106 protein-coding genes, 4 tRNA genes and 1 riboswitch (1 of these 111 only partly in view) are annotated in these 112,274 nt (G+C 70.9%); of the genes, 52 read left to right on the top strand and 58 right to left on the bottom strand.

Annotation, left to right across the window (positions count from 1 at the left end):
• The 3 genes from OG766_RS12505 to OG766_RS12515 all read left to right on the top strand — a co-directional run.
• On the top strand, positions 1–877 hold the 3' portion of the coding sequence (locus OG766_RS12505; RefSeq protein WP_266373966.1) for a carbohydrate ABC transporter permease. It extends 137 nt beyond the left edge of the window; only the last 877 of its 1,014 coding nucleotides appear in the window; the start codon falls outside the window, past its left edge; it ends in the stop codon at positions 875–877.
• Between the two features lie 9 nt (positions 878–886).
• Positions 887–1,786, top strand: a complete 900-nt coding sequence (locus tag OG766_RS12510; RefSeq protein WP_443045481.1) for a carbohydrate ABC transporter permease — start codon at positions 887–889, stop codon at positions 1,784–1,786.
• Between the two features lie 98 nt (positions 1,787–1,884).
• Positions 1,885–3,294 (top strand): GH1 family beta-glucosidase, encoded by a 1,410-nt coding sequence (locus OG766_RS12515; RefSeq protein ID WP_266373965.1) that lies wholly within the window; start codon positions 1,885–1,887, stop codon positions 3,292–3,294.
• A gap of 153 nt (positions 3,295–3,447) precedes the next feature.
• On the opposite strand, the gene OG766_RS12520 is transcribed toward OG766_RS12515, so the two are convergent.
• From OG766_RS12520 to OG766_RS12530, 3 genes are all read right to left on the bottom strand, one after another.
• Positions 3,448–4,926 carry a glycoside hydrolase family 18 protein gene (locus tag OG766_RS12520; protein ID WP_266373964.1) on the bottom strand — a complete coding sequence of 493 codons (1,479 nt, stop codon included), beginning with the start codon at positions 4,924–4,926 and terminating at the stop codon, positions 3,448–3,450.
• 107 nt (positions 4,927–5,033) lie between these two features.
• Complete coding sequence (locus OG766_RS12525) at positions 5,034–6,470, bottom strand: sensor histidine kinase (RefSeq protein ID WP_266373961.1); 1,437 nt, start codon at positions 6,468–6,470, stop codon at positions 5,034–5,036.
• The gene (locus tag OG766_RS12530; protein WP_266373958.1) at positions 6,467–7,156 is read right to left on the bottom strand and encodes a response regulator transcription factor; all 690 of its coding nucleotides are present in this window, start codon (positions 7,154–7,156) and stop codon (positions 6,467–6,469) included. The genes OG766_RS12525 and OG766_RS12530 overlap by 4 nt, the downstream gene beginning before the upstream one ends.
• A gap of 69 nt (positions 7,157–7,225) precedes the next feature.
• On the opposite strand from OG766_RS12530, the gene OG766_RS12535 reads away from it, so the two are divergent.
• Positions 7,226–7,783 carry a hypothetical protein gene (locus OG766_RS12535; RefSeq protein ID WP_266373955.1) on the top strand — a complete coding sequence of 186 codons (558 nt, stop codon included), beginning with the start codon at positions 7,226–7,228 and terminating at the stop codon, positions 7,781–7,783.
• Between the two features lie 51 nt (positions 7,784–7,834).
• On the opposite strand, the gene OG766_RS12540 is transcribed toward OG766_RS12535, so the two are convergent.
• Positions 7,835–8,701 (bottom strand): spermidine synthase, encoded by an 867-nt coding sequence (locus OG766_RS12540; protein WP_328725332.1) that lies wholly within the window; start codon positions 8,699–8,701, stop codon positions 7,835–7,837.
• Positions 8,702–8,853: 152 nt separating this feature from the next.
• A complete protein-coding gene (locus OG766_RS12545; protein ID WP_266373952.1) occupies positions 8,854–9,315 on the bottom strand; it encodes a hypothetical protein in 462 nt (153 codons plus the stop codon).
• A 316-nt stretch (positions 9,316–9,631) separates the two neighbouring features.
• On the opposite strand from OG766_RS12545, the gene OG766_RS12550 reads away from it, so the two are divergent.
• Positions 9,632–11,011, top strand: a complete 1,380-nt coding sequence (locus OG766_RS12550) for a tetratricopeptide repeat protein (RefSeq protein ID WP_328725333.1) — start codon at positions 9,632–9,634, stop codon at positions 11,009–11,011.
• A gap of 7 nt (positions 11,012–11,018) precedes the next feature.
• Here the strand turns inward: OG766_RS12550 and OG766_RS12555 are convergent, their stop codons facing one another.
• Positions 11,019–11,639: a histidine phosphatase family protein gene (locus OG766_RS12555; RefSeq protein ID WP_266373948.1), complete on the bottom strand. Its 621-nt coding sequence runs from the start codon at positions 11,637–11,639 to the stop codon at positions 11,019–11,021.
• Positions 11,640–12,182: 543 nt separating this feature from the next.
• Between OG766_RS12555 and OG766_RS12560 the strand changes: the two genes are divergently transcribed.
• From OG766_RS12560 to OG766_RS12585, 6 genes are all read left to right on the top strand, one after another.
• Entirely contained in the window at positions 12,183–13,319 is a 1,137-nt protein-coding gene (locus OG766_RS12560; RefSeq protein WP_266373946.1) for a hypothetical protein, read from the top strand.
• A gap of 109 nt (positions 13,320–13,428) precedes the next feature.
• The gene (locus OG766_RS12565; protein ID WP_328725334.1) at positions 13,429–15,018 is read left to right on the top strand and encodes a hypothetical protein; all 1,590 of its coding nucleotides are present in this window, start codon (positions 13,429–13,431) and stop codon (positions 15,016–15,018) included.
• Between the two features lie 8 nt (positions 15,019–15,026).
• A complete protein-coding gene (locus tag OG766_RS12570) occupies positions 15,027–16,361 on the top strand; it encodes an AAA domain-containing protein (protein ID WP_328727470.1) in 1,335 nt (444 codons plus the stop codon).
• Between the two features lie 95 nt (positions 16,362–16,456).
• Entirely contained in the window at positions 16,457–16,831 is a 375-nt protein-coding gene (locus tag OG766_RS12575; RefSeq protein WP_266373941.1) for a hypothetical protein, read from the top strand.
• Positions 16,832–17,061: 230 nt separating this feature from the next.
• Positions 17,062–17,724 (top strand): bifunctional DNA primase/polymerase, encoded by a 663-nt coding sequence (locus OG766_RS12580; protein ID WP_328725336.1) that lies wholly within the window; start codon positions 17,062–17,064, stop codon positions 17,722–17,724.
• Positions 17,715–17,788: transfer RNA gene (locus tag OG766_RS12585), tRNA-Lys, on the top strand. The genes OG766_RS12580 and OG766_RS12585 overlap by 10 nt, the downstream gene beginning before the upstream one ends.
• A 109-nt stretch (positions 17,789–17,897) precedes the next feature.
• On the opposite strand, the gene OG766_RS12590 is transcribed toward OG766_RS12585, so the two are convergent.
• Complete coding sequence (locus OG766_RS12590; protein ID WP_266373936.1) at positions 17,898–19,115, bottom strand: M6 family metalloprotease domain-containing protein; 1,218 nt, start codon at positions 19,113–19,115, stop codon at positions 17,898–17,900.
• Positions 19,116–19,470: 355 nt separating this feature from the next.
• Between OG766_RS12590 and OG766_RS12595 the strand changes: the two genes are divergently transcribed.
• Positions 19,471–21,474: a putative bifunctional diguanylate cyclase/phosphodiesterase gene (locus OG766_RS12595; protein ID WP_443045482.1), complete on the top strand. Its 2,004-nt coding sequence runs from the start codon at positions 19,471–19,473 to the stop codon at positions 21,472–21,474.
• A 24-nt stretch (positions 21,475–21,498) separates the two neighbouring features.
• Here the strand turns inward: OG766_RS12595 and OG766_RS12600 are convergent, their stop codons facing one another.
• Positions 21,499–22,614 carry an LLM class flavin-dependent oxidoreductase gene (locus tag OG766_RS12600; protein ID WP_328725338.1) on the bottom strand — a complete coding sequence of 372 codons (1,116 nt, stop codon included), beginning with the start codon at positions 22,612–22,614 and terminating at the stop codon, positions 21,499–21,501.
• A gap of 167 nt (positions 22,615–22,781) precedes the next feature.
• On the opposite strand from OG766_RS12600, the gene OG766_RS12605 reads away from it, so the two are divergent.
• Positions 22,782–23,150 (top strand): MazG nucleotide pyrophosphohydrolase domain-containing protein, encoded by a 369-nt coding sequence (locus tag OG766_RS12605; RefSeq protein ID WP_443045483.1) that lies wholly within the window; start codon positions 22,782–22,784, stop codon positions 23,148–23,150.
• Between the two features lie 219 nt (positions 23,151–23,369).
• Here OG766_RS12605 and OG766_RS12610 read toward each other — a convergent pair whose 3' ends face one another.
• Entirely contained in the window at positions 23,370–24,107 is a 738-nt protein-coding gene (locus OG766_RS12610) for a maleate cis-trans isomerase family protein (protein WP_266373929.1), read from the bottom strand.
• A complete protein-coding gene (locus OG766_RS12615) occupies positions 24,104–24,961 on the bottom strand; it encodes a maleate cis-trans isomerase family protein (RefSeq protein WP_266373928.1) in 858 nt (285 codons plus the stop codon). Before OG766_RS12615 ends, OG766_RS12610 begins: the two co-directional genes overlap by 4 nt.
• Positions 24,962–25,059: 98 nt before the next feature.
• On the opposite strand from OG766_RS12615, the gene OG766_RS12620 reads away from it, so the two are divergent.
• Positions 25,060–26,013 carry a D-2-hydroxyacid dehydrogenase gene (locus tag OG766_RS12620; RefSeq protein ID WP_328725339.1) on the top strand — a complete coding sequence of 318 codons (954 nt, stop codon included), beginning with the start codon at positions 25,060–25,062 and terminating at the stop codon, positions 26,011–26,013.
• Entirely contained in the window at positions 26,003–27,418 is a 1,416-nt protein-coding gene (locus OG766_RS12625; protein WP_328725340.1) for an amidase, read from the top strand. The genes OG766_RS12620 and OG766_RS12625 overlap by 11 nt, the downstream gene beginning before the upstream one ends.
• 73 nt (positions 27,419–27,491) lie before the next feature.
• Here OG766_RS12625 and OG766_RS12630 read toward each other — a convergent pair whose 3' ends face one another.
• Positions 27,492–27,983, bottom strand: a complete 492-nt coding sequence (locus OG766_RS12630; RefSeq protein WP_328725342.1) for a DUF3830 family protein — start codon at positions 27,981–27,983, stop codon at positions 27,492–27,494.
• 42 nt (positions 27,984–28,025) lie between these two features.
• Between OG766_RS12630 and ehuB the strand changes: the two genes are divergently transcribed.
• The 6 genes from ehuB (at position 28,026) to OG766_RS12660 (ending at position 32,168) form a co-directional block, all read left to right on the top strand.
• On the top strand, positions 28,026–28,919 hold the full coding sequence (gene ehuB / locus OG766_RS12635) for an ectoine/hydroxyectoine ABC transporter substrate-binding protein EhuB (RefSeq protein WP_266373920.1): 894 nt from the start codon (positions 28,026–28,028) through the stop codon (positions 28,917–28,919).
• Positions 28,916–29,650, top strand: a complete 735-nt coding sequence (gene ehuC / locus OG766_RS12640) for an ectoine/hydroxyectoine ABC transporter permease subunit EhuC (protein WP_328725344.1) — start codon at positions 28,916–28,918, stop codon at positions 29,648–29,650. Before ehuB ends, ehuC begins: the two co-directional genes overlap by 4 nt.
• The gene (gene ehuD / locus OG766_RS12645; RefSeq protein WP_328725345.1) at positions 29,647–30,297 is read left to right on the top strand and encodes an ectoine/hydroxyectoine ABC transporter permease subunit EhuD; all 651 of its coding nucleotides are present in this window, start codon (positions 29,647–29,649) and stop codon (positions 30,295–30,297) included. Before ehuC ends, ehuD begins: the two co-directional genes overlap by 4 nt.
• Complete coding sequence (gene ehuA / locus OG766_RS12650; RefSeq protein WP_266373911.1) at positions 30,287–31,054, top strand: ectoine/hydroxyectoine ABC transporter ATP-binding protein EhuA; 768 nt, start codon at positions 30,287–30,289, stop codon at positions 31,052–31,054. Before ehuD ends, ehuA begins: the two co-directional genes overlap by 11 nt.
• Before the next feature lie 167 nt (positions 31,055–31,221).
• Positions 31,222–31,980, top strand: a complete 759-nt coding sequence (locus OG766_RS12655) for an IclR family transcriptional regulator (protein ID WP_328725347.1) — start codon at positions 31,222–31,224, stop codon at positions 31,978–31,980.
• A 114-nt stretch (positions 31,981–32,094) separates the two neighbouring features.
• Positions 32,095–32,168, top strand: a tRNA-Lys gene (locus tag OG766_RS12660).
• A gap of 84 nt (positions 32,169–32,252) precedes the next feature.
• Here the strand turns inward: OG766_RS12660 and OG766_RS12665 are convergent.
• From OG766_RS12665 to OG766_RS12685, 5 genes are all read right to left on the bottom strand, one after another.
• Positions 32,253–35,459 carry an amidohydrolase family protein gene (locus tag OG766_RS12665; protein ID WP_328725348.1) on the bottom strand — a complete coding sequence of 1,069 codons (3,207 nt, stop codon included), beginning with the start codon at positions 35,457–35,459 and terminating at the stop codon, positions 32,253–32,255.
• A 196-nt stretch (positions 35,460–35,655) separates the two neighbouring features.
• Entirely contained in the window at positions 35,656–37,347 is a 1,692-nt protein-coding gene (locus OG766_RS12670; RefSeq protein ID WP_328725349.1) for an AMP-binding protein, read from the bottom strand.
• Between the two features lie 26 nt (positions 37,348–37,373).
• On the bottom strand, positions 37,374–37,961 hold the full coding sequence (locus OG766_RS12675; protein WP_266373905.1) for a lytic polysaccharide monooxygenase auxiliary activity family 9 protein: 588 nt from the start codon (positions 37,959–37,961) through the stop codon (positions 37,374–37,376).
• Between the two features lie 137 nt (positions 37,962–38,098).
• Positions 38,099–39,811, bottom strand: a complete 1,713-nt coding sequence (locus OG766_RS12680) for an SPFH domain-containing protein (protein WP_443045484.1) — start codon at positions 39,809–39,811, stop codon at positions 38,099–38,101.
• Between the two features lie 44 nt (positions 39,812–39,855).
• Positions 39,856–41,478: a peptidoglycan-binding protein gene (locus OG766_RS12685; RefSeq protein WP_328725351.1), complete on the bottom strand. Its 1,623-nt coding sequence runs from the start codon at positions 41,476–41,478 to the stop codon at positions 39,856–39,858.
• A 163-nt stretch (positions 41,479–41,641) separates the two neighbouring features.
• On the opposite strand from OG766_RS12685, the gene OG766_RS12690 reads away from it, so the two are divergent.
• From OG766_RS12690 to OG766_RS12700, 3 genes are all read left to right on the top strand, one after another.
• Positions 41,642–41,715: transfer RNA gene (locus tag OG766_RS12690), tRNA-Lys, on the top strand.
• A gap of 406 nt (positions 41,716–42,121) precedes the next feature.
• Positions 42,122–44,065: a glycosyltransferase family 2 protein gene (locus OG766_RS12695; RefSeq protein WP_328725352.1), complete on the top strand. Its 1,944-nt coding sequence runs from the start codon at positions 42,122–42,124 to the stop codon at positions 44,063–44,065.
• The gene (locus OG766_RS12700; RefSeq protein ID WP_266373899.1) at positions 44,062–46,014 is read left to right on the top strand and encodes a kelch motif-containing protein; all 1,953 of its coding nucleotides are present in this window, start codon (positions 44,062–44,064) and stop codon (positions 46,012–46,014) included. Before OG766_RS12695 ends, OG766_RS12700 begins: the two co-directional genes overlap by 4 nt.
• Positions 46,015–46,134: 120 nt before the next feature.
• Here the strand turns inward: OG766_RS12700 and OG766_RS12705 are convergent, their stop codons facing one another.
• From OG766_RS12705 to OG766_RS12765, 13 genes are all read right to left on the bottom strand, one after another.
• Positions 46,135–47,136 (bottom strand): glycoside hydrolase family 6 protein, encoded by a 1,002-nt coding sequence (locus OG766_RS12705; protein ID WP_266373898.1) that lies wholly within the window; start codon positions 47,134–47,136, stop codon positions 46,135–46,137.
• Positions 47,137–47,271: 135 nt separating this feature from the next.
• Positions 47,272–47,940, bottom strand: coding sequence for a class F sortase (locus tag OG766_RS12710; protein ID WP_266373897.1), 669 nt, complete (start codon positions 47,938–47,940; stop codon positions 47,272–47,274).
• Between the two features lie 4 nt (positions 47,941–47,944).
• Positions 47,945–48,712 (bottom strand): hypothetical protein, encoded by a 768-nt coding sequence (locus OG766_RS12715; RefSeq protein WP_328725353.1) that lies wholly within the window; start codon positions 48,710–48,712, stop codon positions 47,945–47,947.
• Positions 48,713–48,793: 81 nt separating this feature from the next.
• On the bottom strand, positions 48,794–49,573 hold the full coding sequence (locus OG766_RS12720) for an HAD-IIA family hydrolase (RefSeq protein ID WP_266373894.1): 780 nt from the start codon (positions 49,571–49,573) through the stop codon (positions 48,794–48,796).
• Between the two features lie 110 nt (positions 49,574–49,683).
• Positions 49,684–50,745 carry a 2-aminoethylphosphonate ABC transporter substrate-binding protein gene (locus OG766_RS12725; protein WP_266373893.1) on the bottom strand — a complete coding sequence of 354 codons (1,062 nt, stop codon included), beginning with the start codon at positions 50,743–50,745 and terminating at the stop codon, positions 49,684–49,686.
• A gap of 69 nt (positions 50,746–50,814) precedes the next feature.
• A complete protein-coding gene (locus tag OG766_RS12730; protein WP_328725354.1) occupies positions 50,815–51,612 on the bottom strand; it encodes an ABC transporter permease in 798 nt (265 codons plus the stop codon).
• A complete protein-coding gene (locus OG766_RS12735; protein ID WP_266373891.1) occupies positions 51,599–52,489 on the bottom strand; it encodes a 2-aminoethylphosphonate ABC transporter permease subunit in 891 nt (296 codons plus the stop codon). Before OG766_RS12735 ends, OG766_RS12730 begins: the two co-directional genes overlap by 14 nt.
• Positions 52,482–53,543 carry an ABC transporter ATP-binding protein gene (locus OG766_RS12740; protein WP_266373890.1) on the bottom strand — a complete coding sequence of 354 codons (1,062 nt, stop codon included), beginning with the start codon at positions 53,541–53,543 and terminating at the stop codon, positions 52,482–52,484. Before OG766_RS12740 ends, OG766_RS12735 begins: the two co-directional genes overlap by 8 nt.
• Positions 53,540–54,253: a phosphonatase-like hydrolase gene (locus OG766_RS12745; RefSeq protein ID WP_266373889.1), complete on the bottom strand. Its 714-nt coding sequence runs from the start codon at positions 54,251–54,253 to the stop codon at positions 53,540–53,542. The genes OG766_RS12740 and OG766_RS12745 overlap by 4 nt, the downstream gene beginning before the upstream one ends.
• Before the next feature lie 32 nt (positions 54,254–54,285).
• A complete protein-coding gene (locus OG766_RS12750; protein WP_328725355.1) occupies positions 54,286–55,422 on the bottom strand; it encodes a TIGR03364 family FAD-dependent oxidoreductase in 1,137 nt (378 codons plus the stop codon).
• A gap of 156 nt (positions 55,423–55,578) precedes the next feature.
• Positions 55,579–56,346 (bottom strand): GntR family transcriptional regulator, encoded by a 768-nt coding sequence (locus OG766_RS12755; RefSeq protein ID WP_266373886.1) that lies wholly within the window; start codon positions 56,344–56,346, stop codon positions 55,579–55,581.
• Positions 56,347–56,490: 144 nt separating this feature from the next.
• A complete protein-coding gene (locus OG766_RS12760) occupies positions 56,491–57,267 on the bottom strand; it encodes a hypothetical protein (RefSeq protein ID WP_266373885.1) in 777 nt (258 codons plus the stop codon).
• Between the two features lie 359 nt (positions 57,268–57,626).
• Positions 57,627–58,805: an ROK family transcriptional regulator gene (locus tag OG766_RS12765; protein WP_328725356.1), complete on the bottom strand. Its 1,179-nt coding sequence runs from the start codon at positions 58,803–58,805 to the stop codon at positions 57,627–57,629.
• A gap of 56 nt (positions 58,806–58,861) precedes the next feature.
• Here OG766_RS12765 and OG766_RS12770 point away from each other — a divergent pair, with 56 nt between their 5' ends.
• Positions 58,862–59,953 carry a Gfo/Idh/MocA family oxidoreductase gene (locus tag OG766_RS12770; protein ID WP_266373881.1) on the top strand — a complete coding sequence of 364 codons (1,092 nt, stop codon included), beginning with the start codon at positions 58,862–58,864 and terminating at the stop codon, positions 59,951–59,953.
• Positions 59,950–60,435, top strand: coding sequence for a heme-degrading domain-containing protein (locus OG766_RS12775; RefSeq protein ID WP_328725357.1), 486 nt, complete (start codon positions 59,950–59,952; stop codon positions 60,433–60,435). The genes OG766_RS12770 and OG766_RS12775 overlap by 4 nt, the downstream gene beginning before the upstream one ends.
• 64 nt (positions 60,436–60,499) lie before the next feature.
• On the opposite strand, the gene OG766_RS12780 is transcribed toward OG766_RS12775, so the two are convergent.
• From OG766_RS12780 to OG766_RS12795, 4 genes are all read right to left on the bottom strand, one after another.
• Positions 60,500–61,360 (bottom strand): fumarylacetoacetate hydrolase family protein, encoded by an 861-nt coding sequence (locus OG766_RS12780; RefSeq protein WP_328725359.1) that lies wholly within the window; start codon positions 61,358–61,360, stop codon positions 60,500–60,502.
• A gap of 141 nt (positions 61,361–61,501) precedes the next feature.
• The gene (locus OG766_RS12785) at positions 61,502–62,287 is read right to left on the bottom strand and encodes a YidC/Oxa1 family membrane protein insertase (RefSeq protein ID WP_328725360.1); all 786 of its coding nucleotides are present in this window, start codon (positions 62,285–62,287) and stop codon (positions 61,502–61,504) included.
• 98 nt (positions 62,288–62,385) lie between these two features.
• A complete protein-coding gene (locus tag OG766_RS12790; protein WP_266373877.1) occupies positions 62,386–62,697 on the bottom strand; it encodes a DUF6412 domain-containing protein in 312 nt (103 codons plus the stop codon).
• Between the two features lie 176 nt (positions 62,698–62,873).
• Positions 62,874–63,401 carry a winged helix-turn-helix transcriptional regulator gene (locus tag OG766_RS12795; RefSeq protein ID WP_266373876.1) on the bottom strand — a complete coding sequence of 176 codons (528 nt, stop codon included), beginning with the start codon at positions 63,399–63,401 and terminating at the stop codon, positions 62,874–62,876.
• A gap of 123 nt (positions 63,402–63,524) precedes the next feature.
• Here OG766_RS12795 and OG766_RS12800 point away from each other — a divergent pair, with 123 nt between their 5' ends.
• Positions 63,525–65,033, top strand: coding sequence for an MFS transporter (locus tag OG766_RS12800; RefSeq protein ID WP_328725362.1), 1,509 nt, complete (start codon positions 63,525–63,527; stop codon positions 65,031–65,033).
• A gap of 98 nt (positions 65,034–65,131) precedes the next feature.
• On the opposite strand, the gene OG766_RS12805 is transcribed toward OG766_RS12800, so the two are convergent.
• Entirely contained in the window at positions 65,132–66,607 is a 1,476-nt protein-coding gene (locus OG766_RS12805; protein ID WP_266373871.1) for a LamG domain-containing protein, read from the bottom strand.
• A gap of 63 nt (positions 66,608–66,670) precedes the next feature.
• Complete coding sequence (locus OG766_RS12810) at positions 66,671–67,462, bottom strand: class E sortase (RefSeq protein ID WP_328727472.1); 792 nt, start codon at positions 67,460–67,462, stop codon at positions 66,671–66,673.
• Positions 67,463–67,549: 87 nt separating this feature from the next.
• Here OG766_RS12810 and OG766_RS12815 point away from each other — a divergent pair, with 87 nt between their 5' ends.
• Together OG766_RS12815 and OG766_RS12820 are read left to right on the top strand one after the other, a co-directional pair.
• Entirely contained in the window at positions 67,550–68,554 is a 1,005-nt protein-coding gene (locus OG766_RS12815) for an SEC-C domain-containing protein (protein ID WP_328725364.1), read from the top strand.
• 56 nt (positions 68,555–68,610) lie between these two features.
• Positions 68,611–71,751 carry a DEAD/DEAH box helicase gene (locus tag OG766_RS12820; protein WP_328725366.1) on the top strand — a complete coding sequence of 1,047 codons (3,141 nt, stop codon included), beginning with the start codon at positions 68,611–68,613 and terminating at the stop codon, positions 71,749–71,751.
• Positions 71,752–71,840: 89 nt separating this feature from the next.
• Here OG766_RS12820 and OG766_RS12825 read toward each other — a convergent pair whose 3' ends face one another.
• The gene (locus OG766_RS12825; RefSeq protein WP_328725367.1) at positions 71,841–72,485 is read right to left on the bottom strand and encodes an ATP-binding protein; all 645 of its coding nucleotides are present in this window, start codon (positions 72,483–72,485) and stop codon (positions 71,841–71,843) included.
• Positions 72,486–72,691: 206 nt separating this feature from the next.
• On the opposite strand from OG766_RS12825, the gene OG766_RS12830 reads away from it, so the two are divergent.
• From OG766_RS12830 to OG766_RS12845, 4 genes are all read left to right on the top strand, one after another.
• Positions 72,692–73,537 (top strand): helix-turn-helix domain-containing protein, encoded by an 846-nt coding sequence (locus OG766_RS12830; protein ID WP_328725368.1) that lies wholly within the window; start codon positions 72,692–72,694, stop codon positions 73,535–73,537.
• The gene (locus OG766_RS12835) at positions 73,537–73,734 is read left to right on the top strand and encodes a DUF397 domain-containing protein (protein ID WP_266373849.1); all 198 of its coding nucleotides are present in this window, start codon (positions 73,537–73,539) and stop codon (positions 73,732–73,734) included. The genes OG766_RS12830 and OG766_RS12835 overlap by 1 nt, the downstream gene beginning before the upstream one ends.
• 201 nt (positions 73,735–73,935) lie before the next feature.
• On the top strand, positions 73,936–74,382 hold the full coding sequence (locus tag OG766_RS12840; protein WP_266373847.1) for a hypothetical protein: 447 nt from the start codon (positions 73,936–73,938) through the stop codon (positions 74,380–74,382).
• A 55-nt stretch (positions 74,383–74,437) separates the two neighbouring features.
• Complete coding sequence (locus OG766_RS12845) at positions 74,438–74,728, top strand: acylphosphatase (RefSeq protein WP_328725369.1); 291 nt, start codon at positions 74,438–74,440, stop codon at positions 74,726–74,728.
• Between the two features lie 70 nt (positions 74,729–74,798).
• Here the strand turns inward: OG766_RS12845 and OG766_RS12850 are convergent, their stop codons facing one another.
• Both OG766_RS12850 and OG766_RS12855 read right to left on the bottom strand, forming a co-directional pair.
• On the bottom strand, positions 74,799–75,065 hold the full coding sequence (locus OG766_RS12850; RefSeq protein WP_266373843.1) for a DUF1876 domain-containing protein: 267 nt from the start codon (positions 75,063–75,065) through the stop codon (positions 74,799–74,801).
• A gap of 59 nt (positions 75,066–75,124) precedes the next feature.
• Positions 75,125–75,568 (bottom strand): SRPBCC family protein, encoded by a 444-nt coding sequence (locus OG766_RS12855; protein ID WP_328725371.1) that lies wholly within the window; start codon positions 75,566–75,568, stop codon positions 75,125–75,127.
• Between the two features lie 231 nt (positions 75,569–75,799).
• On the opposite strand from OG766_RS12855, the gene OG766_RS12860 reads away from it, so the two are divergent.
• Entirely contained in the window at positions 75,800–76,102 is a 303-nt protein-coding gene (locus tag OG766_RS12860) for a hypothetical protein (RefSeq protein ID WP_328725372.1), read from the top strand.
• A 138-nt stretch (positions 76,103–76,240) separates the two neighbouring features.
• Here the strand turns inward: OG766_RS12860 and OG766_RS12865 are convergent, their stop codons facing one another.
• On the bottom strand, positions 76,241–77,527 hold the full coding sequence (locus OG766_RS12865; RefSeq protein WP_328725373.1) for a DUF445 domain-containing protein: 1,287 nt from the start codon (positions 77,525–77,527) through the stop codon (positions 76,241–76,243).
• Positions 77,528–78,251: 724 nt separating this feature from the next.
• Between OG766_RS12865 and OG766_RS12870 the strand changes: the two genes are divergently transcribed.
• Complete coding sequence (locus tag OG766_RS12870; protein WP_328725374.1) at positions 78,252–79,613, top strand: SGNH/GDSL hydrolase family protein; 1,362 nt, start codon at positions 78,252–78,254, stop codon at positions 79,611–79,613.
• Positions 79,614–79,738: 125 nt separating this feature from the next.
• Here OG766_RS12870 and bcp read toward each other — a convergent pair whose 3' ends face one another.
• Positions 79,739–80,206, bottom strand: coding sequence for a thioredoxin-dependent thiol peroxidase (gene bcp, locus OG766_RS12875; RefSeq protein ID WP_266373833.1), 468 nt, complete (start codon positions 80,204–80,206; stop codon positions 79,739–79,741).
• Positions 80,207–80,344: 138 nt separating this feature from the next.
• Between bcp and OG766_RS12880 the strand changes: the two genes are divergently transcribed.
• The 3 genes from OG766_RS12880 (at position 80,345) to OG766_RS12890 (ending at position 81,556) form a co-directional block, all read left to right on the top strand.
• Positions 80,345–80,665 carry a DUF3618 domain-containing protein gene (locus tag OG766_RS12880; RefSeq protein WP_266373832.1) on the top strand — a complete coding sequence of 107 codons (321 nt, stop codon included), beginning with the start codon at positions 80,345–80,347 and terminating at the stop codon, positions 80,663–80,665.
• A 53-nt stretch (positions 80,666–80,718) separates the two neighbouring features.
• Complete coding sequence (locus OG766_RS12885) at positions 80,719–81,066, top strand: GroES family chaperonin (protein ID WP_328725376.1); 348 nt, start codon at positions 80,719–80,721, stop codon at positions 81,064–81,066.
• Positions 81,067–81,137: 71 nt separating this feature from the next.
• A riboswitch (guanidine-III (ykkC-III) riboswitch) is annotated at positions 81,138–81,202 on the top strand.
• 33 nt (positions 81,203–81,235) lie between these two features.
• Positions 81,236–81,556, top strand: a complete 321-nt coding sequence (locus OG766_RS12890; protein WP_266373827.1) for a DMT family transporter — start codon at positions 81,236–81,238, stop codon at positions 81,554–81,556.
• Between the two features lie 42 nt (positions 81,557–81,598).
• On the opposite strand, the gene OG766_RS12895 is transcribed toward OG766_RS12890, so the two are convergent.
• Positions 81,599–84,073, bottom strand: coding sequence for a transglycosylase domain-containing protein (locus OG766_RS12895; protein ID WP_328725378.1), 2,475 nt, complete (start codon positions 84,071–84,073; stop codon positions 81,599–81,601).
• Between the two features lie 274 nt (positions 84,074–84,347).
• Here OG766_RS12895 and OG766_RS12900 point away from each other — a divergent pair, with 274 nt between their 5' ends.
• The 7 genes from OG766_RS12900 (at position 84,348) to OG766_RS12930 (ending at position 89,409) form a co-directional block, all read left to right on the top strand.
• Positions 84,348–85,148, top strand: a complete 801-nt coding sequence (locus tag OG766_RS12900; RefSeq protein ID WP_328725379.1) for an ABC transporter permease — start codon at positions 84,348–84,350, stop codon at positions 85,146–85,148.
• Positions 85,141–85,965 carry an ABC transporter permease gene (locus OG766_RS12905; protein ID WP_266373822.1) on the top strand — a complete coding sequence of 275 codons (825 nt, stop codon included), beginning with the start codon at positions 85,141–85,143 and terminating at the stop codon, positions 85,963–85,965. The genes OG766_RS12900 and OG766_RS12905 overlap by 8 nt, the downstream gene beginning before the upstream one ends.
• Before the next feature lie 96 nt (positions 85,966–86,061).
• Entirely contained in the window at positions 86,062–87,015 is a 954-nt protein-coding gene (locus OG766_RS12910; protein WP_266377953.1) for an ABC transporter ATP-binding protein, read from the top strand.
• A 91-nt stretch (positions 87,016–87,106) separates the two neighbouring features.
• A complete protein-coding gene (locus OG766_RS12915) occupies positions 87,107–87,817 on the top strand; it encodes a DUF1707 SHOCT-like domain-containing protein (protein ID WP_328725380.1) in 711 nt (236 codons plus the stop codon).
• 113 nt (positions 87,818–87,930) lie between these two features.
• Positions 87,931–88,605: an HNH endonuclease signature motif containing protein gene (locus OG766_RS12920; RefSeq protein ID WP_328725381.1), complete on the top strand. Its 675-nt coding sequence runs from the start codon at positions 87,931–87,933 to the stop codon at positions 88,603–88,605.
• The gene (locus OG766_RS12925) at positions 88,602–89,276 is read left to right on the top strand and encodes an HNH endonuclease signature motif containing protein (RefSeq protein WP_266373817.1); all 675 of its coding nucleotides are present in this window, start codon (positions 88,602–88,604) and stop codon (positions 89,274–89,276) included. Before OG766_RS12920 ends, OG766_RS12925 begins: the two co-directional genes overlap by 4 nt.
• Before the next feature lie 49 nt (positions 89,277–89,325).
• Positions 89,326–89,409 (top strand) — tRNA-Leu (locus tag OG766_RS12930).
• A 63-nt stretch (positions 89,410–89,472) separates the two neighbouring features.
• Here the strand turns inward: OG766_RS12930 and rdgB are convergent.
• The 4 genes from rdgB to OG766_RS12950 all read right to left on the bottom strand — a co-directional run bounded on the left by rdgB (position 89,473) and on the right by OG766_RS12950 (position 91,680).
• Positions 89,473–90,075: an RdgB/HAM1 family non-canonical purine NTP pyrophosphatase gene (gene rdgB / locus OG766_RS12935; protein ID WP_266373816.1), complete on the bottom strand. Its 603-nt coding sequence runs from the start codon at positions 90,073–90,075 to the stop codon at positions 89,473–89,475.
• 80 nt (positions 90,076–90,155) lie between these two features.
• Complete coding sequence (locus OG766_RS12940; RefSeq protein ID WP_266373815.1) at positions 90,156–90,533, bottom strand: hypothetical protein; 378 nt, start codon at positions 90,531–90,533, stop codon at positions 90,156–90,158.
• Positions 90,534–90,630: 97 nt separating this feature from the next.
• A complete protein-coding gene (gene rph / locus OG766_RS12945; RefSeq protein ID WP_266373813.1) occupies positions 90,631–91,368 on the bottom strand; it encodes a ribonuclease PH in 738 nt (245 codons plus the stop codon).
• 78 nt (positions 91,369–91,446) lie between these two features.
• Positions 91,447–91,680, bottom strand: a complete 234-nt coding sequence (locus OG766_RS12950; RefSeq protein WP_093660495.1) for a glucose PTS transporter subunit EIIB — start codon at positions 91,678–91,680, stop codon at positions 91,447–91,449.
• A 233-nt stretch (positions 91,681–91,913) separates the two neighbouring features.
• Here OG766_RS12950 and OG766_RS12955 point away from each other — a divergent pair, with 233 nt between their 5' ends.
• Together OG766_RS12955 and OG766_RS12960 are read left to right on the top strand one after the other, a co-directional pair.
• Complete coding sequence (locus OG766_RS12955; protein WP_266373811.1) at positions 91,914–93,209, top strand: PTS transporter subunit EIIC; 1,296 nt, start codon at positions 91,914–91,916, stop codon at positions 93,207–93,209.
• 231 nt (positions 93,210–93,440) lie between these two features.
• Positions 93,441–94,709, top strand: coding sequence for a PTS transporter subunit EIIC (locus tag OG766_RS12960; protein ID WP_266373810.1), 1,269 nt, complete (start codon positions 93,441–93,443; stop codon positions 94,707–94,709).
• 84 nt (positions 94,710–94,793) lie between these two features.
• On the opposite strand, the gene OG766_RS12965 is transcribed toward OG766_RS12960, so the two are convergent.
• The 3 genes from OG766_RS12965 to OG766_RS12975 all read right to left on the bottom strand — a co-directional run bounded on the left by OG766_RS12965 (position 94,794) and on the right by OG766_RS12975 (position 97,616).
• Complete coding sequence (locus OG766_RS12965) at positions 94,794–95,210, bottom strand: universal stress protein (RefSeq protein ID WP_266373809.1); 417 nt, start codon at positions 95,208–95,210, stop codon at positions 94,794–94,796.
• A 1-nt stretch (position 95,211) separates the two neighbouring features.
• Complete coding sequence (locus OG766_RS12970; RefSeq protein WP_266373808.1) at positions 95,212–96,738, bottom strand: APC family permease; 1,527 nt, start codon at positions 96,736–96,738, stop codon at positions 95,212–95,214.
• Positions 96,739–96,863: 125 nt separating this feature from the next.
• Positions 96,864–97,616 (bottom strand): MBL fold metallo-hydrolase, encoded by a 753-nt coding sequence (locus tag OG766_RS12975; protein ID WP_328725383.1) that lies wholly within the window; start codon positions 97,614–97,616, stop codon positions 96,864–96,866.
• A 244-nt stretch (positions 97,617–97,860) separates the two neighbouring features.
• Between OG766_RS12975 and OG766_RS12980 the strand changes: the two genes are divergently transcribed.
• Entirely contained in the window at positions 97,861–98,343 is a 483-nt protein-coding gene (locus OG766_RS12980; RefSeq protein WP_266373805.1) for a type II toxin-antitoxin system PemK/MazF family toxin, read from the top strand.
• A 174-nt stretch (positions 98,344–98,517) separates the two neighbouring features.
• Here the strand turns inward: OG766_RS12980 and OG766_RS12985 are convergent, their stop codons facing one another.
• From OG766_RS12985 to OG766_RS13005, 5 genes are all read right to left on the bottom strand, one after another.
• Entirely contained in the window at positions 98,518–99,468 is a 951-nt protein-coding gene (locus OG766_RS12985; RefSeq protein WP_328725385.1) for a PLP-dependent cysteine synthase family protein, read from the bottom strand.
• Between the two features lie 15 nt (positions 99,469–99,483).
• On the bottom strand, positions 99,484–99,762 hold the full coding sequence (locus OG766_RS12990; RefSeq protein ID WP_266373802.1) for a MoaD/ThiS family protein: 279 nt from the start codon (positions 99,760–99,762) through the stop codon (positions 99,484–99,486).
• A gap of 104 nt (positions 99,763–99,866) precedes the next feature.
• Entirely contained in the window at positions 99,867–99,992 is a 126-nt protein-coding gene (locus tag OG766_RS12995; RefSeq protein ID WP_266378395.1) for a putative leader peptide, read from the bottom strand.
• Between the two features lie 101 nt (positions 99,993–100,093).
• Positions 100,094–100,516 carry a M67 family metallopeptidase gene (locus tag OG766_RS13000; RefSeq protein ID WP_266373801.1) on the bottom strand — a complete coding sequence of 141 codons (423 nt, stop codon included), beginning with the start codon at positions 100,514–100,516 and terminating at the stop codon, positions 100,094–100,096.
• Positions 100,517–100,648: 132 nt separating this feature from the next.
• A complete protein-coding gene (locus OG766_RS13005; RefSeq protein ID WP_266373799.1) occupies positions 100,649–101,287 on the bottom strand; it encodes a TetR/AcrR family transcriptional regulator in 639 nt (212 codons plus the stop codon).
• A gap of 132 nt (positions 101,288–101,419) precedes the next feature.
• Here OG766_RS13005 and OG766_RS13010 point away from each other — a divergent pair, with 132 nt between their 5' ends.
• On the top strand, positions 101,420–103,651 hold the full coding sequence (locus tag OG766_RS13010) for an MMPL family transporter (RefSeq protein ID WP_328725388.1): 2,232 nt from the start codon (positions 101,420–101,422) through the stop codon (positions 103,649–103,651).
• Complete coding sequence (locus tag OG766_RS13015; RefSeq protein ID WP_266373795.1) at positions 103,648–104,334, top strand: LmeA family phospholipid-binding protein; 687 nt, start codon at positions 103,648–103,650, stop codon at positions 104,332–104,334. The genes OG766_RS13010 and OG766_RS13015 overlap by 4 nt, the downstream gene beginning before the upstream one ends.
• Before the next feature lie 90 nt (positions 104,335–104,424).
• Here OG766_RS13015 and OG766_RS13020 read toward each other — a convergent pair whose 3' ends face one another.
• From OG766_RS13020 to clpS, 3 genes are all read right to left on the bottom strand, one after another.
• A complete protein-coding gene (locus tag OG766_RS13020; RefSeq protein ID WP_266373794.1) occupies positions 104,425–105,870 on the bottom strand; it encodes an amino acid permease in 1,446 nt (481 codons plus the stop codon).
• Positions 105,871–106,191: 321 nt separating this feature from the next.
• Positions 106,192–106,788: a DUF2017 domain-containing protein gene (locus OG766_RS13025; RefSeq protein WP_266373793.1), complete on the bottom strand. Its 597-nt coding sequence runs from the start codon at positions 106,786–106,788 to the stop codon at positions 106,192–106,194.
• On the bottom strand, positions 106,788–107,099 hold the full coding sequence (gene clpS, locus OG766_RS13030; protein ID WP_266373792.1) for an ATP-dependent Clp protease adapter ClpS: 312 nt from the start codon (positions 107,097–107,099) through the stop codon (positions 106,788–106,790). The genes OG766_RS13025 and clpS overlap by 1 nt, the downstream gene beginning before the upstream one ends.
• 175 nt (positions 107,100–107,274) lie before the next feature.
• Here clpS and OG766_RS13035 point away from each other — a divergent pair, with 175 nt between their 5' ends.
• Both OG766_RS13035 and OG766_RS13040 read left to right on the top strand, forming a co-directional pair.
• The gene (locus OG766_RS13035) at positions 107,275–108,606 is read left to right on the top strand and encodes a nicotinate phosphoribosyltransferase (RefSeq protein ID WP_266377951.1); all 1,332 of its coding nucleotides are present in this window, start codon (positions 107,275–107,277) and stop codon (positions 108,604–108,606) included.
• Between the two features lie 146 nt (positions 108,607–108,752).
• Complete coding sequence (locus OG766_RS13040) at positions 108,753–109,337, top strand: isochorismatase family protein (protein ID WP_266373791.1); 585 nt, start codon at positions 108,753–108,755, stop codon at positions 109,335–109,337.
• A 59-nt stretch (positions 109,338–109,396) separates the two neighbouring features.
• Here OG766_RS13040 and OG766_RS13045 read toward each other — a convergent pair whose 3' ends face one another.
• Both OG766_RS13045 and OG766_RS13050 read right to left on the bottom strand, forming a co-directional pair.
• Positions 109,397–109,711: a hypothetical protein gene (locus tag OG766_RS13045; RefSeq protein WP_266373790.1), complete on the bottom strand. Its 315-nt coding sequence runs from the start codon at positions 109,709–109,711 to the stop codon at positions 109,397–109,399.
• 122 nt (positions 109,712–109,833) lie between these two features.
• The gene (locus tag OG766_RS13050) at positions 109,834–112,266 is read right to left on the bottom strand and encodes an immune inhibitor A domain-containing protein (RefSeq protein WP_266373787.1); all 2,433 of its coding nucleotides are present in this window, start codon (positions 112,264–112,266) and stop codon (positions 109,834–109,836) included.
• Positions 112,267–112,274: the final 8 nt, after the last annotated feature.

Raw genomic sequence — 112,274 nt, forward strand, 5'->3', positions numbered from 1 at the left:
GCGGTGGAGCCCGTACGCCTTCGTCGCGCCGTTCTTCGTGTTCTTCGCGGCCTTCGGGCTCTTCCCGCTCCTCTATACCGGCTGGGCCTCGCTGCACCGGGTGGAACTGACCGCGCCGACGGACATGGAGTGGGTGGGGCTGCGCAACTTCTCCCGGCTGCTGGAGGACGAGTTCTTCTGGAACGCGCTGAAGAACACCTTCACCATCGGGGTCATCTCGACGGTGCCCCAGCTGCTGATCGCCCTGGGCATCGCCCATCTGCTCAACTACCGGCTGCGCACCTCGATGTTCTTCCGGGTCGCGGCGCTCACTCCGTACGCCACGTCCGTGGCCGCGGCGACGCTCGTCTTCGTGCTGCTCTTCGGGCGCGACTACGGAATGATCAACTGGGCGCTGGGGCTGGCCGGGATCGACCCCGTCGACTGGCAGAACGGCGAGTGGACCTCCCAGATCGCGGTCTCGACGATCGTCATCTGGCGCTGGACCGGCTACAACGCGCTGATCTATCTGGCGGCGATGCAGGCCATCCCGAACGATCTGTACGAGTCGGCGGCGCTCGACGGGGCCTCCCGGTGGCAGCAGTTCGTGCATGTGACCGTTCCGTCGCTGCGCCCGACGATCCTCTTCACCTGTGTGGTGTCGACGATCGGCGCGACGCAGCTGTTCGGCGAGCCGCTGCTGTTCAACGGCGGCGCGGGAGCGACGGGCGGCGCCGACCACCAGTTCCAGACGCTCGGACTCTATCTGTACGAGCAGGGCTGGGTGAACCTCCATCTCGGCCGGGCCTCGGCGATCGCCTGGACCATGTTCCTGATCCTGCTGGTGATCGGCGCCGTGAACTGGCTGCTCGTCCGCCGGCTCCGCAAGAGCGCGTAGGGGGCTGAAGTGCTGACGACCACCACCGACCCCACGGCCACCGCCAGGCCGACGACGACCGCCAAGCCGGCGCGGGTCCGAGCCGGAAGGCAACTGCACGGCGGGCGGATCACCCATGCGGTGCTGATCGTGTTCACCGTGGGCTCGCTCTTCCCGTTGGTGTGGACGGCGATCGCGGCGTCCCGCAACAACACCCGGCTCGCACAGACTCCCCCGCCGTTCTGGTTCGGCGGCAATCTCTTCAAGAACCTCGAAATCGCCTGGACCGACGCCAACATGGGGACGGCGTTGCTCAACACCACCGTCGTGGCGGGCACGGTGGCGGCGGGCACGGTCGTCTTCTCGACGCTCGCGGGATTCGCCTTCGCCAAACTCCGCTTCCGGTTCAAGAACCTCCTCATGGTGCTCGTGATCGGCACGATGATGGTGCCGCCGCAGCTCAGCGTCGTGCCGCTGTACATGCTCATCGCCGAACTGTCGTGGACCGACCAGCTGCAGTCCGTCATCCTTCCGATGCTCGTCAGCGCCTTCGGCGTGTTCTTCATGCGGCAGTACCTCAGCGAGGCACTGCCGACGGAGCTGATCGAGGCGGCCCGGGTGGACGGGGCGAGCAGCTGGCGCGTGGTGTGGCATGTCGTCTTCCCGGCCGCGCGGCCGGCGATGGCGGTCCTCGGCATGCTGACGTTCGTGATGGCCTGGAACGACTTCTTCTGGCCGATCATCGCGCTCACGCAGAACGGCAGCCCGACCGTGCAGGTGGCGCTGACCGGGCTCGGCCGCGGTTTCATCCCCGACCAGTCGGTGATCATGGCCGGTGCGCTGCTGGGCACGCTGCCGCTGCTGCTCGCCTTCGTGATCTTCGGCAAGCAGATCGTGGGCGGCATCATGCAGGGCGCCGTCAAGGGCTGACCTCACTGCTGACATCACGGCACCGCTGACATCACAGCCGGCATCGCCCCGTCCTCCCTTGTCCTCCCCTTCCTTCCGTACACGTTGGGAGCTCCTCCATGTCTGTCAGCTTTCCGCCCGGATTCCTGTGGGGCACCGCCACCGCCGCGTACCAGATCGAGGGCGCCGTACGGGAGGACGGCCGTACGCCGTCGATCTGGGACACCTTCAGTCACACCCCGGGCAAGGTGGAGAACGGGGACACCGGTGACGTCGCCGTCGACCACTTCCACCGCCGCACGCAGGACGTGCGGCTCATGGCGGAGCTGGGCGTCAACGCGTACCGCTTCTCGGTCTCCTGGCCGCGGGTCCAGCCCACCGGCCGGGGCCCGGCCGTCCAGCGCGGCCTCGACTTCTACCGTGGCCTCGTCGACGACCTGCTGGAACACGGCATCACGCCCCTGCTCACGCTCTACCACTGGGATCTGCCGCAGGAGCTGGAGACCGCGGGCGGCTGGCCGGAGCGGGACACGGCGCACCGCTTCGCCGACTACGCCCGTATCGTCGCCGAGGCGCTGGGCGACCGGGTAGTGCGGTGGACCACCCTCAACGAGCCCTGGTGCAGCGCCTTTCTCGGATACGGATCGGGCGTGCACGCGCCGGGCCGCACCGACCCGGTCGCCGCGCTGCGCGCCGCCCACCATCTCAATCTGGGCCACGGTCTGGCCGCACAGGCGCTGCGCACCCAGCTGCCGGCCCGCGCCCAGGTGTCGGTGAGCATCAATCCCAGTGCCGTCAGGGCCCGGACGCAGTCACCGGCCGATCTGGACGCCCGGCGCAGGATCGACGCGCTGGCCAACCGCGTCTTCACCGACCCGATGCTCCACGGCTCGTACCCCGCGGATCTCCTCACCGACACGGAACGCCTCACGGACTGGTCCTTCGTCCACGGCGACGACCTGGCCGTCATCCGGCACCCCCTCGACTCGCTCGGCATCAACTACTACTCACCGTCAGTTGTATCCTCCGCCACTGACAGTGATGCCCCGGCGTCCGAGCGGAACGACGGTCACGGCGCGAGCGAGCACTCGCCGTGGCCGGGCGCCGACTCCGTCGCGTTCCACCAGCCGCCAGGCGACGTCACGGAGATGGGCTGGACGATCGACCCGACCGGGCTCTACGACCTGCTGATGCGCTACAGCCGCGAGGCCCCGCGCCTGCCGCTCGTGATCACCGAGAACGGCGCCGCCTATCCGGACAAGCCGGCCGCGGACGGCAGCGTCCACGACCCGGAGCGGATCCGCTATCTGCACGGCCATCTGTCCGCGGTGCACCGCGCGATGGCCGACGGGGCGGACGTCCGTGGCTACTTCCTGTGGTCCCTGATGGACAACTTCGAGTGGGCCTACGGCTACGGCAAGCGCTTCGGCGCGGTGTACGTCGACTACGACACCCAGGCCCGCACCCCGAAGTCCAGCGCGCGCTGGTACGGGGAGCTGGCGAGGACAGGGGTGCTGCCCGACTGCTGACGACCGACGACCGACGACCGGGGGTCCGGCTGTGTGGTCCGAGCACACCAGGACGGACGAACCCGTCGTCGGCAGACGCACGCCCCGGCCGGGTGGAGGGAGCCCGGCCGGGGCGCGCTGTGGGGGGATGGAGAGGGCTGTGTGCGGGCGCGGCTACTTGTAGGCCGCGAACGCCTTGGTGAAGGCCAGCGGTTCCTGGAGGATCGAGCTGCAGGTCGCGTCGGCCGAGTTCTGCGCGCCGCCCGGGCACTGCTTGTCGCGGGTCGAGGACCACATCGCCAGCCAGCCGATGCCCTTCGACCTGGCGAAGTCGACCAGTTGGGTCGCGTCGTCGACCTTGAAGATCTCCGTCGTGACGTCGTTGACGCCGATCATCGGGGTGACGGCGACGGTCTGCCAGGCGGCGGCGTCCGAGAGCCCGAGCACGCCCTTGATCTGTGCCTGGGTCGCGGTGGCCGCCTGGACCGCGTACGTACCCATGTCGCCGCTGTAGGCCGGCCCATAGTCCATGGCCATGATGTTGACGGCGTCGATCGTGACGCCGTTCTTCTTCGCGTCGGCGAGCAGGTCGACGCCGGGCTGGGTCAGGCCCTCCGGCATGACGGGCAGCGTGAACGAGACGTCCAGGCCGGGGTGTTCCTTCTGGAGCCGGGCGATCGCCTGCGAGCGGCGGGTGTTGGCGGCGGTGTCCGGCAGGGCCGCACCCTCGATGTCGAAGTCGACCTTGGTGAGTTCGTACTGGTCGATGACCTTGCCGTACGCCGCGGCGAGGTCGCCGGACGAGGAGCAGTTGAGGGCCAGCTCATGGCCGGCCGCGCCGCCGAACGAGACCCTCACGTCACCGCCCTTGGCGCGCAGCGCGGTTGTCTGGGCCGCGACCTTGTCGTCGGCGAGGCCCGTGACACCGCCCCACAGGGGTGCGCAGCCGCCGCCGGAGGTGATGAAGGCGAGCGTGAAGTCCTTCACGCCGGTCTTGGCGGCGGTGTCGAGCATGTCGTACGCCGGGTAGAGGGAGGTGTCGATGTACGGCGCGAACTTCCCGCCGCCGGCGGCCGGGGGCGTGGCGGTCGCCGTGGCCGAAGGCGTGGCCGTGGCCGTGGCCGTCTGCGTCGGCGTTCCGGTGGGGCTCGGGGGCTTCGTCGGCGTCGGGCCGGGCTGCTCGGTCGGCCGGCCGCTCGGCCGGGGCGTCGCGCCCGTGTCGACCGAGCAGGTGGCGTTGTTGATGAGGCAGCCGGACGGGTCGCCGGCCGTGCCGCTCGCGGAGGTCACGAAGCCGACGGTGACGGAGGCGCCGGGCGCCAGCTCCTTGTTCCAGCTCGTGGGCTTGACGGTGATGTGCCGCCCGTCGGCGGCGTGGTCGCCGTTCCACAGGGAACCGATGCTCGTGCCCGCCGGCAGATCGAATTCGAGGGTCCAGCCCGACTGCGCCTTGCCGGTGTCGTTGGTGATGACGTACTGCCCGGTGTAGCCGCCGTCCCACGAACTGGTCCTGGTGTAGGCGGCGCCGACGGCGGCCGCCTGCGCCGTCCCGGTGAAGGCGAACGCCGCGCCGCCGATGACCGCGGCGGCCACGACCGCGCCGATCGTCTTCGTCCTGCCGCCCGCCCTGCGCCGGTGCGTGCTGGTGCCCATCGCGTGCCTGCCTCTGCGTTACGGAAGTGGGGTGCGGCAGCACGCTAGCGACACGAGAACGGACAAACGGCAGTTTACGGGCGGCGGTTGATGTTCTTAGGGCGCGCTTAAGGGCGGCATCGGAGGCGGTTAATGGTTAAGCCCGCCGGGCCCCTGCGGCTGCCGGAGCCGCTCTTCCCCCGCCGCTTCATGCGGTGCCCGAGCTGCCCCTGCCGGCCGCGCGCGCCGCCGAGCCCGATCCAGATCCGGACCTCCGTACCGCCGAGTACCGAGTGCCCGATGCGTACGTCGCCGCCGGTCGACTCGGCGACCCGGCGCACGATGTCGAGGCCGAGCCCCGTCGAGCCGTCCCTGTCGCCGCTGTTGCCGCGGGTCAGCGCCGCCTCGGGGTCGGAGATCCCGGGGCCGGCGTCCGAGACGAGCACGATCACGGCGTCCTCGCCGTTGTGCACGTCCACCGAGAAGGCCGTGCCCTCCGGGGTGTGCCGGAAGACGTTGCCGAGCAGCGCGTCCAGGGCCGCGGCGAGTTCGGGCCTGGCCACCGGTATCGGCACGGGGCGTTCCACGCCCGCGAGCCGGACCTCGCGCCCCTCGTCCTCCGCGAGCGCCGACCAGAACTCCATGCGCTGCCTGACGACTTCCGAGACGTCGCAGCCCGCGCCGGGGGCCGTCGCCTGGGTCTGGGGCTTCGCCTCGCGCGCCGTACGGATGATGGTGTCGACCTCGCGTTCCAGCTGCTCCACGGCGGACCTGGTCTGGTCCGCGGCCGGGCCCGTGCCCAGCGAGGCGGCGTTGAGCCTGAGCACCGTGAGGGGCGTACGCAGCCGGTGCGAGAGATCCGCGGCCAGCTCCCGTTCGTTGGCGAGCAGCTGGACCACCTGGTCCGCCATGGAGTTGAAGGCGACGGCGGCCGACCGCAGCTCGGTCGGTCCCTCCTCCTTGACCCGCGCCCCGAGCTTGCCCTCCCCGAGGTCGTGCGCGGCGCCCGCGAGCCGCTGGGCGGGCCGCACCATCCGTATGCCGAGCCGGTCGGCGATCACGATCGAGCCGAGGATCAGCGCCACGCCGACCCCCGCGAGCACCAGCCAGGCGGTGGTCACACCGTTGCTGACCTCGCCCTCCGGGACGAACACCTCGACGATCGCGATCTTTCCGGAGCTGAGCGCGGTGGGCTGGAGCCACGCGGAGCCGTCGGTGACCTCGGTGGTGGACGCGCGGCCCAAGCGCTGCGTGATGGCGAGGTCCTTCACCCCGGCCCGCCGGGTGCCGATCTCCAGATCCTGGCCGCCGGTCTCGTCGGACGCGGGGACGTGCACCGCCATCCGGCCCGCCGCGCCGGCCTGGGTGGAGGCGACGGCTCGCTCCAGCTGACCGCGGTCGGTGGTGATGGAGAGCGTGGGGCCGATGGCGGCGGCCTGTCGCTCGGCGTTGGAGAACGCCCGGTCCCTGGCCATCTCCTGGATGACGATCCCGAGCGGGACGGCGAAGGCGACCACGACCATCGTCGTGACCGCCAGGCAGACTCTGACCAGCGCCCATCTCATCTCGGCGGCTCCAGCTTCACTCCGACACCCCGAAGGGTGTGCAGGTACCGGGGACGGGCGGCGGTCTCTCCCAGTTTCCGTCGCAACCAGGACAGATGGACATCGATGGTCTGGTCGTCGCCGTAGGACTGCTGCCACACCTCCGCGAGCAGTTCCTTGCGGGGTACGACGACTCCCGGCCGGCCGGCGAGGAAGGCGAGCAGGTCGAACTCGCGCCGGGTCAGATCGAGTCGGCTGCCGTCCAGTTCGGCCTGCCGGCGGAGCGGGTCGATCGAGAGCCCGCCCACCTGGATGACCCTGCTGGGCGGGGCCTCGCCCACGGCGGCCCGGGAGCGGCGCAGCACGGCCGACATCCGCGCCGAGAGGTGTTCCACGGAGAACGGCTTGATGAGGTAGTCGTCGGCGCCGTCGTTGAGGAGCCGGACGATCTCCGTCTCGTCGTCCCGCGCCGTCGCGATGATCACCGGTACGTCGGTGATGCCGCGCAACATCTTCAGCGCCTCGGACCCGTCGAGATCCGGCAGACCGAGGTCCAGAATGACCACGTCGAACCGGAGATGGGCCACCTCGCGCAGCGCCTCCAAGGCCGTCCCGACGCTCCGTACGGTGTGGGAGGCCTCGGTCAAGTGCCGGATGAGGGCGGAGCGCACGAACTGGTCGTCCTCGACCACGAGCACACTTGCCATGGGCGGCACCGTACGCCATGCGGTCGACCCCGGTCCCCCCTTGGACGGCGTCGGCAGGCGTGGTGCAGTATGGCCCGGATGCAGAGAGGACTCGTACACGCTTTCGCGTGGTCGCTCGCCACGGGCGCGGCGGTCACGCTGTCGTGGTGGGGCGTACACACGGTCATGGAGGGCACGGTGTACGACCGGCCGCGCGCCCTGCCGATCACGACCGACGCCCGCAACACCCAGGGTTCCACGCCGCAGTCGTCCTCGACGCGCTTCCCCGGGAGCACGTCGGCGTCGCCGGCGTCGCCCGAGGACACACCGGACGGCAGCAGCCAGAAGTCGTCGGCGCCGCCTCCGTCCGAGCCGCCGAGCGGCGGCCCGAGCAAGAGCAAGCGCCCATCGACGCCGTCGGCTTCGGGGAACGTGAAGAGCTACTCGGTCGAGGGCGGCCGGGTCGCCTACGACATCGGGCCCAGCTCGGCGGAGCTGGTCTCGGCGACTCCGGCCGGCGGCTGGACGATGCAGATCTGGAAGCAACCCACGTACATCCGGGTCACGTTCTCGCAGAACGGCAGGGAGATCGACGTCTTCTGCACCTGGCACGACACGGCGCCGCGCGTCGAGATCGAGGAGCGGTGAGCGCCGGCCGCACGCGCTGACCACCTGCCGCGCCGCGGCGGACGCCGGGCGTCAGCGGAAGACCGACGGCGGCGGTACGGGAGAGGGTTTGGCGGCGGCGTCGGTCACGGCGGCGGCACCACCGGTGAAGTCGGCCAGGGCCTTGCCGTGTTCGACCCGTCCTGCGTGCGGGTCGCTCGCGACCCGGCGGGTCAGTTCGGCGACGGGCAGCGGCCGGTCGGAGGCGAGCAGGACGGCGTTGCCGAAGCGGCGGCCGCGCAGCACGGTCGGGTCGGCGGCGAGGGCGAGTTCGGGGAAAACGGTGGCCGCGGTGGCGATCTGGCCGCGCAGATGGGAGAGCGGCGGACCGTCCGCGAGATTGGCGGCGTAGTGCCCGCCGGGTCTCAGCACCCGGCGCACCTCCGCGAGGAACTCCGTACTGGTGAGGTGCGCGGGAGTGCGCGCCCCGCTGAAGACGTCCGCGATGACGAGGTCCGCCCAGCCGTCCGGGACCTTGCCGAGCCCGGCACGGGCGTCGGTGGAACGGACCCGTATCCGGGCGCCCGGGTCGAGCGGGAGCCTGGCACGGACGAGCTCGACGAGCGGTCCGTCCACCTCGACGATCTGCTGGGTGGAGCGCGGACGGGTCGCCGCGAGGTAACGCGCGAGAGTGAAAGCACCACCGCCGAGGTGGACGGCGTTCAGGGGCCGCCCGGCGGGGGCGGCGAGGTCGATGACATGGCCGAGGCGGCGCTGGTACTCGAAGGTGAGCAGGGCCGGATCGTCGAGGTCCACATGGGACTGCGGTGCGCCGTCGATCAGCAGCGTCCAGCCACGCGGCCGGTCGCGATCGGGTATCAGCTCGGCGAGCCCGCCGTCCACGGCCTCGACGACCACCTCGGCCGCCGCCGGCCGTCCACGCTGCTTGTTCCTCGCCACACGGCCATTATCCGGCGCCGGGCGACGTCACGGTCACCGGGCGGCTCCGCACGTACCGGGCGGCGCCACAGGTACGGGGCCGGCCCCGCGCACCCGGCGGTTCCGGGCCGCCGGACACTGCCCCCGACGCTGCCCCTGGTGGCCGTCCGCGGCTAGATGCTGTCCGCGGCCTCGATCATGCGGGCCGCCTGACCGAGGGCCTCGCGGAGGACGACCGGGTCGGTGACCGGGCCGGTGTCGCCGGGCGGCAGCAGCCAGCCCGAGCCGTTGACCGGAGGTTCCGCGGGACCTGCCGCGGCGCCCGGCTCGGCGGGGATGCGCAGTCCGCGGCCCGAGGTCTGCGTACACGCGCTGCCGGGCATGTCCCAGCCCGCCGCGGTGCCGGGCGGCACCAGGAAGCCGAGGGTCTCGCAGCTGCGGTCGTGGAGGACGGGCCCGACGGCCGGGGCACAGCCGCGGCGCAGGATGTCCACCGCCTCCAGCCCCTGCCTGGTCGGCACGGTGACCAGGTCACACGGCTCCTCGGGGACCGTGACGGCCGACCCCGGTGCCGCGCTGTACTCCTCGGTGGGCAGGTGCTGAGCGCTCGTCCGCGAGCCGCTGCCTGTCTCCATGCCAGCCTCCAACAAGGGAACCCCTCCTCGCCGAGTAGGGACGGGTACTTCGTCCCCGCATGGTTCAACGCCCGTCGGCGTCAAGGGCTACGGCGGCACGCCGCCGCAAAGGGTGGCAGTTCATGGCAGATCGTGGGTGAGATATCCCGTTTGTAGCCAAACACTGCGTACTCGGTCCGTCACAGCAGGTACGTTCTTGCCCCGCCGGAGCAAGGAATCTGGAACAGGAATCTCGCGTCCGCAGGAAAGCCCGCGTCCGAAGGATCCGAAGGAAACCGAGAAGGCTCCGGCAGTACCAGCAGGAGAGGGCTCGGCCATGGCGTCGTCACGGGCAGTTCCCAACCTCATGTTCCGGCGGCTGCGCGGACAGCGGTCACCCGGTGAGTTCGCCGCGCTCGTCCGCCGTGCGGCACGGGAGATCGGCGAACAGGTCGCCTGCGACGCCCGCTACATCGGACGGGTGGAGGCGGGTGAGATCCGCTGCCCCAACTACGCCTACGAGCGTGTGTTCCTGCACATGTTCCCGGGTTTGGCCCTGGCGGATCTGGGGTTCTCGGCCCGGGAGACGGTACGGGGCCGTGCATCCCGCGGCCGAACACCACAGGCCTCCGATACGTACAACAGCAACAACGGCACCAACAGCACCTACAGCAACGAGGAGAGCGACGTGCTGCGTCGCGCGTTCATGACCAGCGGCACCGTCACCGTGGCGGCCGCATCCCTGGGCCTCGGCTCACTGCCCGGCACCGAGGCACTCCGTTCCGAGCTGCCCAGACAGCGGGTCGGCGCGTCCGAGGTCGGCGCCGTCGAGGAGGCGGTACGGCAGATCCGGCTGCTCGACGACCGGCACGGCGCGGACGGGCTCTACAAGCGGGCCGCCCAGCCGCTGCGCGCCGCGTACGCGCTGCTCGACGCCGGTGCCACCACCCGGAGTTCGACCGCCGGACGGCTCGCGACGGGCGCGGGTGAACTGGCCATCTCGGTCGGCTGGCTGGCCCATGACTCCGGCCGGCTGGACGACGCGCGCTCGCACTACGCGGAAGCGCTGGCGACGGCGCGGGTCGCCGCGGACCCGGCGCTGGAGGCCCACGCCTTCTGCAACACGTCCTTCCTCGCCCGGGACGCCGGCCGGCACCGTGAGGCGGTGCGCGCCGCGCAGGCGGGACAGCGCGCGGCCGGACAGCTCGGCTCCGACCGGCTGATGGCCCTGCTCACCCTGCGCGAGGCGGGCGGCTGGGCCGGGCTCGGCGACCGCGGCGGCTGCGAGCGGGCACTGTCCCGCGCCCACACGCTCTTCGGCCGCGGCCCCTCGGACAAGGACCCGGAGTGGATGTCCTTCTTCGGTGAGCCGGAGCTCCAGACCCTGGAGGCACAGTGCTGGTCGGCCCTCGGCGACTGGTCGCGGGCGGCACGCCACGCACATCGTGCGACGGCCCTCCAGAACCCGCACTTCGCCCGCAACCTCGCCCTCTACCGGGCGCAGCTGGCCTCGGACCTGGCCCGTGCCGGTGCGCCCGCCGAGGCCGCGTCGGTCGGTGAGCAGGTCCTCGACGTCCTCGACGCCGACGTCCAGTCGTCCCGTATCCGTGTGATGCTCGCCGACACCGCGGCCGTGCTGAGACCGCTGCGGCGGGCGGCGGGGGTGGCGCCCTTCCTGGACCGCTACGCGATGACGGCGGCCACCGCCGGAGCCTGAGGCACGCTCAGGTGCCCAGGTGGCCCGTGTCGTTCCAGCGCTCGATCGCCGGGGCGCCGTAGGCCCAGCCGAGCGCCGACAGGCTCGTCGGGTCGAGCTTGATCCGGGCGGCGAAGGAGATGTCCTCGCCGAGCCAACGGGCGCACAGGACGCGCAGGATGTGGCCGTGCGCGAAGGCCAGGACGTCGCGGTCGGCCGAGCGTACGTACTCGACGATCCCGTCCGCACGGGCCGAGAGTTCCGCCATGGTCTCGCCCCGCGACTGCGCCCCGGGGGAACCCACGGGCACGCCGTCGCGCCAGATGAACCAGTCGGGGTCGATCGCGTGGATCTGGGCCTGCGTCATGCCCTCGTACGCCCCGTAGTCCCACTCCATCAAGGCGTCCCAGTCCTGCGCGCGGTCGGCGAATCCGGCGAGTTCGCAGGTCTCGCGGGCACGGGAGAGAGGGCTGGTGCGGATCTCGGCGTCCGGGAGACCGTCCCAGGGGGTCCTGTGCAGCCGCTCGCCCAGCAGTTTCGCTCCGCGGCGGCCCTCGTCGAGGAGGGGGATGTCCGTCCGGCCGGTGTGCCTGCCGAGCATGGACCATTCGGTCTGGCCGTGCCGGGCGAGAAATATTCGCGCTGCCATATGTCCATCATCGCCCAGATGGACGACGGGTGACGCGGCGTGGCCCGACGGTGCGGGCCCGCGCCGGGCCGCGGGCCCGCGGCGAGGACGCTGGGGCGCGCGCGTCTGCGCTGGTCACCGTGGTGGTCGTGCCGGGTCCTGCGAACCACCGCTTCTTCGGCGGGGTGACCGGGTTGCGGTGACGGGATCGCTGTGGTGGGGCGGGGTGCCGGGGGTGGGGTGCCGGAGGTGGGGTTGGGCCGGGTCGGGTCCCAAGGCGTCCGACCGGTTCAGGGCGGGGGCGGTTCGCGCAGGTCGACGTACCGGTCGTCCGGGCCGTCCCGGCCGGTTCGGGCCGGTTCAGGCCGTTCGGGCCGGTTCGGGCCGTTCGGGCCGGTTCGGGCCGGTGCCGGGTCCGATCAGGCCGGGGTCGGCGGCGCGGGCCCGTTTCGCGGAGGCCGGTGCACCCGCCGTTCCCGCCGGAGCCGGCCGGCTTCGGCGTCGGACCGGCCCGGATCGGTGACTCGTGCCCGGTTGTCACTGGCGGATGCGAGACTTCCGCGGGTGAGCACATCCCTGGACAGCGGACCTCCTCCCCAGGCGCCGGTGACAGCGCTCCGGCAGCGACTGGCCGAGCTGCGCGGGCCGGCCACCGCGCCGCATCCGCTCGACGCCCGGGCGCTGGCGGCCCTCGCCGCCAACCCCGGCTGCAAGCGGCGCGCGCTCCTGGACGGCGCCGGAGTGGACAAGGCCGCCCTCGCCCGGGCGCTGGGCGCGCCCGCGCCGTTCGGCCAGTCCCAGTTCGCCTTCATGCGGGGCAACGCGTTCGAGGCACGGGTCAAGGCCGACGGCGGTACGGAGCTGCTGAGGCTGCTCGGCGTCGCCGATCCCTACGCGGCGCGGGTCCCCGACCTGACGGCGGCCGGTCCGCAGGGGCGTGCCGCGCGCACCTCACTGGCCCTGCGGGAGGCCACGGGCGTCGCGGAATGGACGCTGCTGGACCATCCGATGCTGGCGCTGGAGGTGGCCGGCTCACCGGCGTATCTGGAGCCCGACGCCGTCGTGGTGCATCCCGACGGCCGGTGGACGGTCGTCGAGATCAAGTCCTTCCCGATGATCGACGACTCGGCGGACGCGTCGAAGGTCGGCGCGGCCGCGCGCCAGGCCGCGGTGTACGTGCTGGCGCTGGAGCGGGTGGCGGCGCTCACGGAGGGCGCGTCGGTGGACCACTCGGTGCTGCTCGTCTGCCCCAAGGACTTCACCAATCTGCCAGCCGCGTCGGTGGTCGACGTACGCAAGCAGTTGTCCGTGACCCGGCGGCAGCTGGCCCGGCTGACCCGGGTCGAGGACATCGCGTCGGCGCTCCCGGACGACGTCAGCTTCGACGTGGAGAGCTGCTCACCCGGCGAACTGACGTCGGCGGTCGACTCCGTCCCCTCCGCCTACGCCCCGGAGTGCCTGTCCGCCTGCGAGCTCGCCTTCCACTGCCGCGAGCGCGCACGTGACGCCGGCGCGGTGGAGGCGCTCGGCCGTGCGGTACGGGGCGAACTGGGCGGACTGACAGGCGTCGCCGAGGTCCTCTCGGCAGCCCGCGGGGCATCGGGCGACCCGGCGGACCCGACGGTCGAGGCGCTGCGCAGGGCGGCGGCACTGCGCGCGGAGGCGCTCGGCGCGGCGGTTGCGGACAGGGGGCCGGCGTGACCGCCGGGCACGGGCACGGGTCTGCGTACGGCTGTGGGTCCCGGGCCGGGGCAAGCTGCCGCCTGCGGCCGGTGGGCGGCCCCCCGGAGACCGGGCCGGGGAGGAAGACATGTCGCTGATCAGTACGCTCGCCCGGCTGGAGGCCGTGGAGCGCGGGCGGGCGCAGCCGCTCGCCACCGTGCGGCACCGCCATCTGTCGGCGCGGCCGCTGGTGTTCGTGCCGCTCACGACGGCCGGTGAGGCGGGTGCCCCGCTCGGCGCGCTCGTCGGGACGGAGCGGGAGGCTCCGCGGTTGCTGACCGTGGCGCAGCCGCGCGACCGTGATCTGCGGTTCGCGTTTCTCGCCGAGCTGGCGGAGGCGGTGCTTCCGTATCTGGACGGGTACGCGGACGATGTCGAGCCCGCCGAGCGCAACGAGACGGACCCGGAGACCGGGAAACGCGTCAAGGTCGAGGTCGAGCTGTGCGCGGACGCCCCGCAGCTGATCGTGCCGAGCCGTCCCGGCGTCGACTTCGTACGGCTGCTGGGGCGTTCGATGCGCTTCCGGCGGACGGCGGAGCAGGATCCGGACACGCCCTATCCGGCGCCACCGCGCGTGCCGCTGCTCGGACGCTGGCTGACGCACTACGGCGAGCGGGCCCGGGTGCCCGGCTCCTCGCTGTTGCTGGCGATGACGGATCTGCTCGGCCGGCACTGGGCGACCGGACAGTCCCATCTGGAGGACCAGCACCTGGGCGCGTTGCTCGCCTGGATCGATCCTCCCGAGGGCACATCGGGCGCCGAGGCGGCGCTGCGCGCGGAGGTGGGCCGGGACCGCGAGGGCCAACTGGTGTGCCCGCCGGCCGGCCCCGCGACGGACCCGGCGTTCGACAACCGGCTGCTGTCGCCCGCGATCGAGCGGCACGACCGCGCCCGCCAGGCCCTCGCCGCCGCAGAGGACGGCGCCGCCGCCGACGAGCAACTGGCCCGGCTGAGCACGGCCGAGCGGGAGATCCGGACGCTGCTGGCGGGAGTGCTGCGCCCCACCTGGGACGCGGTGTGGCAGGGCCTGGACCTGCTGCGGGAGCTGCCGGAGGGCCCACGCGCCGCCGACCGCTGGACCCGTGACCGCTGGTCGTTCACCGGTCACCGCGACCGGGTGCGGGCGGGCGAGCCGCCGCAGCCCCGCCGCGACGACGCGGTGACCGCCGCGCAGAAGCTCGCGGCCCGCGAGACGGCTCAGGCGCAACTGGAGGCGCAGGAGGCGCTCGACGACCCGCTGGTGCTCGCCGGACGGCGGCTCGCGGGCGAGGCGTTCGTCGGCGAGGTCACCGATGTGACCATGGCCTGGTCGGAGTCGAAGCGGCCCTCGCCCCGGCCGCTGCTGACCGTGCGTACGCACGACCGCCCGCACCTCGGCGCGGGCGTGAAGGCGTACCGCTCGCTGGAGGGCAAGCCGCAGTCGGCCGAGTTCGTGCGGTACGAGGAGGACGGCGCGGTCGTCCTGCGACTGCTCGACCGCATGGGCCGGTCCAGGGACCCGGCCGAGGGCTCGGTGCCGGAAGCGGGCGCGTCCCTCGCCTGGACCCTCTTCGAGCACGAACAGCGCGGTGGGCCGAAACTGCCCGAGCCCGAGGACACCCCGTGGACGCACGGTGGTCCGCCGCGCGGCGACGCCGCCGAGAGCCCCGACACCGTGACCCCGGAGGATCTGCTGTGACGGGCACCGTGATCCCGCTGTTCGACCCCGGCGCGGAGGCCGGGCGGGCCACCGCGCGGATCCTCGACGACACCCTCCACGGGGACGCGCGGGGTGTGGTCGTGGACTCACCGCCGGGCGCCGGCAAGTCGACGCTCGTGGTGCGGGCCGCGCTGGAACTGGCCGCGGCCGGACGGCCGTTGATGGTCGTCGCGCAGACCAACGCGCAGGTCGACGATCTGGTGCTGCGGCTCGCCGAGAAGGAGCCGGAGCTGCCGGTCGGCCGGCTGCACAGCAACGACCCCGATCCGTACGACAAGGCGCTCGACGAGCTGCCGAACGTACGGAAGTCGGCGAAGGCCGGCGATCTCGCCGGCCTGGACGTGGTGATCTCGACCGCCGCGAAATGGGCGCACGTCAAGGGCGTCGAGCCATGGCGGCACGCGATCGTGGACGAGGCGTACCAGATGCGGTCGGACGCGCTGCTCGCCGTCGCCGGGCTCTTCGAACGGGCGCTGTTCGTCGGCGACCCCGGCCAGCTCGACCCGTTCTCGGTGGTCGGGGCCGAGCAGTGGGCGGGGCTGTCGTACGACCCGTCGGCGAGCGCGGTCTCCACGCTGCTCGCGCACAACCCGGAACTGCCGCAGCACCGGCTGCCGGTGTCCTGGCGGCTGCCTGCCTCGGCCGCGCCGCTGGTCTCCGGCGCGTTCTACCCGTACACGCCGTTCCGCAGCGGTACGGCAGGAGGCGACCGGCGGCTCGCCTTCGGGGTCCCGTCGGACGGTTCGGGCCCCGACCGGGTGCTGGACGAGGCGGCCGAGTCGGGCTGGGGCCTGCTGGAGCTGCCCGCCCGGCACACGCCGCGCACGGACCCGGAGGCGGTCAGGGCCGTGGCCCTGGTGGTGCGCAGGCTGCTGGACCGGGGCGGGGCCTCGGTCTCGGAGCGCTCCCCGGACCCGGCGCCGCTGACCCCGGACCGGATCGCCGTCGGCACGGCCCACCGCGATCAGGCGGCGGCGGTGCGGGCGGCGCTCGCGGAGCTGGGGGTCGCGGGGGTCACCGTGGACACGGCGAACCGGCTCCAGGGCCGTGAGTACGACGTCACGGTCGTCCTCCATCCGCTCTCCGGCCGCCCGGACGCGACGGCGTTCCATCTGGAGACGGGCCGTCTGTGCGTGCTGGCGTCGCGCCACCGGCACGCCTGCATCGTGGTGTGCCGGGCGGGTGTCGCGGAGCTGCTGGACGAGCATCCGTCCACGGAGCCGGTGCAGCTGGGCGTCACGGTGAAGTTCCCGGACGGCTGGGAGGCCAATCACGCGGTGCTCTCGCACCTGGCCGAGCACCGGGTGGTGTGGACGCCGTAGCGAAGGGCGCGGCGAAGGCCCGGCCGCTCCTCATGGACCCCCTTGTGCGGGGCGGGACAATGGGGTGGTCGGGAAGTACGAGGATGGAGACACGCATGGCGGAGTCGTCGGGGCGGAGCGAGCGGCGGGTACGGCCTTCTCCGCTGCTCTTCGAGCCCACGGAGGTCGCCTCCGACCCGGAGCACTTCTTCGATCTGGAGTCGATCGAGGACCCCCGGGACCTGCTGTCCCGCGCGACGGAACTGACGCTGGCCTTCCAGGCGGCGACCGACCGCGCCCTGGAGTTCCAGGCCGTCGCGGCCGCTCAGCTCGCCGATCCGCGCCGTTTCGACCGCCTGACGGCGGCGGAGATCGCGCGGCGGGCGGAGTGGAGCGAGGACTACGCGAAACGCATGATCGACTTCGGCCGGAACCTGCTTCGCGGTCCTGATCCGGATCCGGATCCGCAGACGACGCGCCGGCGGCCGTGACCCGGCGGTAGCGGCCCGGTTCGAGGGCAGCCGCCCGCGCCCGGAGGTAGCGGCCCGGTTCGGGGCAGCCGCCCGCGCCCGCCGACGGACCCCGCGCCCGGGTCGCCCACGCACCGGGCAACATCGACTCGGCATATGCCGGGGGGCAAGATACCTCTCCCGTGCCGCCCTGTCCCGCGTTTCGGCAACTCGTGGAAACCGTGCGGTGACTCCCCGTACATGTAGATGCCATGAGCACTTGGCCGAGAGACGAGACGCCCCTCAGCCCCGCCGCCGACGAGGAGCGCAGGCGGGACATCTTCGCCTTCCTCCGGAACGGAGGGCAGCATCACGTCGCCCAGATCACCGCGCAGGGCGCGGACTGGCTCGCGTCCGCCAGTGCGTGCCCGCGGTCCACGCTCACGCTGTGGGAGTCGCGGCCGGGCGCGCCGGTCGTCGTGTCGTGCGGCGGGGGCGTCTTCGACGTCGTGAACGTGCCCGCGATCTTCGGGCGCCGGATGCTCGACCGGCTGTGGTCGGAGGGTCCCGGCTCCGGCCCGGTCGCCTTCCACCGCGGGCGGATGCTGCTGTTCGCCGCCCCTGGCACCGCTCAGCGGTTACCGAGCCTCCTCGGCTGGGAGGAGTGGGGCAGTGCCGTACCGCCGCTCCTCTGCCACGGCACCGGCGACGCGATCACCGTCCCGCCGCTCTCCCCGCCGCCCGCCGCCAACGGCACGGGAGCGCGCTGGGTGGTCGCTCCCGACACCCGGCACCCCTGGCTCCCGGGGCCCGAGGTTCTGCTCTGGGCCTGCGTCCGGGCGGCCCGGGCGACCTCCGCCGCGAGGGTCCGTATATCGATTTTTCCTCCCGCCGATCAGGATGCTAAGGTCTACGACGTCAGCAGGCGCCGCTAGCTCAGTTGGTTAGAGCAGCTGACTCTTAATCAGCGGGTCCGGGGTTCGAGTCCCTGGCGGCGCACAGACGGAAGAAGCCCCTCGCGGAAGCGAGGGGCTTCTTCGTCGTACGCCGGGTTCTGCGTCGTACGCCGGGTTCTGCGTCGTACACGGGCCTCTTCGTCGTACGCGGCTCACCGCACCATCGCGAGCTTCACCGTCCACGCCCCCGTCCGTGTGCGGTCCTTCACCTCCACCCGCAACCGCGCCTCCGGCACCGTGAACGTCTCCCCCACCCCCAGCGGCGCGTCCGCCAGCTGCGGGTAGACCGACCGGTCCCAGCACGCGCCGCTCTCCGGATGGGTGTCGATCACCTCGACGGGCCCTGCTCCGGACGCCGCCTCGTTGCGTACGCGGTAGATCAGCACCCCCTCCTTGCAGGTCCCCAGGTCGTTGCCCGCCGCTCCCCGCGCCTCGATCGCCAGCGCGCTGTTCTCGCCCGTCCTGACGACGGCGAGCCGCGTTCCCACGGAGCCGCCGGGGGCGGGCGCCGCCGCGAGCGGCTCCAGGGTGACCAGCCGGTCGGCCGCCCCCCTCACACAGCGCACCTGCCGCCGGTCCAGCCAGCCCAGCTTCCACTTGTGCCAGCCGAAGAACTCCGGGGCGAGCCCGAACTGGCTGCCCATCACATCCCAGTCCCCCACGTGGGTGTCCCAGTCGCCCTTGCCGTCCACCGGCCGGTTGTAGAGGTCCGGCAGGTCGAACACGTGCCCTGTCTCGTGGGCCAGCACATGGCGGTCCGGGGGATGCCGCTCGAAGACGGTGACGGCCCGCTTGAGATCGACCCCGTCGGCGCTCGTGGGCTCCTCGAAGTTGACCACCTTCGTCGCGTCGGAGTCGACGCCCGGTGCGTCCGGATCGGCGACCAGATAGACGACGTCGTAGCGCGAGAAGTCGACCACCGGGTCCGCGGCGGCGACCGCGTCCCGCAGATAGGCGGTGCGCCGCTCGGGCTCCCAGTCCCGCCTTATCCGGTAGTCCGTCGACGCCTTGGGCATCCGGATCCAATGGGCGACGGGGTGCGGCCGCAGGGTGAACTTCCCGTACGACGCCTGACGGAAGAAGTCACTGGTCGCGGGGAAGTGGTCACCGGTCAGTTGCTGCGGTGTGGTCAGCGGGGTGGCGTCCGGGAACGAGAGGAAGACCAGGACCGCGTCGAGGGCCCGGTTCGGACGCGGATACGAGGAGTTCCAGGTGTCCAGGCCCAGCGAATGGTGGGCCGGGGTGCGGGGCAGCGCGCAGGGGCCCTCCGGGGTGTCGGCGAAGGCGGGGCCCGCCACGAGGGAGGTGGCGACGAGGGCCACCAGGGACGTGAACGCGGCCGCCGCGGCACGCAGGGTCGGCCGTTCCACCCCCCGGGTGTTCCCTCGTGCGGCTGCTGACCCTCCACGTTCGACCTCCGGCTGCGGAATGCAGGACACCGAAACCAGCTTGTGTGGTTTTCAGATGATTCGCACTGTTCCGCTGCCCCGGTCGGGTGAGGCTCGGGGCGACACCCCGGCGACTCACGGAAAGTCACAACCGGTCACGAGAGCTCTGGCCTGGGTATAAGCCGTGCAGAAACGATCGGTCCGGACCATCCAGCGCTCCCGATCGACACGGAGAAGCTGGAACGGCCGCCCGGCCAGCCTCTATGATCGGCACACTTTCCCGACTTCCCGGCCCCGGCCAGACCTGAACGACACGACTGCACTGCGGGAGCGAGCGGTGAGCGGAAACACGAAAGGACGGGGTCCCGCGGCCGTCGCGGCGCCCGGGAGCACCCACCCTCCGGTCACGGAGCGTGATGCTTCCACCGCGCCTTCCACCGCGCCGTCCAGCGCATCGGTCACGGCGCCGGACGCCGCGCGAGACCTCGCCGCGAGCCTTGCACGGGACCTCGCCACGACCATGGCGCGGGACCTGGCGCCGACCGCCCCGACGGCCGTCCCGGCCGCCCCGGCCGCCGCCGCCGAGTCCGCCGAGTCCGCGGAGCGCCCTGCTTTCGCCTCTCAACTCGCCGACTACCGCGCCGCGTTCAACGCCGCCCAGCTCGCCATGGCTCTCGTCGACCACGAGGGCCTCGTCGTCACCGCGAACGACGCACTCGCCGCGCTCCTCGGCACCGAACCCGCCGCCCTGTGCCGGCAGCCCGCCGCCGGTCTCGTCGACCTCGCCACCGACGGCCGTACGTGGCAGGCGTACCGCGAGGTGCTGCGCGGACGGCGCTCCCGCTTCCGCTGCACCCGCCGCCTCAAACACGCAGACGGGCATCCGGTCTGGGCCGAGGTCACCGTCGTCCCCGCACCGGACGGCCGGCGCGTGCTGCTCTCCGTCGCGGACATCAGCGACCGGCGCGAACTCCAGGCGCGGCTGCGCCACCTCCAGATGCACGATCCGGTGACCCGGCTGCCCAACCGCACCCTGTTCTTCGAACGGCTCAGCGCGGCGCTCGACTCCTCGTCGTACGAGCACGGCGGCACGGGCCGGATCGGACTGTGCTACCTCGACCTCGACGGCTTCAAGGCCGTCAACGACACGCTCGGCCACCGCGTCGGCGACCGGCTGCTCACGGCGGTGGCGGGCCGGCTCACCGAGTGCGCGGAGGGCGACGGCCGGACGCGCGGCGGCAGCCATCTCGTGGCACGGCTCGGCGGCGACGAGTTCGCGATCCTGGTCGAGGACTCCACCGGTACGGAACAGCTCGCCGATCTGGCCCGTTCCGTACTGGCCGCGCTTCAGCAGCCGTTCGACCTCTCCGGGCAGCGGCTGTCGGTCTCGGCCTCCATCGGGGTCGTCGAGCGCGCGGCCGACGGCACGAGCGCGACCGGGCTGATGCAGGACGCGGACACGACGCTGTACTGGGCGAAGGCGGACGGCAAGGCCCGCTGGACCCTCTTCGACCCGGAGCGCAACGCCCACCGGATGACCCGTCAGGCACTGTCGTCGACCCTGCGGCCGGCCGTCGAGCGGGGGGAGTTCTCGCTGGAGTACCAGCCGCTGGTGTGCATGGCGGACGGGGCGGTGCGGGGTGTGGAGGCCCTGGTCCGCTGGAACCATCCGCAGTTCGGCACGCTGGCGCCGAATCGGTTCATCGGGATCGCCGAGGAGGACGGCTCGATCGTCCAGCTCGGGCGCTGGATCCTGCGCACGGCATGCCGGCAGGCCCGCCAGTGGCAGACCGACCACCCCGCGGACACGCCGATCTTCGTCAGCGTCAATGTCGCGGTACGCCAGGTCTGGGACTCCGACCTGGTCGCCGACGTCGCCGGGATCCTGGCGGAGACGGGCCTCGCGCCGCATCTGCTGCAGCTCGAACTCACCGAGTCCGCGGTGATGGGCTCGGCGGGCCGGCCGCTCCAGGCCCTCCAGGCGCTGAGCGACATGGGCGTCCGGATCGCGATCGACGACTTCGGGACCGGGTACTCCAACCTCGCCTATCTGAGCCGTCTTCCGGTGTCCGTACTGAAACTCGACGGATCGTTTGTTCGCGGCTTCCGCTACGACGACGGCACGCATCCGAACCCTGCGGACGAGACGATCGTCGAGGCGATGGTCCAGCTGGCGCACCGGCTCGGTCTGACGGTCACCGCGGAGTGCGTGGAGACGGCGGGCCAGGCGGAACGGCTGCGGCGCATCGGCTGCGACACGGGGCAGGGGTGGTGGTACTCGCGTGCGGTGGCGCCCGACCGGATCGCGGGGATGATCGGCGTCAGCCCCCTGGCGGTGTGACCGCCCGGGGGCTGAACGCGGTTTCTACTCCGGCAGTCCGTACGCGTCCGCGATCAGCTCGTACGAACGCACCCGCGCATCCCCGCCGTGCGCGTTGGCCGTGATCATCAGTTCGTCCGCTCCCGTGCGCTTCTGCAGGTCGTCCAGGCCCGTACGGACCTCGTCCGGCGTGCCATGGACGATGTTGCCGAGCCAGCTGTCCACGAACTCCCGCTCCAGCGGGCTGAACCCGTACGCCTCGGCCTCCTCCGGCGTCGGGACCAGACCCGGGCGTCCGGTGCGCAGCCGCAGCATCGACAGGGCGCCGGTCATGACCTGGCGGCGCGCCTCGCGGGCGTCGTCGGAGGCGAGGGCGGCGACGCCGATCAGGGCGTAGGGCTCGGCCAGCACGGCCGAGGGGCGGAAGGTGTCCCGGTAGAGGTCGAGCGCCGGGACGGTGTTCTGCGCCGAGAAGTGGTGGGCGAACGCGAACGGCAGGCCGAGCGTTCCGGCCAGCCGGGCGCTGAAGCCGGAGGAGCCGAGCAGCCAGATCGGCGGCCGGGCCGGGGACTGGACCCCGCCCGGAGCGGTGGCCTGGACGGGACCCGGGACCGCGTGGATCCGGGCGTACGGGTGGCCGTCGGGGAAGTCGTCGTCCAGGAAGCGGGTCAGCTCGACGAGCTGCTGCGGGAAGTCGTCGGCACCCTCGTTCAGCCGCTCGGTGCGGCGCAGCGCGGCGGCGGTGGCGCCGTCCGTGCCGGGTGCGCGGCCGAGTCCCAGATCGATACGGCCCGGCGCGAGGGCCTCCAGGGTGCCGAACTGTTCGGCGATCACCAGGGGCGCGTGGTTCGGCAGCATGACACCGCCGGAGCCGAGGCGGATGCGCTCGGTGTGGGCGGCGAGATGGGCGAGGATCACGGCCGGGGAGGACGAGGCGACCCCGGGCATCGAGTGGTGCTCGGCGACCCAGTGGCGGTGGTAGCCGCGCCGCTCGGCGAGGCGGGCGATGTCCACGCTGGTGCGCAGCGCCTGGCCGGCGGTGCGGCCGCTGCCGACGGTGACCAGGTCCAGCACCGACAGGGGTACGGGGGCGGTTCCGCGCGCCGTACCCCGGATCTCGTCGCCGGTCTCCGGTGCGTCCGGTACGTCCGGTGCGTCCACGGGTGGGCCTCCTGCCTTGTCGTGCGTGTCCCTATCCCCGAAACTAACAGGAGGCTCTCTCCGGTTATTCCGTACGGGGGTACGCGCCCGGCGCCACGGCGCGACCGGCGGGCGATGGCATCGGCCCCGATGCAGCCATCGATCCAGCACCTCGTACGGGATTCCACGTGGCGTGCGACCTGGACGCCCCGGCACGGCCGGCGCCGGTTTCTCCCGAACTCGCGGCCCACCGCCAGGAACTGCTCCACGAGGAGGTACAGGAACTGGCCGAGGCCGCCGCGAGCGGCGATCTGGAGCACATCGCGCACGAACTCGCCGACGTGGTCTACATCGCCTACGGCACCGCCGTCGTCCACGGCATCGATCTGGACGCGGTGATCCGCGAGATCCACCGGGCCAACATGTCCAAGCCGGGGCCGGACGGACGCCCGGCGCGGCGAAGCGACGGCAAGGTCCTCAAGGGCGACGCCTACCAGCCGCCGGACGTCGCCGCCGTGCTCCGCGCACAGGGGTGGGCACCCGGCGGTCACGGGTGAGGCCGACCGGACCCGGGCCCGGACCTCGGCGTCAGGGCCCGTGACCTCGACGGCTCCCGATGAGCCGTCATGACCGGGCCCGCCCACCGCGGTCCGAAGACGTCCGCGCGCGTCGCCCTCCTCGCGGTCCCGCGCTGGCCGTCCTCCTCGCGGTCCCGCGCGGGCCGCCCTACCCGCCGTCCCGCGCGGGCCGTCCTCCTCGGCGTCCGGCGCGGGCGTCTACTCGCCGTCCGGCCAGTCGTCAGGACGCGCGAACAACCTGCCCAGGCCGTCCGCCCACGCCTTGCGCTCCGCCAGGCGCAGCCCTTCCCACACCGTCACCTGGTTCGCCGTGAGGACCGGCTTGCCCAGCGCCTCCTCCAGCTCCGCCAGATGCGCCGTCGTGTGCAGCGCGGTGTCCGGCAGGAGCACCGCCTCCGCCCGTGGGTCGTCGCCCGCGCGGGCCAGCTCCAGCACCTGGTCGCGCTCCCATGTGCCGACCTCGGCGGCCGTGACGATCCCGCTCGCCCTCGCCGCGGTCACCTCGATCCCGGCGGCACCGAGGAACTCCGCGAAGGACTCGGTCACGTCCTGCGGGTACGTCGCCGCCACCGCGACCCGGCCCGCGCCCAGCGCCTGCGCCGCGTGGACGAACGCGAACGACGTGCTCGACGCCGGCAGCCCGGCCGTCTGCGCCAGCTCCCGGATCTGCTGCTGCGCGCCGTCCCAGCCGCGGATGAAGCTTCCGCTCGTACAGGCCCACACCAGCGATTCCGATCCGGCCATCCGCAGCTCCTCCACCCCGGCCGCCAGCCGGTCCGCCGCGCCCATCTCGATCAGCGCGTCCTCGCGGTGCGCGTCCTCGCCGATGTCGGTGTGGAAGAGCGGCAGCCGGATGTCGCTGTCGAGCAGGACGGCGATCCTCGGGTAGTCGTCCTCGGCGGAGTGCCCCGGATAGAGGAGTCCGACAGTCGTCATGTCCATCCTTCCTGTTCCTCGGACTGGGTGACCGGGGGCGCGACCGGCGGCGCGGAGGCGGCCGGTGGCGCCGGCGGGGCCGGGGGCGGCGGCTCCTCGTGCGGCCCGGCGGTGTCCATCAGGAGAGCCTGGTACGGGCCGACGGCGTAGACGCCGATCCGGCGGAGCGCGGCCCACATCGTGACCTGGTTGGCGGAGAGCACCGGCATCCGCAGTTCCGCCTCCAGCTGGGGTATCGCGTCGTACGTCGGAAGATTCGTGCAGCTGATGAAGAGCGCGTCCGCCGCGCCCACCACGGCCTGGCGGGCCATGTCCACCACCGACCGGTACGGCACCTTCCAGATGTACCGGGTCAGTCCCAGGAAGGCGCGGCCCGTGACCGCTACCCCGGCCTCACCGAGATAGTCCTCCAGCGCCCGGGTCACGGAGTCCGTGTACGGGGTGACCACGGCGATACGGCGGGCGCCGAGCTCTTCGAGGGCTTCGAGCAGCGCGCCGGAGGTGGTCAGCGAGGCGACCTCCCCCGCGGACGTCATCGCCTCGCACATGGCCCGCTCGCCCGCCACTCCACCGACGAAGCTGCCGCTGGTGCAGGCGTACGCGATGACCTCCGGCTCGGACGCGGACAGCGCCCGCACCGCCTCACCGAGCGTCTCGTGCTCGCTGACGATCCGGGCGAGGTCGAGGGAGACCTCGACGGGCACGTACGGCGTACGGGTGAGACGCAGCGAGACGTCATCGGGCACCCAGCGCCACAGCTCACGGTCCAGCGCGAAGTCGAACGGGGCGACCACACCGATCCCGCGTTGCGGGGCGGGTCCGCCCAGGAACGAGACTTCGAGGGACACATCCATCACAGGCCCCCTTTTGACGTCTTGTTGACGACGGTAGGTTGGGGTGCGAGCGTGGGTCAATCCGTACATGTCAGACGTTCAGAAACGGTTTCCCCGCGATGTCCGTCCCGATTCTTCTCGTACTGGAAGCGGACCCTCCGCCACGGCTCGGACGGCTCACCGGCCGCGCCGAGATCCGGTACGCCGACGACCGCTCCCTCGCCGCGGAACTGCCGCACGCCGACGCGCTGCTGGTGTGGGACTTCACCTCCGACGCGGTACGCCACGCCTGGCCCGGAGGCGGCCCGAGACCGCGCTGGGTGCACACCCCGAGCGCGGGCGTGGACCGGCTGATCTGCCCCGAGTTCACCGACTCCGACACGGTCCTGACCAATGCCCGGGGGATCTTCGAGCAGCCCATCGCCGAGTACGTGGCCGCCCTCGTGCTGGCGATGGCCAAGGACGTGCCCGGCACCCTGGAGCTCCAGCGGCAGCGCCGATGGCGGCACCGGGAGTCCCTGCCGGTGGCGGGCAGCCGGGCCGTCGTCGTCGGCGCGGGCCCGATCGGCCAGGCGATCGCGCGCACCCTGCGGGCGCTGGACGTGGAGGTGGCCCTCACCGGGCGCACGGCCCGGCCGGGGGTGCACGGCGCCGAGGACCTGGACCGGCTGCTGACCCTCGCCGACTGGGTCGTGTGCGCGGCGCCGCTGACGGAGGCGACCCGGGGCATGTTCGGTGCCCGGCGGTTCGCGCTGATGCGGCCCTCGGCCCGGTTCGTCAACGTGGGGCGGGGGGCGCTGGTGGTCGAGGACGAGCTGGTCACGGCGGTCACCGAGCGGCACATCGCGGGCGCGGCCCTGGACGTCTTCGAGGAGGAGCCGCTCGGGCCCGGCCACCGGCTGTGGGACGTTCCGGGGCTGATCGTCTCGCCGCACATGAGCGGTGACACGGTGGGCTGGCGCGACCGGCTGGGTGAGCAGTTCGTCGGACTCTTCGAGCTGTGGTCGGCCGGAAAGCCGCTGCCGAACGTGGTCGACAAGAAACGTGGGTACGTCCCCTCCCATGACTCCTGAGCCGAACGACCTGAGTGCCCTGACCGCACGTCATCTCATCGCCGGCTACGAGCGGGGCGACTTCTCCCCGGTGGAGGCGGCCCGCGCGGTCCTCGAGCGGGCCGAGGAGGCGCAGCGCCTCACCAACGCGTTCGTCCGGATCGACGGCGAGCAGGCGCTGGCGCAGGCGGAGGCGGCCACCGAGCGCCGCCGCAGAAGGGAACCGCTCGGACCGCTCGACGGCGTGCCCGTGACGGTCAAGGACATCCTGCTGCAGGCGGGCGCGCCGACGCTGCGCGGTTCCAGGACCGTGCGTCCCGCTGCCTCGGCCTGGGACGAGGACGCCCCGGCCGTGGCGCGGCTGCGGGAGCAGGGCGCGGTGTTCATCGGCAAGACGACGACGCCGGAGTTCGGCTGGAAGGGCGTCACGGACTCCCCGCTGACCGGGGTCACCCGCAATCCGTACGACCCGTCGCGCACGGCCGGCGGATCCAGCGGCGGGAGCGCGGCGGCCGTCGCGCTGGGCGCGGCGCCGCTGTCGATCGGGACGGACGGGGGCGGATCGGTCCGTATCCCGGCCTCGTTCTGCGGGATCTTCGGGCTGAAGCCGACGTACGGCCGGATCCCGCTGTTCCCGTCGAGCCCGTTCGGCACGCTGGCCCATGCCGGGCCGATGACGCGGGACGCCGCGGACGCGGCGCTGCTGCTGGATGTGATCAGCGGGCCCGACTGGCGCGACTGGTCCCAGCTGGCGCCCGCGCCGAGGACCGCGGAGGGCCTGGCCGAGGGTGTGAAGGGCCTGCGGATCGCGTACTCCCCGTCGCTCGGCGGCCAGGTCGCGGTACGGCCCGCGGTCGCTTCCGCGGTGCGCGGGGCGGTGGGCCGGCTCGCGGAGCTGGGCGCGTACATCGAGGAGGCCGACCCGGACATCGCGGACCCGGTGGAGGCCTTCCACACGCTGTGGTTCAGCGGGGCGGCCCGAGTGGTGCAGCACTTCGGGGCGGAGCAGCGGGAGCTGCTCGACCCGGGGCTGCGGGAGGTCTGCGAGGCGGGTGCGCGGGCTTCGGCTCTGGACTACCTCGCGGCCGTGGACGTCCGGATGGACCTGGGGCGGCGGATGGGCCGGTTCCATACGGCGTACGACCTGCTGGTCACGCCGACGCTGCCGATCACCGCGTTCGAGGCGGGAGCGGAGGTGCCCCGCGAATCCGGACACCGGCGCTGGACGGGGTGGACCCCGTTCACCTACCCGTTCAACCTCACCCAGCAGCCGGCCGCGACGGTGCCGTGCGGGGTGGACGAGGACGGCCTTCCGGTCGGCGTCCAGCTCGTCGCACCCCGGCACGGCGACGCCCTGGTCCTGCGCGCGGCGCACGCGTTGTACGAATCGGGACTGGCGACGGTCCCGTCACCGGTGACCTCGTAGCGGCAGGCGTCGGACTCCCCACGTCCCTGCCGGGCGTGGGGAGTTCGACGCGCGGGTCGGGGGAAGGGAGGTCTCACGCCCGCCGGAACGTCAGCGTCTCCCCCAGCGCCCCCGCCCGCCAGAGGTCCTGGCACGCGTCGGCCATCCGGTCCAGCCCTTCGACCACCTGCCCCCACACGATCCCCGGCACCCAGCCCGTGTCGCCGTTGAGCAGCAGGTTGTTGCGTTCGTAGAAGAGCGCGAGGTCGACGGTCACCGGCCGGGAGAGGTCGCGGTCGTACCCGTACGCCGCGGTGCCCAGCTCCGTACCACTGAAGGTGAAGTAGCAGAGGTCCCCCGGGATGGGCGTCACCGTGGGGTTCTCCAGCGGTGGCTCCCGGTCCGCGAAGGCGGGGAACAGGGCGTAGATCTCGTTGCGGGCGTACTTCGCGTGGTACACGTCGCCGCCGAGCGGCAGCGCGTCCCACACCGCCCGGCAGGTCACGGGCGCCCGGTCGTCGAGGAGCCGCGCGGTGCAGTGCACTCCGCGCTTTGCGAGCGAAACGTCAATGAAGCGATCAGCCATTGTGTACGCATACCCCGACTGAGGCCGGGTAGCCGCGCGCCCATGGCTCCACACACGGCTCCACACACCAGACGAGCGATACGGCGGCGCACCCTGCTGCTCGGTACCGCGGGCGCACTCGGTGCGGCCGGCGCGGCCGGGGCGACGGGCTGCGCCAGGGTCCCCTCGGGCGACGCCCTCGCCCGGCTGAGATCCCAGGGCACGGTGCGGCTCGGGATCGCGGGCGAGGTGCCGTACGGCTACATCGACGAACAGGGCGAGTTCACCGGAGAGGCCCCGGAACTCGCCAAGGCCGTCTTCCAGCGCCTCGGTGTCGGAAATGTCCAGCCGGTCGCCACCGACTTCGCCTCCCTCATACCCGGACTCAATTCGCAGCAGTTCGACGTCGTTTCAGCCGGAATGTACATCAACAAGGAACGCTGCGCGCAGGTTCTCTTCTCGGACCCGGAATACCAGATGCTGGATTCTTTCATCGTGCGCAAAGGCAATCCGAAGAATCTGCGCAGTTACGAGGACGTCGTCCGGACGAAGGCGAAATTCGCGACGGGCACCGGATACGCGGAGATCGACTACGCGGTCGCGGCCGGGTATCCGGAGAAGGACATCGTCATCCTGCAGGACCAGGTGGCCGGGCTGAACGCCGTCGAGTCCGGGCGCGTCGACGTCTTCGCCGGTACCGCCCTCACCACCCGTGAGGTGGTCCGCAAGAGCGGCAAGGCCGAGTCGACCGAGCCGTTCGCCGCGGTCGTCGACGGCAAGAAGAAGATCGACGGGGGCGGGTTCGCCTTCCGGCCGACCGACACCGAGCTGCGGGACGCCTTCAACACCGAGATCCACAAGATGAAGAAGAGCGGTGAACTCTTCCGCATCCTGCGCCGGTTCGGCTTCACCGAGAGCGAGATGACGGAGCTCACGGCGAAGGAGCTGTGCCGATGACCGCCGGACTCTGGCAGAACTGGGTGCTCCCGGGGATCTGGATCACCGTCCAGCTCACCGTCTGCAGCGCCGCACTGGCCGCCGCCGTCGCGTTCGGTGTCGGCATGGCCAGAACTCATCGCTCGCGCTTCGTGCGCTTCCTCGCGGGCTTCTACACCGAGGTGTTCCGCGGAACCTCGGCGCTGGTGCTGATGTTCTGGCTGTTCTTCGTCCTCCCCCCGCTGCTGGGCTGGCAGTTGGTGCCGATGTGGGCGGCGGTGCTCGCGCTGGGCCTGTCGTACGGGGCGTACGGCGCCGAGATCGTGCGCGGTGCGCTGAACGCGGTGGCGCCGGCGCAGCGCGAGGCGGGTGTCGCGCTCAGCCTCTCGCCCTGGCAGCGGATGCGGCTGATCCTGCTGCCGCAGGCGGTGCCCGAGATGATCCCGTCCTTCTGCAATCTGCTGGTGGAGCTGCTCAAGGGCACGGCGCTGGTCTCGCTGCTGGGCGTCGGCGACGTGTCGTTCGCGGCGTACCTGGTGCGGCTGGCGACCCAGGAGAGCGCGCAGATCTACACGGTCACGCTGGTGATCTACTTCGTGCTCGCCTTCCTGATCACCCGCTCCATGAAGGCGCTCGAGCGCAGGGCGAAGGCCAATGTGGGCATCGATCCGGAGCCACGCCCCCGGATCCCCCGCCAGAAGAACAAGCGGGCCGGCGTCTCCGGCGCACTCGCGGAAGGTGATCTCCGATGACCTGGGACTGGTCCGCCGTCGCGGACTTCATGCCGCGCTTCTGGGAAGGCGTGCTGGTCACGCTGCAGATCCTGGTGCTGGGCTCGCTGCTGTCGTTCACCCTCGGCCTGGTCTGGGCGCTCGCGCTGCGCTCCGGCCCGCGCTTCGTGCGCTGGCCGGTGGGGCTCTTCACCGAGTTCGTCCGGAACACCCCGCTGCTGGTGCAGCTGTTCTTCCTGTTCTTCGTGCTGCCGGAGTGGGGCGTGCAGTTCTCCGCGCTCACCACCGGCACGATCGCGATCGGGCTGCACTACTCGACGTACACCGCGCAGGTCTACCGGGCGGGCATCGACGCCGTACCGGCCGGGCAGTGGGAGGCCGCGACGGCGCTGAGCCTGCCGGTCCACCGGACCTGGGTCGCGGTGATCCTGCCGCAGGCGGTCCGCCGGATCGCGCCCGCGCTGGGCAACTACGTCATCGCGATGCTGAAGGACACTCCGCTGCTCGCCGGGATCAGTGTGCTGGAGATGCTCCAGCAGTCCCGGCTGGAGAGCGCGGCGACCTTCCAGTACACGGAGCCGCTGACCCTCGTCGGCATCGCCTTCATCCTCATCGCCTACCCGGCTTCTCTGCTCGTACGAACCCTGGAGCGCCGCCTTGCCCGCTGACACGAACCCCGCCAAGCAGAACGACGAGCTCATCCGGTTCACGAACGTCACCAAGCGCTTCGGGGACAACACCGTCCTGGACGACCTGTGCTTCTCGGTCCGTCCTGGCAAGCACGTCACGCTGATCGGGCCCTCCGGGTCCGGCAAGACGACGATCCTGCGGCTGCTGATGACGCTGGAGCGGCCCGACTCGGGCACGATCGACGTCAACGGCGGCCGGCTGTTCCCCGCCGACGAGAAGGAACGCAGAGAGGTCCGCAAGAAGATCGGCATGGTCTTCCAGCAGTTCAACCTCTTCCCCAACATGACCGTGCTGCGGAACATCACCGAGGCCCCGGTGCGGGTGCTCGGCCTGTCGAAGGACGAGGCCGAGGAGCGCGCCCGCGAGCTGCTGGATCTGGTCGGTCTCGCCGACCGCGCGGACGCGCGGCCCTCCCAGCTGTCCGGCGGCCAGCAGCAGCGGGTGGCGATCGCCCGGGCGCTCGCGATGCGACCGCAGGTGCTGCTGCTCGACGAGGTCACGTCGGCGCTCGACCCGGAGCTGGTGGCCGGGGTGCTGGACGTCCTCAGGGACATCGCCCGGACGACCGACATCACGATGCTCTGCGTGACGCACGAGATGAACTTCGCCCGGGACATCTCCGACGAGGTCCTCATGTTCGACGCCGGAAAGGTGATCGAGTCCGGCTCCCCGGAGAAAATCTTCTCCGATCCCGGGCACGAACGTACTCGTGAGTTTCTCGGTGCGGTGCTCTGACCTCTCACTCCATGCGTTATTCGTGACTCTGGCATATGCCATTGTCGTGCGCCCCAGGATATGACCCTGGGGCGCCTTATATTTCTCGCCAACAGCCGCCCACTAAACGGTTCTTGGCCGCTATCGTGGTACGGAAGCTTGCGGTCACAACCTGGTAGGGGGAAACCGTGGCGCTGAAGCCCGAGCCGACCGCGCCGTTCCACTCGGTGCAATACGCTCTGCGCGTTCTGGAGACGATCTCCAGGCACGGTGGCGGAGTGACCGATGCCCAGATCGCGCGCGAGACCGGACTGCCCACCGGCCATCTGTCGTCCATGCTGCTGATGCTGCGCCGCGAAGGCTATGTGGAGCAGGTCGCGGACGGGGCGTACGTGATCGGCGACTCCCTCGTCCTGCTGGGCTCCGGAGCCACCCGGCGGGAGGCCCTGGAGCGCAAGCTCCAGGAGACCCTGACCGAGCTGCGCGACTCGGTCGGCGCCGCGGTCTACATCAGCCGGTACATCGACGGCGAGGTCAAGATCACGCAGTTCGCCGACGGCCCGAGTGCGCCCAAGGTCAACGAGTGGGTCGACTTCCGCTCGGCTGCGCACGCCAGCGCGGTCGGCAAGTGCCTGCTGACCCAGCTGGACCAGAACGGCCGCCGCGATCACCTCTCCCGCCACCGGATCGCCCGGCTCACCTCCCGGACGATCACGAACGAGAAGATCCTCTTCTCGAAGCTGGACTCCCAGCCGCCCACGGTCCCGGTGCTGGACCTCCAGGAGTACGCGGTGGGCACGGTCTGCGCGGCGGTGCCGCTGACGGCCGGTTCCGCCGTGGGCTGCCTGGCGCTCTCGCTCCCGATCGAGCACGCCCACCGGCTGCGCGCCGCGGCCGACACCCTGAACCGCAGAGCCGCTCCGGTGGTGCTGTCGCTGGCGCTGTAGGCGCGCGGCGGCGCGGACCGGTGCCGGGGCCGAGAGCGGTGGCCAGGAGCACCCCCGGGACCAGGTAGTATTACTTCTGTCGTCAGCCGCCGAGAGCGGCGAGAACGGCAGCCCGCGCCGCTAGCTCAGTTGGTTAGAGCAGCTGACTCTTAATCAGCGGGTCCGGGGTTCGAGTCCCTGGCGGCGCACAACCTTGGCAGAGGCCCTCGCAGTTGCGAGGGCCTCTTGTCGTCGTACTGCGAGACGCCGGTTCGGCGGACTCGCCCCTCCGCTCAGCCGCAGCAGCCGTCGCGGCGCATCTGCTCGGCGACCGCGTGCCAGTGCGACGACGCCGCCTCGGGCCGGGACACGGCCCGCCGGCCGGGGTGCCGGTACGGCTTCTCCAGCGTCTCCCGGTCATGGATCCGGCCGCCGACCATGACCTTCGTCACCTTCGCAAGATCGTCGATCCGGGTCAGCGGATCGCCGGTGACGATCGTCAGATCCGCGAGCTTGCCGGGCTCGACCGTGCCCAGATCCCGCTCGGCGCCGAAGACCCGGGCCGCGTTCACCGTCGCCGTCAGCAGCGCCTCGGCGGGAGTGAAGCCGTACCGGACGAGCGCACGCAGCCCCAGGTGGAGGTGGATGCCCACCGGGGTGATCGGGGTGTCCGTGCCCAGCGCCAGCAGACCGCCGGAGGCGAGCACGGCACGGCAGGTGTCGACCTCCCGGCGCAGGGCGAGCCGCTCGATCGCGGTCGGCGGCAGCTCGGCGCGGGCGCTGATCGCCTGGGCGTCCCAGGGCGGCATCATCGCGGTGACCCGGGTGTCGTCGACCAGGTCCGGGGTCTCGGCGAGCAGGGTGATCGCGGTGAACGGGGTCTCCAGGAGATGGAAACCGCCGGTCGCGTACGTGGCCACGGTGTCCTGGTGGGTGTGGCCCTCGGCGGTCGCGCCGTGACCGTACTCGGCGCGTTCGGTGGCGATCAGATGCGAGGTCAGATCCTGACCGGTCTGGATGCCCTGGGCGCACAGATGCGAGCCCGATCGGACACCGAGCCGGTCATGGCCGAAAGCGGCGGCTTCCTCCATCATCGGGAAGGGGGCGCGGACGTACGTCTTCACGAAGTCCCAGTCGAGGGCCGCCCCGCGGGCCAGCGAGCGCCGGAGTCCGGCGCGGGTGCGGTGGGGGCGGCCCATGCTGTAGGCGACGCGGGAGCCGTCGAGGAGTTCGCCGGTGGTGAGCAGCCGTGGGCCCGCGAGCCGGCCCGCGACGATGTCCTCGCGGAGGCGGGCCTGTTCGTAGGAGAAGCCGGCCAGCGCGACGGTGGTGGTGACGCCGTAGGCGAGTTCGAGTGCGGTCTGGCGGGCGCCGTAGGTGTACTGCCAGGGGTGGGTGTGGGTGTCCCACAGGCCCGGCAGGACCGTGTGCCCGCGGGCGTCCACGGTGCGGGCGGCCCGGCGGGCGGGGCGGTGCGGCTCGACGGCGGCGATCCTGCCGTCCCGGACGAGGATGTCGACGCCGTCCCGGACCTCGGCCCCCGTGCCGTCCCAGAGGCGGCCCGCCCGGACCACGGTGTCGACGGGTGCGGGGCGGCGGTAGCTCAGCTCCACGGGGACGGTGCGTACGTGCCCGGGCGCGCCGTCGTCCAGGGTGAGCAGCCGCAGGCGGGCGTTCGACAGATACAGCAGCGTGCGGGAGTCGGCGGCCCAGGTGGGATGGTCGGCGGGTTCGTCCGTGAGGCGGCGCGGCTCCCCCGCCGGGCTGCCGTCGGGCCGTACGGGCAGCAGCCACAGCGCCGACTCGCTCACGCACGCCATCCACCGCCCGTCCGGGGACCAGGCGGGCCCGGAGGCGTAGCGGTCGGAGAGCGAGACGTGCGGCGCGAGGGCGTGCAGCCGGGAGGCGCCGTTGCTGGTGTCGACGACCCGGACGAGGTTGTAGCCCTCGCGGAAGCGGAGGTTGAGCCGGTTGCGGTCGGCGTAGGCGAGGTACCGGCCGTCCGGTGACCAGCTCGGCGGGCCCGGCAGCCCGCCGCCGCCGAGCGGGGCGGCGAGCGCCGTGTCCTGGCCGGTCGCGAGGTCACGTACGACGAGACGTCCCGCGAGATCGAGGCTCGCGAGGCGGGTGCCGTCCGGGGACAGCGCGGGGTGGGCGCGTCCGCCGGCGGCCAGCAGGGTGTCGGCGCCGCCGTCCAGGTCGTGTCTGCGCACCGAGTTGAGCCCGCCGTCGCGGTCGTCGACGTAGAGCAGTGCCGTGCCGTCGGGAGTCCAGGCCGGGCTCTGGAGGTAGGTGTCGGGCGCGGCCGACCGCACCTTGCGGGGCCGGTCACGGCCCGATGTGGGCACGGTCCACAGGGAGTTGAGCGACACGAACGCGGCCGTACGCCCGTCCGGCGAGAGCGCCGGGAGGTGGATGCCCCGTACGGGACGCGGACGGTCCGGCTCGAAGTCGTAGGACTTGACGCGGTAGCGGGGCCGCCTGAGCGGGAGCTCACCGGCGAACTCGACCGTCTCGGCGGCGCCTTCGCGGTGCGGGCGGATGATGCGGAACCGGCCGGCGACGGTCAGGAGCAGCCGTTCCTCGTCGACCCAGCGCGGTGGCACGGGAGCGATCTCGCCGTCCACGGAGACCGGTTCGCCGTCGACGACGAGGACGACCTGTTCGTAGCGCACGGTGGACGGGACGGTGCGCAGCCAGGCCCTCCGTCCGCCCGGGGACAGCGCGGGGGTCAGCAGATTGCCCGGTCCGGTCTCGGTGTGCCAGGCGGTCACCGGGCCGTTCCCGCCGGCCGGTACGGAGGCGAGGGTGCGCGAGCGCAGCATCGCGCCGTCGAGCGCGGCGCGTACGAAGACGACGCCGGTGCCGTCCGGGGACCAGACGGGGTCGAGGTCCTCCCAGGGGCCGCTCTGTACGGGGCCCTCCTGGCCGGGGAGTCCGGTGAGCCGGGTCAGCGCGCCGGTGCGGGTGTCGACCGTCCAGATGCGGTACGGGCTTCCGTCGACCGGGTCGCCGCCGCGCTCGGAGGAGAACACGATCCGGCGGGAGTCCGGGGACCAGGCCGGTGCCCGGTCGTCCCACGGCCCGTCGGTGAGCTGCCGCAGTCCCGACCCGTCGGCGCCCATCACCCAGATGTGGAACTGGCCGCCTTTGAAGCAGGTCATGGCGACACGGCTCCCGTCGGGCGAGGCGACGGGGCGGCCGGGCTCCAGATCGGGCGGGGTGAGGGCGGTGGCGGACGAGCCGTCGCGCGGGATCCGCCACAGGACGTTCTGCACCTCGGCGACGAGCGGGGCGGCGGGTCCGGAACCGGTGGGGGTGGCGGCGCCGTTGGTGGCGGCGGTGAGGCGCAGACGGGTGGTGCTCTCCCCTGCTTGTGGGACCGCGGCGGCGGGGAGCGCTGCCGCAGGGAGCGCTCCCGCGGGGATCGCGGTCACCGCCACGGCGGTCCCGGCGGCGGACTGCAGGAACTGTCGGCGCGGCATCGACGGCACGGGCATCCCCCTGGTTCGGGTGGGTCACCTGGTTCGGGTGGGTCACCTTCGCTCCACTCGTACCGGGCGTGGGCGGCGACGTCACCAGGGCGTGCCCGTGCCGGGAACAGATCCGGCCATCCGGCGGCGGGTGGGGTCCGCCCGCCCGTGTCGGCCGTGTCGGCACCGACGGCCGAGGGCCCGGTGGCCCCGTCGGCGCACGTCAGCGGTGCAACAGCGCGGCCCGGTCGTGGGTCTCGTACGCGCGCAGCAGCGCCGCCTCGTCCTGCGCCGTCAGGACGCGGTACCGCCGTTCCGTTCCCGGGCGCCACCACACGGGGTCGTCGCAGCGGAAGCCCTCGCGGCGCAGGGCGACTCGGTGGATCTTGTTGGTGGCGGTGAGGGGGAGACGGGGTGCGACGCGGACGAAGCGGGGTGGCATCTTCGTGCCGAGATCGGGCTGGGCGTCGAGGAAGGCGGCGAAGTCCGAGGGGTCGAAGGTCGCGCCGGCGCGGAGGCTGAGGGCGCACATCACCTGGTCGCCGGCGACCGGGTCGGGGACGGCGTAGACCGCGACGCCCGCCGCCGCGTCCCAGCGGGCGAGGATGTTCTCGATGAGCGCGGCGGCGAGGTTCTCGCTGTCGACGCGGAGACGGTCGTCCGTCCGGCCGGCGAAGTAGAGGAAGCCCTCCGCGTCGCGGTAGAAGAGGTCTCCGCTCCAGTACCAGCCGCCCCTCAGCCGCTCCGCTTCCGCCGGGGCGTTGCGCCAGTAGCCCTCGAAGGGGCTGCGGCCGCGGTTGACCAGCTCGCCTATCGCCCGGTCGCCGTTGAGCAGCCGGCCCTCGCCCGAGAAGCGCGCGGCCTCGCACTCCACGCCGCTCGACGGGTCGACCACCGCGAGATCGCCGTCGGGCGCGGCCCGCCCGATCGCGCCGCGCGGGGTGTCCGGGGTGCGCTGGATCGCCGCGCCGCCCTCGGAGGAGCCGTAGCCCTCCACGAGCCGGGCCCCGAACCGCGCCTCGAAGCGTTCCGCGTCCACCGCCCCGGCCTCCGTGCCGAAGCCGAGCCGCAGGGTGTGGTCCCGGTCGTCGTCGCGTTCCGGGGTGGCGAGCAGGTACTGCACGGCCCGTCCGACGTAGGTGAAGTACGTGGCCCCGTAGGCCCGTACGTCGGAGAGGAAGCACGACGCGGAGAAGCGGCGCCGCAGGGCCACGGACGCGCCCGCGAACAGCGCGGGCGCCCAGTCGGCGATCACGGCGTTCCCGTGGAACAGCGGCATGCAGATGTAGTGGACGCCGTCGGACCGCAGGCCGAAGTGGCCGACGAGCGCGCCTCCGGCGGCCGCCAGCCGCCCCTGGGTGCAGATCGCGGCCTTGGGCGCCCCGGTCGAGCCGGAGGTGAAGTAGAGCAGCAGCCGGCTGCCGGGCCGCACGGGGCGGCCCGGCAGGGCGGCGATGTCGTCGGGCCTCGCGCCCTCGTACGGTGCGAGGAGTCCGGCGTAGGCATCGCTGTCGGTCACCAGCACCCGCACGCCCGGCAGTTCGAGACCGTCGAGCAGGGGAAGGTGCGCGCGCTCGGTGACCAGCACACGGCATTCGGTGTGCGTGATGTCGCGGGCGAGTTCGGCGCCCCGGCGGGTCGGGTTGATCCCGGCGACGGCGGCCCCGGCGAGGGCCGCCGCACTCAGCCAGAGCGGGAACTCGGCCGTGTTGTCGAGCAGGATCCCGAGGTGCGGCTCGGCGCCCCGGGGCAGCAGGTCGGTGAGCAGTGCGGCCCTCGCGGCGGCGCCGGAGGCGACCTGGTGGTGGCTGAGCACGAGATCCTCGTGTCTCAGCCCCACCCGGTGGTCACCCCATCGGCGCTGGACGAGCTCCGCGACGGTCGTACCGCTCGTACCGTTTCCCGTGACGCCCATGGGGCGGCACGGTAACTGACCTCCTGTCAGAACTGAACGTCCGAGCAGGCGTAGAACGCGTTCGCGGTGTCATGGACGGTCCACACCGCCAGGATCACGTGCCGGCCGGACTTCGACGGGAGCGTGCCCGAGTGGCTGAGGCTGCTCGGCGGCTGCTGACCGTTGTAGGGCAGGGTCAGGAACGGCTGGGGGTCGAGGGCCGCGCGGGTGAGCGGCTGGTTCGGGTTCCACCCGTTCTTGGTGATGTAGTACTTGAAGTCGGTCGTCCTGTGGTTGGCCGTGAACGTCCACCGGAAGGTGTAGTTCTGGCCCGAGGAGACCTTGGTCGTGGGCCAGGCCCCGCCGCGCGGGTCGTCGAGCTGCGCGAAGCGGCTGTTGCCGCCGGCGCAGATCGTTCCGTCGGCCGGACCCGCCGCCGGGAAGCCCTTGAGCCCCTCGACACTCTGCGGCTCCCACTGGATGTCGCCGCAGTTCGTCACCGTTCCGTTGGCACAGTGCTTCTGACGACTGAGCGGACTGTCGGTGTAGCCGTGACTGCTGGCGCTTCCCGTGGCGAGCAGGGTCGTCCCCGCCACCGCGAGACCCACCATGGCCGCGCCTATTCGCTTTCGCATGCTGTCGCTCCTGGAAGTACGTGGGGGAGTTCGGAGTTCCGTGAGCCGTGCCGTGCAGCTGCGCTTGTGCGGTCGTGCATATTCCGGTCTAGACCAAGTCCCAGATTATTGACGAACTTTGAACATGTCCAGACCAATCACGGCGTCTCCGCGGACCCCGCCCTCGCCGTGCAGAAGGCGACCGTGAGATCCCGGACGAGGGCCTTCCGCTCGTAGTCGTCGAACTCCACGAGCCCGCGCATGGTGAGCCGTTGCACCGTGTCGTCCACCGCGTCCACCACCGAGTCCAGCACCGTGTCGCGGCGTTCCGCCTCCAGGGCGGCGATACGGAGACGGCGCATCGCCGCGGCGACCTCGGGCGCGTACTCGATACGCGTCGGCTGCGCGGAGAAGACGTCGATCCCGACCGGGGCGCACTCCGCCGACAGCGTCTTCGTCAGCGCGTCACCGACGGCCTCGGCGTTGCGCAGCGTCGGGCGCAGCTCGGGCACGGAACCCGAGCCGTCGGACGAGGGAGCGGCGTCGGCGGGAAGCTGGGAGAGCACCCGGGCCATCGCCGCCTCGACCTGTTCGCGCAGATACGCCTCGTGGTCCGCGACTCCGAGCACCGCGCGGGCCGTGTCCCGGATGCGCCAGACGACGAGCACGACGGCTTCGAGCGCGGTGCCGTTGGCGTCGACCGCCGGCATCGGCTCGCTGCGCCAGTGCCGCAGGCGTACGTCGACACGGCGGCGCAGCAACAACGGGCTCACCCACATCAGGCCGGTACGGCGCACGCTGCCGCGGTACTCGCCGTACAGCGTCAGCACCCACGCGTGGCCCACCCGGCCACGGCCGAGCCCGCCCAGCGAGAACAGCGCGAGCGTCACCATGACCGCGAGCACCGCCCACTGGACGAACCCGAGGCCCCGGTACGGCCGCTCGGACACCCCGAACAGCGCCGTCACCTCCGGCGGGAAGGCCCCGGTCCAGTGCAGCACGGCCGCACAGCCGGTGACGGCGCTGAGCCCGGCGAGCAGTGCCGCCCAGCCGGGCAGGACCGGTCCCGGCCGCTCGATCAGCCGGGGGTCGGCCGGAGGCGCGGGCCGCCGGCTCGGCGCGACGAGGGACGGCGCGGCGCGGCGTCCGGTGGGCAGCGACACCCTCGGCATGGCGACCGTGTCGGGTCCTCCGTCGCCGTCGCGATCGCCGCCGCCCTCCTTGGCGGACCGGTTGATTCCGTTGGCTGCTTTGGTTCCGTTGCTTCCGTTGATTCCGTGGGCTCCGTGGGCTCCGTCGGCCCTGCTGGAACCGCCCGCCCCGCTGGCTCCGTTGACCCGGCCCGACCCGGCGGCCTTCTCCGCCGGGCCCGAGGTCGTCGCCACGGCGTCGCGGTACAGCAGATGCACGGGGATCGCGCCGGAGGTCTCGGTGCCGATCACGACCGTCCGCCGACCGCCCACGCCGCTGAACTGGCGCTCGAACCCGACGGGCGCCGGCAGGGCGTCACCCTTCGGCTCCGCGGTCCCGGTCCCGGTCCCGTACTCGGACGTGGGCAGGGACTTGAGCTCGGGCTTGAGCTCGGGCTTGAGCTCGGCCTCGGCTACGGATGCGGATGCGGATACGGATGCGGGGTCCGTCGGCGCGCCCGTGCTGGACGTGGGCAGGACCATGGTCTCGTCGCCCGGCTCGGACACGACCTGGGCCACGGCACGGGACCCGGCCTCGTCATCGGGGCCGGGCGGGTCACCGGCCGCGCCGCCCGGGGCCGGTAGCCCCGTGTGACGGACCGAGACCGACGCGGCCGTGAGCCGGCCGAGCGGGAGCGGTGGACCGGGAGGGTCCTCGGAAAAGGGAGTGGTGGGGGTCACCGCGGTTGCCTCCTCGCGGGATCGGTGCACATCGGGTTGGTGGGTCATGAGAAGAGCCGCCGCCAGGTCTCGGGGCCGGGGTAGCCGTCCGCCGCACCGCCGCGCCAGCCCTGGGCGCGCTGGAACGCCTCGACACTGCGGCGGTCCGCCTCGCTCCAGCGGGGACCGGGGGCGGCGGGGTCGGACGGGTAGTGCTTGCCGAAGCCCCGCTTCACCAGCTGCCGACGGAGCTTCTCCACATGGCTGTTCGACTGCCCGGGACGGAAGTGCCCGCGCCCGGGGTAGCCCGGTACGGATACGGCATGTGCGGACGCCGCGAGTCCGGACACGGTCGGTGCGGGGGCGGCCCGTCCGGCCGCCCCCGCGCGCAGGTTCTTCTGGCCCACGTCGTTCAGGAGGCGGCGCCAGGTGTACGGGCCGGGCAGGCCGTCCGCCTCCACGCCCGTCCAGCCCTGGGCGCGCTGGAACGCCTGCGTCGCCCGCCGGTCCGACTCGTCCCAGCGCGATCCCGGACCGGCCGTGTAGTGCTTGCCGAAGCCCCGCTCCACGAGCAACCTCCCGAGCTGGGTGACGTACTTGTTGTCCCTGCCGGGCCCGAAGACGCCCGTGCCCGGGAACGCGGTCGCGGTCGCGCCCGCGATCTGCGCACCGAGGGTCTGCGCGTCGGCCGCGGTGGCCGCGGCGTCCGCGGCGGTGATGCCCTTGAGTGCCTTGTAGCGGTAGGCCACATAGCTGTTGGAGTTGGTCCAGTACGCCATAGGCGTCACCTGCTTCCGGGCGTTCGGCTTCGCCTGCTCGTAAGCGACGTACTTGGTGTGCGCGCTGTCCGACCAGCCGCCGAAGAGCGTGACGTGGGATCCCTTGGACGGATTGCTCGGGTTGTGGAACAGCAGGATGTCGCCGGGCTGCAGGTTCTTGCGCTCGATCGGCACCCCGAACTGGGCCAGACTCCCCGTCCATTCGTTGCCCGGGAGGTTCCACGCCATCGAGACATAGCCCGAACAGTCCTGCCGGTAGCCGTCCACCCAGTACCTGCTCATGGAGTACGGCACCTTGGCGTTCACCCAGCGCTTGGCGCGGTTCATGATGTCGGCCCGGCTCATCTTGCGCAGGCCGGCCGTACCCGCCGGTCCGGGAATCGGGCTGCCATGGAGTGGCCCCTGTCCGCCCTGCGGGGTCTCCGGTTCGGGTTCCGTCACGGGCTCCGGTACGGGCTCCGGCTTCGGTACGGAGCCCGGCTTCGCCTCGCGCCGCCGCTCGCCCGCCCGCCCCGGCCCGGGTTCCGCAGGTCCACCCGGCCGGGCGCGGTCCACCCGGGCGGTGCCCGCGGCCGCCGCCGGTGTCCGCGCGGCCGTCGCCCCCACCGCCGTCGGCCCCGCCGCCCCGCCGGGGAGCGCCGACTTGGGGACCGTCGCCGACGCCGCCGGCTCCGGGTCCGCGGCCGGGGAGCGTGCGTCCCCGGGAAGGGCGAGCGCGTCCGCTCCCCCGCCGCTCAGGACCGCTCCCGCCGCGGTGACCAGTACGACGGCACGGCGGGCGCCGTGCGCGGCCGGGTGTCCCCCGGCCCGCACCGGCAGGGCACGGGCCAGCCGGCGCCGCTGCTGGGCGCACCCGGGGCAGGCGCAGTCGGCGGCGGGCTCGTACTCCTCGAACACGGGAACGGTCATCTGTTCCCCTCCAGATCCACCACTCTCATCCGTCATGACAAATCGCATTTTGACGGAGCAAAGCGAAAAAACGACCATCCGACAGGCCGGAAGCCGCAAGGAACCCGCAAGGGGATGGTCCGGAGCAGCCTCGGAGGTCGGGTAAAGTTCTCCGGGTCAGCAGGCGCCGCTAGCTCAGTTGGTTAGAGCAGCTGACTCTTAATCAGCGGGTCCGGGGTTCGAGTCCCTGGCGGCGCACGCAAACGGAAGCCCCTCACCATCGGTGAGGGGCTTTCGTCGTCATCGGCCGACACCGGGGATCCCGGCCGAGATGTGGACCCTTGCGCTCGGCGGTCGGGGTCATGGAACCTGTGCTGGGACCAATGACCCTCAATGGCGTCAATGGCTCCAATGAAGCATCTTTCTCCCGCATTTGGGGGCAGAAGGAGAGGATGCGTCGGTTGCATCGACCACGGGATGGGGGTCCCGTTCACGAACCGGTGCCTCGACGGGCATCATGCAACCGGAAGACCATCGTTTTATGTCTACGGGGACGGTGGCCTGCCATTGATGAGTCCGGGACGGTCGGCCAAGGGGAGCCCCGGTCCGGACCACACCGACCGCGCACAATCACGCAGCCATCAGGCATGCGGGGGGATGACTCATGACGTCGACGCCACATGGCGCCCGGCAGCAGGACAACGACCCTTCCCGTACCACACAGCTCCGGGTTCCCCCGCAGCTCAGGACGGGAAGCCACCGGTTGCGCCCCAAGAAGGCGCTGCCGCGGTACGACTACGAGCACTACAGCAGGCTGGCCGGTCCCCTGACCCAGCCCGACCCTTCGAAACCGTACAAGGTGCAGTACCGCTCGCTGCTGTCGCAGGAGCCGCACCGTGTCCGGGCCGCGCTGCTCCTCGGAGCCGCGCCGCTGGTCTCGCTGGGCCTGTTCGCCTGGCTGATGCAGCCGCAGCACTGGACCGAGCGCGACCCGAACCTCAAGAACGACCTGCTTCTGTGGCTCGACATCGTCATGCTCGTCTCGATCGGCCTGATCGAGCTCTTCCGCACGATGAACGTCCTGTCGAACGCGCACGCGACACTCGTCGCCCGTGACCCCGTCCCGGTCGTGCCGGAGACCGGCACGCGCGTCGCCTTCCTCACCTCCTTCGTGCCGGGCAAGGAGCCCCTGGAGATGGTGACGAAGACCCTCGAGGCGGCGGTGCGGATCCGCCACCGCGGGCTGATGCACGTCTGGCTGCTCGACGAGGGCGACGACCCGGCCGTCAAGGAGGTCTGCGCACGGCTCGGGGTCCACCACTTCTCCCGCAAGGGCGTCGCGAAGTGGAACCAGCCCAAGGGCGCCCACCGGGCCAAGACCAAGCACGGCAACTACAACGCCTGGCTCGAGGCGCACGGCGGGGACTACGACTTCTTCGCGTCCGTCGACACCGACCACGTGCCGATGCCCAACTACCTGGAGCGGATGCTCGGGTACTTCCGCGACCCGGACGTCGGCTTCGTCATCGGTCCGCAGGTCTACGGCAACTACGACACCTTCGTCACCAAGGCCGCCGAGTCCCAGCAGTTCCTCTTCCACGCCCTGATCCAGCGCGCGGGCAACCGCTACGGCTCCCCCATGTTCGTCGGCACGTCCAACGCCGTCCGCATCAGGGCGCTCAAGCAGATCGGCGGGCTGTACGACTCGATCACCGAGGACATGGCGACGGGCTTCGAGATGCACCGCGCCCGCAACCCCGAGACCGGCAACAAGTGGCGCTCGGTCTACACCCCGGACGTGCTGGCCGTCGGCGAGGGCCCGACCGCCTGGACCGACTTCTTCACCCAGCAGCTGCGCTGGTCACGAGGCACCTACGAGACGATCCTCAAGCAGTACTGGAGGGGCTACGGGACACTGCCGCCCGGCAAGCTCTTCAACTACACGATGATGATCATCTTCTATCCGATGTCCGCCATGAACTGGATCCTGGCGGCGCTCAGCTGCGCCCTGTTCCTCGGCATGGGCGCCTCGGGTGTGCAGATCGACCCGGCGATCTGGATGATGCTGTACGGCAACGCCTCGGCGCTGCAGATCGGCCTCTACATCTGGAACCGCCGCCACAACGTCTCGCCGCACGAGCCCGAGGGCTCCGGCGGCCTCGCCGGCATGGTGATGTCCGCGCTCTCCGCGCCGATCTACGCCCGTTCCCTGATGGACGCCGCACTGCGCCGCAAGAGCAGCTTCGTGGTGACCCCCAAGGGCGACTCCTCCAGCCCGGACACCCTCTTCGGCACCTTCCGCATCCACCTGTTCTTCATCCTGATCTTCGGCGGCTCGCTCGCGTCCTCGTTCTACTTCGGGCACGACCACCCCGCGATGATCACCTGGGCCGGCCTGGCCCTGCTGATCACCGCGGCGCCCATCTTCGCCTGGCGGTACTCCATCCGCGAGGAGAAGAAGAAGCGCAGGAGCCGGCGCCGTGCGAAGCCGTCGCGCGGCAGGGGCTCCGAGCCCGCGTCGCCGGCCGCCCATGACCCGCAGCAGCAGCCCGAGTGGGCCCCCGCGGACCAGACCATGCAGATCGCCCTTGGGGGACGTAAGAAATGAGTGCACTTCCCGTCCGGCCGAACCACCGCAAGAACCGGGCCCGGCGGATCCTGATCGGCGTGGCGGTCGTGGCGGTGATCGCCGGGTTCAACGGGCCGGCCCTGTACCGGTACGGCTCGGAGCAGTACCACGAGTACAAGATCAACCGGCCTGAGTACAAGGCGGAGAACGGCCACTGGGACTACCTCGAGGTCCCCTCCGAGTTCAGGATCAACACGATCCACGCGGCGTTGCTGCACACCGGCAAGGTGCTGCTGATCGCGGGCTCGGGAAACAACCAGAAGAACTTCGACGCGAAGAAGTTCGAGTCGGTGCTCTGGGACCCGAAGACCAACGGGTTCAAGCTCATACCGACGCCCAAGGACATGTTCTGCGCCGGGCACACCCAGCTTCCCGACGGGAAGCTGCTGGTCGCGGGCGGCACCAAGCGGTACGAGAAGCTCGGGGGCGACGTCACCAAGGCCGGCGGCCTGATGATCGTCCACAACGAGGACCCGGACAAGCCGATCACGCTGCCCGCGGGCACCAAGTTCACCGGCAAGAAGAACGGCAAGACCTTCGTCTCGAAGGACCCGGTGCTCGTCGAGAAGGCCAAGAAGGTCTTCGACAAGCAGACCGGCCGCTTCCTGCGCACGGAGGCGGGGCTCGGCCGCATCTACGTCGAGGCCGAGGAGTCGGGCAAGTCGTACGAGACCGGCACCGAGGACAACTACCGGGTGCACGGCCTCAAGGGCTCGGACAACCGCAACGTCTACGGCATCGCGCAGAAGCTCGCCCTCGACAAGAAGGACTTCCAGGGCATCAAGGAGGCCTACGAGTTCGACCCGGTGGCGGAAAAGTACATCACCGTCGACCCGATGAACGAGGCCCGCTGGTACCCGACGCTCACCACCCTCGAGGACGGCAAGGTCCTCTCGCTCTCCGGCCTCGACGAGATCGGCCAGATCGTCCCGGGCAAGGACGAGATCTACGACCCGAAGACGAAGAAGTGGGAGTACACGGGGATCGAGCGGCGCTTCCCGACCTACCCCGCGATCTTCCTGATGGACAACGGGAAGCTCTTCTACTCGGGTTCGAACGCGGGATACGGACCGGCCGACGTCGGCCGTGACCCGGGCGTCTGGGATCTGGACACCAACAAGTTCGAGAAGATCCCCGGACTGAGCGACCCGGACCGGATGGAGACGTCCGCGACGGTCATGCTGCCGCCCGCCCAGGACCAGCGGTTCATGGTCATCGGCGGCGGCGGGGTCGGCGAGTCCGAGAAGTCCAGCGAGAAGTCCCGGCTGGTCGACCTCAAGGAACCGAACCCCCGCTTCAAGGACGGCGCTTCGCTGGACAAGGGCACGCGCTATCCGAGCGCCTCGCTGCTGCCGGACGACAGCGTGCTGGTCACCGGCGGCTCGGAGGACTACCGCGGGCGCGGCGGTTCCAACGTCCTCGAGGCGCGCACGTACGACACGAAGTCGGGAACGTACAAGCGGGTGGCCGATCCGCGGGTGGGCCGCAACTACCACTCCGGGTCGGTCCTGCTGCCCGACGGCCGTGTGATGATCTTCGGCTCGGACTCGCTGTTCGCCGACGACGCCAACACCAAGCCGGGCGTCTTCGAGCAGCGCATCGAGATCTACACGCCGCCGTATCTGTACCGGGACGAGCGGCCGACGGTCACCGGCGGGCCGAAGAAGATCGAGCGCGGCGGATCGGGAACGTATCGGAGCCCGCAGGCGGCGAAGCTGACGTCGGCGAAGCTGATGCGGCCGAGCGCCGTCACGCATGTGACCGACGTGGACCAGCGCACGATCGCGCTGGAGATGACGAAGACGGCGGACGGCTTCGAGGTCACGGTGCCGAAGAACCGGTCCCTGGTGCCGTCCGGCTGGTACATGCTGTTCGTGACGGACGCCGACGGCACGCCGTCGGAGGGTGTGTGGGTGGAGGTCCCGTAGGGGTCCTCTCCCCGGCTGGGTCCGGATTCGCCGGAGGGGCTCCTTGAGGGCCCCTCCGGCAGTTCGAGAAGCGGTGGCACGGGGGCGGACTCCCGTGGACGGACTCCCGTGGGCGGACTCCTACTTCGTGTTGCGGGCCAGCTCCAGCGCGTACCGCGGGTACCAGTCGCCCGCCTTCGGGCCGCCCTTGCAGTCGCCGTCCGACTCGCCCGGCCGCTTCACCCACAGATAGGCGTCGACGAGCGGATCGCCGGTCTTCGTCGTCGGCACGTCGCCGAGCGCGCGGCCCGGCGGGTTGCACCAGTTCTCCTTCGGATCGCCTTCCGTGTACGGCCCGTTGCCGTTGCGGCTGGTGTCGATCACGAAGTGCTTGCCGCCGACCTTCGCGGAGAGCTTGTGGCCGTAGTCCTTACTGGCCCCGGTGGTCTGGAAGTTGGAGACGTTCACCGCGAAGCCGTCGGCCTTGCCGATGCCCGCCCGCGCCAGCGGCTCGGGCAGGGAGTCCGGGTCGGCCCAGCCGGCGTTGCCCGCGTCCAGGTAGACCTTCGTCGCGGGCTGCTGCTTGAGCCGCTCGATGGCGCCCTTCAGCAGGTCGAACCGCTCCTCGTGGTACTCGGCCGGGGTGCAGCCGTCCACGAGGTGCAGCACGGCGTCCGGTTCCAGGACGACCGTGGCCCGGCGGTCGCCGATGCCCTTGGCGACCTTGTCGACCCACGCGCGGTACGCGTCACCGTCCGCGGCGCCCCCCTTGGAGAACTGTCCGCAGTCGCGGTGCGGGATGTTGTAGAGGACCAGCAGGGCGTCGCGGTCGGCCTTCGCGGCCGCCTCCGTGTAGCCCTTCGCCTCGTCCTCGGGGTTGTCGGGGCCGATCCACTCGCCCACCGGCTGTGCCGCGATCTTCCTGATCAGTTCGGCGTTCTTGTCGTCGCCGTCGTCGAGGTACGAGGCCACCTGCTTCGCCGCGTTCCCCTCGGGGTTGACCCAGTACGGATCCGTCGCCTTGGGCTGCTGGGCAGCCGGCTTCGCCCCGTCACCGTCGGAGGAGGAACAGCCCGCCGCGAGCAGCGCGGCCCCCACCGCGACCGCCGTCCAGCGGGCACGCCCGACCTGACTGCCGTACATCCACTCCCCCTTGGTGCATGGTGCATGGTGCCGGGGCCGTCCCCCCAGGGTGCCCGCACCCCGGACAAGCCCGGTCGAATCCATCCTGGCACACGGCCCGGCCCGGCCACGAGGTCATGCGGCCCCGGGCCTCGGTCAGACGCCCCGGGCCTCCGTCAGATACGCCGACACCACGACGTTCGCCGTGTACGAGCTGGTCTTCTTGTCGTAGGTGCCGCCGCAGGTGATCAGCCGGAGTTCCGCGCGGCCCGGCTCGCGCACCCCGTAGACCTTCTGGGCGTCGAACCTCTCCCTGCTGAAGACCTGGACGTCGTCGATGGTGAAGACGGCGACCGAACCGTCCGTGCGGGTCACCCGGATCTTCTCGCCGGGGCGGGCCGCGCTGAGGTTGTAGAAGACCGCCGGCTTGGTCGTGGTGTCGACATGGCCGACGAAGAGCGCGGCGCCCCTGGCGCCGGGCCGGGTACCGGTGCCGAACCAGCCGACGGTGTTCGGCAGTTCGTACGGCGGCGGCTCGACCGCGCCCGTCGTGTCGAGCCCGCGCGCGACGACCGGGGCCGAAACGCCGATCGACGGGATGTCCACCCTGCTCGGCCCCACGGGTGTCAGCGGATCGCGGGCGGGCGGCAGCGGCACACCGAGCGGGCGGCCCACCGCGGCCACATCGCCGGTCGTGGGGGCGGAGGCCCCACCGGGGCCGTCGGTGGCGTCCCGGCCCCAGAGCCACAGCGCCAGCAGCAGGATGGCCCAGGCCAGCCCCGTGAGCAGCCGGCCGTTGCCCGGCGCGCGTTCACCGGAGGACACGCGTTCAGTCCCGGTCCGAGGAGCCGATGCGCCGGCGGCGGGCGCTGCGGAAGGCGACGGCCACGGCCGCGACTCCGGCGAGGATCAGCCCGATCACCGTGTGCGGGGTCCCGGGGCCCTGGGTGTCGGCGGACTTGGCGGCCTGCGCGGCCGGCTCGGTGGCGGCGCCGCCGCCCCCGGCCCGTACCGGAGCGACCGGAGTCTGCGCGGGGTCGGGGTCCTGGAGATCGTCGAGCGAGGACTCGTCCTCGCCCCCGCCCTCGTCGTCACCCTCGTCCTCGTCGTCCCCGCCCTGCCCCTCGCGGTCCCCGCCCTGGCTCTCGCGGTCCTTCTTGCCTTCGCCAGACCCTTGGTCCTGCTTGGGATCCTTCTTGCCTTCCCCGGAGCCCTGATCCTGCTTCGGGTCCTTCTTGCCTTCCCCGGACCCCTGATCCTGCTTCGGGTCCTTCTTGCCTTCCCCGGAGCCCTGATCCTGCTTCGGGTCCTTCTTGCCTTCCCCGGACCCCTGATCCTGCTTCGGGTCCTTCTTGCCTTCGCCGGAGCCCTGATCCTGCTTGGGATCCTTCTTGCTGTTCGGGTCCTCGCGGTCCTGTCTCTGGTTCTGCTGCTCCTCCTCGCCCTGTTTCCCGTCGGGCTGGGCGGCGGCGGGGTGGAGGACCGTGACTCTGAGCTGCTCGCCTTCGTCTGCGTGCGCGGTCCCGGTGGCGGGCGCCAGAATCAGGAAGCCGGCGGCCGCCCCCACCACACGGAGAGCAATCGAAACTGAACGCATTGTGAACCTCCTGGTATCAGAAGATTCACGCGTTCCGCCCGTTTCCGCATCTCCAGCAGACCCAGACGGGTCAGTACCGCCTCAGATCCGGTCGACGAGGTCCGCGATCGAATCGGCCACGTTCGACGGCCGGAACGGGTAGCGGTCGATGTCGGCGGGCGTGGTCAGGCCGGTCAGCACCAGGAACGTCTCCATGCCGGCCTCCAGGCCGGCCAGCACGTCGGTGTCCATCCGGTCGCCGATCATCGCGCTGGACTCCGAGTGGGCCCCTATCGCGTTCAGCCCGGCCCGCATCATCAGCGGATTCGGCTTGCCCACGAAGTACGGGTCCTTCCCCGTGGCCTTCGTGATCAGCGCGGCGACGGATCCGGTGGCCGGCAGCGGGCCCTCGGCCGACGGGCCGGTCTCGTCCGGGTTGGTGCCGATGAAGCGCGCCCCGCCGTTGATCAGCCGGATCGCCTTCGTCAGGGCCTCGAAGCTGTACGTACGGGTCTCGCCGAGGACGACGTAGTCGGGGTCGTGGTCGGTGAGGACGTACCCGATGTCGTGCAGCGCGGTGGTCAGACCGGCTTCGCCGATGACGTACGCCGTGCCGCCGGGACGCTGGTCGTCCAGGAACTTGGCGGTGGCCAGCGCGGACGTCCAGATGTTCTCGACCGGCACGTCCAGACCCATTCGGGCGAGCCGGGCGTGCAGGTCACGCGGGGTGTAGATGGAATTGTTCGTGAGGACCAGGAAGGGCTTCCCGGTCTCGCGGAGCTTCTTGATGAAGGAGTCGGCGCCCGGGATCGGGACGCCTTCATGGATGAGAACACCGTCCATGTCGGTGAGCCAGGATTCGATCGGCTTACGCTCGGCCATGAAGCGGACTCCTGCTGTGTGCGGACGTGCTGGTGGGGCGCCGCCACGACGATGTGCCGACGCCCCCAGCGTAATCAGGTGGACGGGATAGTGACCCCGTCGATCACCGGTCAGCTACCGGTGGCGGACTTCCAGGAATCGACGTACTTCTGGAGGTTCGTGTCGATGTCCTTCCAGTTCGGCTCGAACACCTGAACGCCTGCCAGGATCTTGGTCAGCTCGATGGCGTTGGCGTCGGTCGCCTTGATGTCGGAGCGTGCCGCGAAGCCGCCGCCGATCTCGCTGACCTGCTTCTGAGCCTTCTCGCCCAGCATGTAGTCGAGGAGCTTCTTGCCGTTCTCGGTGTGCGGGGCATCGTTGACGAGGCCGGCGGCGTACGGGAGCGCGAACGTCGTGGGCTTGCCGCCCGCCTTCGCCGGGAACCAGATGCCGAGGTTCGGCATGGACTTGGACTGGGCGAAGTTCATCTGGACGTCACCGTTGGCGACGAGGATCTCGCCCTTGTCCACCTTGGGGGCGAGCTTGGAGGTGGAGGAGGACGGGCCGACGTTGTTGGCCTGGAGCTTCTTCAGGTACTCCATCGCCGGCTCCTCGCCGCCGAAGTCGTGCATGGCCTTGATGACGACGGCGGTTCCGTCGCCGGCGACGCCCGGGGTCGAGTACTGGAGCTTGTCCTTGAACCTGCCGTCCAGGAGCTCCTCCCAGGTCTTCGGGGCCTGGGCCAGCTCCTTCTTGTTGTAGATGAAGCCGAAGTAGTTGTTCACGACGGACGTCCACTTGCCGTCGCCGGACTTGTCGGCGCCGTTGACCTTGTCCGCGCCGGCCGGCTCGTACGCCTGGAGCAGCCCCTTGGAGTCGGCCTGCTGGATGAACGGGGGAAGGGTGACGAGCACGTCGGCCTGGGTGTTGCTCTTCTCGCGGGCGGCGCGCTGCACCATCTCGCCGGAGCCGCCCTCGACGTACTTGACCTTGATGCCGGTCTCCTTCTCGAAGTCCTTGAAGACCTGGTCGTACCAGCCGTCGCCGTTCTCGCCCTTGAGGCCGTCGGCGCTGTAGACGGTGACGACCTTCTCGTCGGAGGCGGCGGAGGAGCCTGAGCAGGCGGTGAGGGTGGCGGCGAGGGCGAGGCTGCCGGTGACGGCGGCGGTGACCGTGATGACGTTGCGGCGCATGGCGTGGGACAACTCCTGTCGGGACTGTCTGTGAGGGTGTGCGGGGAGTGGTGGAACGGGCCCCGGGGCCTAGCGGAACGAGGCCCTGGTGCGGATACGGGAGACGGCGAGCAGGACGAGCAGCGTCGTGGCCATGAGGACCACGGCGACGGCGGAACCGGTGAAGAGGGAGCCACGGTCGGTGGCGGTGAAGATCAGCACCGGCAGCGGCATCCAGTCCGGCGGGTAGAGCATCATCGTGGCGCTCAACTCGCCCATGGACAGGGCGAAGCAGAGCCCCGCGGCCGCGTTCAGCGACGGCAGCAGGAGCGGCAGCTTCACCCGCCACAGGACGTACGAGGGGCGGGCGCCGAGACTGGCCGCCGCCTGCTCGTACATCGGGTCGAGACGCAGGATGGCCGCCGAGACCGACTGGTAGGCGAACGCCGTCACAAGAACGGTGTGCGCGAGGATCACGATCCAGCGTGTGCCGTTGAGGAGCAGCGGCGGCTGGGAGAAGGCGACGAGGACGGCGAGGCCGACGACCACGGACGGTACGGCGACCGGCAGCATGAACAGCGCGTCGAGGATCCGCCGGCCGCGCTTCTTCAGGGCCGCCGCGGCGAGTGCGGCCCAGGTGCCGACGACGAGCGCCAGCAGGCTGGCGCTGACCGCCGTGATCAGGCTGGTGGTGAGCGCCTGCAGCGACTCGCCACGGACGGCGGAGGCGTAGTGCTCGGTGGTCGGGCCGGACGGGAACGCCCCGGACCAGTTGGTCGAGAGCGACGCGGCGACGATGACCAGGAGCGGCAGCGCGAAGAGGGGGACGAAGAGGGCGAAGAAGAGGACCCAGGTGGCCCACTTGCCCGTACGGCTATGCACCAGCACGCTTGCTCACCACCCGGTAGAGGCCGTAAAGACCCACGGAGATCGCGACGTTGACGACGGCGACGACACAGGCGGCCGCGTAGTCGGACTCGAGGATCGCCTTGCTGTACACGAGCATCGGGAGCGTCGTGACGCCCTTGGCGCCGGTGAAGAGCACGATGCCGAACTCGTTGAGGCACATGACGAGGACGAGGCTGCCGCCGGCGGCGAGCGCGGGGAGCGCCTCGGGGAGGATCACCTGCCGGACGATGCGCGCGGGCCGCGCGCCGAGGGACGAGGCGACCTCCAGCTGCGCCGTGTCGAGCTGCGAGAACGCGGCGAGCAGGGGCCGCATCACGAACGGTGTGAAGTACGTGATCTCCGCGAGGAGCACGCCCCAGGGCGTGGTCAGGAAGTGGAACGGTCCGCTCGGCGCTCCCGTGACGTCCGTCCACAGACCGTTGGCCATGCCCACGGTGCCGTAGATGAACAGCAGCGCGAGCGTGATGAGGAAGGACGGGAAGGAGAGGAAGACGTCGATGAACTTGGCCACCGCCTTGCCGCCGGGGAACGGCACGAACGCGATGATCAGCGCGAGCGTGAACCCGAGGACCAGACATCCGACGGTCGACCCGACGGCCAGCCACACGGTGGTGCCCAGCGCCTCCCGGAAGGCCTCGGACGCGAAGACGTCGGCGTAGGCGCCGGGGGCGAGGGATTCCTGGACGACGAGGGCGAGGGGGTAGAGGAAGACGAGGGCGAGGACGGCGACGGGCGGGAGCACCCACAGCACCGTCGTGGCCTTCCGTGCCGCCGGGGCGGAACGCCCGGGCGGCGCAGCCGGCACCGCGTGCGGCACCGCCTGCGGTTCCGCGAGACGTCCACCGGGGCTAGCCATCGGTCACCCCCGCGGCCAGCAGCACCGCGTCCTCGGGCGCGAAGTGCACCGTGACTTCCTCGCCCAGGGCCGGAGGCAGCCGCAGTTCGCGCAGGTCCGCCTTGACCCGGTGCCCGTCGACGTCCACGTACAGCCGGTGCGTGGCACCGCGCCACTGCACCTCGGCGACCTGCCCGCGCAGCGCGTTCGGGCCCTCGCCGAGCCCGACGAGGTGCGGCCGCACGCACAGCGTGGCCGTCGCACCCGGGAGGGCTTCGCCGGACGCGACCTTCAGGTCCTGCCCGGCGAAGGTGACCACGTCCGGCCCCGCCGCCGCGACCGTCACCGGCAGCAGATTCGCGTTCCCGACGAACGACGCCGTGAACTCCGTGCGCGGCCGCCGGTACAGGTCCTGCGGTGTGCCGCAGTCCTGCAGCCGCGCCTTGTCCATGACCGCGATCCGGTCGGCGAGCGTCAGCGCCTCGACCTGGTCGTGTGTGACGTACAGGATGGACACGTCGGGCAACTCACGGTGCAGCCGCGCCAGTTCGGCGAGCATGCCCGACCGCAGCTGCGCGTCCAGCGCGGACAGCGGTTCGTCGAGGAGCAGCACCTTCGGCCGGATCGCGAGCGCCCGCGCGATCGCGACGCGCTGCTGCTGCCCGCCCGAGAGCTCCCGCGGATAGCGCTTGGCGTACGCCGCCATGCCGGTCATCTCCAGCGCCTCGGCGACCCGCCCGGGTATCTGGGCCTTGGGGGCCTTCTGGGCCTTCAGCCCGAAGGCGACGTTGTCCTCGACCCGCAGATGCGGGAAGAGGGCGTACTGCTGCACGACCATGCCGATGCCGCGCCGGTGCGGCGGCAGATCGGTGACGTCCCGGTCGCCGATGAACACCCGCCCGGAGACGGGTCGTACGAATCCGGCGACCGCGCGCAGTGCGGTCGTCTTGCCCGAGCCTGAGGGGCCGAGCAGGGCCATGACCTCGCCGGGCTCGACGGTCAGGTCGAGCGTGTCGAGGACGGTGGTGCCTCCGTAGGCGACGGACACGCGGTCGAAGCGGATGCCGCTGGTCATGCGTCGTCCTCCAGCTGCGCCAGCAGCGCGGGCAGTTCCGCGACGGAACCGAGGACGTGCGTGGCACCGTTCGCCGTCAGCTGCGGCTCGTCGTGCGCGCCGGTCCGCACGCCCGCCACGACGCCCGCTCCGGCACGGGCGCCGCTGACCATGTCGTACGAGGTGTCGCCCGCGACCACGATCTGCCGCACGCCGTCCACCGCGCCGGTGCGCAGGAACGCGGCGAGCACCATGTCCGGGTAGGGACGGCCACGGCCTCCCGCGTCGGCGGGGCAGAGGGTGAGGTCCGCCAGGCCCTGCCAGCCGAGCGCGTCGAGGATCGCGTCCTGGGTGACACGGGCGAAGCCGGTGGTGAGGACGACGGTCCTGCCCTGCTCGCGCAGGGTCTCGACGGCGGAGCGGGCGCCGGGGATCTCGGCGATGCGGCCGCCGTCGACGAGTTCGCCGTACGCCACCTCGAAGGCCTTGTTGGCCGCCTGGGCCCGGGCCTCGTCGCCGAAGAGGTGACGGAAGACGGTGATCTTGGACTCGCCCATGGTGGCGCGGACGTGGTCGAGCATGCCGGGCATCGACTCCGGTGCGGCACCGATGCGTTCGGCGGCCGCGGCGAAGGCCTGCTCGACGAGGCCGCCGTCGGCGACGGTGGTGCCGGCCATGTCGAGGACGACGAGGTTGAGGTCGCTCAGGTGCGTGGTCGTGTCTGCGTTCATGTCCGTGCCTGCGTTCATGTTCATGTGGGGGTTCACCAGCCCAGTTCGTCGGCGGTCGTCTCGGCGATGGCGGGCGAGCAGGTCATGCCGCGCCCGCCCGGTCCCGTCACCAGCCACACGCCGTCGCGCACCCGCTGGCGGTGGACGACGCGGGAGGTGTCGGTGCACTGCGCGTACACCCCGGCCCAGCGGCGGCGGATCTTCGGCAGCGGCCGGCCGAGGAAGCCCTCGATGACCTGCGTGAGGTGCTCGTAGGGGTCCTCGAGGGTGTCGAACGCGAAGGGGTGCTCGTACTCGTGGGTGTCGCCGATGGTCAGCCCGCCGTCGCGGCGCTGCACCATCAGCAGCTGCATCTTGTGCGCGGCGGCCATCGGCTCCTGCGCCTGACCGGCGTTGAGCGCGTCGAGCGCCTCGGACGCGTACGCCGGGTAGTAGCGGAAGGAGTCGGCATCGGCCACGGAGGTGGTGAGCGGCTCGCCGAGCGGGTCGGTCTGCGCCATCTGGAGGCGTACGCGGCGCACGGGGATGTCCCCGGCGATCTCGCGGACGAGGCCGCCGAGCCAGGCCCCGGTGCACAGGACGACGGCGTCCGCGGTGTGGACGTCGCCGTGGTCGTCGCGCACGCCGCCGCGCCCGTCCTTGCCGGACTCGATGACCTCGCGGACCTCGCGTCCGGGCAGGAAGGTGTAACGGCCGGAGGCCAGCAGGGCCTTGCGCAGGACGAGTTGTGCGGTGCGGGGCTCCACGGCCGCGTCCCGCTCGCAGTGGAGGGCCGACACGAACTCGCCGCGCAGCGCCGGGTTGATGGCGCGCGCCTCGTCCGCGGTGACCAGCTTGTAGCCGCGGGCGGCGGCGTCGGGCCGGGCGACGGCGGCCTCGGCGACGGCGAGTTCGAGATCGTTCCGTACGGGCGTCAGCGAGCCGATGGCCCGGAACCCGAGCTCGGGTATCCGGGCACCGATGCCCTCCCACAGCTCCCGCGCCCGCAGCGCGGTCTCCAGCTCCTCGCCGCCGGCGCGGCCACTCACCCAAATCTGCCCGAAGTTGCGCAGGCTCGCCCCGCGCGCCTCGGCCTCCCGCTCGATCTGTACGACCTCGTGGCCGCGCTCCACTGCTTGCCAGGCGTGCATGGTTCCCACCACGCCGGCTCCTACGACGATGACTCGCATGGCCGCAACGGTGCTCGTGACGGGTGACCCGGCGAGGGCCGGTCGGCAACGGGACGGTGAACGGGCCGTCAAGCTTGGCCTAGACCCGTTACCTTTTCGTGATCTGGAGGAGGTAGTGAGCGCGGTGGCGGATCAGCCGCTGAGGTGGGCCGGGATTCAGCCGCTGAGGTGGGCCGAGAAGCTGAATCGGTCCCCGCGGTAGAGCGTCCGTACCCGCTCCAGGGGCTGCTTGGCCGTGTCCCGCGAGACGCGGTGGATCAGCAGCATGGGCAGGGCGGGCGGCGTGCCGATGAGGAGCGCCTCGCGCGGGGTCGCCAGCACCGTCTCGATCCGTTCGTCCGCGTCCCCGAAGCCGATCCCGAGCCGGTCGCGGAGGTAGGCGTAGAAGGACGAGTCGGGATCGAAGTCGCTGTCGAGGCGGGGCACGCGCGCGACGGAGACGTACGTGCTCTCCAGGCCGACCCGCTCGTCGTCCGCGAGCAGCAACCGCTCCATGTGCCAGACGGGCTCGCCTCGCTCCAGCCCGGTCTCCTCGGCGAGCCGCGGCGGGCACGGGAAACGGTCGAGGGAGATGAGGTGACGGCCCGGCGTACGGCCCTGCCTGCGTACGCCTTCGGTGTAGCTGGCGAGCGAGAGCGGCTGCTCCAGCTTGGGGCCGGCGACGACGGTCCCGCGGCCCTGGCGGCGCAGCCGGCCTTCGAGGAGGAGTTCGCGCAGCGCCTGGCGCACGGTCTCACGCGAGACGTCGAACCGTACGGCGAGATCACGTTCGGTGGGCAGCAGCCCGCCTTCGCCCAGGTCGTCTATCAGGGCGGCCACTTGGGCCTTGACGGCGTAGTACTTGGGGATGCGGCCGTGCTCGGGGATTCCGGAGCGTACGGGTGCGCCCGGTGCCTGGTCGTTCGGGTAGTTCGGGTAGTCCACGCCGGGATGTTGCCAGATCCTCGTGAACGGTCAGGTGAACGGCCGGCGGACGGCGCGGTGAACGGGACGGTGAACGGGCTGGTCAGCGGGGCCGGTGAAGGGGCTGGCCGGCGCGGCCGGGAGCGGGACCGCGGAGGGTGCCGGTCAGCGGGGCCGGGAGCGGAGCCGACGCCTGCCGAAGAGGAGGACCAACGATCCGGCGAGGAGCGCGCCGCCGGCCGCGGCGAGCCCGATCGCGTACCGGGGTCCGGCGCCGGTCGCGGCCAGCTCGTGCCCGTTCTGCCACGTCGTCCCGGTGTCCTCCGTGCCGGACACATCGCCGGACGCGTTCCCGGAGGGGTTCGCGGACGCGCCCGTGGACTGGGTCTCGCTGTTCCCGTCCGGCGGGCTGTCGGGTTGCGTGGCCGGGCCGGTGGGCTCCGCGGCCAGGATGCTGAAGCGGTAGTCGTTGGACTCCCCGACCCAGTCGCCGTCCGCCCCACGCCGCTGGACGACGGCGGCGTTGGCCACCACGGCATCCGGGGCGGTGGCGCGGTCGGGGAAGCCGAGACGTACCCGAACGGTGAAGATGCCCCGCGCAGGGAGGGACAGACCCGCGAACCCGCCCGCCCCGGCGCCGAAGGCCCCGACCGCCTCCCCCTGCTCCGTCTTCTCGATGGTGACGGGGCGCCAGATCTGCACTCCCGTGTCGAGGAACTCCATCCGGATCCGGTCGGGGGTGAGCGCCCGCCCCTGTCCGGTGAGCACGAGGACGGGGTGGATGTTCAGGCAGGGCTCGGCCGTGGTGTTGGTCAGTTCGACGGAGAACTCATGGGCGCCCGCTCCGGCCCGGTACTGCGCCGGGCCCTCCACGATGCGGGCGGCGACCGGGAACTCCGCCGCGCCCACGTCGCCACAGGACGGCAGCTCGTCGACGGGCACGCCACCGGGCGCCGCGGGCGACGCGGACGCCGACGCCGCGTGCCGGGACGAAGCGGAGCCGGAAGAGCCGGAAGAGGAACGAGAAGGGGAAGCAGAAGCGGAAGCGGAAGCGGGACGCGAAGGAGAGGGATGCGGTGACGGCTCCGCGGCGGCCTGCGCGGGGGCGGGGGCCAGGCCCGCCAGGGCGACGGGAGCGATGGCGGCTGTGGCGGCTCCGGCGGCAAGGGCGGTGCGCAGGCGCATGAGGAACCTCTGCTGGTCGCGAGCGTGGGCGGCGTGGAGAACCGACGCTGCCACGCACGCGCCCGCCGGCCCGGCACCGACGCCGCCGAGCGGCCGGACAATCACACAATTACGCCCTACTGGCCGAGCCTGTCGCCGTCCATGCGACCGAAGAGCGGGGCGAGGACGAGCTGCGCGGCGCCCTCCGCGACGGGGTACGGGCCCGCGTCCGCCAGAGCGACGTACACGGCATCGTCGCCGATCACCGCGCGGACTCCGCGGACGAACGTCTCACTGGCCGCGGCGACGGTACGCCCACCGAGCAGGACCTGGTCGACGTCGAGCAGCCGTACGAGATTGGCGGCACCGGTACCGAGGACGCGCGCCGCCTCGTCGAGCTCGCCGCGGGCGACGGCTGCGAGGCACAGCGCCTCGATGCACCCGCGGTTGCCGCAGGAACAGGCGGGCCCGTCGAGCTGGACGACCTGATGGCCGAACTCCCCCGCGCCGGTGCGGGCGCCCCGGTGGAGCGTCCCGCCGAGTACGAGCCCGGCGCCCAGGCCCGTACCGAGGTGGAGATACGCGAACGACTCCGCGACTTCAGAACCAGAACCAGAACCAGAACCAGAAACGGAAGCAGAACCGGAACCAGAAGCGGATCCGGAGTCCTGTGAACCCGTCGGCCGTCCGCGCAGTGCGAGCCCGAGCGCTGCGGCGTTGGTGTCCTTGTCCAGGACGACCGTCAGCCCGAGCCGCTCCCCCAGCTCCGCCCGGAGCGGAACTCCCTCCCACCTCGGCGCCCCGGTCACCCGGCCCGGCACCCCGCTCCAGTGGTCCAGCGGCCCCGGCATCCCGACGCCGACGCCCAGCACCCTCTCCGTTTCGTGCTCCAGTTCGTGCTCCAGCAGCGCCCGGACCTCGTCCGTCGCCGCCGCGACGACGTCCGGCACCGAACCGCTCAGGTCCAGCGGCCGGGTGCGCGACGCGACGACCGTGCCGGCGAGGTCGACGAGTACCGCCGTCAGCTCGTCGCGATCGAGTTGCAGGCCCACCGCGTGGGCCGCGGACGGGACGAGGCGCAGGACGGTGCGGGGCTTGCCCCCGGTCGAGGCACGGCGGCCCGCCTCGGTCACCAGTCCCTCCGCCCGCAGCCTCGCCGTGATCTTGCTGACGGCCTGGGGCGTGAGCCCGGTGCCCTCGGCGAGCTCCAGCCGGCTGATCCCGTCGCGGTCGGCCGCCCTCAGCAGATCCAGCACCAGCGCCGCGTTGTGGCTGCGCAGCACCGGGAGGTTCGCACCCGTGTTGGTCCTCTTCACCCCGCCATTGTCCTGCGCGCTTGCGCTTTGGCAACAGCGTTGCTTAAGTGGATGTCATGACAGGCACCGGCACCGGCACCCCCATTCGCGTAGGACTCGTCGGCTACGGCCTCGCGGGGTCCGTGTTCCACGCCCCGCTGATCGCCGCCACCGAGGGCCTCGTCCTCGACACGATCGTGACGTCGAACGAGGAGCGCCGCGAGCAGGCCCGTGCCGAGTTCCCCGACGTCCGCTTCGCGGCCACGGCCGACGAGCTGTGGGAGCGCGCCGGCGAACTCGACCTGATCGTGATCGCGTCCCCGAACAAGACGCATGTCCCGGTCGCCACCGCCGCCCTCCAGGCCGGTCTCCCGGTCGTCGTGGACAAGCCGCTCGCCGGCACCGCCGCCGCCGCACGCGAACTCGCCGCCCTTGCCGACAAGCGGGGCCTGCTGCTCTCCGTCTTCCAGAACCGCCGCTGGGACAACGACTTCCTCACCCTCCGCGCGCTCCTCGCGGACGGCGAACTCGGCGATGTGCAGCGCTTCGAGTCCCGTTTCGAGCGCTGGCGTCCCCAGCTCAAGGGCGGCTGGCGCGAGTCCGGCGCCCCGGAGGAGATCGGCGGTCTCCTCTACGACCTGGGCAGCCACGTCGTCGACCAGGCGCTGGTCCTCTTCGGCCCGGCGGTCCAGGTGTACGCGGAGTCGGACGCACGCCGCCCTGGCGCCGAGACCGACGACGACACGTTCATCGCCATCACGCACGCGAACGGCGTCCGCTCGCACCTGTACATGAGCGCCACCACCGCCCAGCTCGGCCCGCGCTTCCGCGTCCTCGGCTCGGCCGCCGGCTATGTGAAGTACGGCCTCGATCCGCAGGAGGCCGCACTGCGCGACGGCAAGCGCCCCGGCCCCGGTCTGCCGTGGGGCACGGAACCGCAGTCGCTGTGGGGACGCGTCGGCTCGGGCGAGTCGCCGCTGACCGGCGGGGGACGTCCCGTCGAGACCCTGCCCGGCGACTATCCGGCGTACTACGCGGGCATCGCCGCCGCCCTGCGCGACGGCACCGCTCCGCCGGTCACCGCGGACGAGGCCGCCGACGCCCTCGACGTCCTGGAGGCGGCCCGCCGCTCCGCCCGCGAGGGCGTCACCGTCAGGCTCGGCTCATGAGCGGCGGCACCACGGACCCGGGTCTCACCGGCGTCGCCGCGCTCGAGGAGCAGGAACTGCGCCTGACGCTGCCCCGCTTCACGTACGACGACGCCTGGGATCTCGGCTCGATGCTCGTCGAGCTGGCGCGCGAGCGGAACGCCCCGGTCGCGATCGACATCCGGCGCGGCCCGCAGCAGCTCTTCCACTGCGCCCTGCCCGGGTCCTCGGCGGACAACGACGCGTGGATCGACCGCAAGCGCCGGGTCGTCGAACGCTACGGCGAGAGCTCGTTCCTCGTCGGCAGCCGCTTCCGCGCGAAGGGGACGACGTTCGAGGAGTCGTCCCGTCTCGATCCCGACCGGTACGCGGCGCACGGCGGATCGTTCCCGATCCGCGTCGAAGGCGCCGGTGTCATCGGCACGGTCACGGTCTCCGGCCTCCCACAGGCCGAGGACCACGCGATGGTGGTGGAGGCGCTGGAGCGTCTCCTCACCACCTGACCCGCGGAGGGGGTGAATCCCCCGCACCCCCTCCGCGGTTCCTCCTCGGCACGTCTCGCCGCCTCTACGCGTCCTTCAACTCCTGGCGCTGGCGGCCGAGTCCCTCGATCTCCAGCTCGACGACGTCCCCTGCCCGCAGGTACGGCTTCGGGTCCGGCTGTCCGAGGGCCACACCCGCCGGCGTACCGGTGTTGATCACATCTCCCGGGTACAGGGTCATGAACTGACTCACGTACCGCACCACTTCGGCCACCGGGAAGATCTGGTCCGCGGTGGAGCCGTTCTGCTTCAGCTCACCGTTGACCCAGAGCTTGAGGGACAGCGCCTGCGGGTCCGGCACTTCGTCCCGCGTCACGAGCCAGGGGCCCAGCGGGTTGAACGTCTCGCAGTTCTTGCCCTTGTCCCACGTGCCGCCGCGCTCGATCTGGAACTCCCGCTCCGACACGTCGTGTGCCACCGCGTATCCCGCGATGTGCGCGAGAGCCTCGTCATGGGACTCCAGGTAGCGGGCGGTACGTCCGATGACCACCGCGAGCTCGACCTCCCAGTCCGTCTTCTCGCTCGTGCGGGGTACGAGCACGGTGTCGTTGGGACCGACGACCGTGTCCGCGGCCTTGAAGAAGACGACGGGCTCGGCGGGCGTCGCGGCACCGGTCTCCGCCGCGTGGTCGTGGTAGTTCAGCCCGATGCACACGACCTTGCCGATACGGGCGAGCGGCGGCCCTACGCGCAGCCCGGTCGCATCCAGCACCGGCAGCTCGCCGGCCTCGGCCGCCGAGCGGATCCGGCCGAGCGCGGCATCGTCCGCGAGCAGCGCCCCGTCGATGTCCGCGACCAGTCCCGACAGGTCACGGAGCGTCGTCCCGTCCTGGTCGAGCAACGCCGGACGTTCCGAACCCGCCGTACCGACACGCAGCAGCTTCATCTTTCTTCTCCCTGTGGTCGAGGTGGCCCCGGCTGAGGAGTCCCCGCCGTGCGGCGGAGGGGGATGTGCGGATCATTGAGGATTGGCTGATCCTCCAAGAGTTCGGACCACCCTGCAAGACCCCGTTCACAACCTGGACCGTTACCCAGCGGTAGCCAGAGCACCGGCCACCGGCGCGTCCCGGTAGAGGAACACCCGCTCCACCGCGCTCCAGGTGGTGCTGGTGACGACGTAGAGCCCGGCGGCGAGCGGCACGACGCCGACGGTGATCAGCGTGGCGAACGAAAGCAGCGGCATCACCCTCATGACCGCGCCCATCCCCGGCAGTTGCTGCTCCGCCTGCGCCAACGGCCCCTGCCCGGAGGACGCGAGCTGCCGCCTCGTGCGTACGTACGTGAACGTGGCCACGATGCCGACGATCACGAACAGCGCCGCGTACACCAGCCCCGCCTGCCCGAGCAGCCCTCCGTCGCCGAGCGCCTCCACCCACCGGCCGCCGAGGGGGGCGCCGAGCAGACTGTGCCCGAGCAGCTCGTTCGTCTCGTCACCGATCTCCCGGCTGGAGAACAGGTGGTACATGAGGAAGAACGCCGGCAGCTGGAGCAGACCGGGCAGACACCCCGACAGCGGCGAGACCTTCTCCTTCGCGTGCAGCTCAAGGACCGCCTGCTGCAGCCGATCGGGGTTCTTGCCGTGCTTCCTGCGAAGTTCGGCGATCTGCGGTGCGAGCCGGGTGCGTGCCTTCTGCCCGCGCGCGGCCGCACGCGAGAGGGGATGAACGGCGAGCCGTACCAACGCCGTGAACAGGACGATCGCCGCGGCGGTGGCCGAGCCCTGGAAGAGGGGCTCGACCAGGTCGGCGAGCTGCCCGACCAGCGAAGCGAACGAGGACATGAAGAAGGAGAAAGCGGATGTGAGCGCGGACATGGAGGCCCTCCGGGTCTCGTCGTGCCGGGAAACGAACAGACATGTCGGCATGACGACCCGCGAAGGGGCACAGGAACAAAGGGAGTGAGCTGTCGCCCCTACGCGGCCGTCGTCGAGGGACGGCCGGGGGCTCGGGGCCTGCTACGGCCCGCCGCGTCGGGATCGCGCTGCGGCAGGAACGCCGTGCGCTGCTCGCGGTCGCGTATCGCCGTTCGTATGCGCGTGGGCGGCACGCGCGGCACCGACTGCGAGAGGATCAACGCGCAGGCGACGAGCGCGGCGCCGGCCGCCGCGGTGGCGGCGAGGGCGACGGCGGTGGACAGGCCGATGCCTTCGGCCACGAACACTTCGACGAGCACGAAGAGCAGGAGGGCGAGCGGCTGCAGCAGGCGCCAGGTGCGTCCGGCCATGCGTGCCTCTCCTCTCTCCGCTTCGCTCCGCGTCGCGCCGAGCGATCCCGTACCAGCGATACGAACCTTCATTCGTTATACACGACCGGAATCGCCGCCGGGTTCCCTGTGGACAACCCGGCGGATCCCTTGGGGGACATCCCGGCCGCGCGATGCGCGCGCCCCTCTCCGGACGCTCACACGCGTTCCGGATCGAGCGGCTCCAGCAGTCGGCGCGGGCGCAGCAGCGAACGGCTGACCGGATCGGCGGGGTCCAGGTCGAGGCCGGGTCCCGGCCGCATCTCCACCTCCGCGGGCGGTACGCCGATCCCGCAGGCCGGGCACTCGCCGTACGCACCGAGCTCCGTACCGCACGGCGCGTGCAGGAAGATCCTCATCTGCTGGGCTCCGGGCAGCCCTCGCCCCCACAGCCCGAGCGAGCGCAGGACGGGCCAGAGGGCGAGGCCGTGCTCGGTGAGGACGTACTCGTCACGCGGCGGGGACTCCTGATAGCGGCGCTTCTCCAGCACCCCGGCGCCGATGAGCGCCTGGAGCCGGCCGGCCAGCACGGCACGCGGGGCGCCGAGGTGGACCAGGAAGTCGTTGTACCGGCGCACGCCGTAGAACGCGTCCCGCACGACGAGCAGCGTCCACCGCTCGCCGATGACCTCCAGCGCGCGGGCGATGGAGCACTGCTGCGCGGCGTAGTCCTTGCCCAGAGCCATGACGCCAGACTAACAGCCTAGGTTCACTGACCGAACCTACCGTGTTAGGGTCGCCGTACGAGCAGGTTCATTCATCGAACTTTGAATTGCCGCGGTACACGAGCTCTCGACCCGAGGACCCTGATGGCACGCCCGACGCGGCCCACAGCCACGCACGCCCCCACGTCGTCCACACGCACGGCGTCCGCAGGCACGTCGTCCGCACCCGCGGCGCCCGCACCCGCAGCGCCGCCGAACTCCACGCCGCCGCCCGCGGCCAAGGGAACCAGGGAGGCCGAGAGGGCCCGACCCGGCGTGACGCTCGCCGTCACCAGCGCCGCGACGACCGTCGCGCTGATGAACTACACCGCGCCGATGCTCACGCTCCCCGCCATGACGGCAGCGTTCGGAACCCCGCCTTCCGCCCAGGCGTGGCTGCTCAACGGCACCCCGCTCGGTCTCGCCGCCCTCCTCCTCGTCGCGGGCAGCCTCGCCGACGACTACGGCCGCCGCCGCGTCTTCGTCGCCGGCACGCTCGCGCTCGGCCTCACCACCGGGATCGGCGCGTTCGCCGACTCGACCCTGACCTTCACCCTCGCCCGTATCGCCCAGGGCGCCGCGAGCGCCGCGATCCTCGCCAGCAGCCTCGGGCTGCTCGTCCACGCCTTCCCGGCCGGGCCCGCGAGGATCAGGGCGACCGGGGTGTGGGGCGCGTTCGTCAGCGCCGGAATCGCGCTGGGGCCGCTGGTCGCCGGCGCGCTCGCCACCGTCGAATGGCGCCTCGCCTACGGCGTCCTGGCCGTCATCGCGCTCGCGACCGGCGGCGTCGCCTCCCGCACCCTCGCCGAATCCCGCGCACCCCGCGGCGGCCGCCCCGACCTGCCCGGAGCACTCGCCCTCGGGCTCTCACTGGCCACGCTGCTCACCGCCCTGACCCTCGGCCGTGACGGCTGGCTCCGCGCACCGGTCGGATGGCTGGCCGCCGCTTCCGTGGCCCTGCTCGCCCTCTTCGTCCTGGTCGAGCGCAGGAGCACGGCCCCGATGATCGACCTCGGACTGTTCCGTCGCCGGCCGTTCCTCGCCGCGTCGTCGGGCGCGCTGTTCACGGGCCTGGCCGTGATCGGCCTGTTCAGCTACCTCCCGGCCATACTCCAGCAGGCCGGGATGTCGGCTCTCGGCACCGCCTGGCTGTTCCTGCTCTGGTCCGGTACGGCGTTCCTGGTCGCCCTCCAGACCAAGCGGCTGGCGGGCCGCGTCGGCGCCCGGCACCAACTGGCCCTGGGCTTCGCCCTGTCCGCGGCCGGCGTTCTCGCCATGCTCGGAACCGTGTCCTCCGCCGACGACGGCCGGGCGCGGCTGCTGCTGGGCCTCGCCGTGGCCGGGGTGGGCAGCGGCCTGCTGAACGCCGCGCTGCCCCGCCTCGCCGTCGAGTCCGTACCCCCGGAGCGCGCGGCCATGGGCTCGGGCGCCAACAACACGGCCCGCTACATCGGTTCCGCCGCGGGCGTGGCCCTGACGATCGCGGTCTCCACGGCGGGCACGAACACGGCACTGATCGTCTCGACCGGGCTGTCCCTGCTGGGCGCGGTGGCGGTGCTGGCACTACGGGACGGTCGGGAAGCCAAGGGCGGACGCACCCCGTCCACCCGGTAGCCGCCGGGCGGACGGGGCGTCGCCCGCACCGTCAGACGGGGCGTCGCATGCACCGTCAGACGGGGCGTCGCATGCACCGTCGGACGATGCGCGCGGCGTCAGACGATGCGCGCGGCGGAGATCGGCCGCTGCGCGACGGTGTGCGCGTCCGCCGAGCCACTGTTGACGCTGAACCGGTACCGCGAGAACTCACCGGTGGCCTGGGAGGCGTAGAACATCATGTGCCCGATGCCGACCCCCTCGTGGTTGTCGTCCGCGACGTCGTTGACCATCCTCGTGTCGGGATACTGCGCGTAGTTCGGCAGGCCGTAGACGCCGTGCGGGTCGGCGGTGCTGTCGATGATCTCGACGGCGTACTGGGTCTCGCCGTTGAAGTTCACGGACCCCGAGTAGACGCCCTTGACCTCGCGGACCATCACGATATGGCCCGTATTGCCGGGAACCGTTCCGTTGTAGTGCACCGAAATGAGATCCCCGGGCCGCAGATCGGCGACCTTGCGGATCTTCTTGAACCGGGGACCGGCACCGGCGTTGAAGCCGTCGTGGTAGTCGGCGGCCTCCGGGCCCCGGTCATGGAAGTACGTCAGGAAATAGTCGTCCGTCGCCCACGGATAGGTCTGCCTGAGCACCCTGGTGATGAACGAGGAACAGCGCGCACGCGCGATCCAGCTCGCCGGGTCGGACGGCGTTCCCCAGACGACCGAAGGTGTCCCTCCGATCTGGTACGTGTTGTTCTGCCGGGCCGTACGCCCGCTCACGACGGATATCTCGTCGGCCGTCAGCGCCCTGCCGTACGCGCGCACGTCGCCGATGGCGCCGTTGAAGCGGTTCACCGGAGCGCCGTCCAACGTGGCCCGGCCGACATTGAATCCCTGGGTGGCGGCCCAGGAGATCGCCGTTTCCGCGCTGCCCCGGAGCTCCCCGTCGACGTACAGATGGATGGCCGCGCCGTCCCACACTCCGGCCAGGTGCGCCCACACACCCGGCTCGGCGGTGGTCGGGGCCACGGCCGACACCTTGGTGGTCTGGCCCTCGTCACGGACCTTGAACGCCCAGCCCTGGACGGCGGGCTCGTAACAGAGCAGGAAGCGGCTGCACACCGCTCCGTCCTGGCTCACCCCCGTGTAGAAGTTCGCCAGGTCGGCTCCGCCCGGGGCGGCGTCGGAGAGCCGCATCCAGGCCGAGACCGTGAAGGGGGCGGTGGTGTCGAGCACGGATGTGGTGGTGGCGTACGCCCCGGACGTACCGTCGAAGCTCAGTTCACCGCCGGCCCGCAGCTTCGTCCAGGTCGCGGCCGGCCCCAGAGTGAGGGGCCGCTCGAATCCGGACCGGTCGAACCCCTTGGCGTCGAGCGGCCAGTGGCCGGCGAGCCCGTCGGGCAGATGGCCGGCCGCCAGCATGCGCTGGTACTGCACCATCTGCTCGGCCTGCAGGAGGTGCGGAACCGTGAGCGGCGTGAACGGAGTGTCCAGTGCTTGCGCCGCTGCCGCCGGCTGTGCGCCGTGCGTGATGCCTGCCAGCGCACCCGCGCCGACGAGTACCGCCCCACCCAACAGACCACGTCTGCTCACCATTGCCCGCTCCGTCACATAAGCCGAAAGATCGGCAGAGCATAGGTCTTCGGTGCATTCGGGCCTTCAGCGGGGCCGCATCGACGTGAGCTTCCCCCACACCACCAGCCGGTACTTGGACGTGTACTCGGGCGTGCACGTCGTCAGCGTCACGTAGTAACCCGGCTCGCTGTACCCGTAGCCCGGCTTCACCACACTCCGCGGCACGGCCGCGATCACGCCGCCGTCGCGCGCGGAGGTCTGCGACAGCCGCTTGTCCACCAGATAGGTGAAAACGCCTGTGCGCGTCTCGACCACGATCCTGTCCCCGTTCCGCAGCCGGTTGATGTAACGGAACGGCTCGCCATGGGTGTTGCGGTGCCCGGCGACCGCGAAGTTGCCCGCCTGGCCGGGCTGCGCGGTCCCGGGATAGTGGCCGACGTATCCCTTGTCCAGTACGCCCCGCTTGGCGACGCCCTGTGCGACGGGCGCGACGACCCCGAGACGGGGGATACGGAGCACGACGTACGCCTGGTCCCAGCGGGGTGCGGCGGCCCGGTTCGACCGGCGGCCGCCGCCGTCCTGTTCCGCAGGCTCCGGTGTGCTGCTCCCGGCGTCGGCCTCCGGGTCCAGGTCAGCATCTCCGGCCCCGGCCTCAGGGACAGTCGTCTCCCCCCACTCCCTCTCCAGGGCGTGGACCTGCCGTTGGGCGCCCTCCTTGGCCTGCCGATTGGTCCACCACAGCTGGTGGACGACGAGGAGCAGCACGACCACGCCAAGGGTCACGGTGATCTCGGCAGCGGCCCACAGCCCGCGGGCGAGCGCCACCCGCCCACGTCGCCGCCCTCGCTGGACGACCACAGGAATCCGCTCAAGCATCCGCTCCCGCACGGCCCGCACGATAGGGGCAGCCCCTCCAAGTGACCAGGCCCCTGCGGAGCCCCGTACAGCAGTACGGTGTGCTGCATGCGCCCCGACACGCCTGCCGACCACACCGCCGAAGCCGAGCGCCTGCTGCGCACCGCGGAGCAGTACCCGGAGGACCGTGAGCCGCTGCTGCTCCAGGCCGCGGCCCATCTGGAGCTCGCGACCGACCGCGCCCGCGCGACCGGCCTGTACGACCGCCTCCTCGCCGACGCCCCGGAGAACGTCCACCTGATCAAGGCACTCCAGGCGGCCAACCTGTGGGAGTACGGCCACGAGGCGGAGGCCCGCGCGATCATCGACGGCATCCGCGCGGCCGCCCCCGACGACGCGGCCCCGTGGGAGATCGTCGCCGAGACCCTGGAGGCCCACGACGAGCTCGACGCGGCCCACTCCACCTTCACGGCGGCCGTCACGCGCCTCGTCGACCCGGACGACGAGATCTCCTACCCCGCGCAGTCCCTCCTCACGGGCCGCCACCGCGTCCGCCGCCTCCTGGGCCTGCAGCACGACGACTGGGACGCCCTCGCGGACCGCCTCCACAGCGCGGCCGTCCCCCTCGACGAGCTCCACGACCCCAAGCGCCTCTGGGCCCTCGGCTCCTCGGACCCCAGCGAACTGCGCGCCGAGATCGACCGTCTCCGCTCCGAACTCGGCACCTACCGCGCGGCGCTCTCCCGGCCCTTCCCGGTCGCGGTCCTCCACTGGCCGGCACCCGAACTCGCCGAACTCCTCGCCGCGTACCCCTCACTGACCGCCGAGTACCCCACCCAAGAGACCCACCTCACCGCCATCGAGTCGGCCCTGCGCGACCTCTCCTCCACCGGCACGGGCAACCTCGGCATCGTCACGGGCACGGTCCCCTCCTACGAGGCCTTCGCGGCCTCCGAGGCCGCCTCCCCCGCGGACCCGAACCTCCTGCCCCAGTACGCCACCACCCTGGCGGCCCGCGGCCGCGCCCTCCCCTGGCCCCCGGCCCGGGGCGCGGCATGCTGGTGCGGGTCGGGCGCGGCGTACGGGGAGTGCCACGGGGTGACCGAGTCCTGATCTGCCTGTCGGTGAGGCCTGGTATCACTGGAGGAATCTGACGGGGAGGGGAAACAGTGACGGGTTCCGTCGACGCCAACCAGCCAGTTGCCGGCCTTTACGAGCAGCTGATCACCTTGCGGCTGGAGAACCAGCTCAAGAGTCTGAACGCCAGTGGCCGTTGGCACGCCATCGATGACGAGGTGGGGCCCGAGTCAGCACCTCACGTCATCGCGCATCATGTCGCGGAAACCATGAGGCGCGTGCTGGAACGGCTGCCATCGGCAGAACGCGTGCACGCGGCCAACCACATTCTCGAGTCGATGAACACCATCGAAGGCGCTCGCGAGTGGGTGGATCTGGTCGTGGACGGTCCACGTCAATTGCTCGCTATCGCTGAGCAAGAGGCCAAGGGTGTGTACGCGATCCGTCCCGCGACGCCTCTGTCCGAAACCGCGCTCATCACCAACTCTCCGGAAGACCCGAGCCTCGGATTTGAACTGCGAGCAGAGCTGGCGACTGCCGACCGTGTGGACTTGCTCTGCGCCTTCGTGAAGTGGCACGGACTCCGAGTCATTGAGCAGTCTCTTGAGGCCGCTCACGCTCGCGGCGTCCCGATTCGTGTCATCACCACCACCTATATCGGCGCCACGGAGCGGCGAGCCTTGGACAGACTCGTCCAGAAGTTCAAGACGCAGGTGAAGATCAACTACGAGCTGCGATCCACGCGCCTCCATGCCAAAGCATGGCTGTTCCGCCGCAACAGCGGATACGACACGGCGTACGTGGGCAGCTCCAACCTGTCGAAGGCCGCGCTCCTCGATGGCCTGGAGTGGAACGTCCGCCTCTCCTCCATCGCCACTCCGGACGTGCTGCGCAAGTTTGAAGCGACCTTCGATTCCTACTGGAGCGAGTCGTCCTTCGAGCTGTACGACCCCCATCGTGACGCCACACGCCTCGACGACGCACTGCAGCAGGCGGGGCGGGGAACCAGCAGCAGCGACGGGCGTCACATCACCCTCTCCGGGCTGGAGGTACGTCCGTATCCGCATCAGCGCGACATGCTGGAACGGCTCGAGGTGGAGCGCGAAGTCCACGACCGTCATCGGAACCTGTTGGTCGCCGCGACAGGCACCGGCAAGACCGTCATGGCGGCTCTCGACTACAAGCACCTGCAGCAGCAATACGGCCAAGATCTCCGGCTGCTGTTCGTCGCCCACCGACAAGAGATCCTCCGGCAGTCGCTGCGCACCTACCAAGACGTGCTGGTCGACGCCAACTTCGGCGAGGAACTGCACAGCGGCATCGTTCCCGCTGATTGGAAGCACGTCTTCGCCAGCGTCCAGTCACTTAATGCCCGCTCGCTTGAGCACTTCACTCCCGACCATTTCGATGTCGTAGTCATCGATGAGTTCCACCACGGGGTGTCGCCCACGTATCGACGGATCATCGATCACTTCAACCCCCGTGAGCTGCTCGGCCTGACGGCCACGCCGGAACGGATGGATGGGCGCAACGTTCAAGACGAGTTCTTCGACGGTCGGATCGCAGCCGAGATGAGGCTTTGGGAGGCACTTGAGAACGACCTATTGAGCCCGTTCCACTACTTCGGCGTCACTGACAACACCGACATGAGCGCCATCACCTGGAAGCGCGGCTCCTACGATGCCTCGGCACTCAGCAGCCTGTTCACTGGCAACGACGCCCGGGCCCGCCTCGTGGTTCAGGCCGTCACGGACAAAGTCACAGACCCTGGTTCCATGCGCGCCCTGGGCTTCTGTGTGTCCGTGCCGCACGCCCAATTCATGGCCGACTTCTTCCGGCGTGCCGGCCTGAACGCTGTCGCGCTGTCTGGCGAGACACCTCGCGAGGAACGCAAGGCGGCACTCGATGCACTGAGGTCAGGTGAGCTGCAGGTCATCTTCTCGGTCGACCTCTTCAACGAGGGTCTTGATATCCCGGACGTCGACACGCTCCTCTTGCTGCGCCCGACATCGAGCGCCACTGTCTTCCTTCAACAGCTGGGACGCGGGCTCCGACGGACCGAGACCAAGGCAGTCCTCACCGTGCTGGACTTCATCGGCCAGCACCGTAGGGAGTTCCGCTTCGAAGAGCAGTTCCGAGCCTTGACCAACCTGACGCGAAACCGGCTGCTGACGAACATCGAGCTTGGCTTCCCTCAGCTTCCTTCCGGCTGTCAGATCGTCCTTGAGCCCAAGGCCAAGGACCTGATCATCGACAACATCCGCAGCCAGATCAGCGTCAACGTCACGCAGCTTGCCCGTGAGGTCAGCCAGTACGGCGAGCCTCAGCTCTCGGAGTATCTCAAGGAAAGCGGCCGCGAACTCAAGGAGATCTACCGTGGCAACGGCAGCTCCTGGACCGGCCTGCTACGCCGCGCCAAGCTCCTGCCTGCTGACGCCCCGGAGGGCGAAGAGACGCTCCTCAAGCGCGTTCCCGCGTTCCTTCACGTTGACGACCCTCAGCGAGTCGCCGCGTACACAAAGCTCATCGAAGACGACGCCCCCGCGTACGACAGCCTCAGCGAGCGCGAGCAGGCGTACGCGCGCATGTTCTACTTCTCGCTCTGGCCTCTCGGCGGCTTCGCTACCTACCAGCAGGCGTTGGACTCACTCCGCCCACACCACGCCTTCCGCAACGAAGTCCGCCAGGTCCTGGCCCATGTGCTCGACCGCACGGATCACGTTCCGGTCCCCCTCCTCGGCGACCTTGCCGGACTCCCTCTTACAGTCCACGCCTCGTACAGCCGCGAGGAGATCCTTCCCGCCCTGGGCCAGTCCTTCATCGGGGGCTTCATACCCGGTCACTTCCGCGAAGGCGTGAGGTGGTGCGAGAGCATCCGTACCGACGCGCTCCTGATCACCTTGGAGAAGGACGAGAAAGACTTCTCGCCTCAGACGCGCTACAGGGACTACGCCATGAGCGACTTCTTGTTCCACTGGGAGTCCCAGAACCAGACGTCAGAGACTTCGCCAACGGGCGTCCGGTATCGGACCCACAAGGAACAGGGCACTCACGTCCTACTCTTCGTCCGCCGCTATAAGAAGACGGACATCGGCGGTCCCCAGGCTTGGATGCTCCTGGGCCCCGCCGACTACGTCGATCACAAGGGCAGCAAGCCGATGGGTATCAAGTGGAAGCTCCGGCACGAAATCCCCGCCGACGTCTGGACCTACTCGACCATCGCAGCAGGCTAACCCCTTGCCTGCGACGGCACGGTCGCTGTCTGATCCCGTGAAGCTCGGGATGCGGATCGGCTCCAGCGCCAGTCCAGGCAGGCATCGCTTCAGAGGCATGCCTCAAGACTCGCCTGGGCCTCGTCGAGCGCTAAGTCGACGTCACACCCGTGGGCGACGAGCCAGCGGAGGAGGTCGGCGATGAGATGAATCGCCGCCTTCTCTGCTTCCCTCAAACCGAGCCGCCTGCTGCCCAACATCTGAGGAGAGCCGCACATCTGGTACAGCACCAGCAGAGCTTCGGCCCCATCCACCCGATGGCCGCCCCCGTGCCCATCGGGGGCGGCGAGCTCGGTGGCAAGCTCGCACCACGTGATCTTGGAGTCCGGACGCAGCACGACGCCCCAGCGTTCTGCCGTGGCATCCACGAGGGCCATGCCTCGACCGGCCTCGTCGTCCTCGCGCGCCGACATGAGTGTGGGGAGGGCGCGCGCGTCTGGGTCCTCGACCTCGATGCGGAGGTTCGTTCCGCTCATCGAGACCCTGAGCGTCGTGGGTGTCTCGGGGCCAACGTGCCGGACCACGTTCGCGACCAGCTCGGTCACACACAGCTGAGCCGCGTCCACAAGCTCCGGGAGACCCCACAGGGTGAGCTGGAGGCGCATCACGCGCCGCAGCCCGGCGATCTCCCGGGCCTCAGCTAGGAAAGGGAGGTCCCAGGCCTTGCGCGGCACTTCGCAGCGGCGCTCGTACATGTCTGCCAAACCTCCAGCGATCCCGGGGCGTTGCGTTATGTAGTTTCTCGCTTCTTCAGAGTGACATTGGAACTTCCAAAATGGAACTCTCATATCACCCTTCAGGGAGCATGCGGAGGCTCACGCGCCCCTGGCGTACGCCGTCTTGTCTGCGCAGCCCCAGCGCATGCACGCTCGTTGAGATCGACACACGGAGGGCCTTGACCATGGCAGTTGGACCGACTACCCGCAGACGCCAGTTGGGCGCAGACCTCCGTCGACTACGGGAGCGCAAGGGCCTCACCCTTGAAGAGGCGGGTGCGCTCGTCGGGATCTCGAAGGCGACGTTGAGTCGGTACGAGAAGAAGGAAGGAACCGTCAAGTGGCCTGCCGTGGATGCGCTGTGTCGCGAGTACGGTGCATCCGAGCAGGAGCGTAAGACCCTCGTCGAGCTGGCCAAGGGCGCCAAGATCCAGGGGTGGTGGCGGTCCCTTGCCGATCCGATCCCCGAGTCGATGAACCTCATGCTGACGCTGGAAGACGAGGTCGTGCGGGAGGATCATTTCGCCTGCATGTACGTCCCTGGGCTGCTCCAGACGCGCGCCTACGCCGAGGCAGTCCATCGCGCGTCTGAGATGCGGTGCAGCGAACAAGAGATCGCGCACATGGTGGACATCCGCATGAAGCGGCAGGAGCTGCTGACGAGAGAGGATCCCCCGCACATCTGGGCCGTGATCGACGAGGCCGTCATTCGGCGCCTGGTCGGTGGGCGCGTAGCCATGCGTGAGCAGTTGGAGCACTTGATGTCGCTGGCGGAGGAGCCCCACGTCACCGTCCAGGTACTGCCGTTCGCCAGTGGGGCACATGCCGCGGCCGTCGGCAGCTTCGTGGTCCTGGGCGGGTCCGCACCGGAGCTCGATGTGGTGTACGTGGACATCATCGGCGGTGGTCTCTTCATGGAGAAGCCCGAGGAGCTGGAGCGCTATACGTTGGCGTTCGAATACTTGCGCGCACAGGCGTTGGACATCCCGTCGTCGGTCGCGCTCCTCGATCAGGCTTGCAGGGAGCTGTAATGGATCGCGACGACATCCAGTGGTTCAAGTCCTCGTACAGCGGTGGCAGCGGCACGGAGTGCGTGGAGGTTGCCCGCATAGCCGGAGGAACCGCCGTTCGGGACAGCAAGGATCCTCTGGGGCCCCTCCTCGCGTTCCCCGCCGAGGCGTGGAACGGCTTCACTGGTGCTGTTCGGGACGGCGACATCAGTTGCTGATGCCGTTGGACGCGCGCGGAGCGGGATCAGGTGGTATGGGGCCCGCGCGGGTGGTGGGTCCCCGGGTGGGGTCGTAGCGTCGATACAGGAGCAACCTCAGGGAGGAGGTCCGGCGCAGCGCTGGCCGGCGGGCGCTCTGCGTGCGTGGAGCGGTTCGCGTGGCGGTCAGGTGGGCTCGGGGAGAGACGGCTGGGAGCAGATATGCAGAGACTCAAGCTGAAGGCAGCGGCCCTGGTGTACGCCGCGGCGTCGCTCGCAGTGGCCGTTGTGCCGGCATCCGCTTCCGCTTCCACGGCGCAGGAGCCACGGGGTGACGTCGTGGTCATCGACTGCTTCTCGAAGCCGCAGGTACGGCCCAGCGACTTCCTCATCGCGTGCGGCGACGGCAACAGCGGCCTCACCCAGCTGAAGTGGACGAACTGGGGGCAGACGACCGCGACGGGACGTGGGCTCAACTTCGTCAACGACTGCAAGCCCTACTGCGCCGCCGGCAAGTTCCACTCATATCCCGTGGAAGTCACGCTGGAGCAGCCGAAGCCCTGGCCCAAGGATCCAGGTCAGCAGCGTTACACGCAGATGCGCCTCGTGTTCACGGACGGCAGGCCGGCTCACCTCGCGGAGGACGTGACGTACAAGCTCTGGCCCTGATGTCCGCTCGCGTCGGGCGGGGTGCCGGGGGCAGCGGCTCGTACGATCCGGAGTCATGGTGCGCAGGCGCGTAGTGGTCTCCGGATTGGTCCAGGGCGTGTTCTACAGGGACACCTGCCGGCAGGTCGCCGACGAGTACGGGGTGGCGGGGTGGGTGCGGAACCTGGCCGGCGGGGACGTCGAGGCCGTGTTCGAAGGGGAGATGGACGCCGTCGAGACACTGGTGCGATGGGCGCGGCAAGGGCCGCCCTCGGCGGACGTGCGAGGGGTGGAGGTGCGTGAGGAGGAGCCCGAAGGGCTCACCGGGTTCGAGGTGCGGCACACCCTGAGGGGCGGCAATAGCTGACGCGAAGGCCGGGAGTCCCGCTCCCGGCCTTCGCGCTCTCCTCGTGTGAGGGTGTGAGGGGGTGGGTGGGTCACATGGCGATGTCCGCCGGCCTGTGGGTGTGGCCCTCGACGTCGGACGCCGCGCGGCCGACGAGTTCATGGGCCAGTTCCGAGCAGGCCCGGGCCGCCGCGAGTTCCTCGCCTATTTTCGCGTCCGGGGTGTCGCCCGGGCTGCGCCTTGCGATGCCCGTGCCCTCGACGCCGGGGGCATTGGGGCCGCTGAGGGAGGCCTTGCAGGCGGTGCGCGTTCCGTCTTCCTCGAACGACAAGTCGATGTTCCAGTTCTGCGTCGTCATGACGGGTCACCTTCGCCGTACGGTTCCGTCAGCCCCGGCTTTGTGCGGGGCACTGTCGGTCAGGTGGTGGGGTGTGCCTGCTCCACCAGGTCCTTGAACTGGTGGAGATCCTCCCGGACGGTCCGCTCGATGGCGGAGGACTGGGCAAACCCCTTGGGGCCCCCGAAGGCGTTGTGCGCCTCGCCGGGGTCGTAGTCCATGCGCAGTTGCATCCTCGTGTGGGTCGAGTCGATGGGGAGGAGCGATACGGAGCCGCTGAGGTGCGGGGTCTCCGTGGTCCTCCAGGTCATCGTCTCGTTGGGACGGAGATCCGTGGTGGCGGCGTCGAGCCCGCGGGCCATGCCGCCGCTGGTCTCCAGGTCCATGTGTACGCCGGAAGTGCCTTCGCGCCGGGCTTCCCGTACGCCTCCGACGAACCGTGGATAGTCCTCGACCTGGTGCAAGTGGTCCCAGACCACGTCACCGGGCGCAGTGATGTCGATCTGTTCCTCGAGAGTGGGCATGACTGTCTCCCTGCCTCTCCTTCCAGGGTGCGTTCCGTGGCGCTTCATCGCAACGGATCCGGCCCTGGAGCGGCCCGGAAGCCTGTCGCCCGCCGCGATCACGCATCACGCTCCACTCGCCCTACAGGTCCTGCCCGTTGATGCCTCGCCTCGGGGCCTGGGCCGGGCGCAGGTCCGGTCAAACCGCTCGTTAGGCTCCAGGCAGTCGAAAACGATCGAAGGGGGCATCCCATGGCCAGGATTCCGGCAGCGGCAGTCGCGGCGAGCGGCCTCATCGGGGGCTACGGCGTCGCCCGCTGGACCAGGAAGCGGCCGCTCGGCGGGGTGGCGCTGGCCGCCGCCGGGGCCGTGGCCGCGCGCCAGTGGCAGCAGGAGGCCGGCGGGAAGGCGGCGGCCGGGCTGAGTGCGGCGTACGTCGCCGCGTTCGCCGGGTCGCATCCGCTGGCCAAGAAGCTGGGGGCGTGGCCCGCGGTCTTCACCGTGGCCGGCGGCGTGGCGCTGGCGTCCTGGGCCGTGACCCGGCGGGCCGCTTGAGACTTACCCCCGAGAGCGTTGAACGGGGGCGGCGGCCCGTACGTACGTAAGGGCAACTCCCCCATGGTGGCTGGGCGCGCAACCGGCGGACAGAGTCCGATTGCGCGCCCAGCGCTTCTTCAGCCGCCCAGCGCTTCCTCAGCCGCCGAGCGCGTGCGCGACCGTATAGATCAGCAGACCGGCCAGTGCACCGACGACCGTGCCGTTGATACGGATGAACTGCAGGTCACGGCCGATGTGCGCCTCGATCTTGCGGGAGGTGTGCTCGGCGTCCCAGCTCGCGACCGTGTCGCTGATCAGGGACGTGATCTGCTCGCGGTACGTCGTCACCACATAGACCGCCGCGTCCTCGATCCAGCCCTCCAGCTTCTGCTGCATCCTGCCGTCCGTCGCCAGGCGGGCGCCGAAGGACATCAGGGAGGCGCGGGCGCGCAGCCGCAGTTCGCTGCGCTCGTCCTCGGCCGCCGAGATGATCATGGCGCGTACGGAGGACCATGCGGAGGCGATGATGTCCTGCACCTCGGGGCGGGACAGCATGTCGGACTTCATGCGCTCGACCCGCGACCGGGTGTCCGTGTCGGCCTGGAGGTCGGAGGCGAAGTCGGCCAGGAAACGGTCGATCGCGCCGCGCGCGGGGTGGTTGGGGGCGTCGCGCATCTCGGTGACGAAGCGGACCAGTTCCCTGTAGACCCGCTCGCCGACCTTGCGGTCGACGAAGCGCGGGGTCCAGCCCGGGGCTCCGCCCTGGACGGCGTCCATGACGGAGTCGCCGTGCACCGTCAGCCAGTCGTGGGCGCGGGCGCAGATCAGGTCGACGGCACGGTGGTGGGCGCCGTCCGCGACGATCTTGTCGAGGGTCTTGCCGATGCCCGGTGCGATCTCGGCGGTCTCGGCACGGCGGGTGATGGCCTCGCCGACGACGGCCTGCACGTCGGAGTCCCGCAGGACGGCGAGGGCGCCGCGCAGGGCGGTGGACAGCTCGGCGGTGACGCGGTCGGCGTGCGCGGGCTCGGCGAGCCAGGCGCCGAGTCTGCCGCCGAGGGCCAGGCCGCTGAGGCGGGCCCGTACGACGTCGGCGGAGAGGAAGTTCTCCCCGACGAAGGAGCCGAGGGACTCGCCGAGCTGGTCCTTCTTGGTGGGGATGATCGCGGTGTGCGGGATGGGGATACCGAGAGGGTGCTTGAACAGCGCGGTGACGGCGAACCAGTCGGCGAGCGCACCGACCATGCCGGCCTCGGCGGCCGCGGCGACATAGCCGGGCCAGCCGTCGATTCCCTCGTTCTTCGCCCAGGTGGCGAGGGTGAAGATCAGCGCGACGAGGAGCAGCAGACCGGTGGCCGTGGCCTTCATACGACGGACGCCGCGGCGCTTCTCCTCGTCGGCGGCGGTGTACGCGAACGAGGCGAGCGGGGCGGGGCGGCTCACGGATTCCCCGGGCCGGGCGCCGGACCCTCCTGACCGCCTGCCGAACGGCCGGCCGGTGCTTCTCGGCGGAGTGCCGGAGCCTGCGGGCCGATCGCTCGCATCACGGGGCTGAGTGCCGGAGCCTGCGGGCCGCGTGCCGGAGCCCTCGGACCGATCGCTCGCATCACCGGGTCGATCGCCGGCGCCCTCAGGCCGCGCACCCGAGCCCCCGGCCCGATCGCCCGCACCGCCAGGTCGCGTGCCGGAGCCTGCGGGCTGCTTGGCCGTCCGTTCGCCGCCGCCCTCCTGCCGGGCTTCGGTGCCCCCGGGCCGGGCTTCGGTGCCTCCCGGCTGCGTGCCGGAGCCTCCGAGCGGCCCGGTTTCGCCGTCCCGGGCTGCCGGGCGCGCGCTCGTGCTGGCTTGGGCGGCACGGGCGGCCGCGTCGCCGGGCGGTGCCACCGGCGGCCGAGCGCTCCGGTCGCCGTCGACGCCCGGCATCGTCGGATCGGCGTGCGTCCCCCCGCCCCCGCCCGGTACGCCAGGAGCGGGACCACCCGGTCCCGGACCGCCGGAACCAGCGCCGTCGGGGCCCGGACCTGCGCGTTCAGGTCGTTCCGTTCGCTTCATCGACTCCACCCGTCCGCGTACGCATCGTCCCTACCCAATGGCCGTACGCCTTTTTGCCTACCTGAGGTACTCCCGGGGCGCACGTCGAGTTCCCACCGGCATATCGGATGATGTGTCCATGAAAACCCAGCGGGCCGGATACGGCCTGTTCGCCGCCCTCATCGCCCTGACTCTGCTGATCTGTGCCGCGATCATCGCCACCTTCGCCGTCACCGGCCCGGACCACGGACAGCCGGCCCCCGCCGGAGCCGCGGCCGGACCCGGAACAGACCCCGCGGCCGGACCCGGAACAGCCGGGCCGGCAGGCACCCGGCCCGGCGGCGCGACGGCGCGTGCCGTGGACACGGGCGGCTGGGCCGGGACCTGGTCCGCCGCACCCGGGGAGGCCGGAACGGGCCCCGCCGGGCCGCACTCCGTACGCAACGTCGTGCACACCTCCCTCGGCGGCGACCAGGCTCGGATCACCCTCTCCAACCTCTTCGGGACGGAGCCCCTGCGCGTGGCGCACGCCTCGATCGCGGTCGCCGCGGCCTCGGACGGCGCCTCGGTCGTGCCCGGCACCCTGCGCGAGGTGCTGTTCGCGGGACGCCCGTCCGCGATCGTGCCGCCTGGCGGGCATGTCGTCGGCGATCCGGCTCCCCTCCCCGTTCCCCAGGACGGACATCTTCTGGTCACCCTCCATGTGCCCGCATCCGGCCCCGCGGGCACCGTCACCCTGCACGAACGCGCAAGCCAGACCTCCTACCTCGGCCCCGGCGACCGTACGTCGGACACCGACGGGTCCGCCTTCACCCACCGCACCTCGGCCTGGCACCACCTCACCGCCGTCGACGTCCACAACCCGGCCGCCCGTGGCGCCGTGGTCGCCATCGGGGACTCGCTCACCGACGGCGCCGGCTCCACCCCGGACACGGACCGTCGCTGGACGGACCACCTCGCCGACCGGCTGCACGCGGGGCGCTGGGGGTACGGGGTCCTCAATCTGGGCATCGGCGGCAACCGCCTCCTGCAGGACGGCATCGGCCCGAGCGGACTCTCCCGCTTCGAGCGCGACGTACTCGACCGGTCAGGAGCCCGGGTCGTCGTCATCGAACTGGGCATCAACGACATCATCCGCCCACCGCGCCCGGCGGATCCGGCCGCGATCACGGCAGGTCTGCGGACGCTCACGGAGCAGGCACGGGCCAAGGGGCTGCGGGTCGTGGGAACGACGCTGATGCCGTTCGAGGGGCACCGCCGGCACACTCCGGAGCTGGAAGCGGTACGGGAGGAGGTCAACCAGGCCGTCCGCGCGGGCCGGGTCTTCGACGACGTCATCGACTTCGACCGGGCGGTGCGCGATCCGTACGCGCCGGACCGGCTCCTCCCGGCGTACGACTCCGGTGACCATCTCCACCCGAACGACGCGGGATACGCGCAGCTGGCACGGAGCGTGGACCTGGCCGTACTGATCGGCGAGCGGTCGGCCGCCCGGCTGTGACGCGTACGCGGACCGGACCACCGGATTCGCGTACGCGTCAGGAACGGGCGGCGAGCCCAGCCCGGGGACCGCGGCCGGGTCCCGCGGAAGGCGGGCCCCGGCCGGGCTGCGGGCCCCAGGGGCTCTCAGATACCCAGGTCCTTGATGATCTTCGCCACGTGACCGGTCGCCTTCACGTTGTACAGCGCCCGCTCGACCTTGCCGTCCTCGTCCACGACGACCGTCGAGCGGATCACGCCCGTCACCGTCTTGCCGTAGAGCTTCTTCTCGCCGAACGCGCCGTACGCCTCCAGGACCGCCTTCGACGGGTCGCCGACCAGCGTGACCTTGAGGTTCTCCTTGTCGCGGAACTTCGCGAGCTTCTCCGGCTTGTCCGGGGAGACGCCGATGACGTCGTACCCGGCGCCCGTCAGCAGCTCCAGGTTGTCGGTGAAGTCGCAGGCCTGCTTGGTGCAGCCGGGAGTCAGGGCCGCCGGGTAGAAGTACACGATGACCTTGCGGCCCTTGTGGTCGGCGAGCGAGATCTCGTTGCCGTCCGCGTCGGGCAGGGTGAAGTCCGGGGCGGTGTCGCCGGGCTGGAGTCGCTCGCTCATTCTCGGTTCTCCTCAGGAGTGTGGGCGTACGGCACCGAGCGTAATAGGGGTGCCGTGGGGTGCGGTCGCCGTCGAGCTGACAGACTGTCGAGGAACAACTGAGGAAGAACTACCGGATACGACGACGGAGGCGGCGCGGTGTCGGACGCCAGGACCCCTGCGCAGATCGAGGCGGACATCGTCCGCCGGCGCGACCAGCTCGCCGAGACGCTCGACGAGATCGGGGTGCGGATGCACCCGAAGACGATCATCGGTGATGCGAAGGCCAAGGTCGCCTCGACCGTGGACCAGACCGCGGGACGGGCGTTCGTCGCCGTGAACCGTGCGGTGACGGATGTGAAGGCCCGGTTCGTGCACCACGACGGCGCGCCCCGGCTGGAGCGCGTGGTGCCCGTGGCGCTGGCCGTCGTGGGCCTGGTGGGACTGCTCGCGCTGACCGCGAGGAAGCGGAAAGCATGACCCGCTCGACCCCGGCGGCGGCCGAACCGGCTTCCGGCAGGTAGGTTCGAGTCGTGAGCCACAACACCCTCGACAAGCACGACAAGCTGCCGATCAAGATGCTGCACGACCGGGTCCTGGTCCGGTCGGACGCCCCCGAGGGCGAGCGGCGGTCGGGCGGCGGCATCCTGATCCCGGCGACCGCGGCCGTCGGCCGGCGCCTCGCCTGGGCCGAAGTGGTCGCCGTCGGACAGAACGTCCGTACGGTCGAGGCGGGTGACCGCGTGCTGTACGACCCGGAGGACCGCGCCGAGGTCGAGGTGCGGGGAGTCGCGTACATCCTGATGCGGGAGCGCGATCTGCACGCCGTCGCGGCGGACCGCTTCGAAGGCGGCGAGGACTCGACGGGGCTCTACCTCTGACGCAGCGGCACGCACACTGACCTGGAACTGGAAAAGGCCTGGTGACCGGGGTCACCAGGCCTTTCGCACGCCGTTTGCTACGGTGTGACGAACCCGACGAGACGCGCCGTACCGGGCATCGCAAAGACGACGCACCCCGCACGAAGTCCGCGTCTCGGAGGTGCCTGTCATGGCCTGGGTTCTGCTTGTTCTCGCCGGTCTGCTCGAAGTCGGCTGGTCGATCGGGATGAAGTTCACCGAGGGGTTCACCCGGCTGTGGCCCAGCGTGTTCACGGCCGCCGGGATCGTCGCGAGCATGCTGCTCCTGTCGCACGCCGCCAGGACACTGCCGATCGGTACGGCGTACGGCGTCTGGGTCGGCATCGGAGCGGCGGGCGCGGCGATCGTCGGCATGGTCGTCCTCGGGGAGCCGGCGACCGCCGCCCGGATCTTCTTCGTCGTTCTCCTGCTCGTCGCAGTGGTGGGCCTGAAGGCCACCTCGGGGCACTGATCGCGCGGTACTCGGCCCTCAAGGCCCTGAACCGGCCGGCGCTCACAGCCTTCGGGGCATGACACCCCAGCCGCCGGGGCCGCCCGTCCCCTGGGCGTCCCCGCCGGAGCCGCCGTCGGTCGTCCTTCCCCGGGGGTCGGCGCCGCCCTGCGTCGTTCCGCCCTGGCTCGCGCCGCCGTTCGCCGGGCCGCCCGTCGTGGGGAACGGACCGGTCGGATAGTCCCCGGAGGGGCCGCCGTTCGTGGGACCGCCGGCCGACGGGAATCCACCGTCCGTCGGCGACCCGCCGTCCGTCGGGCTGCCGCCCGTGTCCGCGCCGCCGTTCGACGGCGACTGCGACTGGCCCTGCGACTGACCCTGCGACTGGCCCTGCGGCCGGCCGTCCTCGGTCCGGCCGTCGGTCTCCGGCGGGCCCGACGACCCCTCCTCGGGCTCCTCCTGCTCGTCCGGCGGGTACATCTCCTCCCCCGCGCCCGGCGCGAGCATCAGATCGAAGTCCTCGGCCTCGGAACCCGACAGCGCGGCCGCCGTGAACTGGCCCCAGATACCGGCGGGCGCCCCGCCACCGTTGATCCGCGACAGACCCAGCGCCCCGTACAGCGACTTCTGCACACCTGTGTCCGGATCCTGGCCCATGACGGCGACGACGGTCGCCAGGTCGGGGGTGTAGCCGGCGAACCAGGCCGCCTTGTCGCCCTCGGCCGTGCCGGTCTTCCCGGCGGCCGGCCGGCCCGCGGACAGCGCCGCCATGCCCGAACCCTGCCGCACCACGCCCATCAGGACCGACGTGGTGGTGTCCGCGGCCTCCCTGCTGATGACCTGCCTGCTCGGGACCTCGGGCAGTTCCAGCTCGACACCGTCCTTGGTGATCCTCTCGACGAGCGAGTACGTGCCGTGCCTGCCGTGGTTGGCGAGCGTCGCGTACGCCTCCGCCATGTCGAGGACGCTCGCGGTCGCCACCCCCAGCGCGATCGACGGAGTCGCCGTCAGATCCGGCGTGCTCTCCGGCACACCGAGGGCGATCGCGGTCTCCCGCACCCTTCGCGGGCCGACGTCCTGGGCGAGCTGCGCGTACACCGAGTTGACCGACCGGTCCGTGGCCATACGGACGGAGAGCGGACCGTACGAGATGTTGTCCTCGTTCTCCGGGGCGTAGCCCGTCGGCCCGTACCGGCCCTGGACCTCACGCCGGTCGCTGCCGTCGTACAGCGTGTTGGGCGTGATACGGCGGCCGTCCTGCGTCATGGAGCCGTTCTCGACGGCCGCGGCGAGGACGAACGGCTTGAAGGTGGAGCCGACCTGGTAGTCGCGGCGGGTGGCGTTGTTGACGTACTGCTTCGTGTAGTCGATGCCGCCGTACATGGCGACGACCCGGCCGCTCGCCGGGTCGATGGACGCACCGCCCACGCGGACGTTCCGGTCGGCGGACCGGCCCGGATCGCGCCGGGACGTCACATGCTGGTCGACGGCCGCGGCGAAGGCGTCCTGCTTCTTCCGCTCCAGCGTGGTCGTGATCCGGTAGCCGCCGCGGGCCAGGGTCTTCTCGTCGAGGATCCCGCTGCCGGTGATCCAGTCCTCGACGGCCTGGACGATGTAGCCGCGCTGCCCGGACAGCCCCGTCGCGGGGCCGCCGGTGTGCGGCATCGGGAAGATCATGGTGGCCCGGTCGGCGGCGGACAGCCAGTCCTCCTTCACCATGCCGTCGAGCGTGTAGTTCCAGCGCGCCAGCGCCCTGGGCCGGTTCTCGGGATGGGCGGCGAGGTCGTACGCGCTCGGCGCGTTGAGCAGCGAGGCGAGATACGCGCCCTCGGCGGAGTCGATCGCGCTGACGTCCTTGCCGTAGTACGCGTGCGAGGCGGCCTGGATGCCGTAGGCGTTGCGTCCGAAGTAGCTGGTGTTGAGATAGCCCGTCAGGATGTCCGCCTTGCTCTCCTCCCGGTCGAGCTTGATCGCGATGAAGAACTCCTTCACCTTCCGGGTGACGGTCTGCTCCTGGCCCAGGTAGTAGTTCTTGACGTACTGCTGGGTGATGGTGGAGCCGGACTGCCTGCCCTTGCCGGTGACCGTGTTCCACGCGCCGCGGACCATGGCCTCCGGATCGATGGCACGTTCGGAGTAGAAGTCACGGTCCTCTGCGGCGAGTACGGCGTGCTGGACGGCCACCGGGACCTGGGAGAGCTGGACGTTCTGCCGGTTGACCTCTCCGTCGCGGGCGATCTGGGTGCCGTCCTTGTAGAGGTACACGTTGGACTGGGCGATGGCGGCGGAGTTCGCGGGCGGAATGTCGACGAGCAGGTAGCCGGTGACGAAGCCGCCGATCAGGACCAGCGCGAACAGCAGGAACGCACCGCACGTCATCCGCCAGGTGGGGACGAGACGACGCAGGCCGGTGCGCCTGGGCCTGGACGTCCCGCCCGGTGCGTCGCTTCGGCCCTTCCCGCCAGGCGGGCCCGGGACGGAACCGACGATCGTCGGATCCCTCGGGTCCCGGCGCTGCTGCTGTGGCTCGTCGGTCATGTCTGTGGGGACTCCTCGGCGCCGGCCGGGGGCGCACCCGCACCCTCCGGCCCAACAGTGTCATTTCGGGTGATTCGCTTGGTGTGCCCATACTGCACTTCTCGCCCTGTTAACCCCCGGATGCCCGGCCGAAATACGGTCGCGGCGGCCCGTTCCGCTGGGCTAGGGTCGTGCGCTTTGGTGCCGCACGGAGACGTCGGTCGTGCGCTTCGGCGCCGCACGCAGACGTCGTGCGCTTCGGCGCCGACACGGAGCGGAACGGAGAGGAGCTGTGGTGCGGCTCTACGCGGTTGTCGCGACAGGCGGGTTCCGGCGCTATGCGACGTACCGAGTGGCAACGGCGGCGGGCGTGTTCACCAACACCGTCTTCGGTTTCATCATGGCCTACACCTATATCGCCCTGTGGGACCAACGACCGCACCTCGGCGGGTACGACCTCCCCGAGGCGCTCACCTATGTGTGGCTGGGCCAGGCCCTGCTGATGACCTGCGCCATGATGGGTGGCGGTTTCGAGGACGAACTGATCGAACGGATCAGGACCGGCGACATCGCCATCGACCTCTACCGCCCCGCCGACCTCCAACTCTTCTGGCTCGCGAGCGACTTGGGACGGGCAGCCTTCCATCTGCTGGGCCGCGGCATCGTCCCCGTCCTGCTCGGCAGCCTCGCCTTCGACCTCGCACTGCCGGCGTCCCCACTCAGCTGGCTCGCGTTCCTGCTCGCCGTGACACTCGGCGTGGTGGTGAGCTTCGCCGTCCGCTACCTGGTGGCACTGTCGGCGTTCTGGCTGATGGACGGCGCAGGAGTCATCCAGATCACCTGGCTGGCAGGGCTGTTCTTCTCCGGGATGCTGCTGCCGCTCACCCTCTTCCCCGGCGCACTCGGCGAACTGGCACGGGTCCTGCCCTGGTCCTCACTGCTCCAGATCCCGGTGGACGTCCTCCTGGGCAAGCACACCGGATGGGGACTCGTGCAGGCATACGCCTTCCAGTTGAGCTGGGCGGCGGCACTCCTCGGCGCCGGACGCCTCCTCCAGACGATCGCGACGAGGAGAGTGGTGGTCCAGGGTGGCTGAGCGACTGCCGGCCCTACGGTCCGGCCTGCGGGCCTACGGGCTCATCGCCGTCATGTGGATGCGCTCCACCATGACCTACCGGGCGTCCTTCGCCATGACGGCGCTCGGGAACTTCGCCGCCACCGCGTTCGACTTCCTCGTCATCCTGCTGATGTTCGCGCACGTCGACACCCTCGGCGGGTACAGCCTGCCCGAGATCGCGCTCCTGTACGGGGCCTCGGGCACCGCGTTCGGCATCGCCGACCTCGTCATGGGCTCCATGGACCGGCTCGGACGACGCGTACGCGACGGCACCCTGGACACCCTGCTCGTCCGGCCCGCCCCCGTACTCGCCCAGGTCGCGGCGGACCGGTTCGCACTCCGCCGGCTCGGCCGGATCACCCAGGGCCTCCTGGTCCTCGGCTACGCCCTGTTCGCACTCGACATCGCCTGGACACCGCTCAAAGCCGCCATGGTGCCGATGATGCTGCTGAGCGGGGCGGCCGTCTTCGCCGCGATGTTCGTGGCCGGCGCGGCGTTCCAGTTCGTCGCCCAGGACGCCGCGGAGGTGCAGAACTCCTTCACGTACGGCGGGAACACGCTCCTGCAGTACCCGCCGACCGTCTTCGCCAAGGATCTGGTGCGCGGCGTGACCTTCGTCGTCCCGCTCGCCTTCGTCAACTGGCTGCCCGCGCTGTACGTGCTCGGCCGCCCCTATCCACTGGACCTGCCCCGCGGGCTGGCCTTCGCACCGCCGCTCGTCGCGGCCGTGTGCTGTGCGCTCGCCGGACTCGCATGGCGGGCGGGCCTTCGTTCGTACCGGAGCACGGGGAGCTGAACGGTGACCGAGGATTTCAAGGCAGAGGACTTCAAGGCAGTCGAGGACCACGAGGGCTTCGACGACTACGAGGACTTCGGCGCGGCCGAGGCCTTCATCGAACTGGACGGCGTCGAGAAGGTCTTCGACGTACGCCGCAGAACCGGACGACTGCGCCGGGAGAAGACACAGGTACGGGCCGTGGACGGCATCAGCTTCCGGGTGCCGCGCGGCGAGGTCGTCGGCTACATCGGCCCCAACGGCGCCGGCAAGTCCACCACCATCAAGATGCTGACGGGCATCCTGACCCCCAGCGGCGGGCGGCTGCGCGTCGCCGGCATCGACCCGTCACGCGAACGGACCCGGCTGGCCCGGCGCATCGGCGTGGTCTTCGGACAGCGCACGACCCTGTGGTGGGACCTGCCGCTGATCGACTCGTACCGGCTGGTCCACCGCATGTACCGGATCCCGGACGCGCGCTACCGGGAGAACCTGGAGCGGTGCGTGGAACTGCTGGACCTTGGCGAACTCCTCAACGTGCCCGTACGGCAGCTCTCCCTCGGACAGCGCATGCGCGGCGACATCGCGGCGGCACTGCTGCACGATCCCGAGGTGCTCTACCTCGACGAGCCGACGATCGGGCTCGACGTCGTCTCCAAGGCGAAGGTCCGCGAGTTCCTGAAGGACCTGAACGCCGAACGGGCGACGACCGTGCTCCTGACCACGCACGACCTGACCGACATCGAGCAACTGTGCAGGCGGGTCATGGTCATCGACCACGGACGGCTGGTGTACGACGGAACCCTGGCCGGACTGCACGAGGTCGGCGCGAGCGAACGGACCCTCGTGGTCGACCTGGAGCGCCGGCTTCCGCCGATCGAGGTGGCGGGGGCCCGGCCGGTACGGGTCGAAGGCCCGCGACAGTGGCTGGCGTTCCCGGCCTCCGCGTCGGCGGCGCCGATCGTGGCGGCGATCGCGGCGGAGTATCCACTGGTGGACCTGTCGGTGCGGGAACCCGACATCGAGGCGGTGATCGCGAAGATGTACGCGGAGCGATCGGCGGCGCTCTGAGCGACCGCGGCGGCGTGTCAGGGGCCGTGGCGGGCGTGCGAGCGGCCGCGACAGCGGTGTCAGGGACCGGCGATGTGACTAGGCTGAACGCATGACGAGCGATCTTCCGGACATGCGGGCCTCCGACGCCGAGCGGGAGCAGATCGCCGAGCGGCTGCGGGACGCCGTGGCAGAGGGCCGCCTCGGCATGGACGAGTTCGAGGAACGGCTCGACGCCGCGTACAAGGCCCGTACGCACGGAGAGCTCGTACCCCTCGTACGGGACCTCCCGGCACCGGGAGGCAGCACGACAGCGGCGCTCGCCGCCACGCCCGCCGCCGCCGAGGGCGCGGTCGACTACTCACGACGGGTGGGCCAACCGGCCACGTCCAAAGGCGCGTTCGCGTTCTGGGGCGGATTCGGCCGCAAGGGCACCTGGACCGTCGCCCGCAACTTCACCGCCGTCGCCCTTCAGGCGGGCGGGGAGATCGATCTGCGCGAGGCGAACTTCGAGGACCGCGACATCGTGATCCGCTGCATCACGATCATGGGCGGCATCCAGGTCACCGTCCCACCGGACATCCAGGTCGACGTCAGGGGCTTCGGTTTCATGGGCGGCTTCGGCGAAGCGGGCTCCCCCACGGCCGCGACCGGCATCGCACCGGGCGCCCCCCGCGTGACGATCACCGGCTTCGCCCTGATGGGCGGCGTCGGCGTCGAACGCAAACTCCGCCGGGCCGACAAGCAGCGCCTGAAGGAGGCGCGCCGCCGCGAACGCCTGGAGAAGCGCGAGGGCGGCGAGACGCGCGGCGAACTGGACTGACCGTTCCGGCCCTGACGCCTTACGTACCGAATACCGGACGTGACCATCCGATATTCGGTTCGTTACTCCGTGCGAGGCTGCGAACACGCGGCCGGGACGGAGGGGGTTACGCGATGCCGGAAAGCCCGTACACGCGCGAACGCCTTACGGAGGCGGTGGAAGCGTCACGGACGCTGACGGAGGCGCTGACGAAGCTGGGGGTGGATCCGAAAGGGCCATCGCGGCGGTATGTCCATGACCGGATGAGGCGGCTGGGCATAGACACGTCGCACTTCCAGCGGGAAGGGGTCCGCTGGACCAAGGAAGTACTCGAACCTGCAGTGGCGGCGTCGACAAGCGTGAGCGAGGTGCTGCGCCGCCTCGGGGTCGACGTCGTCGGCGGGCAGCACACGAGCATCAGCCGCCGCATCAAGCTGTACGGCATAGACACGTCACACTTCCGACAGCCCTCCCGAGCCGGGAGGCAGCGCCGGGCGGCACCCGAAGAGCTGTTGACCGAGCAGGAACCGGCCCAGGCGCGGCGGATACGCAGCGATCGCCTCAAGCGGGCCCTCACCGCCCTGGGCGTCCCCGAGCGGTGCGCGCTCTGCGGGACGGCTCCGGTCTGGCGCGGCCACCCACTCCCGTTGGAGGTGGATCACATCGACGGGAACTGGCGCAACAACCGCGTCGAGAACCTCCGGTTCCTCTGCCCCACCTGCCATTCGACGACGGACACTTATCGCGGCCGGGGCAAGGCCCGCAGAGCCCTCGCGCGACCGGACGGTCACGGGGGCGACGACCGATGAGCGAAAGCAGGCGGTACACACGCGAGTTGCTGGCCGAGGCCGCACGGCAGTGCCGCGATATCGACGAGGTCATCGCTTTCCTGGGCACACGCTCCCGCAGAAACCTGGGCCGCTACCTGATGCGGCGCTTCGCCCACTACGACATCGACGTGTCGCACTTCCGCCGTCGCGGCTACCGAAGGGGCGAGCCACGGCCGCCGGCCGCGGAACTCGGCCAGGCCGTGGCGAGTTCCGTTTCCCTGGCGGACACGCTCCGCCGCCTCGGCCGACCGGCAAGCACGAGCCAGCGGGCACTGCTGAAGAAGTGGATCGCCGACGACGGCCTCAACACCGCCCACTTCCTTGGCCAGGCACACCAGAGAGGCAAACCGGGCACCACCCCTGCCCTCACGGCCAAGGACGTACTCGTGAAACACGAGGGCAAGCGCCGCAGCAAGGCGGCGCACCTGCGTCGCGCCCTCAGGGAGATCGGCGTACCGGAGGAATGCGCCGAGTGCGGAACCGGTCCTGAATGGCTCGGACGCCCCATGACCCTGGAGGTCGACCACGCCAACGGCGACTGGAGTGACAACCGCGCCGACAACCTGCGGCTGCTGTGCCCCAATTGCCACGCAATCACCAGCACATGGTGCCGAGGAGGCAGCCGCCGCAACCCGAGCCATTCTGCGTAGCATTCCCCCGTACCGGCAGAGTCGTCGGCCCGTTAGGATGGCGGGGCCAGCGGCCGTGTCGTAACAGGAAGCCGAGCTGCGTTTAGATCGCAGTGGGAGAAATCCCGTGTGGGTTCGAATCCCACCGGCCGCACTGACCATAGATTCGAAAGCCCGGACCGCGGAAGTCGCGGCCGGGCTTTCGGGCTACCCGCCGTCAGCCCAGCAGTTCCCGCACCACCGGCACCAGCGCCCGGAACGCCTTCCCCCGGTGGCTGATCGCGTTCTTCTCCTCCGGCGTCAGTTGCGCGCACGTCACCTCGTGGCCCTCCGGCTGGAGGATCGGGTCGTAGCCGAAGCCGTTCGTGCCGACCGGGGCGTGGCGCAGCGTGCCGCGGAGGTGGCCTTCGACGACGCGTTCCGTGCCGTCAGGGAGGGCGAGGGCGGCGGCGCAGGCGAAGTGGGCGGCGCGGTGGTCGTCGGAGATGTCGGAGAGCTGGGCCAGGAGCAGGTTGAGGTTGGCGGTGTCGTCGCCGTGGGTGCCGGCCCAGCGGGCGGAGAAGATGCCGGGGGCGCCGCCGAGGACGTCGACGCAGAGGCCGGAGTCGTCGGCGACGGCGGGGAGGCCGGTGGCCTTGGCCAGGGCGTGGGCCTTGAGGAGGGCGTTCTCGGCGAAGGTGACGCCGGTTTCCTTGACGTCGGGGATGTCGGGGTACGCGTCCGCGCCGACGAGGTCGTGGGGCAGACCTGCGTCGGCGAGGATGGCGTGGAGTTCGGTGATCTTTCCGGCGTTGCGGGTGGCGAGGATCAGGCGCGTCATGTGCCCAGTATCTCCGCGTGGGGCGCCTGGTTGGCCACCGGTCGATGGCTACCGCTGCCCGCCGCCCGCCGGCCCGTTGGCTACGAGGTGCAGACCTTGCCGAGTTCGGCGGCCGCGTCGGTGACGGGCTTGATGTCCGGGGTGGTGTCGCCGTTCTCGACGGAGGTGCGGACGTTGTCGACGCCCTTGGTGAGGTCGTCGACGGCCTTGGACAGGTCGGCGTTGTCGGTCGTGTCCTTGAGGTTGCCGAGTTCCTTGTCGATGTCGTCGAGGGCCTCGGTCAGCTGGGTCGGGTCGTCGGTCGCGGTGCCGACGGCCTGGGAGAGCCTGTCGACGCTGGTGGCTATGGCGTCGGCGGTCTTGACGCAGTCCAGGGCCTTGTCGACGGCACCGCAGCCGACGGCTCCGGTGAGCGCGACGGCGGTGACGACGGCGAGTGCTATACGGCGGCTGCGCATGAAAACAGTCCCTCCCCGGGATTTTGGACGGGCATACGGTTCGGCCCGTACGCCCGTGCTGCCTGAGACGCCGGCAGTGGCGTTCTTGGTTGCTTCTTTACTCGCCGAGTGTCCGGGCGAGGGCCTCGGTCTGAAGTGCGGCGAGGTCGGCGCAGCCGCCGGTGGCGAGGTCGAGGAGCGCGTTGAGCTCCTTGCGGTCGAAGGGCTCGGCTTCGGCGGTGCCCTGGACCTCGACGAAGCGGCCGTCGCCGGTACAGACGACGTTCATGTCGGTTTCGGCGCGGACGTCCTCCTCGTAGCAGAGGTCGAGGAGGGGGGTGCCGTCGACGATGCCGACGGAGACGGCGGCGACGGTGCCGGTGAGGGGCTTGCGGCCGGCTTTGACGAGCTTCTTGTTCTGGGCCCAGGCGACGGCGTCGGCGAGGGCGACGTATGCGCCGGTGATGGCGGCGGTGCGGGTGCCGCCGTCGGCCTGGAGGACGTCGCAGTCGAGGACGATGGTGTTCTCGCCGAGGGCCTTGTAGTCGATGACGGCGCGCAGGGAGCGGCCGATGAGGCGGGAGATCTCGTGGGTGCGGCCGCCGATCTTGCCGCGGACGGATTCGCGGTCGCCGCGGGTGTTGGTGGAGCGCGGCAGCATCGAGTACTCGGCGGTGACCCAGCCTTCGCCGCTGCCCTTGCGCCAGCGCGGGACGCCTTCGGTGACGGAGGCGGTGCAGAAGACCTTGGTGTCGCCGAAGGCGATGAGGACGGAGCCTTCGGCGTGCTTGCTCCATCCGCGGTCGATGGTGACCGGGCGGAGCTGTTCGGGGTTGCGGCCGTCGATTCGAGACATGTGGTGAGCCTATCCGCCCGTGCGTGAGGGGCCCGTCCCGGTGTGGAAGGGCCCCTCACGGGTGAGCGGGGAGAGGGCTCACATCATGTCTTCGATGTCCGCGGCGATGGGGTCGGCGTCGGTGCCGATGACGACCTGGATGGCGGTGCCCATCTTGACGACGCCGTGGGCGCCGGCGGCCTTCAGCGCGGCTTCGTCGACCTTGCTCGGGTCCACGACTTCGGTGCGGAGGCGGGTGATGCAGCCTTCGACCTCTTCGATGTTGTCGATACCGCCGAGCCCGGCGACGATCTTCTCAGCCTTGCTGGCCATGTCCTTCTCCCTGCGTTCATGAGGCCCGTACGGGGCGCCCGGTGCTGCCTCGGCCCGCCATCGGTCCGGTTTCGTCACGGTAATGCACGGTTGGCCCATCTTCATGGGCGGGTGACCGCCGCGTACCGAATGATGACGATCACCGGCGGGACAACTGGTCCCCAGCCGTACGAGAACTGGTCTACACCAGTCTGCGGCACCTGCCAAACCAGGCGAGTTCCGGGAGGACGCCGATGAGCACCGAGAGCGCGGCCGCGCCGTGGCAGACCTGGTGGAACAAGTCGTTCCAGGGGCTGCAGAAGATGGGCCGCAGTCTTCAGCTGCCCATCGCCGTGCTGCCTGCGGCCGGCATTCTCAACCGGCTCGGCCAGCCGGACGTCTTCGGTGCTCAGGGGCTGGGCTGGGACAACGTCGCCAAGGTGATGGCGGGCGCCGGCGGTGCGCTGCTGGACTCGGGCCTCGGACTGCCGATGCTGTTCTGCGTGGGTGTCGCGATCGGCATGGCGAAGAAGGCGGACGGTTCGACGGCGCTCGCGGCGGTGACGGGTTTCCTCGTGTACTACGGCGTGATCCGGCAGTTCCCGAACGAGTGCATCGACCCGGCGACCCCGGTGGCCACCGGCTGCCAGGCGGCCGACGGTTCGGTCGAGGCCTTCACGTACCAGAACCCCGGTGTCTTCGGCGGCATCGTGATCGGCCTGCTGGCGGCTTATTTCTGGCAGCGGTACCACCGCACCAGGCTGGTGGACTGGCTGGGCTTCTTCAACGGCCGCCGGCTGGTGCCGATCATCATGTCGTTCGTCGCGATCGCGTTCGCGGCGCTGTGCCTGTGGGTCTGGCCGCCGATCGGCCAGGGGCTGGAGAACTTCAGCGACTGGCTGTCGGCCCTGGGTGCCTGGGGTGCGGCGATCTTCGGGGTGGCGAACCGGGCGCTGCTGGTGATCGGGCTGCACCAGTTCCTGAACGTGCCGCTGTGGTTCCAGTTCGGTACGTACACCAAGCCCGACGGCACGGTGGTGCACGGCGACATCAACATGTTCCTGGCGGGCGACCCGCACGCGGGCCTGTTCACCACGGGCTTCTTCCCCATCATGATGTTCGCCCTGCCGGCCGCGGCGCTGGCGATCACGCACTGCGCGAAGCCGCACCGCCGGGCGGAGGTGGGCGGGCTGATGATGTCGGCGGCGCTGACGTCGTTCGTCACGGGTATCACGGAGCCGCTCGAGTACTCGTTCATGTTCATCGCCCCGGCGCTGTACGCCGTCCACGCGCTGCTGACGGGTGTGTCGATGGCGGTGACCTGGGGGCTCGGCGTCAAGGACGGCTTCACGTTCTCGGCGGGGCTCATCGACTACGTGATCAACTGGGGCCTCGCGACGAAGCCGTGGCTGATCGTCCCGATCGGGCTGTGCTTCGCGGCGGTGTACTACGTGATCTTCCGCTTCGCGATCACCACGTTCAACCTGATGACGCCGGGGCGCGAGCCGGACGAGATCGGTGACGAGATGGAGCGCGACGTCACCAAGTAGTGGGAAGGCGTCGCCACATAGAGGGGCGGTGGGGGCGTTCCGTCGTTGTTGGCCCGGTATGAACCAGGCCACAGAAATCGCAGGTTCCTTATCTTTCCCTCACGTGCTACAACAGGTCTACACCTCTGACTGGTGTAGACCACGCGGTCCAGACCACCGCGTTCCCCCCTGAGACGCCGCCGTCCCATCTTCCCCTGGTTCCGGGCGGCGCCTTGCCCACTGGAGGAAGTTGTGACCACGGCCAGCGCCGCCCCCGAGGCGCAGAAGAAGAAGACGGGCGCGGGCGCGATGGCAGTGATGCAGCGCATCGGCCGCAGCCTCATGCTGCCGGTCGCGGTGCTGCCCGCCGCCGCGCTTCTGGTGCGCTTCGGCCAGCCCGACATGCTCGGCAAGGAGTCGTTCCCGACCTTCATCACCAAGATAGCCGGGTACATGTCGGCCGGTGGTGGCGCACTCCTCGACAACATGGCGCTGCTGTTCGCCGTCGGCATCGCGATCGGCTTCGCGAAGAAGTCGGACGGCTCGACCGCGCTGGCCGCCGTCGTCGGTTACCTGGTCTTCAAGAGCGTGCTCGGCACCTTCACGGACAGCAGCCTGCCCAAGAAGGAAGCCATCGTCGACGGCAAGATCGTCATGGTCGAGCAGGCCGTGGACGCCAAGGTCCTCGGCGGCGTGGTGATGGGCATCATCGTGGCGCTGCTCTACCAGCGGTTCTACCGCACCAAGCTGCCCGCCTGGGCGGGCTTCTTCGGCGGGCGCCGACTGGTCCCGATCCTCGCCTCGTTCGCCGGTCTGCTCGCCGGCATCGTCTTCGGCCTGATCTGGCCGTGGCTCGGCTCCGGTCTGCACTCGTTCGGTGAGAGCCTCGTCAACTCCGGCGCCGTGGGCGCGGGCATCTTCGGTGTGGCCAACCGTGCGCTGATCCCGGTCGGCATGCACCACCTGCTGAACTCCTTCCCGTGGTTCCAGGCCGGTTCCTACGAGGGCAAGAGCGGCGACATCGCCCGCTTCCTGGCCGGTGACCCGTCGGCCGGACAGTTCATGACCGGCTTCTTCCCGATCATGATGTTCGCCCTCCCGGCGGCCTGCCTCGCGATCGTGCACTGCGCCCGCCCGGAGCGCCGCAAGGTCGTCGGCGGCATGATGTTCTCCCTCGCGCTGACCTCTTTCGTCACCGGTGTGACCGAGCCGATCGAGTTCACCTTCATGTTCATCGCCCCGGTGCTGTACGCGATCCACGCCCTGCTGACCGGTGTCTCCATGGCGCTGACCTGGTCCCTGGGTATGAAGGACGGCTTCGGCTTCTCCGCCGGCGCGGTCGACTTCTTCCTCAACCTGGGTATCGCGTCGAACCCGTGGGGCCTGGCGCTGGTCGGCCTCTGCTTCGCGGCGGTCTACTACGTGATCTTCCGCTTCGCGATCATCAAGTTCAACCTTCCGACGCCGGGCCGTGAGTCCGACGAGGAACTGGCGGAGCTGCAGAAGGCCGAGGCCAAGTAGGCCCGCCCACGGCACCCGCGCCGGAGCCCCCGTCTTCCGAAGAGGAAGGCGGGGGCTCCTGCCGTGCCCGGTGTCCCGCCTGGGTCAGTCGCCGGCCGGGACGCACAGCACCGGGATCCTGGAGAGATGCAGCAGTTTGTGCGGGGTCGAGCCGAGGAGGGCTCCGCGCAGCGGGCTCTCGCCGTAGCTGCCGACGACGATGACCCGGGCGTCGTGGCGGGCCGCCGCGTCCAGCAGGGCCTCCGCCGGCTTCTCGTCGAGGACCTCGACCGCCGTGGGTACGCCCGCGTCGTCGGCCTCCGCCACCGCGTGCGCGAGCGCGACGCGGCCGGTCTGGCGGACGGCGTCGAGGTGGGCGCGGTACTCCTCGCCCTGCGCGCCCGGTGGCGCCGCGCCGAAGACCACCACGAGCGGCTCGCCGAAGGCCGCGGACACCTCGATCGCGACCCGCAGGGCGCGCAGTGAGCCCGGTGACTCGTCGTAGCCCAGAACGACCGCCATCTCAGGGCTCCTTGGTGCGGCGCACGAGGTCCGGGTCGCACACACCCGGGCGTTCCTGCCAGTACCGGTCGCTCGTCAGGCGCCGCGCGACCATGAAGACCAGCCCCATGATCACGATGAAGATGCCGATGACGAGCGGCGGGGCGAGCCCGAACCACGAGACGCCGCTGTAGGAGTTCGCCGGGTCGGACATGTGGATGACGGCCTCCACCAGCAGCCACAGCAGCAGCACCGCACCGACGAGCGGGCCGATCCCGATGAGGACCAGGTTGCCCACGCTCTCGGTCAGATGGCGGCGGTAGTAGACGGCGCAGGCGATGCCGGTGAGCGCGTAGTAGAACGCGATGAGCAGCGACAGTGCGGTGAGCGAGTCGAGGAGGGCGTTCTCGCTGATCCGGCTGACGACGAGGTACCAGACGGCGGCGACGAGGGCGACGGCCCAGGTGCTCACATGGGGTGTGTGGAAGCGCGGGTGGATGCGGGCGAAGACGGACGGCAGCGCGCCGCGGCGGGCCATGGACAGTCCGGTGCGCGACGCGGGGATGATCGTCGTCTGGGTCGAGGCGAGCGCGGACGTGGAGACCGCGAGGAGGACGAGCCAGTCCCAGCCGCCCATGACCTGCCGGGCGAGCGAGGCGAAGATGAACTCCTCCTCGGTCGCGTTCTTGGCGAGGTACGCGGGCCCGGCGAAGGCCACGACCGCGATGCAGACCGACAGGTACGTGCCGAGCAGGATGATCGTCGACCAGATGCCGGCCCGGCCCGGGGCGCTGGCGGAGTTCTTGACCTCTTCGGTGAGGTTGACCGCCGACTCCCAGCCCCAGTACATGAAGACGCCCAGCAGCAGGCCGGCGGTGAGCGCCGCGCCTCCGGCCCCGAACGGGTTCAGCCATCCGATCTCGGGTTCGACGGCGGGGAGGGAACTCGTACCGGCGTAGACGCGCTGGATCGCGACGACCGCGAAGGCGAGCAGGGACGCGATCTGCGCGAGGATGAGCACGTTCTGCACATGGGCGGACGCCTCGGTGCCGATGACGCAGATGGCGGTCATGACGAGGATGAGGAGGACGGTGAGCAGCGGGCGGACGACGTCGTTGGTGGCCCAGCTGTCGAGGCCGACCGTGAGCAGCCCGAAGCCGACGGCGACGTCGGCGAGTGAACCGACGACGAGCACACCGGTCATCATGATCGCCCAGCCGCCGATCCAGCCCGCCCAGGGGCCCATGGCGCGGGTGACCCAGGAGAAGGTCGTACCGCAGTCCTGGTCGACCCGGTTGAGGTAGAAGAACGCCGATGCGATCAGCAGCATCGGCACGAACGAGGCGAGCACCACTCCGGGGGCGTAGACCCCGACGAGCGCCACGACCGATCCGATGACCGCGGCCAGGGAGTAGGCGGGCGAGGTCGAGTTGATGCCGATGACGAGAGCGTCGAGGAAGCCGATCGCGTTGTGCTTCAGTTCCCCCGGCCCTTCCCCGGTGTGGGAGCTGGGTGGGGGCGGGCGGGTGTCCGTGACGTCATCGGCCATGTGTCCTCGCAGGTCAGGACGATGTGTCGGTTTTATGCGATTTTAGCGGGACATGCCGTGGGCGGCCTGCCGAGTGGATCTCGCATCACCTGCGCCCGGACCCGGAGCTCGTGGACCGCGGGACCCTAGAGCTCGTAGACCGCGCCCGGGACGGCCAGCTCGGCCGGTCCTTCGTACACCTCACGAGCGTCCGCGAGATTCCGCTCGGCGTCCGTCCACGGCGGGATGTGCGTCAGTACGAGACGCCGGACACCGGCGCGGGCGGCGTGGGCGCCGGCCTCGCGGCCGTTGAGGTGGAGGTCCGGGATGTCTTCCTTGCCGTGGGTGAAGGCGGCCTCGCAGAGGAAGAGGTCGGTGCCCTCGGCGAGGTCCACGAGGGGGTCGCAGACACCCGTGTCACCTGAGTAGGTCAGGGAGCGGCCGCCGTGCTCGACGCGGATGCCGAAGGTGTCGACGGGGTGCGCGACCTTCTCCGTGCGGACCGTGAACGGGCCGATCTGGAAGGTGCCCGGCTTGAGCGTGTGGAAGTCGAAGACCTCGCCCATCGACTTGTCGGAGGGGGTGTCCGCGTAGGCGGTGGTGAGGCGCTGCTCCGCGCCCTCCGGCGCGTACACCGGGATGGCGTCGGCGCGACCGCCGTCGTGGCGGTAGTAGCGGGCGACGAAGTAGCCGCACATGTCGATGCAGTGGTCCGCATGCAGATGACTGAGGAAGATGGCGTCCAGGTCGTACAGACCGATGTGGCGCTGCAGCTCGCCGAGGGCGCCGTTGCCCATGTCGAGGAGCAGCCGGAAGCCGTCGGCCTCTACGAGGTAGCTCGAGCAGGCCGATTCCGCGGACGGGAACGACCCCGAGCAGCCGACGACGGTGAGCTTCATGGAGCTTGAACCTCCGTGGACGGTCGTCCGGTGGACGGGGAACGTGGGTGGGGAACGGGGTCGGCCGAAGCGTGCGCCGGGGAGCTCGTGCGGTGCGTCGAGCGTAAGGCGCGAAAGGGTCGGGCGCTCCTTTGCGGGTACCCGTTGTGGGGGAACTCACCTGCCCTGTCACCGGATAGGACGAGGTGCGGGGGCGTGTACCCGGCGCGCGCGGCTCGGGATGCGCGCCGGTACCGTCTGGGGTATGGACACGTCCTGGTGGCTCGCGCTCGGCGCGGTGGTGGTGGTCGCGCTGGTGGCCGCGGTGACGCGGGTACGGCCGGGCGGCCGGGTCGGGCCGCGCACGCGGCCGGGGAGGGCGCCGGGCAGACCTCCGGGAAGGCCCTCGGAGCGGGGCGCGCGGCCGGGGCCGGCGCGGCGGCCGCAGCCGGGCGAGATCTGGTGGGCGGACGTTCCCTACGAGGACGGCCCGGGCTCCAAGGACCGGCCCTGTCTCGTCCTGGCCGTGCGCGGTGGCGCGGCGCGCGTCGCCAAGATCACCAGCCGTTACCACGACGAACGGCCGGGCGTGATTCCTCTGCCGCCGGGCACGGTGGGCGATGGGCAGGGGCGCGCGAGTTTCCTGGAGACGGACGAGTTGCGTGAGGTGCGCGTACGGGACTTCAGGCGGCGGGTCGGTGTGGTGGACCCGCTGCTGTGGGACCAGCTCCGGCACCTGTCTCCGTGACGGCGGTCCTTCCCCTGTCCTGACGGGTCCCGTCCCCCTGTGCTGACGGGTCCCGTCCCACCGGGCCCGGCCTCACCCCGGCTCGCCCCGTCCCGGGCCGCGCCCGAGCCCCCTCGGGCTCGCCCCGTCCCGGGCCGCGCCCGAGGGGGCGGACCCGGGACGGGACCGGGCGAGTCAGGCCCAGAGCTGGCCGTGGAGGGTTTCGATGGCCGCCTCGGTCGTCGGGGCGGTGTAGACGCCCGTCGAGAGGTACTTCCAGCCTCCGTCGGCGACGACGAAGACGATGTCCGCCGACTCCCCCGCCGTGACCGCCTTCTTGCCGACGCCGATCGCCGCGTGCAGCGCCGCGCCCGTCGAGACGCCCGCGAAGATGCCCTCCTGCTGGAGGAGCTCACGGGTGCGGGTGACCGCGTCGGCCGAGCCGACGGAGAAGCGGGTGGTGAGTACGGAGGCGTCGTACAGCTCGGGCACGAAGCCCTCGTCGAGGTTCCTCAGCCCGTACACGAGATCGTCGTAGCGCGGCTCCGCGGCGACGATCTTCACGTCCGGCTTGTGCTCGCGAAGGAAGCGGCCGACGCCCATGAGGGTGCCGGTCGTGCCGAGGCCCGCGACGAAGTGCGTGACGGACGGCAGGTCGGCGAGGATCTCGGGGCCGGTGGTGGCGTAGTGCGCGCCCGCGTTGTCCGGGTTGCCGTACTGGTAGAGCATCACCCAGGACGGGTGCTCGGCGGCGAGTTCCTTGGCCACGCGCACCGCCGTGTTGGAGCCGCCCGCGGCCGGGGACGAGATGATCTCGGCGCCCCACATCGCGAGGAGCTGCCGGCGCTCCTCGCTGGTGTTCTCCGGCATGACGCAGACGATCCGGTAGCCCTTGAGCTTGGCCGCCATCGCCAGTGAGATCCCGGTGTTGCCGCTGGTCGGCTCCAGGATCGTGCAGCCGGGCGTGAGGCGGCCGTCCTTCTCCGCCTGCTCGATCATGTGGAGCGCGGGGCGGTCCTTGACCGAGCCGGTCGGGTTGCGGTCCTCCAGCTTGGCCCAGATACGGACGTCCTCGGAGAGGGACAGCCGGGGCAGCCGGACGAGCGGCGTGTTGCCGACCGCGGCGAGCGGGGAGTCGTAGCGCATCGGGAGCCGGGCCGATCAGGCCATGCCGCCGGCCACGGCCGGCAGGATCGTGACGCTGTCACCGTCGGACAGCTTGGTGGAGATGCCGTCGAGGAAGCGGACGTCCTCGTCGTTCAGGTACACGTTCACGAAGCGGCGCAGCTGGTCCCCGTCGACGATCCGGGCCTGGATTCCGGCGTGCCGGGTCTCGAGGTCGGCGAACAGCTCGGCGAGCGTGTCCCCGCTGCCTTCGACGGCCTTGGCGCCGTCGGTGTAGGTGCGGAGGATGGTCGGGATGCGGACCTCGATGGCCATGGCATGGGCTCCTGTCGGGAGGGACGTAGGGCGTTGCGTGAGGGGCGCGCGGCTCGGCCCCCGCGCAGGGGCTGGTGCAGGGCTGGTGCGCTCGGGGGCCGTGGTCAGGCCGTACGGCGGTCCGCGCAGCGCGTACAGATGGCGCTGGCGAGTCGGCACAGGTCGACGTGCAGCCGCGCCACGAGCAGCGGGGTGCCCGGCGTCTTCTCGCTCACGTCGTTCGAAACCATGCGGTCATCGTAACGATTCCCGGTGCGGCTCCCGACATGTGATCTCGCATCGCGGACGCGATCTGTTCGCCTGACGGACGCCCGGCTCGTCAGCACCCCTCTCAGTACGCCTCGACGACCTTGACGTCCTCCTCGGTGACCTCGCCCTCGACGATCCGGAAGGACCGGAACTGGAACGGGCCGGCGTCGTCCGCGTCGGCCGTGGACACCAGGACGTAGTGGGCGCCGGGCTCGTTGGCGTACGAGATGTCGGTGCGGGAGGGATACGCCTCGGTCGCGGTGTGGGAGTGGTAGATGATCACCGGTTCCTCGTCGCGGTCGTCCATCTCCCGGTACAGCTTGAGCAGATCCGTCGAGTCGAACTCGTAGAACGTGGGCGAGCGCGCGGCGTTGAGCATCGGGATGAAGCGTTCGGGCCGCCCCTCGCCCACCGGTCCGGCGACCACGCCGCAGGCCTCGTCGGGGTGGTCCTCGCGGGCGTGGGCGACGATCCGGTCGTACAGGGCCTGGGTGATGGTCAGCATGATGACGAGAATAGGCGGACGGCTCGCGGATCTGAGATCCGGGGACCAATGAGTGAGATCGCGCCCGGTCGCCCTGCCGGGCGCCCTGCCGGTTGTCCTGCCGTCGTCCTGCCGGTCGTAGCGCCGGCCTTCCTACCGGTCGTCCTGGCGGTCGGTCACGGCGAGCAGCGCGTGCACGGTGGTCTCCATCGTGCGGCGGGCGGCCTGCGGGTCCAGGCCGCTGCCGCGCCAGTGGTACCAGGCGCCCCATGTGGTCACCGCGTCCAGCCCGTTGAGCAGGTCGGTCCTGCGTTCCCCGGGCAGCCGGTCGAGTTCCACGGCGAAGACGTCGGCCAGCCGCCGGCGGGCGAAGTCCATCACGTGCCGGACGGCTTCCTCGACCCGCTCGGAGGGCCGCTCGATGCGCATCATCGTCCGCCGTGACGGAGTGATCCATTCCAGGACGCGGGCGCGCTGCTCGACGAGTGCCGCGACCCGCGCTTCCCGGGGTCCGTCCGTCGGCAGTGGCTGGATCTGTGCGGCCAGCTGGTCCAGGCGCCGGGCGATGGCGGTGTCCTGGAGCTGGGCCATGTCGGCGAAGTGGTGGAAGACCAGGCGCCGGGACACCCCGGCGCGCTCGGCGACGCGGTCGGCGGGGAACTGGGTCTCCCCCTCGTCCAGCAGGGAGAGCATCGCGTCGGCGATCTTCTCGCGGGTCTGCCGCCCGCGCTCGGTGCGGCCGTCCGGCGCTCCGTCCCGGGCGCGTTCGGCCTGCGGGTGCGACTGCTTCACGGCGCCACCTCCCGTCCCTCGGTCCGTCCGATGCGTTCATCGCAGCGTTGACATTGTTGCACTCCCGATGCAACTGTGCCGATTGCACGCTGAGTGCAATAACTTTCGCCGCACGAGAGGTCCGCTCATCCGATGCTCCTGTCCGTAGGGCGCTGGTGCGCCCGCAGACCCAAGCGGACCGTCACCGCCTGGCTGCTGCTGCTCATCGCCCTGGGCGCCGCCCTGGGGGCCTTCGGGAAGATCACCACCGAGGCCGTGACCATCCCCGGCAGCGACAGCCAGGCCGCCCGCGACGCCGCCGAAGCCTTCGACGACGCGGCCTCCGGCCGCCAGCCCGTCGTCCTGTACGCACCGGCGGACGCCGAGCCGCTCACCGCGGCCGGGCAGCGGAAGGCGGTCGAGGAGGCCGCGCGCGCCGTCGCGGAGGTGGATCACGTCGTCGCCGTCACCACGCCGTACGAGCCGGCGGGCGGCGGTCTCGGCGCGGACGGCCGCACCGGCCGGCTCACGGTCGAACTCGACGTCACCGGCCGGGACATCACCCCCGGGACCACCCGGAGCATCACGGACGCGGCCGCCCCGGCGACGAGGGCCGGGATCGAGGTGACCCCCGGCGGCGATCTCGCCGCCGCCGCGGACAAGGGCTCCACCGGCCACAGCGAGATCATCGGGCTCGCCGCCGCCTTCGTCATCCTCGCCGTGGGCTTCGGCAGCCTGGTCGCGGCCGGGGTCCCGCTGCTGACGGGAGTCGTCGGCCTGGCCGTCTCCCTGTGTGCGATCGGGCTGGCGGGCCATCTGATGGACATGCCGTCCTCGGGCACGACCATCGCGGCGATGATCGGCCTCGGCGTGGGCATCGACTACACGCTCTTCTGTCTGACCAGGTTCCGTGAGCTCCGGGCGGCCGGCCTGAGCCCCGAGGACGCCGCCGCGCGCACCACGGCCGGCTCCGGCAAGGCCGTCGTGTTCGCGGGCAGCGCGGTCATCGCCGCCCTCGCCGGGCTCGCACTGGGCGGTCTGCCCCTGCTCCACGCGCTGGCGCTGGCCCCGGGCGTCGCCGTGCTCGTCGCCATGGCGGCCACGCTCACGCTGCTGCCCGCGGTGCTCTCGCTGCTCGGGCGGCGGCTCACGCCGAAGGTCCGCGCGACCGGGGCCACGAGCGAGGCGTCAAAGACCGCCGGCCAGGCACGGCCGGCCGGCTGGGGCCGTATCGCGGCGTCCGTCGCCTCGCGGCCGTGGCGCTTCCTGATCGCCGCCCTCGCGCTGATCGGCGTGCTCGCCGCCCCCGCCGCGCAGTTGACGTTCGGTCAGCTCGACGCGGGCGACAAGGCCGCCGGTACGGCGAGCCGCATCGCGTACGACCGGCTCGCCGACGCCTTCGGCCCCGGCGCCAACGGCCCGCTGCAGGTCGTGTCCACGCTGCCCGCCCCGGTGTCCGGCCCAAAGGACGCACAGGTCACGGACGTCACCGCCGCCCTGCGCGCCGCCCCCGGCGTCGCGTCCGTCGGGCCCGCGCAGCTGTCCGCCGACGGTGCTCATGTTCGCTGGCAGGTCACGCCCACCACCGCGCCCGCGGACCCGGCCACCACCGCACTCGTACGCGAGCTGAGGAAGGAGACGCTGCCCGAGGCGACCGCGGGCACCGGTCAGGTGACCCATGTGGGCGGGGCCACGGCCGCCCAGGCCGACCTGAACGACCGGCTGACCCGGCGGATGCCACTGGTCGTCGGCTTCGTCCTCGCCGTCGCCGCGCTGCTCCTGCTGGTGGCCTTCCGCTCCCTGGTCGTCGCGGTGACGGCCGCACTGATGAACCTGGTCGCGGTCGCCGCCTCGTACGGTGTGCTGACCGCGGTCTTCCCGTGGGGCCGGGGCGCGTCCCTCATCGGGCTCGAAGGGCCCGTGCAGATCCCCGGATACGTCCCCCTGCTGATGTTCGCCGTGCTGTTCGGCCTCTCCATGGACTACGAGGTCTTCCTGCTCAGCGCGGTCCGCGCCGCCTACCTGCGCGACGGGGACAACCGGCGGGCGGTGGTCGCCGGGCTGGCCGGAACGGGACGGATCATCACCTCCGCCGCGCTGATCATGGTCAGCGTCTTCCTCGGCTACCTGCTGTCCGACGACCCCGTGGTGAAGATGTTCGGCATCGGCCTGGCCACGGCCGTCGCGCTCGACGCCACCGTCGTACGCGGCGTGCTCGTACCGTCCACGATGGTGCTGCTCGGCCGCGCCAACTGGTGGCTGCCCGCCCGGTTGGACCGGCTGCTGCCGCATCTGGCCATCGAGGACGACGGCGATGACGACGCGCCCGCGCCCGCCGCCCCGGCCGGTGGCACCGCCCTCACCGGCACCCGGGGGTCGTCATGATCCGGCGTCCCGCCGCCGGCCGCCGGAGGCTGCTGCGGATCGCGCTCGCCTCGGCCGCCGTACTCGCCGCGCTGCCCGTCGCCGACCGGATCGCCGCCGCGGTCGCCGAGGAGCGGATCGCCGAGCGGATCGCGGGACGGCAGAGCGCCCTGGTCGGCACCCCGCAGGTGAGCATCGACGCCTTCCCGTTCCTGCCGGCGGCCGCGGAGGGAACCTTCCCCAAGGTGGCGGTACGGGCCGACGCCGTGACCCGGGAAGGGCGGACCGTGCAGGCGTCGCTGGAGCTGCGCGAGGTCTCCGAGCGGGCGGGCGCGTACACGGCCGCCACCGCCGAGGCACGGTTCACCGCGCCCTTCGGCTCCTTCGGTGACGATCTGGGCGAGGGAGCCTCGTTCTCCGCGGACGAGGAGGGACGCCTTCGTATCGACCGTGATGTCCTCGGCCTGCCGCTGACCGTCGTCGCCGAGGTGCGCCTGACCGGGCGCACCGTCACCGTGGTGCCCGTCGCCGCCTCCTTCGCGGGCCGTCCGGTGGACCCGGCGGGGCCTCGTATCTCCGCGGCCTTCAGCGGCCGGGAGCGCACGGTGCCGGAGCTGCCCGGCGGGCTGACCCCCACCGGCGTCTCGGTCGGCGACGCCGGGGTGACGCTCCACGCCCGCGCGGACGGCGTCCGGTTCACCTGAGCCGTGTCCGGCGGCCCGGGACGCACATCGGGCCATGCCGGGCGGGAGAGCCCGGCATGACCCGATGACTGGTGCGAGGGGAGCGTGCCGCTACTTGGCGGCGTCCGCGTACTCGCGGGCGGGCTCGGCGGGGCCCTGCGGCTTGTTGGACTTCATGACGAACCAGCCGATGGCCAGCGCGACGGCCCAGCCGGCGCCGACGTACAGGCTCACGCGGGAGTCCGGGTCGTACGCGATCAGGCAGGTCACGAAGAGCAGGAACACCAGGGCGATCCAGCTGCAGACCGCGCCGCCTGGGGCCGGGAAGGAGGAGGCGGGCAGCCGGCCGGCCTCGACCGCGCGGCGGTAGCGGATGTGGCTGATGAGGATCATCATCCAGGTCCAGATACCGGCCGCGGTGGCCACCGAGGTGACGTAGCCGAACGCCTTCTCCGGGACGACGTAGTTGAGCAGCACGCCGATACCCATGAGGGCGACGGAGACGGTGATGCCGATGGCCGGGGTCTTGCTCGCGGCCAGCTTGCCCAGCGCCTTCGGGGCCTCGCCGTTGGAGGCCAGGTCGCGCAGCATACGGCCGGTGGAGTACATGCCGGAGTTGCAGGACGACAGGGCCGCGGTGAGGACGACGAAGTTGACGATGGCCGCACCGGCCGGGATGCCGATCTTGGCGAACGCGGCGACGAAGGGGCTCACGCCGGGCGCGAACTCAGTCCACTTGACCACGCACAGGATGACCGTGAGGGCACCGACGTAGAAGAGGGCGATGCGCCAGGGCAGCGAGTTGATCGCCTTGGGCAGGGTCTTCTCGGGGTTCTCGGACTCGCCGGCGGTGACGCCGACCAGCTCGACGGCGAGGTAGGCGAACATCACGCCCTGCAGGGTCATCAGGCTGGAGCCGATGCCCTTGGGGAAGAAGCCGTCGAACGCCCACAGGTTGGAGACCTGGGCGGTGTCACCCGCGGCGCTGAAGCCGAAGGTCAGCACACCGAGACCGATGACGATCATGCCGATGAGCGCGGTCACCTTGACCATCGAGAACCAGAACTCGATCTCGCCGAACAGCTTCACCGAGATCAGGTTGGCGATGTAGAGGACGACCAGGAAGACCAGGGCCGTGACCCACTGCGGGACCGAGGGGAACCAGTAGTTGATGTAGATGGCGGCGGCGGTGAGTTCCGCCATGCCGGTCACGATCCACATCAGCCAGTACGTCCAGCCGGTGACATAGCCGAAGAACGGGCCGAGGAACTCCCGGGAGTACTCCGCGAAGGAGCCGGAGACCGGCCGGTAGAGGAGCAGCTCGCCGAGCGCTCGCATGATGAAGAAGATGATCACGCCCGCGAGGGCGTACATGAGAATGAGGCTGGGTCCGGCCTTCGCGATGTTCGCGCCGGCGCCCAGGAACAGACCTACGCCGATGGCGCCGCCGATGGCGATCATCTGGACCTGACGGGGCCCGAGCCCACGCTCGTAGCCCTCACTCGAAATGCCCGCGGCCTCATTGCCGTCATGCGTGTCGACCCGCGCTGAGGTCATGGATGGTGCGCCTTTCTCCATGCTGACCCGCGCGCCGACTGCCTGCGGCTGCGGACCAGGTCCTGATCCCCCCGGATATGGATGGAGTGCCACCGGCGATCTGCCGGTCCGAGCGCCCCCGGGAACATGGGTGGCGTCCCCGGCAGGTCGTGAAGATTTATCACGCCCGCAACATTGATCCAGCCACGTCGATGTGACGCACCGCACAGGAAGAACCGGACAATAACCCCTTGGCGCAGCAAAGCGGAGCGCCCGAGTGACGGGATCGTTATCCGGAATTGAGCGTCCGTTGAGCGAACACCACCGGGCGCGACGGTGTCGCTACGGGGTCAGCGTCTCGACGAGCGTCTCCTGGAGCGCGCCGAGCCAGAGGTACGCCATGACCATCGGCTTGCGCGGATCGGAGTCCGGCAGCCGGTAGAGGTCTCCGCCCTCGTCCTCGTCGGCGACCTCCAGCCGGGTGCCGATGGTCAGCCGCAGGTCGTTGAGCGCGCCGAGCCAGTGCAGCGAGTCGTCGGCGGTGAGCTTGAGGACGGCGCCGCCCTCCCCCGTCGCGGTCAGCGCGTCGAGGTTGCGGACGACCACGAGCGCGTCGTCACGCTTGCGGGTGCGCAGGTCGTTCTCCGTGTAGCGGCGGAACTCGGCGGAGAACTCCCGGACTTCCTCGCTCTCGCCGTCCTTGACCTCCGGGCCGCCGTACGCGTCGGGGAACAGACGCGCCAGCGCCGGGTCGGACGGCGGCTCGCTCGGGCCCTCGGCGAAGAGCGCGGCGAGCGGGTCCTCGCCCTGGGCGGGTTCGTCGCCGGGGCCGATGAGTTCCAGCAACTGGACGGTGAGCGAGCGCAGGATGGAGATCTCGACCTCGTCGAGCGCGACGGCCGCGCCGCCGCCCGGCAGCGCCTCGAAGTGTCCGGCCATCACTGACGTTCCTGGGAGAGCGTGGCCCACAGCCCGTAGCCGTGCATCGCCTGCACGTCACGTTCCATTTCCTCGCGACTGCCGCTGGAGACGATCGCGCGGCCCTTGTGGTGGACGTCCAGCATCAGTTTGTGGGCCTTGTCCTTGGGATAGCCGAAGTAGGCCTGGAAGACGTACGTGACGTAGCTCATCAGATTGACCGGATCGTTGTGGACGATCGTCACCCAGGGGACATCGGGCTCGGGTACGGCGAAGGTCTCCTCGGCCGACTGGGTCTCTTCGATCTCTAGGGGCACAGTCACTCCACCCATGCTGCCACCCGAGGGGCCCCGTCGCATAAACGACCCCGGCCGAATCGCCGACATCTCGTCACTCTGACGAGATGTGCGCTAGCATCGCTCGTATGGCAGCGATTCCCGGGGGCCACCCCCCGGACCCCCGGCCGGCTCGGCCGGCGGCCGAGACGAGAGTTCGAGGTTGACCATGGTGAGCACTGCGGATCTGGGTCTTCCCGTGGAGGTGCCGTCGACCGCGCTCTTCACCGACCAGTACGAGTTCACGATGCTCCAGGCGGCGCTGAAGGCCGGCACGGCGGACCGTCGCTCCGTCTTCGAGCTCTTCACCCGCCGGCTCCCCGAGGGCCGACGCTACGGAGTCGTCGCCGGCATCGGACGCGTCCTGGACGCCGTGGAGAACTTCCGCTTCGACGACGGCGTGCTCCGCTTCCTCAGGGACCGGCGCATCGTCGACGAGCCCACGCTGCGCTGGCTGTCCGACTACCGCTTCAGCGGCGACATCTGGGGCTACCCGGAGGGCGAGGTCTACTTTCCCGGTTCGCCGGTCCTGCGCGTCGAGGGCTCCTTCGCCGAGTGCGTGCTGCTGGAGACCGTGGTCCTGTCGATCCTCAACCACGACTCGGCGATCGCCGCCGCCGCTTCCCGCATGTCCTCCGCCGCCGGCGGACGCCGGCTCATCGAGATGGGCGCCCGGCGCACGCACGAGCTCGCCGCGGTCGCCTCCGCGCGCGCGGCGTACGTCGGGGGCTTCGACTCCACCTCCGTTCTCGCCGCCGGCTTCCGCTACGGCATCCCGACGGTCGGTACCAGCGCCCACGCGTTCACTCTTCTGCATGACACCGAGCGGGACGCCTTCCGGGCCCAGGTCGACTCACTCGGACGCGGTACGACACTGCTCGTCGACACCTACGACGTCGCCGAGGCCGTCCGTACGGCCGTCGAGGTCGCCGGGCCGGAGCTCGGCGCCGTACGCATCGACTCCGGCGACCTGCTGCTGGTGGCCCACCGGGTGCGGCAGCAGCTGGACGAGCTGGGGGCGCACGACACGAAGATCGTCGTGACGTCCGACCTGGACGAGTACGCGATCGCGTCGCTCGCCGCGGCACCCGTGGACGCGTACGGCGTCGGAACGCAGCTGGTCACGGGCAGCGGGCAGCCGACCTGCTCGATGGTCTACAAGCTGGTCGCGCGGGCCGGCTCGGCCGATCCGGGGGCGCCGCTGACCGCTGTGGCGAAGAAGTCCTCGGGCGGGAAACTGTCCGTGGGGGGCCGCAAGTGGGCCGCCCGCCGCCTCGACGGGCAGGGCGTCGCCGAGGCCGAGGTGCTCGGCACCGGACCGGTGCCGGACGCGCTCGCGGACCGGCAGCTGCTGGTGGAGCTGGTCAAGGGCGGCGAGGTCGTCGCCCGTGAGCCGCTGGACGCGGCGCGGGACCGGCACATCGCGGCGCGGTCGGGACTGCCGATGTCCGCGACCCAGCTGTCCCGTGGCGAGCCGGTGATCCCGACGGAGTACCGGATGTGACCCGGGTGAACACGAGTGATCCACGGGGGACCCGAGAGCCGACGGCAGTGCCTCCGGCAGGCAAAGGCCCCCTCCCACAAGACGGTTGAAGTCTCTACCCTCAGAACGTTGCCCCCATATCGCCCCCTCCCCGAAGGACACCCGCCATGCACCGCGCATTGATCGTCGTGGACGTTCAGAACGACTTCTGCGAGGGGGGCAGCCTCGCGGTGGCCGGGGGCGCGGACGTCGCCGCCGCCATCACCGACCTGATCGGCCAGGCCACGGCGGGGTACCGCCATGTCGTGGCCACCCGCGACCACCACATCGACCCGGGGGACCACTTCTCGGAGCACCCCGACTACGTGGCGACATGGCCCTCGCACTGCGTCGCCGGGACCGAGGGCGTCGGCTTCCACCCGAACTTCGCGCCGGCCGTCGCCTGCGGCGCGGTCGACGCGGTCTTCGAGAAGGGCGCCTACGCGGCGGCGTACAGCGGCTTCGAGGGCACCGACGAGAACGGCTCGGCGCTGGCGGAGTGGCTGCGCGCCCGCGACGTCACCGAGGTCGACGTCGTCGGCATCGCGACCGACCACTGCGTGCGGGCCACCGCGCTGGACGCGGCGCGCGAGGGCTTCCGCACCCATGTGCTGCTGGACCTCACAGCCGGCGTCGCCGAGGCGACGACGGACCGGGCGCTGGAGGAGCTGCGGGACGCGGGCGTGGAGCTGTCGGGCAAGCCGGTGGTGTGACGGGGGCTTCCCAGCCCACGAGCCGCCGCGCTCCACCCCCGGGCACCGCCGCCGGGCCGCTACGCTCCGCCCGCCGGCCGCAGCAGGGCGCGTATGGGGTGCCAGAGCTCCTGGGTCAGGGGGTCGTGGGTGCGCCAGAGCAGGCCGTCGGGGTGGTGCAGGACCGCCGTGATCTCGTCCGGCGTCGGCGGCTCCGCGTTACCGCGCAGGTACACCGCGCGCAGCCCCAGATTCCGCAGCCGCGTCAGCGCACGCGCACGGTTCGCCGCGTGCACCAGGATCCGCACCGTGCGTCCGTCGCCTGCCGGGTCGGGCAGGCCGATCGCGACCACGACACTGCCTCCTGGCAGCTTGCAGAAACCTCCGCCGGGCATGCCGCATCACTCCCCCGTGAGCTCGCTGTCAATAAGAACTTCGTCAGACGCACCTAAACACGATCGGCCGCCGCCCGCTAGAGGGCGACGGCCGATCATGCTTTGACCTGCGACGATGCTCGTTACTTCGTCGAGGGGCCGACCTTCACCGTGATCGTCTGGCCGTTCTTCGGCTCGTTGACGATTGCTATACGAGTGTTGGTGTCAGCAACCTTGACACCGGCGTTCGGGTTCTCCTCGAACCAGTAGACGCCCTTGCGGTCGTCGAAGACCGAGTTGCCCTTGTGGGAAGCGATCCGCTGCGCGACGTCCGCCTTGTGCAGCGTGAGCGCATCCGACCGGAAGGTGCTGAAGGTCGAGTCGAACGCCTGGATGCGGTTGCGCATCAGCGTGCCGTCGGCCCACTTCAGCGCCTTCGCGTTGGCGTCGATCGGAAGGATCAGACCCTGGCCCGGGTGGGCGCTGGTGTTGTTGTCCTTCTGGGAGGTGTCCCACTGCCAGATGAGCAGGCCGTTCTGGTACGGGTAGTGCTCGACCCAGCTGTCCTTCGGCGCCTTGAAGCCGAAGTTGTACGGCCCGACCTTGAGGGTCTGGTCGTACGAGACGTACTGGCGGTTCTCGGCCAGGTAGTACTGCTCGTACTCGTTGGTGAAGGACTCACCGATACGGGAGAAGCCCTTCGCGGTCCAGCCGTTGTCGTCACCCTCGGCGTTGTCCGAGAACACGGGGGCGCCATCGGCGTTGACGGTGATCGCGTCGGCCGTGAAGCCCTTGCCGCCCGCGCCGCCGTCGGTCTGGTAGCGGAAGCGGACGTCGACCTTCTTGCCGGCGTACGCGTCCAGCGAGTAGACGAGCTTCTTGTTGCCCTCCGAGGGACCGGTCAGCGCCGGGGCGTCGCTCGCGTCGCGGGGGATCGCCTTGCCGTCGGCCGTGCCGTCGACGGCGGTCCAGGTCGCGCCGCCGTCCGCCGACACCTCGGTGTAGAGGAAGTCGTAGTCGGCCTCGATGTCCCACCAGCCCGAAAGCTCCAGGGACGCCTTGGACTTGCCGGTGAGGTCCACGGAGCGGGTGAGGGTGTTCTTGAGGTCGTCACCCATGTCGCTCCACCACTGCTTGGAGCCCTCGGCGGGCTTCACGATGGTGGTGGTGACCTTCTTCTTCGGCAGCTCGACGACGAGGGCCTGCGGGTTCTTGGTGTTGTACTCGGCCACACCCAGCTTGTGGGTGGACTTCGTCCCCGCCTTGGCCTTGGTGTAGTTGAGCCAGCCGAGCTGCAGCTTGTCCCAGGCGTTCATGTCGCCCGGCAGGTCGCCGATGGAGTCCTTGCCGGTGCCGAGCCAGGAGCCCGACGACATCAGGGACCAGAAGCCGGTGGAGTTCTCGCCGCCGCCGGACGTGTCGTACAGGTCCGGCAGGCCCAGGTCGTGGCCGTACTCGTGGGCGAAGACACCGAGGCCGCCGTTCTCCGGCTGCATGGTGTAGTCGCCGACCCAGATGCCGGTGGTGCCGACCTGGGCGCCGCCGGCCTTGTTGTTCGCCGGGCCGGTCTTGCCGGCGTCGGTGCCGTACGCGTACCAGCGGTGGGCCCACAGGGCGTTCGGGCCCTCGGCGCCGCCGCCCGCGGACTCGTCCTCACCGGCGTGGACGATCTGGAAGTGGTCGATGTAGCCGTCGGCCTCGTTGAAGTTGCCGTCGGCGTCGAAGTCGTAGCGGTCCCACTGGTCGTACTGGGACAGCTCCGCCTTGATCTGCGCGTCGGTCTTGCCCTTGGCCTTCTGGTCGGCCGCCCAGGCGGTGACGCCGTCACGGACCGTGTCCCAGACGTTGCTGCAGTTGGACTGGCCGCAGTAGTTGGAGCCGTAGCGGGCTTCGTTCCAGTCGACCTTGACCCAGTCGGAGACCGTGCCCTCGACCGAGTAGCGGCCGGAGGAGGTGCGCTCGTAGTAGGTCTTCAGCGAGTGCTTGGGGTTCCCCTTCTTGTCCTTGCCCTCGCCGAAGTACAGGTCCTGGAAGTGCTGCTGGTTGTAGTCCTTCTGCCAGGCCGTGGAGTTGTCGACCTTGCGGTCCGGCTCCGCGATCTTGTTGTGCAGCGGACCGGGGGTGCCGCCGTACTTCTTGACGGGCGGCTTGGGGCCGTCGCCGTCGGGGTCGACCATCGTCGTGTCGTCGACCTTGTCGCCGAACTCCACCAGGATCGTGAAGATCTTGTCGGTCTTCTCCCGGCCCAGCTCGACGTACTTCTTGTTGTCCAGCTTCACCACGTTGGACCCGCCGCGCTTCTGCACGGTCGCGTCCCCGGATATGACCTGCTCCAGCGCCGCCTGGCGCTGCTGCTCCTGCTGCTTGCTGAACGGACCCTCGAGGTCGTGGTCCACATGGCCCTTCTCGGCCTTGTGGTGGTCCGCGCCGGGCGCCGGATCATGGCGCTCGACACCGACCGGGCCCGAGGGCTTGTTGTCGGCCTGGGCCGTGGTGAGGGCCGCGGCCGTCGCGCCGGTCGTGGCCAGGGCCACGAGCACCGCGGACGCTCTGATCGCCCGTCGTCTGTTGGTCACTTGAAGGT

The organism is Streptomyces sp. NBC_00259, from assembly GCF_036181745.1.
GTDB lineage: Bacteria > Actinomycetota > Actinomycetes > Streptomycetales > Streptomycetaceae > Streptomyces > Streptomyces pratisoli.

Bases quoted from the DNA above. Each gene is read 5' to 3' on its own strand.
- OG766_RS12845 (WP_328725369.1), top strand. From the start codon at position 74,438: ATGGTGCGCAGGCGCGTAGTGGTCTCCGGATTGGTCCAGGGCGTGTTC.
- OG766_RS12515 (WP_266373965.1), top strand. From the start codon at position 1,885: ATGTCTGTCAGCTTTCCGCCCGGATTCCTGTGGGGCACCGCCACCGCC.
- OG766_RS12695 (WP_328725352.1), top strand. From the start codon at position 42,122: ATGACGTCGACGCCACATGGCGCCCGGCAGCAGGACAACGACCCTTCC.
- OG766_RS12830 (WP_328725368.1), top strand. From the start codon at position 72,692: ATGGCAGTTGGACCGACTACCCGCAGACGCCAGTTGGGCGCAGACCTC.
- OG766_RS12770 (WP_266373881.1), top strand. From the start codon at position 58,862: ATGACAGGCACCGGCACCGGCACCCCCATTCGCGTAGGACTCGTCGGC.
- OG766_RS12800 (WP_328725362.1), top strand. From the start codon at position 63,525: ATGGCACGCCCGACGCGGCCCACAGCCACGCACGCCCCCACGTCGTCC.
- OG766_RS12915 (WP_328725380.1), top strand. From the start codon at position 87,107: ATGACGAGCGATCTTCCGGACATGCGGGCCTCCGACGCCGAGCGGGAG.
- OG766_RS13010 (WP_328725388.1), top strand. From the start codon at position 101,420: ATGCTCCTGTCCGTAGGGCGCTGGTGCGCCCGCAGACCCAAGCGGACC.
- OG766_RS12780 (WP_328725359.1), bottom strand. From the start codon at position 61,360: ATGAAGCTGCTGCGTGTCGGTACGGCGGGTTCGGAACGTCCGGCGTTG.
- OG766_RS12985 (WP_328725385.1), bottom strand. From the start codon at position 99,468: ATGCGCTACGACTCCCCGCTCGCCGCGGTCGGCAACACGCCGCTCGTC.
- OG766_RS12850 (WP_266373843.1), bottom strand. From the start codon at position 75,065: ATGACGACGCAGAACTGGAACATCGACTTGTCGTTCGAGGAAGACGGA.
- ehuB (WP_266373920.1), top strand. From the start codon at position 28,026: ATGGCTCCACACACGGCTCCACACACCAGACGAGCGATACGGCGGCGC.
- OG766_RS12825 (WP_328725367.1), bottom strand. From the start codon at position 72,485: ATGTACGAGCGCCGCTGCGAAGTGCCGCGCAAGGCCTGGGACCTCCCT.
- rdgB (WP_266373816.1), bottom strand. From the start codon at position 90,075: ATGACGCGCCTGATCCTCGCCACCCGCAACGCCGGAAAGATCACCGAA.
- OG766_RS12840 (WP_266373847.1), top strand. From the start codon at position 73,936: ATGCAGAGACTCAAGCTGAAGGCAGCGGCCCTGGTGTACGCCGCGGCG.
- OG766_RS12565 (WP_328725334.1), top strand. From the start codon at position 13,429: ATGTCGCTGATCAGTACGCTCGCCCGGCTGGAGGCCGTGGAGCGCGGG.
- OG766_RS12700 (WP_266373899.1), top strand. From the start codon at position 44,062: ATGAGTGCACTTCCCGTCCGGCCGAACCACCGCAAGAACCGGGCCCGG.
- OG766_RS12670 (WP_328725349.1), bottom strand. From the start codon at position 37,347: ATGGGCGTCACGGGAAACGGTACGAGCGGTACGACCGTCGCGGAGCTC.
- OG766_RS12785 (WP_328725360.1), bottom strand. From the start codon at position 62,287: ATGTCCGCGCTCACATCCGCTTTCTCCTTCTTCATGTCCTCGTTCGCT.
- OG766_RS12620 (WP_328725339.1), top strand. From the start codon at position 25,060: ATGTCCGTCCCGATTCTTCTCGTACTGGAAGCGGACCCTCCGCCACGG.
- OG766_RS12965 (WP_266373809.1), bottom strand. From the start codon at position 95,210: ATGGCGGTCGTTCTGGGCTACGACGAGTCACCGGGCTCACTGCGCGCC.
- OG766_RS12805 (WP_266373871.1), bottom strand. From the start codon at position 66,607: ATGGTGAGCAGACGTGGTCTGTTGGGTGGGGCGGTACTCGTCGGCGCG.
- OG766_RS12980 (WP_266373805.1), top strand. From the start codon at position 97,861: ATGGACACGTCCTGGTGGCTCGCGCTCGGCGCGGTGGTGGTGGTCGCG.
- OG766_RS12790 (WP_266373877.1), bottom strand. From the start codon at position 62,697: ATGGCCGGACGCACCTGGCGCCTGCTGCAGCCGCTCGCCCTCCTGCTC.
- OG766_RS12795 (WP_266373876.1), bottom strand. From the start codon at position 63,401: ATGGCTCTGGGCAAGGACTACGCCGCGCAGCAGTGCTCCATCGCCCGC.
- OG766_RS12520 (WP_266373964.1), bottom strand. From the start codon at position 4,926: ATGGGCACCAGCACGCACCGGCGCAGGGCGGGCGGCAGGACGAAGACG.
- OG766_RS12725 (WP_266373893.1), bottom strand. From the start codon at position 50,745: ATGCGCCGCAACGTCATCACGGTCACCGCCGCCGTCACCGGCAGCCTC.
- OG766_RS12750 (WP_328725355.1), bottom strand. From the start codon at position 55,422: ATGCGAGTCATCGTCGTAGGAGCCGGCGTGGTGGGAACCATGCACGCC.
- OG766_RS12890 (WP_266373827.1), top strand. From the start codon at position 81,236: ATGGCCTGGGTTCTGCTTGTTCTCGCCGGTCTGCTCGAAGTCGGCTGG.
- ehuC (WP_328725344.1), top strand. From the start codon at position 28,916: ATGACCGCCGGACTCTGGCAGAACTGGGTGCTCCCGGGGATCTGGATC.
- OG766_RS12675 (WP_266373905.1), bottom strand. From the start codon at position 37,961: ATGCGAAAGCGAATAGGCGCGGCCATGGTGGGTCTCGCGGTGGCGGGG.
- OG766_RS12705 (WP_266373898.1), bottom strand. From the start codon at position 47,136: ATGTACGGCAGTCAGGTCGGGCGTGCCCGCTGGACGGCGGTCGCGGTG.
- OG766_RS12575 (WP_266373941.1), top strand. From the start codon at position 16,457: ATGGCGGAGTCGTCGGGGCGGAGCGAGCGGCGGGTACGGCCTTCTCCG.
- OG766_RS13000 (WP_266373801.1), bottom strand. From the start codon at position 100,516: ATGCTGACCATCACCCAGGCCCTGTACGACCGGATCGTCGCCCACGCC.
- OG766_RS12810 (WP_328727472.1), bottom strand. From the start codon at position 67,462: ATGCTTGAGCGGATTCCTGTGGTCGTCCAGCGAGGGCGGCGACGTGGG.
- OG766_RS12925 (WP_266373817.1), top strand. From the start codon at position 88,602: ATGAGCGAAAGCAGGCGGTACACACGCGAGTTGCTGGCCGAGGCCGCA.
- OG766_RS12940 (WP_266373815.1), bottom strand. From the start codon at position 90,533: ATGCGCAGCCGCCGTATAGCACTCGCCGTCGTCACCGCCGTCGCGCTC.
- OG766_RS12815 (WP_328725364.1), top strand. From the start codon at position 67,550: ATGCGCCCCGACACGCCTGCCGACCACACCGCCGAAGCCGAGCGCCTG.
- OG766_RS12625 (WP_328725340.1), top strand. From the start codon at position 26,003: ATGACTCCTGAGCCGAACGACCTGAGTGCCCTGACCGCACGTCATCTC.
- OG766_RS13015 (WP_266373795.1), top strand. From the start codon at position 103,648: ATGATCCGGCGTCCCGCCGCCGGCCGCCGGAGGCTGCTGCGGATCGCG.
- OG766_RS13025 (WP_266373793.1), bottom strand. From the start codon at position 106,788: ATGGCCGGACACTTCGAGGCGCTGCCGGGCGGCGGCGCGGCCGTCGCG.
- OG766_RS13045 (WP_266373790.1), bottom strand. From the start codon at position 109,711: ATGCCCGGCGGAGGTTTCTGCAAGCTGCCAGGAGGCAGTGTCGTGGTC.
- rph (WP_266373813.1), bottom strand. From the start codon at position 91,368: ATGTCTCGAATCGACGGCCGCAACCCCGAACAGCTCCGCCCGGTCACC.
- OG766_RS12995 (WP_266378395.1), bottom strand. From the start codon at position 99,992: ATGGTTTCGAACGACGTGAGCGAGAAGACGCCGGGCACCCCGCTGCTC.
- OG766_RS12835 (WP_266373849.1), top strand. From the start codon at position 73,537: ATGGATCGCGACGACATCCAGTGGTTCAAGTCCTCGTACAGCGGTGGC.
- OG766_RS12920 (WP_328725381.1), top strand. From the start codon at position 87,931: ATGCCGGAAAGCCCGTACACGCGCGAACGCCTTACGGAGGCGGTGGAA.
- OG766_RS12970 (WP_266373808.1), bottom strand. From the start codon at position 96,738: ATGGCCGATGACGTCACGGACACCCGCCCGCCCCCACCCAGCTCCCAC.
- OG766_RS12530 (WP_266373958.1), bottom strand. From the start codon at position 7,156: ATGGCAAGTGTGCTCGTGGTCGAGGACGACCAGTTCGTGCGCTCCGCC.
- OG766_RS12580 (WP_328725336.1), top strand. From the start codon at position 17,062: ATGAGCACTTGGCCGAGAGACGAGACGCCCCTCAGCCCCGCCGCCGAC.
- OG766_RS12745 (WP_266373889.1), bottom strand. From the start codon at position 54,253: ATGAACGCAGACACGACCACGCACCTGAGCGACCTCAACCTCGTCGTC.
- OG766_RS12610 (WP_266373929.1), bottom strand. From the start codon at position 24,107: ATGACGACTGTCGGACTCCTCTATCCGGGGCACTCCGCCGAGGACGAC.
- OG766_RS12735 (WP_266373891.1), bottom strand. From the start codon at position 52,489: ATGGCTAGCCCCGGTGGACGTCTCGCGGAACCGCAGGCGGTGCCGCAC.
- OG766_RS12550 (WP_328725333.1), top strand. From the start codon at position 9,632: ATGGCGTCGTCACGGGCAGTTCCCAACCTCATGTTCCGGCGGCTGCGC.
- OG766_RS12775 (WP_328725357.1), top strand. From the start codon at position 59,950: ATGAGCGGCGGCACCACGGACCCGGGTCTCACCGGCGTCGCCGCGCTC.
- OG766_RS12665 (WP_328725348.1), bottom strand. From the start codon at position 35,459: ATGCCCGTGCCGTCGATGCCGCGCCGACAGTTCCTGCAGTCCGCCGCC.
- OG766_RS12555 (WP_266373948.1), bottom strand. From the start codon at position 11,639: ATGGCAGCGCGAATATTTCTCGCCCGGCACGGCCAGACCGAATGGTCC.
- OG766_RS12545 (WP_266373952.1), bottom strand. From the start codon at position 9,315: ATGGAGACAGGCAGCGGCTCGCGGACGAGCGCTCAGCACCTGCCCACC.
- OG766_RS12855 (WP_328725371.1), bottom strand. From the start codon at position 75,568: ATGCCCACTCTCGAGGAACAGATCGACATCACTGCGCCCGGTGACGTG.
- OG766_RS12975 (WP_328725383.1), bottom strand. From the start codon at position 97,616: ATGAAGCTCACCGTCGTCGGCTGCTCGGGGTCGTTCCCGTCCGCGGAA.
- OG766_RS12720 (WP_266373894.1), bottom strand. From the start codon at position 49,573: ATGGCCGAGCGTAAGCCGATCGAATCCTGGCTCACCGACATGGACGGT.
- OG766_RS12535 (WP_266373955.1), top strand. From the start codon at position 7,226: ATGGCCCGGATGCAGAGAGGACTCGTACACGCTTTCGCGTGGTCGCTC.
- OG766_RS12630 (WP_328725342.1), bottom strand. From the start codon at position 27,983: ATGGCTGATCGCTTCATTGACGTTTCGCTCGCAAAGCGCGGAGTGCAC.
- OG766_RS13040 (WP_266373791.1), top strand. From the start codon at position 108,753: ATGCACCGCGCATTGATCGTCGTGGACGTTCAGAACGACTTCTGCGAG.
- OG766_RS12615 (WP_266373928.1), bottom strand. From the start codon at position 24,961: ATGGATGTGTCCCTCGAAGTCTCGTTCCTGGGCGGACCCGCCCCGCAA.
- OG766_RS12525 (WP_266373961.1), bottom strand. From the start codon at position 6,470: ATGAGATGGGCGCTGGTCAGAGTCTGCCTGGCGGTCACGACGATGGTC.
- OG766_RS12955 (WP_266373811.1), top strand. From the start codon at position 91,914: ATGAGCACCGAGAGCGCGGCCGCGCCGTGGCAGACCTGGTGGAACAAG.
- OG766_RS12895 (WP_328725378.1), bottom strand. From the start codon at position 84,073: ATGACCGACGAGCCACAGCAGCAGCGCCGGGACCCGAGGGATCCGACG.
- OG766_RS12990 (WP_266373802.1), bottom strand. From the start codon at position 99,762: ATGGCCATCGAGGTCCGCATCCCGACCATCCTCCGCACCTACACCGAC.
- bcp (WP_266373833.1), bottom strand. From the start codon at position 80,206: ATGAGCGAGCGACTCCAGCCCGGCGACACCGCCCCGGACTTCACCCTG.
- OG766_RS12950 (WP_093660495.1), bottom strand. From the start codon at position 91,680: ATGGCCAGCAAGGCTGAGAAGATCGTCGCCGGGCTCGGCGGTATCGAC.
- clpS (WP_266373792.1), bottom strand. From the start codon at position 107,099: ATGGGTGGAGTGACTGTGCCCCTAGAGATCGAAGAGACCCAGTCGGCC.
- OG766_RS12740 (WP_266373890.1), bottom strand. From the start codon at position 53,543: ATGACCAGCGGCATCCGCTTCGACCGCGTGTCCGTCGCCTACGGAGGC.
- OG766_RS12685 (WP_328725351.1), bottom strand. From the start codon at position 41,478: ATGACCGTTCCCGTGTTCGAGGAGTACGAGCCCGCCGCCGACTGCGCC.
- ehuD (WP_328725345.1), top strand. From the start codon at position 29,647: ATGACCTGGGACTGGTCCGCCGTCGCGGACTTCATGCCGCGCTTCTGG.
- OG766_RS12870 (WP_328725374.1), top strand. From the start codon at position 78,252: ATGAAAACCCAGCGGGCCGGATACGGCCTGTTCGCCGCCCTCATCGCC.
- OG766_RS12860 (WP_328725372.1), top strand. From the start codon at position 75,800: ATGGCCAGGATTCCGGCAGCGGCAGTCGCGGCGAGCGGCCTCATCGGG.
- OG766_RS13020 (WP_266373794.1), bottom strand. From the start codon at position 105,870: ATGACCTCAGCGCGGGTCGACACGCATGACGGCAATGAGGCCGCGGGC.
- OG766_RS12715 (WP_328725353.1), bottom strand. From the start codon at position 48,712: ATGCGTTCAGTTTCGATTGCTCTCCGTGTGGTGGGGGCGGCCGCCGGC.